A 91,318-nucleotide genomic window follows, 5' to 3' on the forward strand; every position below is an offset into this window, starting at 1 on the left:
CCTGGCGCTGGTCACCGATCCGTCCTACGCCACCTATTTCGGCGGCTCGGCCAACGTGACGGCGGCCAAGGTCACGCTGATCAACCGGGTCACTCAGGTCTATGAGGACGAGACCGCGATCCGGCTGATGTTGATCAACAATACCGACGCCCTGAACCTGGACACCGCCGCGCAAATGACCGGCGCCAACGGTCCGTGCGGCGCCACCGCCTGCTTCAGCGCCAGCCAGGCCGCCAGCTGCGGCAGCGGCACGCTGTCGCGCAACCGCGTGGTCGCCGGCCTGCTGGCCGGCGCCCGCAACTTCGACGTCGGCCACATCGCGCTCGGCCTGAACGGCGGCGGCATCGCCAGCCTGGGCGTGGTCGGCGGCGGCAGCAAGGCCCAGGGTTGCACCGGCATCCCGACCCCGGTCGGCGACGCCTACGCGGTCGACTATGTGGCGCACGAAATGGGCCACCAGTTCGCCGGCAACCACACCTTCAACGGCGTGGTCGCCAATTGCTCGACCGGCAACCGCAACGGCGGCACCTCGGTGGAGCCGGGCAGCGGCTCGTCGATCATGGCCTACGCCGGCATTTGCGGCAGCGACGATCTGCAATCCCACAGCGACGCCTATTGGTCGCAGCGCAGCTTCGACGAGATCGTCACCTACACCTCGGGCGCGGAAAACAATATCAATGAAGTGCAGATGCTGGCGCTGACCAACTTCGGCGGCACCCAGCAATTCAAGCTGCGCTACAACGGCAATGATTCGGTGCCCATCGTCAACGGCAGCAACTACACCACCGCCGGCGTCAAGGCGGCCATCCAGGGCATCAGCGGCTGGCCAGCCGGCGCCACCGTCTCCGTCAGCTCGCTGAGCACCAGCGCGGCCACCATCACCTTCGGCGGCGCGCTGGCCGGCACCAAGGTCGACCTGCTGCAAGTGGTCGGTTGCAGCGGCGGCTGCAGCGCTTATGTCGGCGAGATCGCCGTCGGCGGCGCCACCAACCGTCGCGGGTCGCTGTCGTTCACCGGCAACACCACGCCGGTGGTGAGCGTGCCGGCCGGCTACACCATCCCGGTGCGCACGCCGTTCGCCCTGACCGGCAGCGCCACCGACGGCGAAGGCGACACCCTGACCTACCTGTGGGAGCAGAACGACGTCGGTCCGTCCTCCACCAACGCCGGCACCGGCTTGATCAGCAACAGCAAAGTCAACGGTCCGCTGTTCCGCCAGTTCGGCGTGCGCGCCGTGGTCAGCAACGACGACACCATCAAGTACGGTTCGCCGGGTGAAAACCACGCCAGCACCAATCCGACCCGCGTGTTCCCGGATATGGCGCAGATCCTGGCCAACAACACCAACGCCGAAACCGGCGCCTGCCCGGCCGCCGCCGCGACGCCGACCCCGGCCGACATCGAGTGCTACTCGGAGTTCCTGCCGACCGCCGACTACAAAGGGACCGGCGCCAACGCCAGCCCGGCCGCGCTGAACTTCCGCCTGACGGCGCGTGACGGCCGTGGCGGCGTCGGCAACGCCAGCACCAAGCTGGTGCTGGCGTCCAACGCCGGTCCCTTCCTGGTGACGTCGCCGAACACCGCGCTGTCGCTCGATGGCGGCTCGACCCAGACCGTGACCTGGAGCGTGGCCAACACCGACGTCGCGCCGGTCAACACCGCCAACGTGAAGATCTCGCTGTCCACCGACGGCGGCATCACCTATCCGTACACGCTGGCGGCCAGCACGGCCAACAACGGCAGCAAAGCGGTCACGCTGCCGCTGGTGGCCAGCAGCACGGCGCGCATCAAGGTGGAAGCGATCGACAACATCTTCTTCGATGTGTCGAACGCCAACTTCACGATCCGCCTGGTGGGCGATGTCAACGGCGACGGCGCCGTCAACTGCGACGACCTGGCGATCATCAAGGCCGCGCTGGGCAAACGCAGCGGCCAGGCCGGCTTCGATGCGCGCGCCGACCTGAACAAGGACGGCGTGGTCGATGCCCGCGACCTGGCAGCCGAGTCGCAACGCATAGCAGGCGGTTGCCGCCTGTAAGCCGCCACACACTAGCGGCGCCGCCGCCGGGGCATGCCCGGCGCGGCGCCGATGCAGAAATCTAAGCCCTGATGGGCAAAGGAAAATGAATATGTTGAGTTTGAATAAATGGAAATACCAGGCCGGCGCCGCGCTGCTGGCCGCCGCATTCGCCGCACCGTCGGCCTGCGCGGCCGATCCGGTGCTGAGCATCGTCGCCACCCCGTCGAGCGGCGTGGTGGGCTCGACCATCGAGCTGGACATCCGCCTCAGCGGCGTGGCGGACCTGTATGGCTACAACTTCTCGCTGGTGTTCAATCCGGCTTACCTGCAGGCGACCGGCGCCGGCGAGGGCGGCTTGCTGGGTTCCGACGGCGGCGCCACCGATTTCGGCGTGGCCGATGTGTCCGGTACTCCGGGCCTGGTGACCTATGTGTACGGCAGCAAGTTCGGTCCGGTGCCCGGCGTCAGCGGCAGCGGCAGCCTGGCGCACCTGAGCTTCAACGTGATCGGCGCCGGCACCAGCACGCTGAGCTTTACCGACACGGTGTTCCTGAATTCCAGCCTGGGGGACATCACGCCGCAGCTGGGCACGCAAACGCTGGTGACCACCGCCGTGCCGGAACCGCAGACCTACCTGATGCTGGGTGTCGGCCTGATCGGCCTGGCGGCGCTGCGCCGCCGTCAAGTCGGCTAATCGGCTAGTGTTTCACCGCGCTGCCGCCTTGCTGCGGCAGCGCTTCATACTTCTTCAGCAGTAGCGGCAGGCGCTTGCGGCCCTTGCTGCCCAGCCAGTTCCACATCTCGTCCACGGCGGCGCCGTGCGCGCCATAGTAGTCCTTGTTGACCATCAACCACAGCGAATGCGTACTGAGCGGCTGTTGCAGCCGCACCAGCTCCTTGCCGTGTTCGCGCGCCAGCAGTTCGTCCATATCGCCCGCCACGTTGAGCGACATGGCGACGGCATCGACCCGATTGCGTTTGAGCTTGTCGAAATTGCGGCGGGCGTCGGCGGCGCCGTCGTCCACCTGCATGCCGGCCGCGCGCAGCTCGCCGGCGAACGATACGCCGTGGGACACGCCGACCCGGCGTCCGCGCAGGAAGCCGTTCAGGTCCGCGCTGGCCGCCGCCCGGTCCGCCGCGCGCACGATGATCACCGTGGTGTATTGCAAGCCGCGCGCGGGATCGGGCCGGCCCTGGCTGTCGAGCGGATAGACCACCGACGGCAGCCCGGCCGGCGGCGTCGCCAGCGCGGTGGCGTCGATCTGGCCGGCGTTCACCGCCAGCAGCAGGCGCGCGGTCGGCAGGCGCACCAGTTCGGTTTTGCAGCCGGCGTGCGCGGCCATCTCGTTCAGCAGTTCCACGCTGGCGCCGGGCGCGGCCGGCACGCTGTCGGCGCCGATGAAATAGGGCGGCGCGTTTTGCGAGGTGTAGCCGATGCGCAGTATGCAGGCCCGGGCGCCGGCGGCCGGCGTCAGCAGGAGGAGCAGGGTGAGGGCGGGGATCGATAGGCGCATCAAATTCATAAATTGTGAATGATTAGTTGATGTCCGGCGTATTGATGATCGTTAGTGTGAAACATATAGTGACTGCACCAACCCACCACTCAGGAGCCTAACATGAACACCACCGCCACCATTATCCGCCGCAGCCTGGTCGCCGCCGCCCTCGTATTGAGCACCGGCCTGGCCGCCGCGGCCGCCGCGCCGATCGACGTCAAGGTCGACGGCTTCGCCGACAAATATGCGCAAGTCAACGGCGTCAAACTGCACTACAAGATCGGCGGCCAGGGCAGCCCGGTCGTGCTGCTGCACGGCTATGGCCAGACCGGCCACATGTGGACGCCGGCCATGGCCGAACTGGTCAGGCACCATACCGTCATCGTCCCCGACCTGCGCGGCGCCGGCGGCTCGGACAAACCGGCCGGCGGCTACGACAAGAAAACCATGGCGGTCGATATCCATGAACTGGTCAAAGGCGTCAGCAGCGAGCCTGCCGCCGTGGTCGGCCACGACATCGGCCTGATGGTGGCCTACGGCTACGCCGCCCAGTTCCCTGCCGACACCAGCAAGCTGGTGCTGATGGACGCCTTCATTCCCGGCGTCGGCGACTGGCGCAACGCCTTCCCGGCCAAGGCCGTGTGGCACTTCCACTTCTACGGCGAAACGCCGCTGGCGCTGGTGCAGGGCCGCGAACGGATCTACTTCGAACACTTCTGGAACGACTTCTCGGCCGACAAGACCAAGTCGGTGAAGGAGGCGGACCGCAAGCTGTACACGGCGGCCTACGCGCAGCCGGGCGGCATGCGCGCCGGCTTCGCCTACTTCAGCGATTTCGAACGCGACGCCGCCGACTTCGGTCCGATGTCGCAGGCCAAGCTGACCATGCCGGTGCTGACCTTGGCCGGCCAGTACTCGGCGGGCGAATTCCTCGGCAAGCAGGTCGGCACGGTGGCGACGAATGTGAAGAGCGTCATCGTCCAGGGCTCGGGCCACTGGCTGATCGACGAGGCGCCGGAACAAGTGGTGCCGGCGCTGGTGGAGTTCATCGATTTGTAATCCGTTTGTAATGCCGGCGTCATGTCCGGGTCAGGGGGCGGTTTCTATACTGGGTTTTTTAACCCGAGAGGAAACCGCACCATGATCAAACCTACCCTTCTTGCCGCCGCAGCGATGCTGGCGGCGAATGTCGCCCTGGCCGCGCCGTCGGTCCACAACGTCGTGCTGGTGCACGGCGCCTATGCCGACGGCTCGTGCTGGAACGACGTCATCGCCCGCCTGCAAAAGGCCGGCATGCATGTCACTTCGGTGCAGAATCCCCTGACCTCCCTGGCGGACGACGCCGAAGCCACGCGCCGCGCGCTGGCCTTGCAGGATGGCCCGACGATCTTGGTCGGCCACTCGTGGGCCGGCACCGTCATCAGCGAGACCGGCAACGATCCGAAAGTGGCGGCGCTGGTCTACCTGGCCGCGCGCGCGCCGGACGTGGGCGAGGACTACGGCGCCTTGGCCGCCAAATTCCCGGTCCCGCCGGCGGCGGCCGGCCTGGTGAAATCGCCGGACGGTTACGCGCAACTGAACGAGCAGGCATTTGTGCGCGACTTCGCCGGCGACCTGGATCCGGCCAGGGCGCGCGTGCTGTACGCATCGCAGGGACGCATCTCGCAAACGCTGTTCGCATCGCGCACCACGCAGGCGGCATGGCGGAACAAGCCAAGCTACTACGCGGTATCGCAGGACGACCGCACCACCTCGCCGGAGCTGGAGCGCTTCGTCGCCAAACGCATGGGCGCGAAGACCATCGAACTGGCGTCCAGCCACGTGTCGATGATCTCGCACCCGGACGAGATAGCGAACCTCATCCTCGAAGCAGCCAAATAACTACAGCGCGCTGACCAGCACCGCGGTGCTGGCGCCGGCCTCCGTCACGGACAGGTGGTCGGCGCGCACCGCGGCATCGCTGGCGGCTTGCGTACGCACCGGTCCTATCATCGTGCCGTTGGCCATGCCGGCGTCGTTGGTGCGGAAGCTGCCCAGCGGCGCGGCCTGGCTGCCGACCGTAACGTTATAAACCGTATTCGGCTTCAGCTTGTACAGGAACACTTCCATCGCATCGACCACGCCCAGGTTGCGCACCACGGCGAAACCCTTGCCTTCGCCGGCGGTGGCTTTGAACGGGATGTTGTGCGCATCCTGGTTCACGCGCGGCGCCAGGTTGGAGCGGTCGTCCGCCGACGGCGCCACCTTCGACAGGTACACCAACGCCTGCGGCGCCTGTCCGCCGGGCATGGTGGCGATGACCTGGTTGCTGGCGCTGTCGACCACCTGCACGCCGTCGCCGTTTTCCAGGCCGACGTAGAGGCGGCTGCTGTCGTCCGAAGTCCAGATCCCGTGCGGCAGCGCGCCGGTTGGTATGGTCGCCAGCAGCCTGGCCTGCTGGCCGGTGCTGTAGACCTTGACCACGTTCTCGCCACCTACCGTCACGTAGGCGCGCACCTCGCCGCCGACGGTGGCGAAGGCCAGGTGGTTGGTGATGAAACCGGTGTCGATCACGCCCGTCACTTCCAGCGTTTTGGTGCTGATGCGGGTGACCTTGCCGACGTCCTTGTGCGTCATCCACATCTCGCCATGGTCGGGCGTGAATTGCAGGAAGGGCGAGAACGGACTGGCCACGCCGATGCGCTTGATGACGGCGTACGTGGCAACGTCGATCACGTCAACCGTCGGCGTAAAGCTCGACACCACGAAGGCCAGCTTGCCGTCCGGGTGGAACAGCACCATGCCGGGACCGAGGTCGGTCTGGATGCGGCGGGTTTCTTTGTAAGTGGCCGGATCGATGACGGAGATATAGTCCTCGCCGCGCACCACCACCCAGACTTCCTTGCCGTCGGCGCTGAAGAAGCCTTCGTGCGGCGAACGCCCGACGTAGGTCTTGCCCTTGACCCTGTTGGTCGCGGTGTCGATGAAGGTGACCGAGTTGGAGCCGTTGGCAATGGCGATCAGCGTCTTGTGGTCCGGCGAGAAGCCCAGGCCGTGCACATTGATCTCGCCGCGATACAGCGGCGACAGCACGTCCGGCCGCGCGTTGCCCAGCTTGATCTGGCCCAGCAGCGTATTGCTGGCGGGGCTGAACACGGAAATGGTGTTGGTGTTCTGGTCCGCCGTGTAGACGCGGTCCAGCGGCGATGGCGCAGCGAAGGCAGAGGCGGACGCCGACAGCAGCGTGGTGATCGTCAAAGCGATGGTCTTCATTGTTTCTCCTTGGTGGTGTGGCGTTGCAGCCAGGCCTGCATCACCTTGATCTCGTTCTGCTGCTCGGCGATGATGCCGAGCGCCAGATTGCGCAGCTCAGGGTCCTGGGTGTAGAGCAGCAGGGCCTTGGCCATGTCGACCGCGCCCTGGTGGTGCGGGATCATCATGGTGACAAAGTCATGCTCGCTGACGCCGTTCATCGGCGCCTGCTTCATGCCGGCGTCCATCACCGCCATGGCGTCCTCCATCAAGGCATCGAAGGACTTGGCGGTGCTGGCGACGAATGCCGGCGGCGTGGCGGCGCCGGCGTCGGCATGGTGATGGTGATCCTGCGCGCCGGCATGGGCTGCCGCCAGCGCCAAGGCAAAAGCGGCGGCGCCACGGAATGCATAGGCCATGATATGGTTCCTCGTTGGGTATCGAAGCAGCCAGTCTGGGGGCGCGCCGCTGACGGCAAGATGACGTGCAAATGACAGATTTGTAATCCAAACGGCCATGTAAAAGGCCGACAATGCCGCATCTGGGGGACATCATGAAGATACTGGTGGTAGAGGACGAGCCCAAGGCGGGCGCCTATCTGGTCAAGGGCTTGCAGGAATCCGGCTATGTGGCCGACCTGGCGCGCAACGGCGTCGACGGCCTGGCGCTGGCGCTGGAACACGACTACGACCTGATCGTGCTGGACGTGATGCTGCCGCAGATGGACGGCTGGGCGGTGCTGGCCAGGCTGCGCGAACGCAAGCAGACCCCGGTGCTGTTCCTGACCGCGCGCGACGACGTGGCCGACCGCGTCAAAGGCCTGGAGCTGGGCGCCGACGACTACCTGGTCAAGCCCTTCGCCTTCGCCGAGCTGCTGGCCCGCGTCAAGACGCTGATGCGGCGCGGCCCGGTGCGCGAGATGGAGCTGATCCGCATCGCCGACCTCGAGATCGACGTGCTGCGCCGCCGCGTCACGCGCCACGGCGACCGCATCGAGCTCACCGCCAAGGAATTCGCGCTGCTGCACCTGCTGGCCAAACGCCAGGGCGAGGTGCTGTCGCGTACCCAGATCGCGTCGATGGTGTGGGACATGAACTTCGATTCCGACACCAACGTGGTCGACGTGGCGATCCGCCGCCTGCGCGCCAAGGTCGACGACCCCTACGCCGACAAGCTGGTGCAGACCGTGCGCGGCATGGGCTATCTGCTGGAGGCTCGCTCGTGAGGCAGGGCCGGCGCCCGCTGTCGCTGACCTTGCGGGTGGCGCTGCTGCTGTCGGCGGTCGCGGTGGCGGCCTTCCTGGCGGCCGGCGCCTACCTGTACACGACGCTGGCGCGGCAGATGGCCAACCGCGACGACGTGGAACTGATCAACAAGGTGACGCAGATCCGCCGCATCATCGCCGGCCTGCCGTCGCCGCAGGCGATCGCGCAAGACCAGCGGCCGCTGATGGAAACCCTGTCCGGCCACGACGACTTCATGCTGCGCGTGAACGGGCCGGATGGCGCGGCGCTGCTGCAATCGGCGCGCACCTCGCGGCCGCTGCCGCGCGTCGACAGCGTGCCGGCCCAGCGCGCGCTGACACTCGACGACATCCACGACTGGACGCCGGAGGTCGGCGTCGGCCGCATGGTCAGCGCGGCCGGGCAGGTGGGCGGCGGCGAGACGGTGCGCATCACGCTGGCGCGCGAGCGCTCCGACCGCCTCAAGATCCTGCGCAGCTATGTCGCCGACCTGCTGGTGGCGTTGTGCGGCGGCGCGCTGCTGGCCATCCTGCTCGGTTACGCCATCGTGCGCCACAGCATGCGCCAGCTGCGCAGCGTGATCGCCAAGGCCAACGACATCAATGCCAACCGTCTCAATACCCGGCTGTCGGTGGGGGACGCGCCGGTGGAGCTGCGTGAAATGGGCGAGGCCTTCAACGCCATGCTGGACCGGCTGGAGGACGGCGTACAGCGCCTGTCCGGTTTTGCCGCCGACCTGGCGCACGACCTGCGCACGCCGGTCAACACGCTGATGGTGGAAACCCAGGTGGCCTTGGCGCGGCCGCGCACGGCGGAGGAATACCAGGCGCTGCTGGCCTCCAACTCGGAGGAATACGAGCGGCTGGCGCGCATGATCGAAAACACCCTGTTCCTGGCGCGGGTGGACAACGCCCAGCTGGCCGTGCAGCGCGAGCCGCTGGAGCTGCGCGCCGAACTGCTGCGCATCCACGACTACTTTGAAATTCTGGCCGACGACGTCGGCGTGCGGCTGGAGGTAGCGGCGCCGGCTATCGAAGCGCAACTCGATCCGGTGCTGCTGCAGCGCGCGGTCGGCAACCTGGTGTCGAACGCGCTGCGCTACACGCCGGCCGGCGGCGCGATACGGCTGACGGCGCGGCGCAGCGGGCAGGGCATCGAGCTGGCGGTCGCCAACACCGGCCCCGGCATCGCGCCCGAACACTTGCCGCATATCTTCAACCGTTACTACCGCGCCGACGCCGCCCGTTCAGGACAGGCCCACTCGGCGGGACTGGGTCTGTCCATCGTGCGCGCCATCATGGCATTGCATGGTGGCAGCGTCCGGGTCGAGAGCGAGGAAGGGGCCAGCACCACGTTTTTCCTGCTGTTTAAATAATTTTAAAAAAATCTAAAAATATTTGTCGATTTGACGGGTGCTGCTTCGTCGTGGAGGTAGAGTGAGCATTCTCACTCGCCCCAACCCCACATAAAGGAGAGCATCATGACTGCAAAAGTAGATCCGATTCCAGAAGGCATGCACAGCGTCACCCCTCACCTGGTCGTCGACGGCGCGGCAGACGCCATCGAGTTCTATAAAAAGGCGTTCAAGGCCACCGAGACCGCGCGCATCCCCGGCCAGAACGGCAGGCTGATCCACGCGGCCGTCCGCATCGGCGACTCCACCGTCATGCTGGTGGACGAGTTCCCCGACTTCGGCAACCTCGGCCCCAAGAAGCTGAACGGCAGCCCGGTCACGCTGCACATCTACGTGCCCGATGTGGACGCCACCTACGCCCAGGCGATCGCCGCCGGCGCCACCGAGAAGATGCCGCCGGCGGACATGTTCTGGGGCGACCGCTACGGCCAGGTCACCGACCCGTTCGGCCACGTCTGGTCGATCGCCACCCACACCAGGGACATGACCCCGGAGGAAATGGACGCGGCGATGAAACAGCAAATGCCCAACTGCGGCTAACCGGAGAGCACCATGCGTTTCATGATTATCGTTAAAGCCACCGAGGATTCCGAGGCGGGCAAGATGCCGAGCGTCGAGCTGATGACCGCGATGGGCGCGTTCAACGAAGAACTGGTCAACGCCGGCGTGCTGCTGGCCGGCGAGGGCGTGCATCCCAGCTCCAAGGGCGCGCGCATCCTGTACGACGGCCCCAAGCGCACCGTCATCGACGGCCCGTTCGCCGAGACCAAGGAATTGATCGCCGGTTTCTGGCTGCTGCAGGTGAAATCGAAGGAGGAGGCCATCGAGTGGATGAAGCGTTGCCCGAATCCGTTCGACACGCCGTCGGAAATCGAAATCCGCCAGGTGTTCGAGATGGAGGATTTCGGCGAGGTCGCCACGCCGGAGCTGGTCGCGCAAGAAGAGGCCTTGCGCGCCCGCATGTGATGCTGCTACCTTAGCGAAAACCAAGGAGTATGCGATGGAATTCATGATACTGCGCCGCGCCAACCAGAGCACCGAACGTGGCCAACAGCCGCCCGCGCTGGAACCGGGAACCTTTCTCAAACCCAGCACGGAGGCGGTGCGCCTGCTGCGGCGCGACGGCGAGTGGAGCCTGCTGCACGGGCCGTTCGCGCCCAGGGAGCTGGTGGCCGGCTTCACGCTGATCGAGGCCGAATCGAAAGAGGACGCCATCGAACAGGTGCGCTGGTGGCCCCTGTTCGACAGCGGCGCAGTGTATGAAATCCGCGACGCCGGTTGCCCCGGCAACTGCCTCGGCTTCGACGAACGCGGCACGGCGGTGGGCACGCTGCCGCGCCGCGACGAAGCCTTGACGCGCTATGTGATCTTCATCCGTTCCGATGCCGACCTCGAGGCCGACCTGGTGCCGCCGCCGGAAGTCATCGACGTGATGAACGCCTACAACGAGGCGGGCGTGCAGCAGGGCGTGCTGCTGGCGGGCGAGGGCCTGATGGCCAGCGCCTCCGCCACGCGCATCCATTTCGCCAACTCGAAGACCTCGGTGGTCGACGGTCCGTTCGCCGAAGTCAAGGAACTGATCGCCGGCTACTGGATGGTGCAGGCGGCCTCGCTTGACGAGGCCATCGCCTGGGCCAAGACCTATCCCTATCCAAGTCCCGGCGACCTGACGCTGGAGATACGCGAAGCCTGCGAGCGCATCGCCCACCAGGAATTTACGCCGGAAATGCGCGCCGCCGAAGAGCGCCTGCGCGCCGAGCTGCTGGAGAGCGGCCTGCGCGAAGCCTTCAGGAAGAAAGCCCGTGGCGGCTGACGTCCCCAGGATCGTCGAGGCGGTATGGCGGATGGAGTCCGCCAAGATCATCGCCGTGCTGGCGCGCATGCTGCGCGACGTCGGCCAGGCCGAGGAGCTGGCGCAGGACGCGCTGGTGATGGCGCTGGAGCGCTGGCCGGAAAGCGGCGTGCCGGACCAGCCGGCCGCCTGGCTGACCACGGTCGCCAAGAACCGCGCGCTGGACGTGCTGCGCCGCCGCCAGCTGCACCAGGAAAAGGAAGCCGAGCTCACCTACGAAATCGAAGGTGTGCTGCAGGACGCCGCGCCCAACCTCGACGCGGCCGTGGCCGACGCGCTGGAAAACGACATCGGCGACGACCTGCTGCGGCTGGTGTTTGTGGCCTGCCACCCGGTGCTGCCGACCGACGGCCGCGTGGCGCTGACCCTGCGCATGCTGGGCGGCCTGAGCACGGAAGAAATCGCCCGCGCCTTCCTGGTGCCGGAAGCGACGGTGGCGCAGCGCATCGTGCGCGCCAAGCGCACGCTGGCCGAGGCGAAAGTGCCGTTCGAGGCGCCGCGCGCGCACGAGCTGGTGGAGCGGCTGGCGTCGGTGCTGCAAGTGATCTACCTGATCTACAACGAAGGCTATTCCGCCAGCGCCGGCGCCGACTGGATGCGGCCGGCGCTGTGCGAGGAAGCGCTGCGGCTGGGCCGCATCCTGGCCGAGCTGGCGCCGGACGAGCCGGAAGTGCACGGCCTGGTGGCGCTGATGGAGATCCAGTCCTCGCGCGCCCGCGCCCGCGTGGGACCGAAGGGCGAACCTATTTTGTTGCTGGAGCAGGACCGCGCGCGCTGGGACCAGCTACTGATACGGCGCGGCCTGGCGGCGCTGGCGCGCGCCGAGCAGACCGGGCGTGGACTTGGCTCCTACGGCGTGCAGGCGGCCATCGCGGCCTGCCATGCGCGTGCGCGGCTGGCAGCCGATACCGACTGGCAGCGCATCGCCGCGCTGTACGACGCGCTGGCGCAGCTGACGCCGTCGCCGGTGGTGGAGCTGAACCGCGCGGTGGCGCTGGCGATGGCCTTCGGGCCGGCGGCCGGGCTGGAAGTGGTGGATGGCTTGATGGATGTGGCGGCGCTGAAGCACTACCACCTGCTGCCCAGCGTGCGCGGCGACTTCCTGTCCAAGCTGGGACGCCATGACGAAGCGCGCCACGAATTCGAACGGGCCGCGCAGCTGACGCAGAACGAGCGCGAACGCACGCTGCTGCTGGCGCGCGCGGCGGCCCAATCGCATTAGGCCGATCTATCTAAGACCACCGCTTTACTGAGGCATGATAGATGTCGCGCTCCATCTTCCCGGTCGGGGCATGTTTGTACTCTTCGCTGTCGTTTGGATCGAAACTTAGCACGTCGACGTCCCGCGGTAGCCCTAGCTGATTGCACATCTGGCTGCGGCTGCTTTGATTCATATTGGTCGATTCTCGCTTGATGTCGCGCGCTATCTTTAGAGCGTGGCCAATATATGGCTGATATCGGGAAGACAGCTTGAAGGTCTTGAGTGCATTTTTCGACTTTTTGTCGTCTCTATCGACGCACAAAGTAATCCTGTACAGCTCCCGGCAATCTCGCATGTTGTACGCTAAAACATCGTCCTGCTTGCTAGGATCGGTGATACTTAAAGCGAACCGGATGCTCTCATTGTCAGCATGTGGATGTAAATGCGGAATCAAGTAGAAATTCTTGTTGTGTTTGAAGCCAGTACCGTTACATTGAGCGCAGCAGGGAATCAAATTTCCCAGCGACAGACCAAGAAAGGGGTAGCGGGACTGGGAATAGTAGTGATCAAGCTGGGGCCGGTATTCGTCGTCCAGTAAATCGGGGGCGGCCATTTCCGTGCCATGGATATGGCAATAGGGACAAACCTTCCACTTCATCTTTTCGCATAGCCGATAGGCATTCCATCCTATCGTATCTTTGTCGGAAAACTCTTCGTATTTGAATATTGATTTAAAGAGTTGCATGGATTTGGTGCGCAGGTCTGTCTTTTTCGGAAATTTCTTTTCGAAGTGTGCGATCAGACAGCTGAAATCAGTACGATAAGGACTGGCGATGATATGTCGGCTGCCCGTGATGAATTCCAGCACAGCGCGCCGCTGCGGCAGGCTTTGCAAGATGGGCTTGCTGAACCAATCTTGAATATAGGCGTCCATGCATGCATTAACGTAGGCGATATGTGCGGTTTGAGCGCCATCCCAGATTCCGAAGGTGTTGATAATCATTGGGTCTTTTTGTATGCCGCTAGAATACTGTTCGCTATGGCCTGATCACCTATCTCTTCGATCAGTTTAATGTCAAATGGGTCAAGATTTCCGCTCTTGGCCTTTTGATGCAGGCGGCGGATATGATTTGCCGCGTGTTCACCGATGGAGTTTGATTGAAAGGACATGAAAATAATGTCGTCAAGCTCCGCGCCAAATGTCTTTGCATCGAGCTTGGGTTGGTCAAGATTCTGAACCATGCAGGCTGGAACATCGCTGGCGAGTATCGGGGAATGTGAGGCCAGCATGACCTGCACGCACTTGAAGGATAATTTCTTACGCAGGCTTGACAGATAGTCGGTCAGCAAGGCTATATAACGTCGTTGCCAATCCAAGTGCAGGAAAGCGTCGCCTTCGTCGATCAAGATCAGCAGATTGGAAATTTTTCGATCAGCGAGCGTTTGTGCAGCGCTACCTATCTGGGTGAACTGGTCTATGAGCGACAGCATCCCCGAACTTAGGCCCTCCCAATGCAGCTCAACGCAGGTTTCAGCTGCGAGTATGCTCTTGTATTTGTTATGAGAGGTAATCTCGAAGCTGAAATGCGTATCTCCCGGCGCCGGATATTGCTCTATGTCACCATCTTCGCCGGTAATGTAGCGCAAGGTGGATTTGCAGACTTGATCATACTGCTGCGGGCTCCTGTTCCAGGTGTTGCTGTCGTGGATCATGCCCTGCTCGTGCAAAATGAAGTACAACAGGTTTCCAACGTCGTCATCCAACTCTGCAATTTTCTGCAAGGCGGCGAGGCTGATTTGCCGACAGTGCCTGTGCTGGTTGTCCAACGAGCGGGCCAATTCCGCGAAAAATCGCTCATAAAAATCGTGTATTGCGCGGTTTTGCTCCGTGTCAAACATTAAATCGAAACTGAAGCTATCAAGCGGCCCATTCTGCAACTGCAACAATTCCTCTTGCAGGACTGGGTCGGCAAGCTCTATGGGTAATTTCAATAGAAAAGGGACAAACAGCTGTTTGATGCGATTGTGATCGTAGCCGACGGTTGCTTTCAAGCGAGTTGGTTTTCCCAGCTTCCGAGCGATCTCGCGGAAAAGCTCTATCGACTTGATTTTGCGTTTTTCGCTCCAAGTTGGAGAGGCGTCGATCAGGATTTTGTTTTGCTTGAAATGCTTACGGTACGGCAGAGCGGTATAGTAGATAACGCCATGCGAAGAGCGATCATCGCCTCCGTCGGAAGTCCATCGAATGCTCCCGGATGCGGCTTCTGACCATTCATTTGCCACCATCTGGGCCGCATTCACTAATGCGCTCGTCTTCCCGGAACCATTTGTTCCAATCAGAAGGTTGAATGAATCGACGCTGAAAATCTGTGAGAAAAATCTAACTTCTTGTATGCCGAAATTTAGTTGCGTGTGGCCATACGTGATGGATTCGATCATGAAAAGGCTCAAGGTTGGTATATCTCTAATATACCGCCGAAGCGATAAATTATCTAGATGTTAAGCCGCCCTAATAAAAAAAGCTGGCCCCACGGGAGTGAGGGCCAGCAAACCTTGGTACAACCTCTTTACAACCTTGCGATTACAGCTTGGCGCGCAGACCCAGGTAGAAGGTGCGGCCGTTCGAGTAGAACGCGCGCGGCTGGTCAGGCGTTTCCGCGTACATCTTGATGGTGGTGTTGGTCAGGTTCAGCGCGTCGAAGGTGATCGACAGCTGCTCGTTGATCTTGTAGTTCAACGAGCCCGCCAGGTTGCCCGCGCCCTTCACGTGCTGGCTGGCGCCACGGTCGACGCCGGCCTTGTAGCTGGAACGGTAGTTGTACGCCAGGCGAGCGCTGAACTTGGCATCCTCGTAGAAGCCGGTGATGTTGTAGGTGCTCTTCGAGGAGTTCAGCAGCTCGGTGCCGTCGGCCAGCTTGCCGTCGGCGTAGGTGTAGTTGGCCAGCACGCCGAAGCTGTTGAACAGCGGCTGCTGGTAGCTCAGCTCCACGCCCTTGTTCTTGCCGCTGGTGTTGAACGGCGACGTGATCTGGTACACGGTCTGCTTGTTCTGCTTGTTGTTGAAGAAGGTGCCGGACGTGGTGCCTTGCGCCACCACCGAGACCAGGTCCATGTAGAACAGGCCGGCCGACAGCGAGGACTTCGGCGCGAAGTACCATTCCGCGCTGACTTCGGCGTTGTTGGAACGGACCGGGTCGAGCTTGGCGTTGCCGCCGCTGCCGCTGAGCGCATCGTCGTTCAGCGATACCGAGCCGCCCAGCGCGCTGTAGTCGGGACGCGACATCGCCCGCGCCAGGGCGGCGCGCACCACCAGGTCCTGGTTCAGGTCGAACTTGACGTTCGCGCTAGGCAGCACGTCGTTGTAGGTGCGTTCGAACGCGGTCGGGGTGTAGGGGCCGAAGGCCGAACCGGTGATCGGTGCGGAGCCGCCGGCCAGGTTGACGATCGACGTCTGCTTGGTGCGGATGCCGCGCACGCCGGCGTTGCCGCTCCAGCCGTCGCCGGCCAGGTTGGCCATGCCGTAGATCGCGGTGGTTTTTTCGTTGACCTTGAATTCGTCGGTCCAGTTGTGGCGCAGCGTGTAGTCCAGCAGGCGGTTGCCCGGCACCGCGCCCCATGCGCCCAGCGCCGCGCCGTCGTAGCGGAAGTAGGCCGACGACAGGTTGCCGCCCAGGTTGGAGGCGAAGTCGCTCGGATACTGCTCGCCATTCCACACCGGGCCGGGATTGCTGAAGCCCAGCGGACCCGGGCGGGTTTCCAGCGGATGCTCGGCGCTGCGTTTGTGGTCGGTGAAGCGGACGCCGAACTTGACCGAATCGAACACGCCTTCGCTGATGCGCAGCTCGCCGTCCAGTTGGGCGTAGTGTTCCTTGTCAATCGATTGCGCCTCGCCGCCGCCGGCCCAGGCGGTGCTGCCGGGCTTGGTGGTCACGCCGCCGGGGTAGGACACGTTGGCCGGGCTCAGGCCGTTCAACTGGTAGGTCATGCCGCCGCTGACGTTGTTCTGGTAATAGACGTCGCCGTGGTCCCAGCCTTCGCCGTGGGTCAGGCCGGCCTTGCCGCTGAAGGTCAGGTCCTGCGTGGCGCGGTAGCGGAAATTGAAGTCGGCGTAGTAGGCTTCGCCGCCCGCGTCCGGACGGTAGATGTTGTCGACCTCGCCCGAATTGCTGGCGAAGCTGGCGCCGGTGACGGTGCCGTTCTTGGTGACGACGTTGGTCGGCAGCAGGTTGTCGCGATTGAAGGAGTTGGCGGGCGCCGCCAGCCAGTTGGTGTTCTGGTGCGGTGCGCTCAGCTTGGAGTAAAAGCCGTTGACGTCCAGCGTCAGTTCCTTCGACGGCTTGAACTCGGCGTCGAAGGCGCCGCCCTCGCGTTTTTTCTTTTGCTCGAACAGCGAGGCGCCGATGAAGGTTGGCACGCGCAGGCCGGCCAGCGCCGGATTGGCCTTGGCGGCGGCGCTGTCGGCGGCCACCGTGGCGTAGCCCAGCACTTCCTGGCCGTCGCGGCGCACGCTGGTTTTTTCGGAGAACGCCTGCACCAGCACGCCGGCGGTGTTGGTGTCGTTCTTCCAGGCGAACAGGCCGGAGAACTGCGGCTCGGTCTTGCTGGACAAGTCGTTGTACACCGCCTGCACCGACGCTTCCAGCGTCAGCGCCTTCTTGAATTCCAGCGGACGGCGGGTGATGACGTCGATGGCGCCGGACACGCCGCCCTCGACCAGGTCGGCGGTCTGCGATTTGTGCACCACGACCGAGCTGACCAGCTCGGACGGCAGCAGCGAGAAACTGCTGGAGCGGCCGACGTTGCCGCCGAACTGGTTCAATACGAACCAGTCGCCGGTGCTGATGGCGTGGCCGTTGAACAGGGTTTGTTGCAGGGACGGGCTGGTGCCGCGCAGACTGACGCGGTCGTTCTCGCCGAAGCCGCCTTCACCGCCGGCCGACGACTGGATGTTCACGCCGGGCAGGCGCTGGATGGCGTCGGCGACGTTTTTGTCCGGCATCTTGCCGATGTCTTCGGCGGTCACCACTTCCACCACCGAGTCGGCGTTGCGCTTTTGCTTCAGCGACTGTTCCAGGGCGGCGCGTACGCCCGAAACGGTCACGATGGACGACGGGGTGTCGGCATTGGCAGGCGGCGTCGCCTGTTGCGCCATGGCCGGCGTTGCGTAGACGGCGGCGGCGATCATCATGCCGACGGCGGCGGCGATCGGTGTCAGGCCGGTGCGGGCCGAGGTAGCGTTGCTTGCTGCGTGCTGTCGAAACGTCATTGCAAATCTCCAAAATGGCCCAGGACGGGCCTGTTCACTTCTTGTGATGATGAATCTCTCGCAAGATTCCCCCTTGCAAACCAAACAACCAAACCAGTTCGATGCCAATATACTGTAAACAATGATACCAAAGCGCTACCAGTTGTGAAAATAAAGGTGGCTGTGGTGTTTTTTAGACAAAAAATCGCTTAATATTCACCTGTTTGGTGCGAAATGTTAAAAATACTTCAAGACGGCCGTTAAATTTTGGTACTTAATTGGTACTAGTGCGTGGCAAAGGGAATCGTATGGTGACATTGACCAACATCATGAAAGTGCTCAGCGATACCAGCAGCCTGCCGCTGTATCACCAGCTGCAGCGCGCCTTGCGCGAGGCCATCGCCCAGCGCGTGCTGTTGCCGGACGACGCCCTGCCACCGGAGCGCAAGCTGGCCAGCGATTTGAACGTGTCGCGGCTGACGGTGCGCAAGGCGCTCGACGGGCTGGTGGCGGAAGGCTTGCTGGTGCGGCGTCCCGGTTCGGGCAACTTCATCAACCACACCCGCATCGAGCAGAATTTTTCCAAGCTCAGTTCATTTTCCGAGGACATGCGGGCGCGCGGGCGCCAGCCCGGCAGCACCTGGCTGGAGCGCAGCGCCGGCGCCGCCACCAGCGAGGAGGCGGCGCGGTTGCGCATCAGCCCGGGCGAACGGGTGTACCGCTTTCACCGCATCCGCTTTGCCGACGACACGCCGATGTGCGTGGAATACGCGACCGTGCCGGCCGACTGCCTGCCGTCGCCGGAGTCGGTGGACAAGTCGATGTACGAGGCGCTGAACCGCAGCGGCAACCGGCCGGTGCGGGCCATGCAGCGGCTGTCGGCCTTGCTGTTGAGCGCGGAGCAGGCGCGCCTGCTGGAGGCGAAGGAGGCGGATGCGGGACTGGCCGTCGAACGTTTGGGCTTCCTGTCCGACGGCCGGGTGGTGGAGTTTTGCCGCTCGTATTTCCGCGGCGACGCCTACGATTTCGTGGCGGAGCTCAGCTCGGTCTGAAACCAGCCCAGCGCGTCTTCCCACAGCGGCTGCGCCTTGGCCTTGAAGTAGCCCATGTGGCCGATGGCGCCGATGCCGGCGCGGGCCGGATCGATGGTCACGCGGGTGACGCGGGCGTTGCGGTAGCCGGCCATGAAGGCGTCGCGCGAGGCCGGGCCCGCCCACAGGTCGTCCAGCGAGTTGAGCGCCACCACCGGCGTGCGCACCCGGTCGTAGCTGCTGCGGATGCCTGTCATCTTGGGATCGTCGAAGAAGTAGTGCGGATAGCGGCACCAGTTTTTCCATTGCCGGTACACGCCCAGCGGCAAGTCCTCGCCCATGCCCAGCTTGCTCCACGCCAGATAGCCGTGCCAGCGCGTCAGCAGCGGGCCGAGCAGATTCCAGGTGAACCAGACCTTGACCCGTTCCAGCGGCGGCATCCAGCCGTGCCAGCCGGCGCTGGTGCCGAACAGATAGCTGGCGGCGATCTTGTGCTGGTTGGGCAGCAGTCCGAGCGCATGGCCGCCGTAGGAGTGGCCGACCAGCAGCAGCGGTACGTCGCCGCCGGCCATGTGCTCGACGGCGGCGGCCAGGTCGAGCCGGCCCCAATCCAGGTAATCCACGGCGAAGCCCTTCAGTGTGGCCGGCCTGGACAGGCCGATGCCGCGATAGTCCAGGGTCAGCACGCGGTAGCCGCGCGCGGCGGCGAACTGGGCGAAGCGGCGGTAGTAGCCTTGCGGCACGCCGGTGGCGCTGGCCACGATCAGGTGGGCCAGCGTCTCGCCGGCGGCGGGGTAGAGCGTGGCGACGATGGGGTAGCCGTCGGCCGCCTGCAGGGTAAGCTGTTCAGTCATCGGCGTGATCATTGCGGTGTCCTTGTAGTTGAGCGCGCAGCAGCGGCAACAGGGTGGCGCTGACCAGTTCCATCGGCGCCACGCTGCCGGCCACGCGCGCTTGCAGCAGCGCCCCTTCGTAGGCGGCGACGATCAGCGCGGCCAGGCCGGCGGCGTTGGCGATGCTGCCGGACGCTTCGAAGGCGAGCGCCAGCCGGGCGCGGATGGCGGCAAAGCCGTCGGCCAGCGCCTGGCGGATGGCGACGTCCTCGACCGACGATTCCAGCGCCACCGTGGCCAGCGGGCAGCCGCGCTGGAAGCCGCTGGCGGCCAGCTGCTGTTGGGCGCGGGCGATCCACAGTTCCAGCGCCGCCACCGGATCGGCGCCGGGCAAGAGTTTGTCGAGCAGGGCGCGCAGATCGGCCACTTGTTGTTCGATGGCCGCCACCGCCAGCTCGGCCTTGCCGCCGGGGAAATGGTGGTACAGGCCGCCCTTGGGCGTGTCGGCGGCCGCCAGGATTTCGCTCAGGCCGACGCCGTGCAAGCCTTTGTGCTGCAGGGCGTTGCCCATGGCGCGGATGAGCCGGTCTCGGGTGGGGAGTGTGGTCATGTGGGCAATGTACAGACCGGTCGGTCTGTTGGCAAGCAAAAAATCGGGGTCAGATCTGACATTCGGACACGAGCTCTGCCGTAGTATTTGTTACGGCAGAGCTCGTGTCCGAATGTCAGATCTGACCCCAGGGTTGCTATGTTTGCTTAGGCCAGCGTGGCTTCGAGGATCTTGACCAGCATCTCGATGCCGTCGGCGTCGGTCTGGTCGAAGCGGTTCGGCAGCGGGCTGTCGAGGTCGAACACGCCGACGATCTCGCCGTCCACGCCGCGCACCGGCACCACCAGCTCAGAACGCGAGTTGACGTCGCAGGCGATGTGCCCCGGGAAGGCGTGCACGTCCGCCACGACGATGGACTTGCCCTCCACCACGGTGGTGCCGCAGACGCCGCGGCCCTTCTTGATGCGGATGCAGGCCGGCTTGCCCTGGAACGGTCCCAGCACCAGCTCGTCGCCTTTGAGGAAGTAGAAACCGGCCCAGTTCAGGCCAGGCATGCTGTTGAACACCAGCGAGCTGAAGTTGGCGGTATTGGCGATCAGGTCGCTTTCGCCGTGCACCAGGCCGGTCAGCTGCGAGCGCAGGTCGTCGAACATGGCGCGTTTGGCTTCGGGAGTGTCGGTGCCGTAGGCGGTGTCGCTGAGGGTGAAAGTCATGATGATCTTTTAAGAAAAATTTTCCAGGACGATATGGTAGCCGTTTCCAGGTCAAGCTGCTGTGGATCGGCCCAGGACTAGCCCAGCGTCTCGCTCGCCAGCCGGCGCAGCAGGGCGGCGGCCGGGTGGCCTTCGGCAACGATCAGGCCCAGGCCGGCGGCCAGTTCGTCGCCTTCCTTCAGCTTGCGGTAGGACACGCCGCTGCGGCTGATCGCCGCGAACGAAGTCGGCAGCAGCGCCATGCCCTTGCCGGCCGCGACGTCGCTGAGCAGCACATGGTGGTCGTGCGGCTCGCGCAGGAAGCGCGGCGCGAAGCCGTGCTTGCGGAACACCGCGTGGCTGTGGTCGAAGAAGGCCGGCTGGCGCGCCCGCTCGAACCAGTACACCGGCTGATCTTGCAGGTCGGCCAGCGCCAGGCTGCGGCGCCTGGCCAGCGGATGGCGGCTCGACAGCGCCACCAGGGTCGGCTGTTTGCCCAGTTGCAGCACCGGCAGGTCGAAGGTCTTGGTCGGCAGCGCGATGATGGCCGCGTCCAGCCGCCGCGCGCGCAGGCGGGCGACCAGGCGCGGCGAGGCGTCGAACACGGTGTCCAACGCCGCGCCGTGGCCGCCGAGCTCGGCCGAGACGCCGTCGGTGAAGGCGCGGTACAGGTCGGACTCCATCGACGACGTCATGCCCAGCCGCAGCCGCATGGCGGGCTGGCGCGCCTGCAGCGCCTGTTCGGCCTGGTCCAGCAGCGCCAGGATGCGCAGCGCGCGCGGCAGCAGCTCGGTGGCGGCCGGCGTCAGCGCCACGTGCTGGGTGTCGCGCTCGAACAGCTTGACGCCGAGGCGCTCCTCCATCTGCCGCACCGCGCGGCTCAGCGGCGGCTGCGTCATGTGCAGCTGTTCGGCGGCCTGACGGAAATTCAGGCACTGGGCGACGGCGACGAACATCTGTAATGCGTTGGTATCGAGTTTTCTCATGATACTAAAAAGGTATCACGTTTTTGCACATTCCGCCCGCCGCGCACAGTGGCTAGACTCTGCCCCATCGACCAACAACGGAGTTGAGCATGAAGAAATTATCGGGTTTGGGTTTTGGCTGCATGGGCATGTCGGAGTTCTACGGCGCCACCGACGACGCGCAATCGCTGGCCACGCTGGAGGCCGCCTACGAGGCGGGCGTGACGCTGTTCGACACCGCCGACTCCTACGGCGCCGGCCACAACGAAGAGCTGCTGGGCCGCTTCCTGCGCGGCAAGCGCGAACAGGTGACCTTGGCCACCAAGTTCGGCCTGGTGCGCAAGGCCGGCAACTACGAGCGCCGCATCGACAACTCGCCGGCCTACATCCGCGCGGCCTGCGAGGCCTCGCTGCGCCGGCTGGATATCGAGCATATCGATTTATACTATATGCACCGTTTGAACCTGGCGGAAACCCCGCTGGAGGAATCGATGGAAGCCCTGGCGCAACTGGTCCGCCAGGGCAAGATCGGCGGCATCGGCCTGTGCGAAGTGTCGCCCGCCACCTTGCGCCGCGCCGCCGCCGTGCATCCGGTGGCCGCCGTGCAAAGCGAATACTCGCTGTGGACGCGCGATCCGGAAGACGGCGTGCTGCAAGCCTGCCGCGAAGTGGGCGCGGTGTTCTGCGCCTACAGCCCGCTGGGCCGCGGCTTCCTGACCGGCAAAGCGGTGCCGCTGGAAGAGGGCGACTTCCGCAAGTTCAGCCCGCGCTTTGCCGAGGAAAACCTGGCCGCCAACCAGCGCATCGTCGACATCGTGCGCGAGATCGCCGCCGACAAGGGTTGCACGCCGGCGCAGCTGGCGCTGGCCTGGCTGCTGGCGCAGGGCGACGACATCGTCCCCATCCCGGGAACCAAGCGCATCCCTTACATGCTGGAGAACCTGGGCGCGCTGCGCGTGCAGCTCAGCGCGGAGGAGCTGGTCCGCATCGGCGCGGCGCTGCCGCCCGGTATCGCCGCCGGCGCGCGCTATCCGCAGGAAGGCATGAAGGGACTCAACTCGTAGCCACTCCTAACGACTCCTAGCCGTTTTCCGAGACACTCCTACGATGGTTGTAGGCAGTCTCCGATGGCGTGCGCGCGCTGCTCGCGATACTCTGGTGGCAGTGCGCTGCGGCTTGCCCGTCCAGCGATTTGTTGAGCACAAAAAACGGATTACCTATGTCAACCAGAAAAAAGAACGCCGTCCTACCGCGTCAGGGAAAGCAGGGAGTGTTGTCCAGGGAAGTAAAGACCTTGCCATACGGGCCACCAAGGCTGTCGCCGCACATCGAGGCCATGCTGAAGATCGGCGAGGAGCACGTCATCATCAATCAGGAGGTCGATGAGAACATCGGATTCATGACGGAATATATCGACGCCATTTGAGCTTGGTGCGTTGCGTGACAGATAGGTCCGCCGGGCGGCGCTAGAATCGGGCATCGAATTTTGAAAGCAAGCCATGTCCGATATGGTGGTAGTGCGCAAGGAAGGCCTGTACTGTGTGCCGGGCGGGTTTTACATCGACCCGTGGCGTCCGGTTGAATACGCTGTCATTACGCACGCCCATGGCGACCATGCTCGGGGCGGCCACCGGCATTACCTGGCCGCCGCGCCGGGCGTGAACGTCATGCGGTCGCGGCTGGGCCCGATCCACGTGGACGGGCTCGCTTACGGCGAGATCGTCACGCACAACGGCGTGACGATCTCGCTGCATCCGGCCGGCCATGTGCTGGGCTCGGCGCAGGTGCGCATGGAGCATCGGGGGGAGGTGTGGGTGGCCTCCGGCGACTACAAGGTCGAAGCGGACGCCACCTGCGCCGCGTTCGAACCGGTGCCTTGCGACACTTTCATCACCGAATCGACGTTCGGCCTGCCGATCTACCGCTGGCAGCCGGAGCGCGACGTGTTCGCCGACATCAACGATTGGTGGCGCGGCAACGCCGAGCTGGGCCGCGCCAGCGTCATGCAATGCTATAGCTTCGGCAAGGCGCAGCGCCTGCTCAGCGGACTGGATCCGTCCATCGGCCCCATCATTTGCCATGGCGCGGTGCAGGCGCTCAACCAGGTGTACCGCGACGAAGGCGTGTGGCTGCCGCCGACCGTGATGGTCAACGACGTGCCCAAGGACGCCATCGGCCGCGCGATCGTCATCGCGCCGCCGTCGGCGGCCGGCTCGCCGTGGATCAAGCGTTTCGGCGATTTCAGCGACGCCTTCGCCAGCGGCTGGATGCAGCTGCGTGGCGCGCGCCGCAGGCGCGGCGTCGACCGCGGCTTCGTGCTGTCCGATCACGCCGACTGGCCGGGGTTGATGCAGGCCATCGAGGCCACCGGCGCCCAGCGCGTGATCGTCACCCACGGCTCGATCGCAGTGCTGGTGCGCTGGCTGCAGCAGCAGGGTTTGCAGGCCAGCGGCTTCGACACCGAATACGGCGACGACGAGGCCGACGATGCGGCCGTGGTCGCCGGCGCCGCCGCGGCCACGCCGGAGGGTGGCAGCGATGCGTGAATTCGCCCGTCTGTACGCCGAGCTGGACGAGACCACCTCCACCAGCCGCAAGCTGGCCGCGCTGCAGGCCTATTTTGCCGCCGCGGCGCCGCAGGATGCCGCCTGGGCCGTGTATTTCCTGGCCGGCGGCAAGCCGCGCCAGGCGGTGCCGACCAAGCTGCTGCGCCAATACGCGATCGAATACTCCGGTCTGGACGACTGGCTGTTCGACGAGTGCTACCACGTGGTCGGCGACCTGGCCGAAACCATCGCCCACATCCTGCCGCCGCCGCGCCACCACAGCGAGATCGGCCTGGCCGACTGGATCGAACTGGCCATCGCGCCGCTGCGCGGCGCGGCGCCGGAAGCGATACGCGCCGCGCTGTTCCTGTTCTGGGACCAGCTGGACGCGCGCGAACGCTTCCTGCTGACCAAGCTGATCGGCGGCGGCTTCCGCGTCGGCGTCTCGCGCCTGCTGGTCACGCGGGCGCTGAGCGCCGTCGCCGGCGTCGACAGCAAGCTGCTGGCGCAACGGCTGATGGGCTGGACCGACGGCAGCGTCAGCCCGACGCCGGCCGGCTTCCTGCAGCTGATCGCCGCCCACAGCGAGGAGGAACACGCGCAGCGCGGCGGCCAGCCCTATCCCTTCTTCCTGGCGCACCCGCTCGAGCGCGAGCCCGCCGCGCTGGGCGCGCTGGCGGACTGGCAGGTCGAATGGAAGTACGACGGCATGCGCGCGCAGCTGGTCTGCCGGCAGGGGCAAAACTGGCTGTGGTCGCGCGGCGAGGACCTGATCACCGAGCGCTTCCCCGAGCTGGCCGTCCTGCGCCTGCCCGACGGCGTGGTGCTCGACGGCGAGATCCTGATCTGGCACGGCGGCCCGGCGCCGGCGCCGTTCGCCGACCTGCAGAAGCGCATGGGCCGCAAGCAGGTCTCGGCCCGGCTGCTGGGCGAGCTGCCGGCGGTGCTGCTGGCCTACGACCTGCTGGAATATGAGGGACGCGACCTGCGCGAGCTGCCGCAGTCCGAGCGCCGCCGCATGCTGGAGCAGTTCATCGCCAGCCAGCCCGGCACCCCGCAACTGCGGCTGGCGCCGTTGATCGTGGCCGACAGCTGGGCGCAGCTGGCGCTGCTGCGCGAACAGTCGCGCGAACGCGGCGTCGAAGGCATGATGCTGAAGGCGGCGGACGCCCGCTACGGCGTGGGCCGCACCAAGAGCGGCGGCACCTGGTGGAAATGGAAGATCGATCCCTACAGCGTGGACGCGGTGCTGATCTACGCGCAGAGCGGCCACGGACGGCGCGCCGCGCTCTACACCGACTACACCTTCGCCGTCTGGGACGACGGCGACGGCGAGCGCAGGCTGGTGCCTTTCGCCAAAGCCTACTCGGGTCTGAGCGACGCCGAGATCGCGCAGGTGGACCAGGCGATCCGCAAGACCACCATTGAAAAATTCGGCCCGGTGCGCAGCGTCACGCCGAGCATGGTGTTCGAGATCGGCTTCGAGGGCATCGCCAGTTCGCAGCGCCACAAGTCCGGCATCGCCGTGCGCTTCCCGCGCATCCTGCGGCGGCGCGAGGACAAGTCGATCGAGGAAGCCGATACGCTGGACTCGCTGAAAACGCTGCTGGCGTCATGAGCGCGCCATCCCCGACCGAAGACTGGTTTGCCGCGCGCGGCTGGAGCGTGTTTCCGTTCCAGCGCGAAGTCTGGGCCGCCGCCGGCGCCGGCCATTCCGGCCTGCTGCATGCGAGTACCGGCGCCGGCAAGACCTACGCCGTCTGGTTCGCCGCGCTGCAACGCGCCGCCGCCGTACGCGCCAGGGCCGGCCTGCGGGTGCTGTGGATCACGCCGATGCGCGCGCTGGCGGCCGATACGCTGCGCGCGCTGCAGCAGTCGGCCGCCGAACTGGCGCCGCACTGGCAGATCGAATCGCGCACCGGCGACACCGGCTCCGCCCAGCGCGCGCGCCAGAACAAGCGCCTGCCGGAGACCCTGATCACCACACCCGAGAGCCTGACGCTGATGCTCAGCAAGGCGGAGGCGCAGACCCAGTTCGCGCAGCTGGACATGGTCGTCGTCGACGAATGGCATGAGCTGATGGGGAACAAGCGCGGCGTGCAGGCGCAACTTGCGCTGGCGCGTCTGCGGCACTGGAACCCGCGCCTGCTGGTGTGGGGACTGTCCGCCACGCTGGGCAACCTGACGCGCGCGCGCGAGGCGCTGATGCCCGACGGCGTCGTCATCGAAGGCCATGTCGCCAAGCAGATCGTGGTCGATACGCTGATCCCCGAGCATCCATCGCGTTTTCCGTGGGGCGGGCATCTCGGCATCCAGATGCTGGCGCCGGTGATCGCGGAGATCGAACGGCACGCCGCCACGCTGGTGTTCACCAATACGCGCTCGCAGGCGGAGCTTTGGTATCAGCACCTGCTCGACGCCCGGCCCGACTGGGCGGGGCTGATCGCGCTGCATCACGGCTCGCTCGACAAGGAGGTGCGCGACTGGGTGGAGCAGGGCCTGAAGCAGGGCCAGTTGAAGGCGGTGGTATGCACCTCCAGCCTGGATCTGGGCGTGGATTTTTTGCCGGTCGAGCGGGTGCTGCAGATCGGCAGCGCCAAGGGCATCGCGCGGCTGCTGCAGCGGGCCGGCCGCAGCGGCCACGCGCCGGGCCGCGTCTCGCGACTGACGCTGGTGCCGACGCAAAGCATGGAGCTGCTGGAGGCGGCCGGGGCGAAGCAGGCGGTGGCGGCGCGCGACATCGAGGCGCGCCCGGTGCCGGACAAGCCGCTCGACGTGCTGGTGCAGCACCTGGTGACGATCGCGCTGGGCGGCGGCTTCCGTTCCGGCGAGCTGTATGCGGAGGTGCGCAGCGCCTGGTCGTATCGCGACCTGGGCGTCGACGAATGGCAATGGGCGCTCGATTTCGTCGCGCGCGGCGGGCAGACGCTGGCAGTGTATCCCGAATACCGCCGCGTGCTGCCGGACCAGGAGGGCGTCTACCGCGTGCCGGATGCGGCGCTGGGGCGGCGCCACCGCATGGGCATCGGCACCATCGTGTCGGAGTCCTCGTTGCAGATCAAATACCTCAGCGGCGGGCGCCTGGGCAGCGTGGAGGAGGGCTTTATTTCGCGGCTGCGCAAGGGCGATCACTTCCTGTTCGCCGGACGCATACTGGAATTCGTCCGCCTGCACGAAATGACTGCCTACGTGCGCCGCGCCACCGGCGCCAGGGGCGCGGTGCCGCGCTGGCAGGGCGGCAAGATGCCGCTGTCGTCCGAGCTGGCGCATGCGGCGCTGGAGCAGCTGCGCCTCGCCGAGCTGGCGGGCGGCGACGACCTGCGGCTCGGCCCGGAAATGCAGGCCTTGCAGCCGCTGCTGGCGATCCAGCAGCGCTGGTCGGCGCTGCCGACGCCCGATACCACCGTGATCGAGGCCATGCAAAGCCGCGAAGGCTGCCATCTGTTCATGTTCCCGTTCGCCGGCCGCTCGGTGCATATCGGCCTCGCTTCGCTGCTGGCGTGGCGCGTGGGCCGCATGGCGCCGGTGACGTTTTCCATCGCCGTCAACGACTACGGCCTGGAGCTGCTGGCGCCGCAGGAACTGGATTGGCCGGCGCTGCTGGCCGGCGCGCATGGCGCCCAGGTCGCGCTGTTCAGCACCGACCATCTGCTGGAAGACGTGCTGGCCAGCCTGAATGCGACCGAGCTGTCGCGCCGACGCTTCCGCGAGATCGCCCGCATCGCCGGCCTGGTGTTCCAGGGTTATCCCGGCCAGCCGAAAAGCGCGCGGCAGTTGCAGGCGTCGTCGTCGCTGTTCTTTTCGGTCTTCAGCCAGCACGACGCCGGCAACCTGCTGCTGTCGCAGGCGCAGCGCGAAGTGCTGGAACAGGAGCTGGAACTGGGGCGCCTGCGCGCGACCTTGCTGGCGCTGCAGGCGCGCCGCGTCAGCTTCCACGCCGTCAAGCGCGCCACGCCGTTCGGCTTCGCGCTGATGGTGGAGCGCTTCCGCGAGAAGCTCAGCACCGAAAAGCTGTCCGACCGCGTGGCCCGCATGGTGCGCGAACTGGAAAAGGCGGCCGGGCCGTGAGCGCGCCGATCACCACGGTGGCGCCGGTGTGGCTGGCCGGTGAGCTGGTGCTGCTGCTGGCGCAGAAGGCGCTGTACTGGCCGCGCGAGAAGATGCTGGTGGTGGCCGATATCCATTTCGGCAAGGCGGCGTCGTTCCGCGCGCTGGGCGTGCCCGTGCCCGGCGGCACCACGGCCGCCAACACCGGCGCGCTCGATGCGCTGATCGGCGCCTACGACGTGCGCCAGATCCTGTTCCTCGGCGACTTCCTGCACGCGAAGGCGGCGCACGCGGCCGCCACGCTGGCGACCATGCGCGAGTGGCGCTGGCGCCATCCGCAGCTGCGCCTGATCGTGGTGCGCGGCAATCACGATGCGCACGCCGGCGATCCGCCGGCCTCGCTGGGGATCGATATGGTCGACGAGCCGCACGCGCTGGCGCCGTTCGCCTTCTGCCACCATCCCGACATGCTGGTGCCGGCCTACGTGCTGGCCGGCCATGTGCATCCGCTCTACCGCTTGCGGCTCGGCCGCGAGTCGCTGATGCTGCCGTGCTTCTTGCTGGGCGCGGCGCGCGCGGTGCTGCCGTCGTTCGGCGCCTTCACCGGCGGCCACGCGGTGGCGCGCGAGCCCGGCGAGCGCTTGTTCCTGACCACCGGCGACGCTGTGTTCGAAGTGCCCGCGTGACAGCGTAAGAGACAGTCGGTTAGCGATACAACCGGTGGCCGGAATGATCCTACATGACTGTCTGCGGGCGTCCTATATTGTGTGGATGGGCCGTGAACTACGATGACTGCTCCTGTGCTGCAAGCAGGAGCAGTTAGCGGTAGTTTTCACGAGGAGACCATCATGGCGACTTCCAATCAAGGCAATGACCAAGGCAGCAAGCAAGGCGATAAAGCGGGCAGCCAGCAGAAGGACACCAGCAAGCGCGGCTTCGCTTCCATGGACCCGCAACAACAGCGTGAGATCGCGGCCGAAGGCGGCCGCGCGGCTCACGAAAAAGGCACGGCGCACGAATTCACTTCCGAAGAAGCGCGCCGGGCCGGCAGCATGAGCCACAAGAACGATGCGCGCAGCAGCCAGAGCAGCTCGCCCGGCAGCGCATCGCAGAGCGGCGGCAAGGAAGACGAGGACGACAACAGCAAAGGCGGCCGCAGCGGTTCCAGCCGTTCCGGATCGTCGAGCGGTTCCAGCTCCAAGTCGTAAGCGCTGATCGATAGTTGGCCGCCCGCATACACTTCCGTGCGGGCGGCTTTCGTCATTCCCGCGTTCGCGGGCATGACTGCCGCAGCGTTACAGGCAGATCGTCGTGTGCGGCCCCGTCTGCTGCGGCGGGCGGCCGGCGATGGCGGCTTTGGCCAGATGGAACAGCTGCTTCATCTTGCTGGTGCTGGCGTCCCAATATTCGGCGGTCTGGATGTGCACCCGTATCAGCGCCAGATGCGGATCGTTCAGGCCGCCGGGGAAGGCGCTGCGCAACATCGGGCGCCACAGCTCGCGCGCCTTGATAGCATCCTTCAGCACGCTGGCCTGGCCGCATACCGACAGGTACAGGTTCTCGGCCGGGTTGCAAAAATTGACGTTGACACCGGGATGCCGCTGCAAGGCGGTGGTAAAGTCGGCGTCGTCCGCGGTGAAAAACCACAGATTGCCCTCGCTGTCGATCTGCTGCATGGCCAGCGGGCGGCTGCTGAGCGCGTTGTCGTCGTCGCAAGTGGTAAACATGCCGAAGCGCACATTCTTGATCTTGCCGGCGAGCGTGGCGATTTGTTCCTGATTGTAGAACGGCATGATGTGCCTCCATGAGGGTGGTGCGGACAGAGTTAAGTCCCACCTTAACCGCTCTGCGGCGCCAGCACTGTGCGTAACTGCACGTAGCTTTACATTTGCGATACATGCTGGCGATTGACTTTGCAAATGATAATCATTATCATCTACTTTTCACCGATTGAAGGATAGCCCTTGAGCGCCCAAGCCGCAGCCTCCGCCCGCAACGCCAGCCGTGCCGTTTGGCTCAAGCATCTGCACCAATGGCATTGGGTCAGTTCGGCGATGTGCTTGATGGGCATGTTCTTGTTCAGCATTACCGGCATCACGCTCAACCATTCATCGCAGATCGAGGCCAAGCCGGCCGTCGTGCGCCTGCAGGCCACCGCGCCGGCCGCGCTGACGGCGCAGCTGCGCGCCTACGCCGCCAAGCACGACGGCGCCAGGGAACCGCTGCCGGCCGCCGCCGAGCAATGGCTGCGCGACACCTGGAAGCTGCAGGCCGGCGGCCGCGTCGCCGAGTGGGCCGCCGATGAAGTCTACCTGCCGCTGCCCAAGGCCGGCGGCGACGCCTGGGTGCGCATCGCGCTGGAAGACGGCGCGGCCGAATTCGAAAACACCGACCGCGGCTGGATCTCCTGGCTCAACGACGTGCACAAGGGCCGCAACACCGGCGCCGCCTGGAACTGGTTCATCGATATCTTTGCCGGCGCCTGCCTGGTGTTCTGCATCACCGGCCTGCTGATCCTGAAATTCCACGCGGCCAACCGGCCGTTCACCTGGCCGATGGTGGGCCTGGGCATCCTGATTCCATTTGTCATTGCACTGCTGTTCATTCATTAAACTCACGACAGGTACTCCATGAAATTACGCTATTCCATCGTCCTTGGTCTGCCGCTGGCCAGCGCCACGGCCATGGGCGCCGAGCTGGCGCTCAAACTCGACGTGCCGCAACTGAACGTGGCGGAATACCACCGTCCCTACATCGCCGCGTGGCTGGAAAACGCCGACCAGAAAGTGGTCGCCAACCTGGCCGTGCTGTACGACGTCAAGAAGAAGGACAACGCCGGCACCAAGTGGCTCAAGGATGTGCGCCAGTGGTGGCGCAAGAGCGGCCGCGACGTGGAAATGCCGATGGACGGCGTCAGCGGCGCGACCAAGGCGCCGGGCGAACATACGCTGAGCTTCCCGGGCGCGAAAGCGGCGCTGGACAAGCTTCCGGCCGGCCAGTACACGCTGGTGGTGGAAGCGGCGCGCGAAGCCGGCGGCCGCGAAGCGGTCAAGGTGCCGCTGCAATGGCCGCCGAAGTCGGCGCAGAACGTGAGCGGCCAGGGCAAGGAAGAACTGGGCGCCGTGGTGGTACAACTCAAACCTTAAGGCCCGTCCATGAAACTGTATAAATCGTTTATCGCGCTGGCGCTGGCCGGCCTGTCGGCGGTGTCGCTGAACGCGCAGGCGCACAAGCCGTGGCTGCTGCCGTCGTCGACCGTCGTCGAAGGCAAGGAAGCCTGGCTGACCGTGGACGCCGCCATTTCCGAAGGCCTGTTCGATATCGACCACCAGCCGCTCAAGCTGGACGGCATCGTCATCACCGGCCCGGACGGCGGCAAGCTGGCCATGGAAAACGTTAACAACGGCAAGCTGCGCAACACCTTCGACCTCAAGCTGCCCAAGCCCGGCACCTACAAGATCGCGCTGGTGTCGCAGGGCGTGACGGGCAGCTACAAGAACAAGGAAGGCGAGATGAAGCGTTTCCGCGGCAGCGAGGAAACACTGGCCAAGGATGTGCCGGCCGATGCGAGCGACGTCAGGCTGACGCGCATGCACAGCCGCCTGGAGACTTTCGTCTCGACCGGCGCGCCGGACCTAGCGGTGTTCAAGCCGAGCGGCGTCGGCCTGGAGCTGGTGCCGGTGACGCACCCGAACGATATGCGCGCTGGCGAGAAGGCCACCTGGCGCTTCCTGCTGGACGGCAAACCGGCCGCCAACCAGGGCTTCAGCCTGATCCCGGGCGGCGTGCGTTATCGCGGCACGCTGGGCGAGCTGCGCAAGAACACCGACGCCAACGGCGAAGCGACGTTCGAGCTGCCGGCGGCGGGCATGTACCTGGTCAGCAGCGCCTGGCCGGCCGCCGCGCCGCAAGCGCCGGGCCAGCCGCCGCAGATGCCGCCGCGCCGCGTCAGCTATGCGGCGACGGTGGAAATCCTGCCGCAATAAGGCGGGGTAGGCTGACGATGCGTCGTGTATTGCTGCCCCATGTCATCGCCGACGAGCCGGCGCCCGCCGGCGGCGTGATCCGCGATTTCGGCGGACGCAGCATGGGCACCAGCTGGTCGGTGCGGCTGGTGTGCGCGCCGGAGGATGCCTGCATCCATCTGCAGCAAGGGCTGCAGCAGCAGCTGGACGCCGTGGTGGCGGAGATGAGCCACTGGGAAAGCGACTCCGACCTGGGCCGTTTCAACCGCGCCGACGCGGGCAGCTGGCGCCAGCTGCCGCCGGCGTTTTTCGATGTGCTGGCGTTTGCGCTGGACGTGGCCCGCCTGTCGGGCGGCGCCTATGATCCCTGCGCCGGCGCGCTGGTCAACCTGTGGGGCTTCGGCCCGCACGGCAGGTTCGACCAGCCGGATTTCGTGCCGCCGTCGGCCGCGCAGATCGGCGCGGCGCTGGCGTCGCGGCCGGTGCTGCTGGAGCACGAAGGTCGCCGCGCCTTGCAGCCCGGCGGCGTGCAGCTGGATCTGTCGGCCGTGGCCAAGGGCTACGGCGTGGACCGGCTGGCGTATTTTTTGAAGGCCCAAGGTTATGCGCACTGCCTGGTCGAAGTCGGCGGCGAGCTGCGCGGCGCAGGCGTCAAGCCGGACGGCCAGCCGTGGTGGGTGGCGCTGGAGCAGGTGGTCGATGATGCCGACACTGCAGCGCCGCAGCCGGACGAACTGGTGCTGGCGCTGCACGGCCTGTCCGTGGCGACCTCGGGCGACTACCGCCGCTATTTCGAACTGGACGGCCAGCGCTATTCCCACACCATCGATCCGCGCAGCGGCATGCCGATCGCCAACGACCTGGCCTCGGTCACCGTGGTCCATCCGCAATGCATGGCGGCCGACGCCTGGTCCACCGCGTTGACGGTGCTGGGCTGCGAGCATGGCCTGCGCCTGGCCGAGCAACAAGGACTGGCGGTGCGCTTCGTCGCCCGCCGGCGCGACGGCGGTTTCACCGAACACATGAGTACCCATTTACGCGGCATGCTAGACGAATGATCTGGACCAACGACCCCACCCGTTTGATGCTGGTAGCCAGCCTGGCCATGAGCTACGCGCTGGTGTGCCTGGCGCCTTATCTGCGCACGCGCCGCAAGCGTATGGCGGCGCAGCGCGCCAAGGCCGAGTCGGCCGCCAACCCCGGCTGGATCGTCGCCTACGCCAGCCAGACCGGCAACGCCGAGGAACTGGCCGGGCAGACGCTGGCGACCCTGCGGCTGGCCGGCATCGCCGCGCAGATGAGCGAATTGTCCGAACTGCATGCCGAAGATTTGCAACGCGCCGAGCGCATCTTGTTCCTGGTCAGCACCTACGGCGAGGGCGATGCGCCGGACGCCGCCGCCGCCTTTGCCGGCCGCCTGATGACCAACGGCCTGGCGCTGCCGCAACTGCATTACGCCGTGCTGGCGCTGGGCGACCGCGCCTACGCCCGGTTCTGCGGCTTCGGCCGCGCGCTGGACCAGTGGCTGCAGGCGCAGGGCGCGCAAAGCCTGTTCCCGCGCATCGAGGTCGACCGCAGTTCGGCCGAGGCCATCGGCGCCTGGCGCCAGCAGCTCAGCCATCTGGCCGGCACCAGCGATGCGCCGGACTGGAGCGCGCCGGCCTTCGACCACTGGCGGCTGGCCGCGCGCGTGCTGCTCAATCCGGGCAGCGCCGGCGCGCCGATCTACCATCTGGAACTGGAACCGCGGGACGGCGAACTGCCGGCCTGGGAATCGGGCGACCTGGTGCAGGTGTCGGCGCCTTCCGATCCCGAGCGCGCCCGCGAATACTCGATCGCCTCGATGCCGGCCGACGGCCGCGTGCATTTGCTGGTGCGCCTGCACACGCATGCGGACGGCAGCCACGGCGCCGCCTCCGGCTGGCTGACGCAGCAGGCCGGGCTGGGTCAGACGATCCAGCTGCGGCTGCGCCAGCACCGGCGTTTCCGCCTGGAGGACAACGCCCAGCGGCCGCTGATCCTGATCGGCAACGGCAGCGGCATCGCCGGCCTGCGCGGCCACCTGAAGGCGCGCACGGCAAGCGGGCGGGCCCGCAACTGGCTGTTGTTCGGCGAGCGCAACGAAGCCCACGACTACCACTATCGCGACGAACTGGCGACCTGGCAGCTGCACGGCAAACTGGAAAAACTGGACCTGGTGTTTTCGCGCGACCAGCTGCAGCGCCGCTACGTGCAGGACAGTCTGGCCGAGCAGGCGGACGCGGTGCGCGCCTGGGTCGCGGCCGGCGCCGCCATTTATGTGTGCGGCAGCCTGGACGGCATGGCGGCCGGTGTCGACGCCGCCCTGGCCGCCGCGCTGGGGCGCGAAGCGCTGGATCAGTTGGCCGCCGCCGGACGCTATCGGCGCGACGTTTATTGACGTTTTATTACAACGCACCAATGCGGTGCAAATCCGATTGTTCCGATAGTAATAAAATATTACGTTTTATTTGTTATAAAATTTTCGCATATTGAAATTAAATTTTGTAAATTGGCGTAAATGTCGAACTTGTGAGGTTTGTTCTAAATTTGTTTCAACTATGTACCATATTGTACTGACAGGCCCGATAATTCTCTTATCGAAGAGCAATTTTGGCCACTTCGACTTATAGCGTTGTTGGTATTGCTCTCGATTTCTATGTTTTTATTCGGGAGTTTGAATGGTATTGCAAGAAAAAATCGGCGTACGCTCCGTGCGCATCGCCCTGAGCGTGCTGACCGGCACCGTACTGATCGCCGGCCAGGCGTTTGCGGACGAGGCCATGCAGAAGGTCGAAATCACCGGCTCGAGCATCAAGCGCATCGCCGTGGAAGGCGCACTGCCCGTGCAGCGCCTGTCGCAGGAACAAATCGCCAAGACCGGCGCCACCACCGTCGCCGACCTGATCCAATCGCTGCCGGCGATGCAGGGCTTCAGCATCGCCGCCACCGCGGCCGGCTCGAACTCGGGCGGCATCGTCTCGGCCTCGATCCACAACATCGGCGAGAGCTACACCCTGGTCCTGCTGGACGGCCGCCGCATCGCGCCGACCGGCTCGGGCAGCACCATCAACCTGAACTCCATCCCGATGAGCGCGGTTGAGCGCGTCGAGATCCTGACCGACGGCGCCTCCGCCCTGTACGGTTCGGACGCGATCGCCGGCGTGATCAACTTCATCCTGAAGAAAAACGCCCACGGCGGCACCATCGACGCGACGTACTCGCAGCCGACCAGCGGCCGTCCGGGCCAGTCGTACAACACCAACCTGACCTACGGCTTCGGCGACCTGCAGGAAGACCGCTACAACATCCTGGCGACCTACCGCCACGACGAGCAGAGCCCGGTCAAGGCGACCGACCGCTCGTTCGCGTCGACTTCGTACATCCCGTTCAACTACAACGGCCACAACTACATCTACGACCGCACCAGCCCGGCGGCCGCGCCGGCCAACGTCGGCGTGACCTTCAACAAGGGCCTGGCGCCTATCGGTTTCAGCCCGTACCTGATGCAGAACGGCAGCTGCCCGACGCAGACCTACCTGAGCCTGAACAACACGGCCGACACCCGCAACTGCTCGTTCGACTCGACGCCGGCGGTGGAAATCTCGCCGCAGAACAAGCGTGACAGCTTCTTCACCAAGGCCCAGTACAAGGCCAGCGAAGACATCACCGTGTTCGCCGAAATGGCGCTGTCGCGCCTGGACCTGACCGCGCGCATCGCGCAGAACATCGCGCCGTTCACCATCGCGCCGGGTTCGGACCGCTACAACACCTACGTGCTGCCTTACCTGACCGCAGAGCAGGCCGCCAACGTCAAGCAGGTGTCGGGCAGCTATCGCACCTACGACTGGGGCACCCGCAACAGCCAGACCATCACCGACGCCCAGCACTTGGTGGTCGGCGCGGACGGCGATATCGGCGCCTGGAGCTTCGGCACCGGCCTGACCTGGTCGCGCAACAAGCTCGACGAGCGCTATGTCGGCGGCTATGCGATGACCAAGGAATTCAAGGACATGTTGGCCACCAACGCCTTCAATCCGTTCGCGCCGATCGGCAACCAGAGCGACGCCACCAAGGCGCAGATCGCCAACTCGATCTACCACGGTTCGGTGCGCGAAGCGTCGACCACCTTGAAGGGCGTGGACGCGCACGGTTCGCGTGAAGTGTTCACGCTGCCGGGCGGCGCCGCCAACCTGGGTATCGGCGCCGACTACCGCGAGTACGCCTACCAGCAGACCCCGTCGGCCGACGCGGCCGGCGGCAAGATCTACAACCTGACCGCCCAGCCAGCCTACGACATGAAGCGCGCGTCGTACGGCGTGTTCGGCGAGCTGCTGGCGCCGCTGACCAAGGAACTGGAAGTGACCTTGGCCGGCCGCTACGACAGCATCGCCGGCATCGACAACCTGCTGGCCCACCGCAAGATGGGCGAGACCCAGTCGGCCAGCACCTACAAGGTGTCGGCCCGCTGGCAGCCGGTCAAGACGGTGCTGGTGCGCGGCTCCTATGGCACCGGCTTCAAGGCGCCTAGCATGCTCGACATCGGCCAGCCGCTGGTCAGCGCCGGCGTGACCTCGAACAGCTACGCTTGCCCATTCCCTGGCACCGATCTGTGCCGTACCGGCAATGTGCAGTACAACCTGCTGTCCGGCGGTAACGAGAACCTCAAGCCTGAGCGCTCCAAGCAGTACTCGATCGGTTTCCGCGTCGAGCCTAACGCTTCGTTCTCGTTCGGCGCCGACCTGTGGGATGTGAAGATCACCGACGCCGTGTCGTCGATCAGCGAGCAGCAGATCTTTGCCGCACCGGCCCGCTTCCGCGACCTGTTCACCACCTTCACCGAACCGTCGACCGGCAACACCTACTGGGCGATGAAGAGCCTGTCGATCAACATCGGCAAGACCCACAACCAGGGTATCGACTATGACATGGTGGGCCGTCAGAAGTTCTCGTTCGGCCAGTTGACGGCCAACCTGAACGGCACCTACCTGATGAAGTCGGACTACACCCGTCCGGGCACCGACGGCGACTGGACCAGCGACATGAACTTCTTCGGCGTCGACAACAAGGTGGCCTTCCGCCACATCGTGCGCGCCGCGCTGACGCTGGACACCGGCAAAGTGAGCAACACGCTGAGCGCGAACTACCGCAACGGCTACCAGGACGCGCAAGCGACCGTGCGCAACGTCGATAGCGGCAAGGACGAGAGCATCCGCTTGTGGGTGCCGTCGTACCTGACGATCGACTGGCAGGGCAAGCTGGCGCTGAGCAAGACCGCGTCGATACGCATGGGTGTGAAGAACCTGGCCGGCCGCGAACCGCCGCTGTCGCTGCGCGCTTCGTCGGGCCACCAGGTCGGCTTCGATCCACGCTACGCGGACCAGCTGGGCCGCACCTTCTACATGACCGGCACGCTGGCGTTCTAAGCTGTTGTGATTGTGTAAGTAACCGTCGCTCCCGCGAAAGCGGGAGCCCATAGAACAGCTCTGGACAGGTTCAGCATGGATTCCCGCCTGCGCGGGAATGACATGGTTTATCTGCTCAGGGCTTTTTTATTCCGCGCTGGCTTGCTCGAGGCCGCGCGCCAGGCTGGAGATGCTGGGGTTGTCGATGAACACGCAGCGCTTGCCGGTGCGCTTGCAGTAGTCCTTGACCCGCCAGTAGGCGCTGTGACTGATGCAGCCGGTCTGGCAGATCACCAGGTCGGCCGCCGCCAGGCTGGCGTCGAGGCGGTTGGCGTTGTCTTCCAGGCCGCCGTCGTGGTGGGCGAACTGCGCGCCTTCGCGTTCGATCAGCTCGCGGTAGGTGGCGACGTTGCCGCTGCGCCCGCCCACGCACAGCACCGCGCGGTCGTTCAGGCTGAGCGGCATCTTCATCACGTGCTCGACCACCTGGCGCGTTTCCTCCAGTATCGGCGCCGCTTCCGCCGCCGTCTGCAGCTTCGCCAGTTCCTGCTTCAGCTCGGTGATCTGGTTGCGCATGGCGCGTTCGCGCTCATCCATCTGCATCAGGCGCTCGGCCAGTTTGGCGCGGCTCTCGAGGCCGGGGATGGACTCGCGCAGCTGCTCCAGCTCGGCCCTGAGCGAATCGATCATGCTGTCCTTGCCGACCGACTGCGCGCGCAGCTGCATCAGCTGGGCCGCGTGCTTTTCCGCGTCCGCGCTCTTGTCGGCCAGCAGCGCGGCGGCGCGTTGCTGGGCCTTGGCCAGCTCGTGCGCCAGGCGCGCATTGTCGGCCAGCGTGGCGTTGAACTTGTTGATGTCGGCGCGCACGCAGGCGCCGGCCTGGTGCTGCACCATGTGCAGGTCGCGGCACATCTGTTCTTCCAGCTCGGCGTTGCAGCGCGGATGCGTCAGGCCGGCCCAGAAGGCGCCGGCGACGTCGCCGTTGGCGACCGCCGTGTTCCACATCTCGGCGACCTGTGCGGTGCTCCTGGCGGCGCGGAAGCGCAGCAGCACGGCGGCGTAGCGGCGCTCCAGTTCCTTTTGCAGCGCTTCCGACAGTCGGTTGCGGCTGCCGCACTCGGTAACGGCGCCGACGTGCACTTCATAGTCGTCGGCCAGCACCTTGCCCGCCGTGACCTTGTCCACCAGCTTGCGCAGCACGCCCAGCGGGAAGCCGACGCCGACCAGCGGGCAGTGGCAGGCATGGCCCAGCTCCCACAGCCGGCGGCGGCGCGAGGCGTGCGTCCCGTCCTGCGGCCGCAGCGCCGCCATGACGCTGGTGATGACGGGCTTGAGCACCTGCTGCTCGGCGGGGCGGGGCGGCGCGGTGGAGGCGGGCGCCAGCGTGCCGGCCACCTGCGGCATGGCGGCGGCGATGATGGCCGCCAGCGGATCGTGTTTGTCGCACATGGGGACGGCTCTCCTTACACCGTGGCCGGCGCGATGCGGGCGCGCGCCATGATGCGGCTGAGGAAGTTGCTCTTTTCCTGCAGGTGGATATTGCGTTCGACCACGCCGGCCCACTGCTCGGACAGCTGCTGGCAGGTGGCGCTGAGCACCGGCGCCAGGTCCGGCAGGCTGGCCAGCGCCTTCAGGTGGCGTTCGATCACCGAGGCCAGCTTGACACAGCCGCCGGCCTCGTCGCTGCCGGCGGTGTAATGCGACATCAGATGCAGCACGGCGGACAGCATCAGTTCTGGATTGTGTCCGCCATGGGAGGGGGCGAGAAAAATCGGATTGCTACGGTCTATGGCCATCAAACGCTCCTGGTTTCAGTTAGGAAGTCTGGCTGGCTTGCGGCTGGCTACTCGGGCAGGGCGGGCGCGGCGGCGCCCGGGGTGACCTCAGGCGGTCAGGATCAGCTTGTTGAGCTGGGTGATGCGCAGGCGGTAGATGCGGCCCCCGTGCTCGATCTCGACTTCGCGGCCGTTTTCCATCAGGCTGGCGCTGGTGATGCGCTTGACCGGCACGATCGCCGGTGCGGCAACGATGGTCGTGGCGTGAGCGGTGATGGCGGGCGGGGTGGCGGGCAGGGCGGTGGTCATCTTCGGAGGCTCCTTAAATAAGAATGATTCGTATTTGCATTCATTATTGTGGAAGCACGGAAGGAATGCAAGTGTTATTTGGGAGTTATTGAGGCGGTATGGAACCGCCATGTGGAGGGAATAAAAAAGAGCCCGGCAGGAGTGACCGGGCCCAAGCTGGGTTCGGGGGCGCGGCGGCGCTTACATCACAGCGCCGCCAGCAATTGCGCCGGGGCCTCGCTCTCGGCGCCCTTGGTCTTGGCGGCCGCCAGCTGCTTGGCGCGGGTGCGCGAGGGCGGCAGGCGGCGCAGGGTTTTCAGCGCTTCCGGATCCTTGATGCCGATGGTGCGCTGGTCCACGCTGATCAGGCCGATTTCGTTGAAGGCCGACAGCGTGCGGCTGACGGTCTCCAGCGTCAGCCCCAGGTAGCTGCCGATTTCATGCCGCGTCATGCGCAGGTTGAACAACTTGCTCGAGTAGCCCATCTGTGCAAAGCGGTCGGCCAGCGACACCAGGAAGCGCGCCACGCGCGCCTCGGCGCTGAGCGCGCCCAGCATGCCGATCATGGCTTGTTCGCGCACCAGCTCGCGGCTCATGACGCCGTACATCATGTTTTCCAGTTCCAGGTGGACCCGGCCCAGCGCCGTCAGCTTCTTGAACGGCAGCAGTATCAGGTCGCAGTCGGACAGGGCCACCGCCTCGGACGAGTAGTGGCGGGTGTGGATGCCGTCCACGCCCAGCATGTCGCCCTTCATCGGGAAGCTGAGCACCTGTTCGTTGCCGAACTCGTCGATGAGCACCGTCTTCAGGAAGCCCGAGTTGACGATGTACAGCGTGTCGAAGGGCTGGCCGATGGTGTGGATGCGCTGGCCGGTCTTGAACTGCACGTGCTGGAATAGCAACTCCTCGTTGGTGACCGAACAGGCCGCCGGGATGTGCAACAAATCGCAGACTTCCTTCAGGTTCGACCAGAGCCGCCCCTGACGCTGACGGCCTGCCTCCATCGAGGAGGACTGCATGGTGGCAGTGGTGGCCGGGCGAATTTCAGACGTTTGCGTAGACAGCATGTTGGTCTCCTGTGTACAGGTATTGCTTTTCGAAAGGACGGGAAATGGGCTGTGCCGCGCTGCTTGGTTTCCTGTTGTGGTGTCGCACGGCATAGTGCTGCGAGTCTGTAGCCGTGCAGCATGTATCGTATGGTTTCAGTATGCCAACGAGGGGGGGAGATAGATATCAGCAATGGCTGAATATGCGCGTAGGACGCAGCGCAGCATTGTAGGAGTTGTCCTAACGGCGGACGGAGGAATCAGGTCTTGAAGGGGGACAACAGACGATGAGCTACGGCATATTGCACCATCTCTGAGAGCGAGCTCATGCCCATTTTCTGCATGATGCGGGTCTTGTGGGTGCTGACGGTCTTGACGCTCAGGTGCAGGCTGTTGGCGATTTCGGTAATCGATTTGCCGGCCACCAACAGTGAAAAAACTTCGAATTCGCGGTCCGACAGCTGTTTATGCAACAGGCTTTCGTTGGGCATCATGATGTTCAGCGCCAGTTGCTCGGCCACTTCGGTGCTGATGTAGGGCCGGCCGGAAGCGACCTTGCGGATCGCGCCGACCAGCTGGGTGCCGGCGCTTTCCTTGGTCAGGTAGCCCTGGGCGCCGGCGCGAATGGCGCGCACCGCGTACTGCTCTTCTTCGTGCATGGTCAGGATCAGGATGGCGAGCTTGGGCGCCTCCGCCTTGATCTGGCGGATCAGGTCGACGCCGCTGCGGCCGGGCATGGACAGGTCCAGCAGCAGCAGGTCGAAGCCGCCCTGGCGCACGTGGCCCAGCACCTCGAAGCCGTCGATGGCCTCGCCTACGATGTCGATGTCGGGAGCGCCGTCGAGGATGCGCTTGAGACCTTCACGCATGATGGTGTGGTCGTCGGCAATGACAATTCGAATCATAGAGATGCTTGAAGAAAAAAGTAATTAAAAGTAAGTATTATTGTGTTTGAACTAATCTTATGATCTTACTACAAAAAGCATCTCGGCCGCGTTTTATTTGCTGCCGGGCTCCTTGATCAGGCGATGCACCAGCACCGGTGTCTTGGCGTGCGACAACACCTTGTTGGTTACGCTGCCCAGCAGCAGCTGGCCCCAGCCGCTGCGGCCGTGCGAGCCCATGAAGATCAGGTCGCAATGGTGTTTTTCCGCCACATCGACGATCTTGTGCGCGGTGCTTTCCGCAAACACCGTCAGCGCCTCGCACGGCACGCCGCGCCTGGCGCAGGAATCGACCACGTCCTGCGTATGTTCCTTGCCGGCGCGCAGCATGGCGGCGCGGTATTCATCCTCGCTGGGGTAGCTGGGCGGGATGATTTCGACATAGATCGGGTACTGGTATTCCGGCGCCACGAACAGCACCAGCACCTCGGCCTTCATCTGTTCGGCAAAGGCCACCCCGGCGCAGGCGGTTTTACTGGAAACGGCGGAGCCGTCGGTGGTGATCAAGATTTTGCGGTACATGATGAACCTCCTTTTAAAACCAGCTGGCTGCTCTTAATTGTAGCCCCGATTTACATTATTGTTAGTATGGAAAGACTTGATGATTATCAAATGAAAGCGCTTTACGCTGTAGCGCCCGTGTTGGCTTTCATACTTTTTACCTGCTTTTTTTGCACACGAGCACTACTTTTGTGTCTCAAGGCGTGTTTTGTCTATCTAACCAATGTTAGTATCTCCAAATACAACGAAACTTGGCTTGGACCCGGAGCGCAGGGCAGGCGACCCTACTCTGGGATTGAATAATCTGGCTGCGCCCTGCTACACTCGGGTAAGAGCGTTATATTGCCGAGCGTCATCACAAGCATGCAAGTTTAGAGCAGCAATTTTACAAATTATGGAGAAGCAGGGATTATGACCAACGCCGCTGACGATTTCGACGCACTATTTGATGAAGTGTCTGCTCAGAGCAAGACGGCAGCGCCTGCTCCAGCGCCTGCTCCCGCCGAGGATGACCTGGAAAGCCTGTTCGACGAAGTGTCGTCGGCCCGGCCGGCGGATGCAGCGCCTGCCGCTCCCGCCCCGGCGCCTGTGGCCGCCGCGCCGGCCGCAGCGCCGGCCGAAGCCGGCGCCGACGGCGAAGACAAGCCGATGTTCGAACGCCTGGGCGGCATCGTGCGCCTGCTGCACGATTCGCTGCGCGAACTGGGCTACGACAAGGCGCTGACCGAGGCGTCGTCGCAGATCAACGACGCCCAGGACCGCCTCGAATACGTCGCCACCCTGACCGAACAAGCCGCCAACAAGGTGCTCAACACCCTGGACGAAGGCATGCCGGAGCAGGACGTGCTGTCGAAGAAATCCAAGGAAATGGAAAACCGCTGGGCCGACCTGTTCGCAGGCAAGCTGAGCCTGGACCAGTTCAAGCAACTGGCCGGCGACTCGCAAGCGTTTGCCGCGGCGGTGTCGGTGGCCACCGAAGCGGAAAAAGCCCGCCTGCTGGAAATCATGATGGCCCAGGATTTCCAGGACATCACCGGCCAACTGATCAAGAAAGTCGTGACCATCACCAAGACGGTGGAGCACGAACTGGCAGAACTGCTGCGCGACAATGCACCACCGGCGGTACGCGAGAAAATCGCGCAAAAAGAAGTGTCCCTGATGTCCGGCCCTTCGGCTCCAGCCGTAGCGCTGAACCAGGACAATGTCGACGACCTGCTTGCTGACCTGGGATTCTAATGGACGATATGCTCAAGGATTTCGTCGTCGAGGCGATGGATCTTGCGGTCAACGTTGAAGAGCATCTGCTGCGGCTCGAACGCGACCCGGACAATAAAGAAACATTGAACGCGGTGTTCCGCTCCTTCCACACCATCAAGGGCGGCGCCGGTTTCATGGGCCTGCCGGCGATGGTGGCGGCATGTCACTTGACCGAGAACTTGTTCGACGCGCTGCGCACCGGCGCCGCGCCGGTGACGCCGATCGCGATCGAGGCGGCGCTGCAGGCGTCGGGCTTCGTGGCCGACCAGCTGGCCGAACTGAACAACGGCGCCGAACCGGACAGCCTGCCGGCCATGCCCAAGGATCTGGAAATCATCCTGACCGACGCCATCGAAGGCAAGACCACCGCGGCTCCGGCCAAGGCCGCCGCGCCCGCGCCAGCCCCGGCTGCCGCTGCCGCAGTAGCTGCCCCGGCCGCCGCACCGGTCTCGGCGCCGTCGCCGGACGGCCTGGACTGGGAAGGCATGTACGAAGCCGTGATGCCTGCCGGTAGCTACACCAAACCCGCGGCAGCGGCTCCGGCCGCAGTGGCGCCGGCGCCGTCGGCGCCGTTGCCGGCCGCCGAACTGGCCGCCGTCGTCGCCGCCGTGCACGCCGCCGGTCCCACCTCCAGCCCCGCCAAGCGCGAAGCCGCCGAAAAACGCGAGGAGCGTCCGCACGCCGCGCCGGCCAAGGAAGAATCGATCCGGGTCGATGCCGTCAAGCTGGACGCGCTGCTGGAAGTGGCCGGCGAATCGGTGCAGGCCGCCAACCAGGCCGCCGTGCTGCTGGAGCGCCTGCTGCAATTCAAATTCGAGGGCCAGGCCCAGACCCTGATGGCGACGCTGGCGGAAACGCTTGAACGCGCCTCGCGCTACTCCACCGAGCTGCAGCGCGCCACGCTGGCGACCCGGATGCAGCCGGTCGGCCGCCTGTTCCAGAAGTTCCCGCGCCTGGTGCGCGAACTGGCGAAAGACCTGGGCAAGGACGTCGAGCTGACCATCGAAGGCGCGGAGACCGAAGTCGACCGCGTGGTGGTGGACAGCCTGTACGATCCGCTGGTGCACATGCTGCGCAATTCGCTGGACCACGGCGTCGAATCGCCGGAAGACCGGCTGGCGGCGGGCAAGCCGGCCAAGGCCTATATTTCGCTCAAAGCATGGCAAGAAGCAAATAGCGTTATGATTGTGCTTCAGGACGACGGCAAAGGCATGGATCCGGTGGTGCTGCGCACCAAGGCCCAGCAAAAAGGCCTGATCTCGGAATCGGTGCAGCTGACCAACGACGAATGCTTCCAGCTGGTATTCTTGCCGGGTTTCTCGACCAAGGAAGTCGCTTCCAGCGTGTCCGGCCGCGGCGTCGGCATGGACGTGGTGAAGACCGCCGTGGAGAAGAACCGCGGCGCCATCCACATCGAATCGGCGCTGGGCAAGGGCACCAAGTTCGCCATCCGCCTGCCGATCGAGCTGTCGATCGTGCCGACCATGCTGGTCTCGACCTCGGGCGCCGCGCTGGCGCTGCCGATGGCCGTGGTGCAGCGCGTGGTCGAGCTGCCGGAAGTGTTCATGGAAGTGGGCGGCGCGCCGGTGCTGAAAGACCAGGGCCGTCCGTTGCCGGTCCGTTCGCTGGCCGATTCGCTGGGCTACGAGAGCTGCCGCGAGAAGGTGGGTATTGTTGTCGCTGCACCACAGCCGTACATTCTGGCGGTGGAAGCGGTCGACGGTACTGCCGACCTGGTGATTAAACCGATGACCGCGATTAGTGTCGAAGGTATTACCGGCACCGCGCGTTCGGCCGAAGGCGAACTGGTGCTAGTGGTGGGCCTATCGTTCCTAATGGACGGATGTCGAGGTAGTGTACGCATGGCGGCCTAGTCTGAGGACAGGGCCAGATAGACCAAAAGCCTGCGTCCACGCAGGCTTTTTTTTATTCGCAGTTTTGTTTCAACACCGAATTTTGCAAAAGGAGTCATAAAAAGTGTATCGGTAGGCGGAACTGCATCGGCTCACGAGGCCGGCCAGCGGCGGCCGCTACCGCATTGCACAATATGGCATAATCGAAGTGGATCACTCACACAGGCAGCAGCGGTACTTACAATGAGTACTCATAAATTATGATGAAGACGCTTTACGACAAACTCTGGGAATCCCACGTGGTCAAGGCCGAAGAAGACGGCACCACGATCCTGTACATCGACCGCCACCTGGTGCACGAAGTCACCAGCCCGCAGGCATTCGACGGCCTGCGCGCCGCCGGCCGCGCGCCGTGGCGCGTGTCCGCCAACCTGGCGGTAGCCGACCACAACGTGCCGACCACCGGCCGCGCCGACGGCATCGCCGACCCGGTCTCGCGCCTGCAGGTGGAAACGCTGGACAAGAACGCCAAGTCCTACGGCCTGACCTACTTCAACATGAACGACAAGCGCCAGGGCATCGTCCACGTGATCGGGCCGGAGCAGGGCGCGACCCTGCCGGGCATGACCGTGGTCTGCGGCGACTCGCACACCTCGACCCACGGCGCCTTCGGCGCGCTGGCGCACGGCATCGGCACCTCGGAAGTCGAGCACGTGCTGGCCACGCAGACGCTGCTGCAAAAGAAATCCAAGGCCATGCTGGTGCAGGTCGACGGCGCGCTGCCGCTCGGCGTCACCGCCAAGGACGTGGTGCTGGCCATCATCGGCAAGATCGGCACCGCCGGCGGCACCGGCTACTGTATCGAGTTCGGCGGTTCGACCATCCGCGCGCTGTCGATGGAAGGCCGGATGACGGTCTGTAACATGGCGATCGAAGCGGGCGCGCGCGCCGGCATCATCGGCGTCGACGACGTCACCATCAACTACGTCAAGGGCCGGCCGTTCTCGCCGGCCGGTCCGCACTGGGACCGCGCGGTCGACTACTGGCGCACGCTGCACAGCGACGCCGGCGCCAAATTCGACCTGGTGGTCACGCTCAACGCCGCCGAGATCAAGCCGCAGGTGACCTGGGGCACGTCGCCGGAAATGGTGACCTCGATCGACGGCCGGGTGCCGGATCCGGACCAGGAAAAGGACAGCGTCAAGCGCGACGCCATGGAAAAGGCGCTGGTCTACATGAACCTCAAGCCGAACACGGCGATCGAGGACATCCGCATCGACAAGGTCTTCATCGGCTCCTGCACCAACTCGCGCATCGAGGATTTGCGCGCCGCCGCCGAAGTGGTGCGCGGCAAGCACCGCGCCTCCAACGTCAAGCTGGCGATGGTGGTGCCGGGCTCCGGCCTGGTCAAGGACCAGGCCGAGAAGGAAGGCCTGGACCGCATCTTCAAGGACGCCGGCTTCGAATGGCGCGACCCGGGCTGCTCGATGTGCCTGGCGATGAACGCCGACCGCCTGGAACCGGGCGAGCGCTGCGCCTCGACCTCGAACCGCAATTTTGAAGGACGCCAAGGCCAGGGCGGACGCACCCATCTGGTGTCTCCCGCAATGGCGGCGGCAGCCGGTATCGCCGGTCACTTTGTCGACGTACGCGCTTTACGCTGAGCCTTGCGTTGATTTGATTGAACCATAACGAGAAATCCTCATCATGAAAAAACTATTCGCCCTGTCCATCATCGCGCTGATCCTGACCGGCTGCAACACCGTCAACGGCTTCGGCAAGGACGTCAAAAAAGTCGGTGAGTCGCTGGAAGGCGCTTCGACCAAAAAATAAACCGCAGCACGGCGGGCCGCGACGGTCCGCCGTCGCACAACCCGAACGAGAATCATGGATAAATTTACGATCTACGAAGGACTGGTGGCCCCGCTGGACCGCGCCAATGTCGACACCGACGCCATCATTCCGAAGCAATTTTTGAAGTCGATTCATCGCACCGGCTTCGGCCCGAACCTGTTCGACGAATGGCGCTACCTGGACCACGGCGAACCGGGCCAGGACAACAGCAAGCGTCCGCTGAACCCGGACTTCGTGCTCAATGAAGCGCGCTACCAGGGCGCCTCGATCCTGCTGACCCGCAAGAACTTCGGCTGCGGCTCCTCGCGCGAGCACGCGCCGTGGGCGCTGGACCAGTACGGCTTCCGCGCGATCGTCGCGCCGTCGTTCGCCGACATCTTCTTCAACAACTGCTACAAAAGCGGCTTGCTGCCCATCGTTTTATCCGAAACGCAGATCGACCATCTGTTCAATGAAGTCAAGGCCTTCCCCGGTTACCGTCTGGTGGTCGACCTTGAGCAGCAGCGCATCTCCACCAGCAATGGCAGCGTCTCCTATCCCTTCGAGATCGACGCCTTCCGCAAATACTGCCTGATGAACGGGCTCGACGATATCGGCCTGACGCTGCGTCACGCCGACGCTATCCGCGGCTTCGAAGAGCGCCATCTGGCAACCCAACCTTGGTTGGCCAACGTCATCTAATCTCGAAAAGTAACCATGAAAATCGCTATCCTCCCGGGCGACGGTATCGGCCCGGAAATCATTGCGCAAGCCGTCAAAGTCCTCAACGTACTGGGCGAAAAATTTGAGCTGGAAAGCGCGCCGGTCGGCGGCGCCGGCTACGCGGCCCACGGCCATCCATTGCCGGAAGGCACGCTGGCGCTGGCCAAGGCGGCCGACGCGGTGCTGTTCGGCGCCGTCGGCGACTACCAGTACGACACGCTGGATCGTCCGCTGCGTCCGGAGCAGGCGATCCTCGGCCTGCGCAAGCAGCTCGGCCTGTTCGCCAACCTGCGTCCGGCCATCCTGTATCCGGACCTGGCCAACGCTTCGACCTTGAAGCCTGAAGTGGTGTCCGGCCTGGACATCCTGATCATCCGCGAACTGACCGGCGACATCTACTTCGGCCAGCCGCGCGGCGTGCGCGAGTGCCCGGACGGCCCGTTCAAAGGCCAGCGCGAAGGGTTCGACACCATGCGCTATGCCGAAGGCGAAATCCGCCGCATCGCCCACGTGGCGTTCCAGGCGGCGCAAAAGCGAGGCAAGCGCCTGACCAGCGTCGACAAGGCCAACGTGCTGGAGACCTTCCAGTTCTGGAAAGACATCGTCACCGACGTCCACAAGGAATACCCTGACGTCGCGCTCGAGCACATGTACGTCGACAACGCCGCGATGCAGCTGGTGCGCGCGCCGAAGAAGTTCGACGTCATCGTCACCGGCAATATGTTTGGCGACATCCTGTCCGACCAGGCGGCCATGCTGACCGGTTCGATCGGCATGCTGCCGTCGGCCTCGCTGGATGCCAACAACAAGGGCCTGTACGAGCCGTCGCACGGTTCCGCGCCCGACATCGCCGGCAAGGGCATCGCCAATCCGCTGGCGACGATCCTGTCGGCCGCGATGATGCTGCGCTACTCGCTGAACAAGGCCGAACAGGCCGACCGTATCGAGAACGCCGTCAAGCACGTGCTGTCGCAAGGCCTGCGCACCGCCGACATCTACGAAGCCGGCACCACCAAGGTGGGCACGGAAGAGATGGGCAACGCGGTGGTCAAGGCGCTGGCGTAAACGGTATAAACGGTATAAATATTTAAGACAAGGAAGAGTAAAATGAAACTCGTAGGCTTGGTAGGTTGGCGTGGCATGGTTGGTTCGGTCCTGATGCAGCGCATGCAGGAAGAGGGCGATTTCGCCCACATCGAACCGGTGTTTTTCACCACCTCGAACCCGGGCGGCGACGCGCCGGCGATGGCGAAGAATGAAACCAAACTGAAAAGCGCGACCGACATCGACGAACTGAAAAAGTGCGAGATCATCATCTCGTGCCAGGGCGGCGACTACACCACCGAAGTGTTCCCTAAACTGCGCGCGGCCGGCTGGAACGGCTACTGGATCGACGCCGCCTCCACGCTGCGCATGGAGAAGGACGCCGTCATCGTGCTGGACCCGGTCAACCTGCACGTCATCAAGGACGCGCTGGGCAAGGGCGTGAAGAACTACATCGGCGGCAACTGCACCGTGTCGTGCATGCTGATGGGCCTGGGCGGCCTGTTCCAGCACAACCTGGTCGAGTGGATGACCTCCATGACCTACCAGGCGGCATCGGGCGGCGGTGCCCAGCACATGCGCGAGCTGCTGACCCAGTTCGGCACCATCAACTCGTCGGTCAAGGCGCTGCTGGACAATCCGGCCTCCGCCATCCTGGAAATCGACCGCCAGGTGCTGGCCACCCAGCACGGCCTGAGCGCAGAGGAAACCAAGCAGTTCGGCGCGCCGCTAGCCGGCAACCTGATCCCGTGGATCGACAAGGATCTGGGCAACGGCCAGTCGAAGGAAGAATGGAAGGGCGGCGCCGAGACCAACAAGATCCTGGGCCTGGGCGCGGACTTCGGTTCGAAAGCGATTCCGGTCGACGGCCTGTGCGTACGCATCGGCGCCATGCGCAGCCACTCGCAGGCGCTGACCATCAAGCTGAAGAAAGACGTGCCGATCGACGAGATCCACGACATCATCGCCGCCAACAACCAGTGGGTCAAAGTGGTGCCGAACACCCGTGAAGCGTCGGTCAAGGACCTGTCGCCGGCCGCCGCCACCGGCAGCCTGACGATCCCGGTCGGCCGCCTGCGCAAGATGAGCATGGGCGACGACTACCTGTCGGCCTTCACCGTCGGCGACCAGCTGCTGTGGGGCGCGGCCGAACCGCTGCGCCGCATGCTGCGCATCGTGCTGGACAAGTAACCCGCAAAGCAATGCGGGGGTCTGACCCCGTACGGGGTCAGACCCCACCACCGTTCACGCTGTGCAATTGTTAAAGCAGAAGGGGTTTTCTCTATGAGCTCTCATAGGGAAAACTCCTTTTTTTGGTTTAAAGTAGGCATAGACGTTACACATCCTCATGTATCACTAGAGAAACATCGTGCAAAGCTTGCATGCTCTGGAGCATGATGATATGTTGGTATATCTGGGAAAGTAACATTTTCCCTCTGACAACCTGATGCCGCCCACTATGCACGTACCAACTCGCTCCAGCATTGTTTCCTTCGCGTTGAAGACACTCACCGGGGCTGTCGCCAGTGCGGTGTTAGTGGCGGCCTCCGCCAACGCCGCCGGGCTCGGCAAGCTGACGGTCTTATCGTCGCTGGGGCAGCCGCTGCGGGCGGAGATCGAATTGACCGCGGTCTCGGCGGACGAAGCCGGCGCGCTGGTCGCCAAGCTGGCGCCGGCCGAAGCCTTCCGCACCGCCAATATCGATTTCAATCCGACCTTGCTGTCGCTGCGCTTCGAAATCGAACAGCGCAACGGCCGCCAGCTGATACGCATATCGTCCAGCCAGCCGGTCAACGAGCCCTTCGTCGACATGCTGCTGGAACTGAACTGGACCGGCGGCCGCATGGTCCGCGAATACACCTTCCTGCTGGACCCGGCCGACATGCGCGCGACGCAATCGCCGCAAGTGGCCGCGCCGGTCGACCTGGGCCGCAACGCCGCACCGGCCGCGCCTGTCGCGGCAGCGCCGGCAGCGGCGCCGGTGGCGCAGAGCACGCCGGCGCCGGTGCGTCAGCCCGCCGCGCCGGCCAAGCAGGCCGCCAGTGAATACACGGTCAAATCCGGCGACAACCTGACCCGCATCGCCAACCAGGTCAAGCCGGTCGACGTCTCGCTGGACATGATGCTGGTGGCGCTGTACCGCGCCAATCCGGAAGCCTTCTCCGGCAACAATATGAACCGCCTGAAGTCGGGCCAGATCCTGGCCGTGCCGGACGCCGACACCATCCGCAACACCGCGCCGGAAGGCGAAGCGCGCGGCGTGGTGGTGGCGCATGCGGCCGATTTCAACGCCTACCGCGCCAAGCTGGCCGGGCAGGTGGCCAACAGCACCCCGGCCAAGGAAGCGGACACCAGCCAGAACGTGTCGGGCAAGATCACCGCCAAGGTGGAAGAAAAGCCGAACGCAGTCAACGCCGCCAAGGACAAGCTGACCCTGTCGAAAACCACCTCCGGCGCGCCGGTCGCGGGCAAGACCGGCATGGCGGTGGAAGACAAGATCGCCCACCAGAAGGAGCTGGACGAGGCCGCCGCCCGCACCAAGGAACTGGAGAAGAACGTCCACGACCTGGAAAACCTGATGGCGGTGAAGAACAAGGCTGGCGCGGACAGCGCGAAACCATCGGCTTCGGCGGTGGCTTCCGCGCCTGTGTCGGCTTCGGCTCAGGTGGAGGCGTCCGTGCCGGCCAAGCCCAAGCGTACGCTGGTGGTGCCGCCCAAGCATTTGGCCGAGCCTAGCTTGTTCGAAACGATGATGGACAACCTGCAGTACGTCGGCCTGGCCGCGGCGGCCCTGCTGGCGGGCGTCGGTGCGGTGATCGCCTCGCGCCGCCGCAAGAAGTTCGAAATGCCGAAGGACGAGACCAGCATCCTGGGCGACACCGCGATCCCGTCGCAGGCGCTGATCGCCGAAGCCGGCGGCCAGAGCGTCGACACCAACAACAGCGTGTTCAATTCCAACTTCGCGCCATCGGCCAGCCAGCTCGACACCAATGAGGTCGATCCGGTGGCGGAGGCCGACGTCTACATCGCCTACGGCCGCGACGCCCAGGCGGAAGAAATCCTGAAAGAGGCGCTGCGCAGCCATCCGGAGCGCCACGCGGTGCGCCTGAAGCTGCTGGAAATCTACGTCACCCGCAAGGACGCACGCGCGTTCGAGAGCCAGGCGTCCGAGCTGTATTCGATGACGCGCGGCCAGGGCGATGAATGGGCACAAGCCGCCGCCATGGGCCGCGCGCTGGACGCAGGCAATCCGCTGTACACCGAAGGCGGCGTTGCAGCCGCCGACGGCGCCGGCATGTTCGCCGCCGCGCCGGCCGTGGCCGCCGCCGGTGTCGCTGCCGGCGCCGCCGCGTTCAGCGCATCGGATTTCAGCAACGACTTCAGCGCTCCGGCGCCGGCTCCGCAGCCGGCCGCAGGCGGCCTCGACCTGGACCTGGGCTTCGACGCCCCGCCTGCCGCCAGCGACAGCAACAGCAATCTGATGGACTTCGGCAGCGAGATGGATACCGCCTTGCCGCAGGCGGCCGATGCCTCTGTGTCGCCGGCTTCGGTGGCGGCGGAAACCGACAACCTGATGGACTTCGACCTGGGCGGCCTGAGTTTCGAGCCGGCCGCCGCACCAACGCCGGCCCCTGCGGCCGCACCGGAAGCCTCGCCGGAAGACGCCTTCAACCTGGCCTTCGACGCACCGGCCGCTCCGGCGCCTGCGCCAGAGCCCGCACCCGCGCCGGCGGAAGACCTGAGCATGGACTTCGGCCTGGACCTGCCGGCCGAAACGGTGGCGCCAGGATTGCCATCGGCCAGCACCGACCCGCTGGACCTCGACTTGATGAATTTTGAGATTCCGGAACTGCCGGCCGTGCCCGTGCCCGTGCCCGCGCCTGCCCCGGCGCCTGCTGCCGAGTTCGACGCCGGCGACTTCGCCGACGCGCTGCAAGGCGCGGAAGAAGTCACTCCTGCGCCGGCTCCGGCCGCGCAGGAGTTCGACCTGTCCGGCATCGACCTCGACCTCGATACCGCGCTGGGCGGCGCCGGCGCGCCGGCCGCGGCCGACGCCGCGCCATCCCACGCGCGCGACGACACGCTGTCGGCGCACCACATGGAAATGGATACCAAGCTGGACCTGGCGATCGCCTATCAGGAGATCGGCGACAAGGAAGGCGCGCGCGAACTGCTGGACGAAGTGCTGCGCGGCGGCAGCGACGACCAGATCGCCAAGGCCAACGCCATGCGCGCCCAATTGGGGTAATGCTGCTCCGTATATAATGGCTGACTCTGACATTACATCGGGCAGCAATTGAAACGGATAGCAATCGGCGTCCAGTACGACGGAACCGCGTGGAACGGCTACCAGAAACAGGCGGACGGCCACACGGTCCAGGATAAGCTGGAACAGGCGCTGGAGAAATTCGCCAGGGTGCCGCTGGCCACCACCTGCGCCGGCCGCACCGACACCGGCGTGCACGCCCTCGAACAAGTGGTCCACTTCGACACCGAGCTGGTGCGCGATACGCATTCCTGGGTGCGCGGCGTCAACGCCTTCCTGCCGCCGTCGATCGCGGTGCGCTGGGCCAAGCAGCTCGATGGCGACCCGAGCGTCAACGACTTCTTCCACGCCCGCTTCAGCGCCCGCGCCCGCACCTATCACTACGTGCTGTACAACAATCCGACCCGTTCGCCGCTGCTGGAAGGGCGCGCCGGCTTTTGCTTCCGTCCGCTGGACGTGGAGCTGATGCAACAGGCCATCCCGCCGCTGCTGGGCTGGCACGACTTCACCGCCTTCCGCGCCGCGCAATGCCAGGCCAAGTCGCCGGTCAAGCTGATGCACGACATCCAGATCAAGCGCCACGGCGAGCTGGTGGTGTTCACCATCACCGCCAACGCCTTCCTGCACCATATGGTGCGCAACCTGGTCGGTTCGCTGGTTTATATTGGCACCGGGCGCGAAAAGCCGGAATGGCTGGGCCAGCTGCTGGAAACCAAGGACCGCCACGCCGCCGCGCCGACCTTCATGCCGGACGGCCTGTACCTGGCCAAAATCGACTACGACCCCAAATGGGAATTGCCGCTGGAGACCACCAGCGCCTTGCCCTGGTTTTAAAGGATGAACATGGCACGCACGCGTATCAAGATTTGCGGTTTGACCCGCCTGGAAGATGTGCAAGCCGTGGTGGCGGCCGGCGCCGATGCGATCGGCTTCGTGTTCTACCCGAAGAGTCCGCGCTACGTGACGCCCGGGCAGGCCGCCGAGCTGATCCGCGCCGTGCCGCCGTTCATCACCTGCACCGGCCTGTTCGTCAACGCCTCGCCGGAAGAAGTGGCGGCCACCTGCAAAGTGGCGCCGATCTCGCTGATCCAGCTGCACGGCGACGAAACGGTGGAGCAGTCCGCCGCCATCGCCGCGGCGGCCGGGCGACAGTTCATGCGCGTGTTCCGCGTCAAACCCGACACACTTCCGTCCGATTTGCTAGAATACGAACAGCTATGCCGCGCCGCCAGTCCCTTGTTCACCAGCCTGTTGCTGGATACCTATGTGGATGCCTATGGCGGTGCAGGAAAGGGTTTTGATTGGTCTCTCATTCCAAAAGATCTCGCGCCTCGGGTCGTTTTAAGTGGTGGCTTGAGCGTACACAACGCGACTGACGCGGTGGTCGGTGTACGCCCCTACGCCGTCGACATCAGCAGTGGTGTCGAAGCGTCCAAGGGGATCAAGGATGCCCGCAAGATCGCCGACTTTGTCGCGGCGGTGCGGGCCGGAGATACCATGAATGAAAGCGAAACCCATCATGATGAACGCCCCAGCGAAGCCGTTGTTCCACGCTAAAGACTACAACCTTCCCGATACCAAAGGCCATTTCGGCCCCTACGGCGGCGCCTTCGTCGCCGAAACGCTGACCTACGCACTGGCCGAGCTCAACGAAGCCTACGAGCGCTACAGCAAAGATCCCGAGTTCCTGGACGAGTTCCGTTACGAGCTCAAGCACTTTGTCGGCCGGCCGTCGCCGATCTACTACGCCAAGCGCTGGTCCGAGCTGGCCGGCGGCGCGCAGATCTATTTCAAGCGCGAAGACCTGAACCACACCGGCGCCCACAAGATCAACAACGTCATCGGCCAGGCCTTGCTGGCCAAGCGCATGGGCAAGCCGCGCATCATCGCCGAGACCGGCGCCGGCCAGCACGGCGTCGCCACGGCCACCATCTGCGCCCGTTTCGGGCTGGAGTGCGTGGTCTACATGGGCAGCGAGGACGTCAAGCGCCAGGCGCAGAACGTCTACCGCATGAAGCTGCTTGGCGCGACCGTGGTGCCGGTGGAGTCCGGTTCCAAGACCTTGAAGGACGCGCTCAACGAAGCGATGCGCGACTGGGTCACCAACATTGAGAACACCTTCTACATCATCGGCACCGTGGCCGGCCCGCATCCTTATCCGATGCTGGTGCGCGACTTCCAGTCGGTGATCGGCGAGGAGTGCCTGGTGCAGATGCCGGAAATGACCGGCCGCCAGCCGGATTGCGTGGTCGCCTGCATCGGCGGCGGTTCCAATGCCATGGGCATCTTCTATCCGTATATCGACCAGAAACAGGTGCGCCTGATCGGCGTCGAGGCGGCGGGGGAGGGGCTGGACGGCGACAAGCATGCCGCTTCGCTGACCAAGGGTTATCCGGGCGTGCTGCACGGCAATCGCACTTATCTGCTGCAAGACCAGAACGGCCAGATCATCGAGACGCATTCGGTCTCGGCCGGCCTCGACTATCCGGGCGTGGGGCCGGAGCACGCCTACCTGAAGGACATTGGCCGGGCGGAATACGTGTCGATCACGGACGAGGAGGCGCTGCAGGCCTTCCACGACTGTTGTCATATCGAAGGCATCATCCCGGCGCTGGAATCGTCGCACGCGCTGGCGTACGCGGCCAAGCTGGCGGCAACCTTGCCTAAAGATCAAATTATTTTGGCCAACCTGTCGGGTCGGGGCGACAAGGACATGCATACGGTTGCAGAACGTATGGGTTTGAACTTCAACTAAGGAAAACGACATGTCCAAAATCGCAGCAACTTTCAGCGCCCTGAAGGCGCACAACAAAACCGCGCTCGTCACCTTCATCACCGCCGGCGATCCGGCGCCGGAACTGACGGTGCCGCTGATGCACGCCATGGTGGCGGGCGGCGCCGACATCCTGGAACTCGGCGTGCCGTTTTCCGATCCGATGGCCGAAGGCCCGGTGATCCAGCGCGCCTGCGAGCGGGCGCTGGCCCACGGCGTCGGCATTCACGACGTGTTTGGCTACGTGGCGGAGTTCCGCAAGACCAACCAGAGCACGCCGGTGGTGCTGATGGGCTATGCCAATCCGATCGAGCGCATCGGCGCGGCCACCTTCATCGCCAAGTCCAAGGAGGTGGGGGCGGACGGCGCCATCGTGGTCGACTACCCGCCGGAAGAGTGTGAAGAGTTCGCGGCCGCCATGCGCGCCGCCGAGCTGGACCTGATCTTCCTGCTGGCGCCGACCTCGACCGAAGCCCGCATCGCGCAGGTGGCCAAGGTTGGTGGCGGCTTCAGCTACTACGTCTCGCTGAAGGGCGTGACGGGCGCCGGCAATATCGACACGGTGGAAGTGGCGGAGCGTCTGACGGCGATCCGCAAGCACGTGCAGTTGCCGATCGGCGTAGGCTTCGGCATCCGCGACGGCGCCACCGCGCGCGCCGTGGCCGAGGTGGCGGACGCGGTCGTCATCGGCAGCCGCATCATCCAGGAGATCGAAAACGCCGGCAAAGACGGCGCCGTGGCAGCCGTGCAATCTTTCGTTTCTGGCATCAGAAACGCGCTCGACGCCTGATCTCCCTCAAATGCGCCGCCTTTTTTGCCTCGGCGGAAAATGCGGCGCAGGCGTGATTCCGCTAGTGGTTTACCTCTAAAAACCCGTCAATTCCATGACGAAGTTTAAAAATTGTTGTACAGCAAAGTTCGACAGGGGGGCGAGAAACGGCTACACTTCCGCCACAAGTTAGCTGCAAGGAGAATTTATGAGTTGGTTGGAAAAACTGCTGCCCCCACGTATCCAGCGTTCCGACGCTGCCGCACGCAAGACCATGCCCGAGGGCCTGTGGGTCAAATGCCCGTCCTGCGAAGCCGTGCTGTACCGCACCGATCTGGAATCGAACCTGCACGTTTGCCCTAAATGCGACCATCACATGCGCATCCGCGCCCGTGAACGCCTCGACAGCCTGTTCGACGCCGGCGGCCGCTATGAAATCGGCATGGACACCCTGCCGGTCGATACGCTGAAGTTCAAAGACAGCAAGAAATACCCCGACCGCCTCAAGCAAGCAATGGAAGCCACCGGCGAGACCGATGCGCTGATCGTCATGGGCGGCGCCATCATGAGCCTGCCGTGCGTGGTGGCCTGCTTCGAATTCGAATTCATGGGCGGCTCGATGGGCTCCGTGGTCGGCGAGCGCTTCGTGCGCGGCGCGCAAGTGGCGCTGGAACAGAAAGTACCGTTCATCTGCATCACCGCCACCGGCGGCGCCCGCATGCAAGAGGGCCTGCTGTCGCTGATGCAGATGGCCAAGACCACCGCCATGCTGACCAAGCTGTCCGACAAGAAGCTGCCGTTCATCAGCGTGCTGACCGATCCGACCATGGGCGGCGTGTCCGCTTCGTTCGCCTTCATGGGCGACGTCGTCATCGCCGAGCCGAAAGCGCTGATCGGCTTCGCCGGCCCGCGCGTGATCGAAAACACCGTGCGCGAGAAACTGCCGGAAGGCTTCCAGCGCGCCGAGTTCCTGGTCACCAAGGGCGCCGTCGACATGATCGTCGACCGCCGCAAGATGCGCGAAGAAATCGCCCGTCTGATGGCACTGCTGCAAAATCAAGCGGTCGAAGTGCTGGCCTAAAGCGGTCGCTTCAAAAAGACCGCAGCGGCGTTTTCGCTGCGCCTCGCGGCGCAGCCGTCTCGCCGTGCTAACGCACTGTCTTCGCCGCCGCGCCTTGCTGCGCTCATTTTGAAGCAACCGCCTAGTCACTCCCTCACGCTACGGCGCGCAATCGGCTATCATGCCGGCCTGCGCGCCGTTTTTCATTTCTGAGCCCCCATCATGCCGAATCTCCCAACTACTTTGCCTGCCTGGCTTGCGCTGCTTGAGTCGCGCCACGCCGAAACCGTCATCAACATGGGCCTGGACCGTGTACTTGCCGTCAAGGAACGCCTGCAACTGAACTTCAGCTGCCCGGTCATCATGGTGGCAGGCACCAACGGCAAGGGTTCGACCTGCGCCATGCTGGAATCGGTGCTGATGCGCGCCGGCTACAAGGTCGGCCTGTACATCAAGCCGCACTTCCTGGACTTCAACGAGCGCGCCCGCATCAACGGCGAGCTGGCCAGCGATGAAGTGCTGGTGGCCGCCTTCAACGCGGTCGAGGCGGTGCGCGGCGATACGCCGCTGACGTATTTCGAATTCACCACGCTGGCCATCATGCACCTGCTGGCGGGAGCCGGCATGGACGTCGCGATCCTGGAAGTGGGCCTGGGCGGCCGCCTGGATGCGGTCAACATCGTCGATGCCGACGTCGCCATCGTCACCAGCGTCGATATCGACCATACCGACTATTTGGGCGACACGCGCGAGGCGATCGGTTTCGAGAAGGCCGGCATTTTCCGCTCCGGCAAGACCGCGATCTGCTCGGACCCGGTGCCGCCGCAATCGCTGATCGACCACGCCAACGCCATCGGTGCCGACCTGTGGCTGATGGGCCGCGATTTCAACTATTCCGGCGACAAGCAGCAATGGAACTACGGCGGCCGCTCGCAACGCCGCAATTCGCTGGCCTATCCCAGCCTGCGCGGCGCCAACCAGATCCTCAACGCCGCCGCCGTGCTGGCCGCGCTGGAAGCGCTGAAGATGGAACTGCCGGTCGGCGCGCAGGAAGTGCGCACCGGCCTGGTGACGGTGGAACTGCCGGGCCGCTTCCAGGTGCTGCCTGGCCGCCCGACGGTGATCCTGGACGTGGCGCACAATCCGCACGCGGCCTCGGCGCTGAACCAGAACCTTGGCAATATGGGCTTCCACCCGTACACCTACGCCGTGTTCGGCTCCATGCACGACAAGGATATCGACGGCGTGATCGCCGCCATGTCCGAGCACGTGGACCACTGGTGCCTGACCAACCTGCCGTCGCCGCGCGCGGCCAGCGCCTCGGAACTGGCGGCCAAGGTGCAGATCGTGCAGGAAGAAAAAGCCGAGCGCACCATCAATATCTTCGACGATCCGGCTGAGGCCTATGCAAATGCGATCAGCCGAGCCGGGGAGAATGATAGAATTGTGGTCTTTGGATCTTTCCTCACGGTCGCCGGCGTCATGGCGGCACGAAAATCCGCATTCCATTGAACGCACAGGACTGAAATCACGCATGGGCTTGTTCTCGAAACTCGGTAAAAACAAGCAAGAGTCGGCTGGCCAGGACAGCGGCTATTACACCAGCGCAGATGACCAGGCCGCGACGGAGCGCGCACGCTCCAAGCGCGCCTCGTCGGCGGATGGTTCCGCCAATTCCCGCCGCAGCAAAGACCGCGAAGCGGACGACCCGGTGTTGCCGGAAAAGAAACGCGCGCGCCGCCGCCTGGTTGGCGCCATCGCGCTGGCGCTGGGCGTCGCCATCGGCTTGCCGATGGTGCTCGATTCCGAACCGAAGCCGCTGGCGTCCGATATTGAAATCAAGATTCCCGCCAAGGACAAGCCGGCCGAGGCCGCGCCAGCTGCAGCTGCCGCAGCCGCGCCGGTAGCGCAGAGCGCCGCCCTGGACAGCCGGGAAGAAATCGTCGACGACGTCAAGCCGGCCAAGCCCGCCGTTGCGCCGGCCGCGCCGCTGGTGGTGGCGCCCGTCAAGGTCGATACCGCCAAGCGCGACGCCGAACTGAAGGCCGAAGCCAAAGCCAAGGCAGAAACCGTCGCCAAACTCAAGGCGGACAACGAAGCCAAGGCCCGCCAGGACGCCGACTACAAGCTGGAAATCGAGCGCAAGCAGGCCGAAGTGAAAGCCGAAGCCAAGGCCAAGGCGGATGCCGAACGCAAGCTGGCCGAAGCCAAGGCCACCAAGCAGGCCGACAGCGCCAAGCCGGCCGCGACCTCGGAAGACGCCCGCGCGCTGGCCATCCTGGAAGGCAAGTCCGCCGCCAAGCCGGCCGCCGCTGCCGAAACCGGTCAAAAATTCGTATTGCAGGTGGCCGCGCTGAGCGACCAGGGCAAGGTCGACGAGCTGCGCGAAAAATTGAAAAAGGCGGGCATCAGCTCCTTCACGCAAAAGACGCCGTCCGGTGACATCACCCGCGTGCGCGTGGGACCGTTCACCAACAAGGATGAAGCTGAAAAAGTGCGGGCCAAGCTGAGCGCCATGGGCCTGAGCGGCCGTCTCGAAACCGTCTGACCCAGCAGGCGCCCGACGTGACGATATTCGATTATCTGGTGATTTTTGTATTGGTCGCGTCGGTCATCATCAGCATGATGCGCGGCCTGGTGAAGGAAGTGCTGTCGCTGGCGGGCTGGGTGGTGGCCTTCGTGGTCGCCAATGCCTACGCCGCCGTGCTGGCGACTATGTTGCCGCCGGTGGTGCCGGGCGAGGTGCTGCGCCTGATCCTTGCCTTTATCGCACTGTTTATCGGTGTGAAGATTTTGACGGGCCTGCTGGCCATGGCGCTGGGCGCCTTGCTCGATGCCGGCGGCCTCAGTCTGGTCGACCGCGCGCTGGGCATGGTGTTCGGCTTCGGTCGCGGCCTTGTAATTGTGCTGGCCGGTGTCATCCTGTGTGGGATGACGTCGATACCGCAACAAGCATTCTGGAAGGATGCGCTATTGAGTCCGTTAGCGGAGACCGGAGCGCATATGGTGAAAGCCTTTCTTCCCGCTGCCATGGCGCAGCATGTGAATTTTTGAATTCTTTAAATCTGTAGCACCAAGTCCAGGAGCAACATCATGTGTGGCATCGTCGGCGTCGTATCCCATCAACCTGTCAATCAACTGCTGTATGACGCATTGCTGCTGCTGCAGCACCGCGGCCAGGATGCGGCAGGTATCGCGACCAATCACAGCAGCATGTTCGCCATGCACAAGGCCAACGGCCTGGTGCGTGACGTTTTCCGTACCCGCAACATGCGTACGCTGCAAGGCAATTCCGGCATCGGTCACTGCCGCTATCCAACCGCCGGCTCGTCGAGCGAGGAAGAAGCGCAGCCGTTCTACGTCAACGCCCCGTTCGGCATCACCTTGGCGCACAACGGCAACCTGACCAACTGGGAACAGCTCAAGAAAGAAATGTTCCAGAACGACCGCCGTCACATCAACACCGATTCCGATTCGGAAGTGTTGCTGAACGTGCTGGCCCATGAAATCCAGAAAGCCACCACCGGCATCTCGATCGACGCCGACACCATCTTTGAAGCCGTGACCGTGCTGCACCGCCGCGTGCGCGGCGGCTACGCTGCCGTGGCGCAGATCGCCGGCGTCGGCCTGCTGGCCTTCCGCGATCCGTTCGGCATCCGTCCGCTGTGCCTGGGCATCAACGAAACCGAGCAGGGCGCCGAGTACCTGATCGCTTCCGAGTCCGTGGCGCTGGAAGGCATGGGCTTCCGCTTCGTGCGCGACATCGCGCCGGGCGAGGCCGTGTTCATCGACGCCGACAAGCAGCTGCATTCGCGCCAGTGCGCCGACAATCCTTCGCTCAACCCTTGCGTGTTCGAGTTCGTCTACCTGGCGCGTCCGGATTCCGTCATCGACGGCGCCTCCGTCTACGCCACCCGCCTGAAAATGGGCGAGTACCTGGCCGAGAAGATCAAGCGCGAGTTCAAGGATGGCGAGATCGACGTCGTCATGCCGATTCCGGATTCGTCGCGTCCCGCCGCGATCCAGCTGGCGCTGGCGCTGAACGTGGAATATCGCGAAGGCTTCATCAAGAACCGCTACATCGGCCGCACCTTCATCATGCCGGGCCAGGCCGCGCGCAAGAAGTCGGTGCGCCAGAAGCTCAACGCCATCGCTTCCGAGTTCAAGGACAAGGTCGTGCTGCTGGTGGATGACTCCATCGTGCGCGGCACCACCAGCCGCGAGATCGTGCAGATGGCGCGCGAAGCCGGCGCCAAGAAGGTGATCTTCGCTTCGGCGGCGCCACCGGTGATCTTCCCCAACGTGTACGGCATCGACATGCCTACCCGCGACGAGCTGATCGCCTACGGCCGCAGCACCGAGGAAGTCTGCCGCGAGATCACCGCCGATCACCTGGTGTACCAGGACATCGACGCGTTGAAGCGCGCCATCTCCGACGTCAACCCGGCGCTGAAGAACTTCGAGGCTTCGTGCTTCGACGGCGTCTACGTCACCGGCGACATCTCCAAGGACTACCTGGACAAGCTGGAGTACGCGCGCCACCATCCGAAGGCCGCCGGCCCCGAGGACGCTGGACGCTCGCAACTGAATCTGAATCTCGCGACCGCCGAAGGCTGATGTCGCGCCCGGTGCGGATCATTCCGCACCGGGCTTTTTTTTTGACTGCTTGAACATGAACGACAAGAAAAACTACGGCTTCACCACCACCATCCTGCACAACGATCGCCAGAAGGGCATCGAGCACGGTTCGCTGCACAAGCCCATCCACACTTCGGTCGCCTTCGGTTACGCCGACGCGCGCCAGCTGGCGTCGGTGTTCCAGGGCAAGGAGCCGGGCTTCCGCTACGGCCGCCAGGGCAACCCGACCATCTCCGCGCTGGAGGACAAGGTCAACCAGATGGAGCAGGGCGTCGGCACGATCTGCTTCGCCACCGGCATGGGCGCGATCGGCGCCGTGTTCCAGTCGCTGCTGCGCGCCGGCGACCATGTGGTGTCGTCGTCTTTCCTGTTCGGTAACACCAACAGCCTGTGGCAGACCACCATGGCGCAGGGCGTGGCCGTGTCGTTTGTCGACGCCACCGATGTCGCCAACGTCGCCGCCGCCATCACCGAGCAGACCCGCGTGGTGTTCGTCGAGACCATCGCCAACCCGCGCACGCAAGTGGCGGACCTCAAGCGCATCGGCGAGCTGTGCCAGCAGCGCGGCATCCTCTACATCGTCGACAACACGATGACCACGCCTTACCTGTTCCGTCCGAAGTCGGTCGGCGCCGGCCTGGTGGTCAACGCGCTGACCAAGTCGATCGGCGGCCACGGCAACGCGCTGGGCGGCAGCCTGACCGACACCGGCGCCTACGACTGGACCCGCTTCCCGAACATCTACGAGAACTACAAGAAGGCCGCCCCGCTGCAATGGGGGCTGGCGCAGATCCGCGCCAAGGGCCTGCGCGATTTCGGCGCGTCGCTGGCGCCGGAGGCGGCGCACCACATCGCCGTCGGCGCCGAGACGCTGGCGCTGCGCATGGAGCGCACCAGCGCCAATGCACTGGCGCTGGCCACGCTGCTGGAGGCGGACGAGCGCGTGGCCGCCGTCCACTACCCGGGCCTGGCGTCGCACCCGCAGCACGCCATCTCCAGCGAACTGTTCCGCAGCTTCGGCTCGCTGCTGAGCTTTGAGCTGAAGGACGGCATCGATTGCTTCGACTTCCTGAACCGCCTGAAGCTGGCGATTCCAGCCTCCAACCTGGGCGACACGCGCACGCTGATCATCCCGGTCGCGCACACCATCTTCTACGAGATGGGCGCCGAACGCCGGGCGTCGATGGGCATTGCCGAATCGCTGATACGGGTGTCGGTCGGCATCGAGGATACCGACGATCTGCTGGACGACTTCACCTGCGCACTGGAAGCTTGCTGAGCTCCGCGCCGAGTTGTGATAATCTAAGCTTTCAATTTTGCTAAGCGGGAGGAGGCGTTATGAGAGCAGCATGGGTACTTGCCTTGACCGTGCTGTCGAGTAACGCCTTCGCCGACGACCAGGCTCGCCGCCTCGCGCGGCAAGCCGAGATCGAGTACTACACCAGCCGCTACGACGGCGCCGAAATCTCGCTGGCCCGTTTCAACTGCCAGCTTCCCAATATTCCGATGCGACCGGCCTTGGCCGGCGGCCCTGCGGTGACGCAGGCGCTGGCCGCGTGGCACAGCTGCTACGAGCAGTTCCTTGCCAATTACAACGCCGCGCTGCCGGTCGGCAAGAGCATTCCTCCCGACCTGGCCGACCTGATGACGGACGATGAAATGGACGCCGCACAGGCCTTGATGAGCGAGGTGTTCGTGCGGGTGGCGGACGAGGCCAAACGCCAGGCGGATGCGGTCACGCTGGCGCAGGCCGCGTGGGAAGGCCGGCGCGGCGACATCGCCCTGAGCGCGCGCGACCTGTCGCACCTGCCGGAGACGGCCGGCAAGCGCTAGGAGTTTAGTGCCAGCTGCGCATCAGGCCGACGGCCAGGCCTTCCAGTGCGAACTCGTCGGCTTCAGGATCGACCTTGATGATCTTGAAGTCCGGGTTTTCCGGCAGCAGTTCGACGACCGAGCCGGTCTTGCGGTAGCGCTTGACGGTGACGTCGTTGCCGATGCGGGCCACGACGATCTGGCCGTTCTTAGCGCTGTCCACCTTCTTCACGGCCAGCAGGTCGCCGTCCATGATGCCGGCGTCGCGCATTGATTCGCCGCGCACCTTCAGCAGGTAGTCCGGCTTGGAGGAGAACATGGCCGGGTCGACGCTGTAGCTGGTCTCCAGGTTTTCCTGCGCCAGGATGGGCGAGCCGGCGGCCACGCGGCCGATCAGCGGCAGCGACATCATCAGCGACACCGGCGCCTTGGACGCGGCCGGTTCGGCGTGCACGCCCAGCAGGCGGATGCCGCGCGAAGTGCCGGCGGCGATCTCGATCGCGCCCTTGCGCGCCAGCGCCTGCAGATGCTCCTCGGCCGCGTTGGCGGATTTGAAGCCCAGTTCATTGGCGATTTCGGCGCGGGTCGGCGGGAAGCCGGTGTTTTCGATGGCATCCTTGATCAGATTGAGAATTTGTTCCTGTCTTGCTGTGAGCTTGATCATAGAGTGCTTTGGGCCTGTGTATATAGACAGTCTGTATTTTTGTACAGTGTGAAGCGAAATGCAAGGGAATTTGTTGCTTAGCACGAAATAATTTCATGGTGGGGTCAGATCTGACATTCGGACACGGCCTCGACCGTGGCGCCGCATTACGGTCGAGGCCGTGTCCGAATGTCAGATCTGACCCCGGATTGTTTTTTGCCGAAAAAGCTGCTATAGTCGCGGGCTTACCTCTTCCCACACCTGTCTTGACGCCAGGGTGGGCTATATTCACAGTCCTTAAGGGAGTTTGCATGCGTCACTATGAAATAGTATTTATCGTCCACCCGGACCAGAGCGAGCAAGTGCCCGCCATGATCGAGCGTTACAAAGCCTCGGTAACCACCCGCGGCGGCGCCGTGCACCGTGTTGAAGATTGGGGCCGTCGTCAGATGGCTTACTCGATCCAGAAACTGGCTAAAGCACACTACATCTGCATGAACATCGAATGCGACAACGAGACCCTGGTCGAGCTGGAAACCGCCTTCAAATTCAATGATGCCGTGCTGCGTCACCTGACCGTCAAGATGAAGAAAGCGGAAACCGCTCCTTCGCCGATGATGAAGTCGGTACAACGTGAAGATGCAGCGAAATCGCATCGCACCGAAGCTCCAGCAGTTGCTGCTGCTCCTGCGGCCTAATTGTTCCAGAACCGAGCTGAACCAGCTCCAGTGAATTTTAGCCAATTCGTTGCCTTGATCACCGAACGGGACGCCTTGCGCTACACCCCGGCCGGCATGCCGATCGTGAACGCTGTACTCCAGCACCGATCCCAGCAGATGGAGGCAGGCATCGCCCGATTGAGCGAGTTTGAAATTTCCGCGGTTGCCGCGGGCGAGATTTCAGGCCGCTTCAGTCAGGCGCCACTGGCAGGCATGTATCAGTTCACCGGTTTTCTGAACAAGAAGAATCGCAATAGCAAAAGCCTGGTGTTTCACATCATTGATTTTAGTGCTGTCCCAGACAGCTCAATTTAGATACAGGAGCCTAAAATGGCATTCGGTAAAAAGTTCGACAAAAACAAGCTCAAGCTGAAAGAAAAGCGCAAGCAACAGAACCCTTTGTTCAAGCGTAAGAAGTTCTGCCGCTTCACCGCCGCAAACGTAGAACAAGTTGACTACAAAGACGTCGACACCCTGAAAGACTTCGTCCAGGAAAACGGCAAAATCATGCCAGCACGTCTGACCGGTACCAAGGCGCACTACCAGCGTCAAGTTGACACCGCAATCAAGCGCGCTCGCTACCTCGCGCTGCTGCCTTACACCGATCTGCACCACGCTTAATCGCGTCGTCTAGATAAGATCCTGGAGAAGAACTATGCAAATCATTCTGTTAGAAAAAGTCGTCAACCTGGGCAACCTGGGTGAAGTCGTTAAAGTTAAAGACGGTTACGCACGTAACTTCCTGATTCCGCAAAAAATGGCTCGCCGCGCTACCGCGTCCGCCGTTGCTGAATTCGAAGTCAAGCGCGCTGAACTGGAAAAAGCCGCTGCTGAAAAGCTGGCTGCTGCTCAAGCCCAAGGCGAGAAACTGAACGGCATGACCGTGACCGTTTCGCAAAAAGCTGGTGTTGACGGCCGTCTGTTCGGTTCCGTGACCAACTTCGACATCGCTGAAGCGTTGACCAAAGCTGGTTTCGCTGTTGAAAAAGCTGCTGTGCGCATGCCTACCGGTCCTCTGAAGACCGTTGGCGAGCACCCAGTCAGCGTTGCTCTGCACACCGACGTGGTGGTGGAAGTGACCGTTGCTGTCGTAGGCGAAGCTGCCTGATATTTGACCGGACGGCGACGTCTGGTCGGTATAGCAACACATTGAAAAAGCCGGGCTTGCCCGGCTTTTTTCTCGTCATAAATTTGTAATACGGCCCAAGCAAGCAGGTATAATTCGCGCCATGAACGCCCCCTCCGATCCGCAAGTAGATTCACTCCGCGTCCCGCCGCATTCCATCGAAGCAGAACAGTCCGTCATCGGCGGCCTGCTGCGCGATAATGCGGCGTTCGACCGCATTGCGGATATGATGCATCCGGAAGACTTTTACCGCTACGACCACCGCATCATCTACGAGCAAGTCGTCAAGATGATCAACGCGTCCAGGCCGGCCGACGTCATCACCGTGTTTGAAACCCTGACCCAGCTGGGCAAAGCGGAGGACGTGGGCGGCCTGACCTACCTGAACGCGATGGCGCAAAACACGCCATCGGCCGCCAACATCCGCCGCTATGCCGAGATCGTCCGCGATCGCTCCATCCTGCGCCAGCTGATCACGGTCGCCGACGAAATCTCCGGCCAGGCCTTCAGCCCGCAGGGCAAGGAAGTCAAGCAGATGCTCGACGAGGCCGAATCGAAGATCTTTGCCATTGCCGAGCAGGGCGCCCGCGGCGCCGCCGGCTGGATCCCGGTGCAGCCGCTGCTGACCCAGGTGGTCGAGCGTATCGACGAACTGTATTCGCGCGAGTCCGGCTCCGAGATCACCGGCGTGCCGACCGGCTGGATCGACCTCGACCGCATGACCTCCGGCCTGCAGCCGGGCGACATGGTGGTGGTGGCCGGCCGCCCGTCGATGGGCAAGACCGCGTTCTCGATGAACATCGCCGAGAACGTCGCGGTGGAAGAAGGCCTGCCGGTCGCCGTGTTCTCGATGGAGATGGGCGGCGTGCAGCTGGCCATGCGTATGCTCGGCTCGGTCGGCCAGCTCGACCAGCACCGCCTGCGTACCGGCAAGCTGAACGACGAGGATTGGCCGCGCCTGACGCACGCCATCCAGAAAATGAACGACGCCCAGGTGTACATCGACGAGACGCCGGCGCTGAACCCGATCGAGATGCGCGCGCGCGCGCGCCGGCTGTCGCGCCAGTGCGGCAAGCTCGGCCTGATCGTGGTCGACTACCTGCAGCTGATGCAGGGCTCCACCCAGGGCGACAACCGCGCCTCCGAGATCTCGGAAATCTCGCGCTCGCTCAAGGGCCTGGCCAAAGAGCTGCAATGCCCGGTGATCGCGCTGTCGCAGCTGAACCGCTCGCTGGAGCAACGCCCCAACAAACGTCCCGTCATGTCCGACCTGCGCGAATCCGGCGCTATCGAGCAGGACGCGGACGTCATCATCTTCTTGTATCGCGACGAGGTCTACAACCCGGACTCGCCCGATAAAGGAACGGCCGAGATCATCATCGGTAAGCAGCGTAACGGCCCGATCGGTTCGGTGCGCCTGACCTGGATCGGCCAGTACACCAAGTTTGGCAACTACACCGGTAACCTGGCGCTGTACCAAGGCGACTAAGCCAGCACGATTAATCTTTACGCCGTCCTTACCCGGGACGGCGATCTGCAGTAATTAATGGAACGGAGAATAAAATGTTTGGACGTTTGATGCCCACCGAGGGCAAATTTTTTGACCTGTTTAACCAACACGCCGAGCTGTGCGTCAAAGGTGCAAAAGAAATGCTGGGCCTGATGTCCAATTTCGACGATCTGGAAAATCGCGTGCACGCGATCGAGAGCATCGAAAAGCAGGCCGACAAGATCACCTACGCCACCGTCGACCTGCTGCACAAGACCTTCATCACGCCGATCGACCGCGACGACATCCACAAGCTGATCACCCGCATGGACGACATCCTCGACCTGCTGGAAGACGCCGCCCAGACCGTCTCGCTGTACGACCTGCATTCGGTCACGCCGGAAGCCAAGCGCCTGGCCGAGCTGGTGCTGGCCTGCGCCGAGAAAGTGCGCGACGCCGTGGCCCTGCTGCACAACATGGACAACTCGCGCCAGATCGTCGCCATCTGCGAAGAGATCGACCGCCTGGAATCGGACGCCGACCACGTGATGCGCGCCGCCATGTCCAAGCTGTTCCGCGACGAACCGGACGTGCGCAACCTGATCAAGATGAAGGCCATCTACGAGATCCTGGAAACCGTGACCGACCGTTGCGAAGATGTGGCCAACATCATCGAAGGCATCATCGTCGAAAACGCATAACGCATAATAACTACACCAAAGAATAGTCCAACATGCATACCCTACAAATCAGCATCTACGTGCTGGGCATCCTGATCGCCCTGGCGCTGGTGTTTGACTTCATGAACGGTTTCCACGACGCCGCCAACGCGATCGCCACCGTGGTCTCGACCGGCGTGCTCAAGCCGCAGACGGCGGTGGCCATGGCCGCGTTCTTCAATTTCACCGCGATCTTCGTGGTCGGCCTGCACGTGGCCTCGACAGTGGGCAAGGGCACCATCGATCCCGGCATCGTCGATCAGTATGTGATCTTCGGCGCGCTGGTCGGCGCCATCGTGTGGAATCTGTTCACTTGGTACTACGGCATTCCCTCGTCGTCCTCGCACGCGCTGATCGGCGGCCTGGTCGGCGCCGCGGTGGCCAAGTCCGGCACCAGCGCGCTGGTCGGCGGCGGCCTGCTGAAGACGGTGCAGTGGATCATCCTGTCGCCGCTGATGGGCTTTGTGTTCGGCTCCATCATCATGCTGATCGTGTCGTGGATCTTCGTGCGCTCGACGCCGCGCCGGGTCGACAAGTGGTTCCGCCGCCTGCAACTGGCGTCGGCCGCCGCATACAGCCTGGGCCACGGCGGCAACGATGCGCAGAAAACCATCGGCATCATCTGGATGCTGCTGATCGCGGTCGGCCAGGTGCCGGTTGGCGACACGGCGCCGCCGCTGTGGGTGGTGATTTCGTGCTATACGGCGATCTCGTTCGGCACGCTGTTCGGCGGCTGGCGCATCGTCAAGACCATGGGCCAGAAGATCACCAAGCTCAAACCGGTGGGCGGCTTCTGCGCCGAAACCGGCGGCGCGCTGACTCTGCTGATCGCCTCGCACTTCGGCGTGCCGGTCTCGACCACGCACACCATCACCGGCGCGATCGTCGGCGTCGGTTCGGCGCAGAAGATGTCGGCGGTGCGCTGGGGCGTGGCGGGTAACATCGTGTGGGCCTGGGTGTTCACCATCCCGGCCTCGGCCTTCGTGGCCGCGCTGGCCTGGTGGGTCGGTCACCACATCATGTAAAAACCAGGGAGCTTCGGCTCCCTTTTTTGATGGACGCAGCATGCAGAAAATCGAATTTGCGCAGTTGATGCAACTGGCCCGGGCTTCGGCAGCCGTGACGGCTCCGTGCAGCTGCAATACCGTTACGCTGGCGGCCTGGCAACGCTTGCCGACCTCGCTGGAGCTGGACCGCTTCGAAGAAGTCGGCACGCTGATGGACGACCCGTACGACGAGCCGACCTTCGCCGAATATCACCCACACGGCACGCGCTACGATAGCGAGGACGCGCCGATCGCGCCGCGCTACTATCCGTGCAACCTGAGCCAGGTCGCGCGCTGCCTGAACTGCGGCCGCCACTACCTGCGCTACAACGAGGCCGGCGGCTACTTCACCGAACTGCGCATCCGCGCCTTGCAGCCCCAGTTACTGGTCGACGCCGCCCTGTAGTCCCAGCATCCGCGCCGCCATCGCGCGCGCCAGCACGGCCGGCGCGGGGACCTCTATCGGCAGATCCGTGAAAGCCTCGTCGATCGCCAGGTTGGCCAGGCCGTGCGCCAGGCTCCAGCCGGTCAGTGCCAGCTCCGGCCCACGCGCCGCGTCGAAAGCGGTGGCCGCCGTGACCAACACAATGAATGCGCTCTCGGCCGCCTGCTTCAAATCCGGGTGGCGGGATTTTTGCGCCAGCAGCGGGCCGAACATCAGGCGGAACTGCGCCGGCCGCGCCCGGGCAAATTCGACATACACCTCGCAGATATCCATCAGCCGCTCGCCTTGAGGGCGGGCAAGGTCGCGGTCCGCCGCCGCCATGGCCGCGGCCAGCCCGGCGAAGGCGCGCGCCGCCACCGCCGCCAGCAATTGCTCGCGGCTGGCGAAGTGGTGGTAGGGCGCCGCGTGCGATACGCCAGCCGCCTTGGCCACTTCGCGCAAGGTGAGCGCCTGCGCGCCATTCTGCGCGAGCAGGGCGTCGGCGACATCGAGCAGGCTGTCGCGCAGATTGCCGTGGTGGTAGGGTTTGCTGGTCATAAAGTTATCTTGACATGAGAAAGATATCATCGCACTATACAGATCTTTCCAGTGTAAAGATTGGAGTTTGCCATGTACCACTTTATCGTCGGCCGCAAGCTGCGGCGCGCTTTTGGGGATATCAACGCCGGCGCCTACGAGCGGGTGCTGCCGCAGTTCGCATCCGCGCACCGTCACGTGATGCACGGCCATCATCCGCTGGCGGGCGAGCGCCGCACGCTGGCGTCGACCACGCAGTGGTACGGGCGGCTGGCGCGGCTGCTGCCGGGCTTGCGCTTCGAGATCGACGCCGTCGCCGTCACCGGCTGGCCGTGGCGTACGGTCGCCACCGTGACGTGGAAGGACCGCTTCACGCTGCCCGACGGCAGCAGCGGCTCCAACCAGGGCGTGCATGAATTCGAACTGCGCTGGGGCCGCGTCAGCAAGCTGGAGGTCCACTGCGACACGGCGAAGCTGGAGCGCTACTGCCGCGCCATGGCCGCCAGCGGTATCGCCGAGGCCGCCGCCGAGCCGATCAGTGACGCCTAGGAAATGTGGGGCAGCCACATGGCCATGCTGGCGCCGAAAATCCCCACGCCCATTGCCAGCGTCAGCAGCGTCAGGCCGGCCGCCGCGGCCAGCTTGTGCGCAGGACTTCCAAGCTCGCGTGCGCGCAGGTAGAGTTCCAGCAGCGCCAGCGGCAGCAGCGATTCGCCGAATACCAGCACGTTGAGCGCCGGGCCGGTGAAGGTCTTGGGATCGAAGCCGACCGGACCACCATTGACCAGGATCCAGAACAGCAGGCCGACGCGGAAAAACCAGCTGCCGCTCACCACCAGAAACAGCCGCAGCGCCCAGCGCCGGTGGGCGTCCAACCGGCGCGCGAGCGCGTGGCGTACCGCCATCACCGCGCACAGCGTAATCAGCACGGCGTTTAGTGTGGTGCCCCAGTGCTGGGTGATGTCACCGGCCGCGTTGCGGGTCCAGACCATGTAGGCGCCGGCGATGCCGGTGACGATGGAGACCGCCACATAGACGCGCCCGTTCCAACGGTGGAACGCCGGGAAGCGCGCCCGTACCGCCGGGATCAGCTGCAACGGTCCGGCCAGCGTGACGAGGGCGGCGATCGCCAGGTGCGCGGCCAGCGCGGAGTTGCCCGCGCGGTCGCCGGGGACGTAACCGACCGGCAGCACCTTGTTCCAGCGCATCCAGTCGTCCGCCGCGACAGCGCCGCCATAGAACGACACGATATAGGTCAGGAACACCGCCTGGCCGGCCGCCATCACCGCGAACCAGAACGCGGCGGCGGCCTTCAGCGCCTGGCCGGCGCGCATGCGCAGCTTGCGGCCATAGGGCATGGCGCCGTTCGTCATCAGGGTATCCGACATCTCACTCCTCCAGGGTTGTGCTTCGCCGCACGCCGGCGCCGCATCGGAATATGGCCGAAGGCGCCGCTGCACGCCAGCCATATCCGACCAACGACGACGCTTTCGCGACGAAGCACGGCCGGCGCCGACCAACGAAGATGGGCGGCGGCCGTGGTGGGCCGTGGTCAGGCTGGGCGCGATCAGTCATGTCATACGTGGCGACAATGAAGCCGCGCAAGTCCATTTGAAAAGCCGCCAGAATGTGTTGCAGGTAAGCCGCAGTTGCTTGCATTTATTTCGCCAGATGCAAGTCGGTCGCGTGCGGATGTACAATTGCTTGCAGGCTGATAGGCCGGCAACCACCGTGGAGGATGCATGACGGAGACGTCGCCGGCAGCAAACTTGCCATTGTTGCCATTGATGGAGGCAGACCGGCCGGCCCGCAAGCGCGCGCTGGTGCTCACGCTGGTGTCGGCGCTGGTGTTCTGCGCGCTGCTGCCTTACACCCAAGTGCCATTGCCGGCGCTGGCCGCCTTCATCCCCATCTACGAATCGAGCCTGCTGCTCAACGACCTGATCACGGCCGTGATGCTGTTCGGCCACTTCAGCATCCTGCGCTCGAGATCGCTGCTGGTGCTGGCCGGCGCCTACCTGTTCACCGCGCTGCTCACCGTGCCGCACATGCTGACCTTCCCGGGCGTGTTCTCGCCCAGCGGCTGGCTGGGCGGACACAGCCAGGCCACCGCCTGGCTGTATGTGTTCTGGCACGGCGGCTTCCCCGCCTGCGTTGCCGCGTATGCGCTGCTGGGCCATCGCGAACGCCAGCGGCCCCGCCAGCCGGCGCCGTCCCGGCTGGCGGCGCTGTGGGCGATCGCCGCCGCGCTGCTGGCGGCCGCCGCCTTTACCGTGCTGGCCACGGTCGGCCACGACCTGCTGCCGCCTATCCTGGTGTCGGGCCACTACACGCTGGCCGGCCGCATCGTGCTGGCCGGCACCTGGGGCGCCAGCCTGGTCGCGCTGGCGGTGTTGTGGCGCTATTCCAGCCGTTCGCTGCTGGACCTGTGGCTGGGCGTGGTGATGGGGGCCTGGCTGTGCGACATCGGCCTGTCGGCGGTGCTCAACGCCGGCCGCTACGACGTCGGCTGGTACGCCGGCCGCATCTACGGCCTGTTTGCCGCCAGCTGCGTGCTGATCGTGCTGCTATGGGAGAGCAACAAGCTGTTTGCCCGCCTGGTGGTGTCCCATGAGCAGGCGCTGCAGCGCAGCGCCGACCTGCAGCGCCTCAACCTGCAAAACGAGCAGCGCGCCACGCAGTACGCGCAAGCGCTGGACGAGCTGCACTTCAAGGAAGAGGAAATCCGCGCGGTGGTGCACAACATCGCCGATTGCGTGCTCACCACCGACGCCGCCGGCGTGGTGATCAGCGCCAACCCGGCGCTGGGCCAGGTGTTCGGCTACGCCGCGGCGGACGTGGTGGGGCGCCACATCTCGCTGCTGATACCGGAGCTGGCGGTCGACAGCGAGCATGCCTTCATCCGCGACGGCGAGGTCGAAGGCCTGCACCGCGACGGCCGCCAGCTGCCGCTGGAACTGGCGATGAACGATTTCGAAGTGCATGGCGTGCGGCAGTCGGTGGTGGTGCTGGCCGACATCAGCGAACGCAAGCAGTTCGTGGCCGAGCTGCGGCGCGCGCAGATCAACGCCGAGCAGGCCAACCAGGCCAAGTCCACCTTCCTGGCCAATATGAGCCACGAACTGCGCACGCCGCTCAACGCCATCCTCGGCTTCGCGCAGATCCTGGCGACGGACAAGATGCAGGTGACGCCGGAGAAGCGGCGCGAATTCGTCCAGCACATCCTCAAGGCCGGCAAGCACCTGCTGGTGCTGATCAATGAAGTGCTGGACCTGGCCAAGGTCGAGTCGGGCACGCTGTCGTTGTCGGTCGAAGCGGTCGAGCTGGACGAGATCATGACCAGCTGCCAGCAGATGATAGCGCCGCTGGCCGACAAGCGCGACCTGCGCCTGCGCTTCGTGCTCGACCCCGGCATGTATGTGCAGGCCGACCACACGCGCCTCAAGCAGGTGCTGCTCAACCTGCTGAGCAACGCGGTCAAGTACAACCGCAAGGGCGGGCTGGTCAGCGTGACCTGCATCGCCCTGTCGCCCGAGCGCACCCGGATCGCGATCCAGGACGGCGGCGAGGGCCTCACGCCGGCCCAGCTTGCGCAGCTGTTCCAGCCGTTCAACCGGCTCGGGCGCGAAGCGTCGGGCGAGGAGGGCACCGGCATCGGCCTGGTGATGACCCGGCGCCTGGTGGAAATGATGGGCGGCACCATCGGCGTGAGCAGCACCGTCGGCGTCGGCAGCGTGTTCTGGATCGAGCTGAAGGCGGCCGCGGCTCTGCGCGTGGACACCGGCTTCAGCCAGATCATGCCGGTGGACTTGCCGGCCGTCGCCGGGGCCGGGCAGCGCACCCTGCTGTATGTGGAGGACAATCCGGCCAACTTGTTGCTGGTGCGGGAATTGATCGGCTTGCGCGGCGACCTCAAGCTATTGAGCGCCACCGAAGCGACCACCGGCCTGCGGCTGGCGCGCGAGCAGCGGCCGGACGTGATCCTGATGGACATCAACCTGCCCGGCATGAGCGGCAGCGAAGCGATGAAGCTGCTGGGCGCCGATCCGGCCACGCGCGACATTCCGGTGATCGCCTTGTCGGCCAATGCGATGTCGCACGATGTCGCGCGCAGCCGGCAGGAAGGCTTCATGTGCTACCTGACCAAGCCGCTGAACCTGGACCAGTTCACCGAAGCGCTGAACGCGGCGCTGCGCTGTTCGGCGCAGCGCGCCAGCCGCAGCCTGTAATCCGCTCCCCGCCGGCCCGAGGCGTTCCAAATAGGCTATCATGCCGCCTCTTTACCCGTCTGATCGCCTTCCCATGAAAGTTCCCCGCAGCAAGCATTTTTCACCGCACCGGAGCAGGTTGGAGGCGCTGTTGAATGTCGTCCTGATGGGGGGCGTGGTGAGCGCGCTGAGCTACCACAGCCGCCTGCACGGCCGGCTCGGCGTGACCCGCCACACGATCACGCTGGCGCATGGCCAGCGCCTGCCGCGCCCGCTCAAGATCGCGTTTGCCTCCGATTTCCACGCCGGCCCGCCGACCCACGCCGGCATCTTCCACGATCTGTTCGCCAGCATCGCCGCCGAACAGCCGGACGTGCTGCTGATGGGCGGCGACTACGTGTCCGGCCCGGCGGCCAATGTCGCCGTGCTGAGCCCGCCGTTGGCGGCCTGCCGTCCGCCGCTGGGCAAGTTTGCCGTGCTGGGCAACCACGACCTGTCCACCGACGACGGCGAGATCTGCCGCCGCTTCGAGGCGGCCGGGGTGCAGATGCTGGTCAACCGCGCGCAAGCCTTGCCCGCGCCGTTCGGCAATGTCGCGATCTGCGGCATGGACGATCCCTGGACCGGCGAGCCCGACGGCGCCGCCACCTTTGCCGGCGTGGCCGACGCCGCCGTGCGCGTGCTGCTGATGCACGCGCCGGACGGCCTGCTGAAGCTGACCGGCCAGCGCTACGACGTCGCCTTCGCCGGCCACACGCACGGCGGCCAGATCGCGCTGCGCGACGGCACGCCGCTGGTGCTGCCGGACGGTCCGCTGTCGCGTCCCTATCATTATGGACGCTTCCCGGTGGCCGGCAATGGCGAGCTGATCGTCAGTCGCGGCGTGGGGTGCAGCCGGATTCCGGTGCGCATCAACGCCGATCCGGAACTGGTGATCTGTACTGTGCAATAATTTGCCCACTATGAACACCGACATCCAACTCCAGACCGAAGATCCCACCGCCCGCGACTCCCTGCTGTTGATGGAGGAATTGTCGACCGCGCTGGAATCGATCACCGGCGACAGCGGCCGCTCCTCCTTCGACATCGACGACGTCTGCGGCCCGGCGGGCTGCTTCGTGGTGGCGCGCGACGGCACCGGCCAGGCGCTGGGCTGCGGCGCGCTGCGGCCGCTGGAGCCGGGCGTGGCCGAGATCAAGCGCATGTACGCGCGCCACGGCACCAGCGGCGTCGGCAGCGCGGTGCTGCGCTTCCTGGAGGACGAGGCCGTGTCCCTGGGCTACCAGGCGCTGTGGCTGGAGACGCGCCTGGTGAACCGCCGCGCCGTCGACTTCTACGAAGCGCGCGGCTACCGCCGCATCGCCAACTACGGCAAATACATCGGCAACCCGCTGGCCGTCTGCTTTGAGAAGCAGCTGCCGTGACGGTTTAACACGGGCCGCTTAAGCGCACGTTAGCTGTCGGCGCTGTCTTACAAGCGCAAGGCCCGTGCACTGCTTCCGTGCGGCCGCGAGCCTGGTCACAATATTGTCTGTATTTTTAAAGAAGACAGACCATGAGAATTACCGATCAACGTTATTTGCCCGGCGATAACCGCTACAGCACCCAGCCCTGCCTGCTGGGCATCCTCGAACTGGACCGCGACCCGCCGACCCCGGCCGCCATGCGCGCGCTCGAGCGGCGTCTGCAGCTGGCCTTGCCCGGCCTGCGCCGCCAGCGCGGCCTGGTGGGCATGCGCTGCGACGAGGTGCCGCAACTGGTGCAGCTGGTGCAGCAAGTGGCGATGGAGTTGCGCCGGCTGGCGTTCAATGAAGTGACGCTGGGCTTTGTCGGCGTGGTGCCGCGCATGCGCGGCCGTTACCGCCTGGTGCTGCCGTACTCGGCCAGGGCCAAGGTCGCCGCCGGGTCGGCGCTGGCGATGTCGACGCAGCTGGTCGACGCCTTGCTGGCCGGCCGCTCCTTCAACCTGAAGGCCGGCGTGGCGCGCCTGCGCGCGCTGGCCGAGCGCCGCGCCACGCCGCGCCACGGCAAGCGCGCCTACTTGATGCAGACCGCCCGCACCATCTTGATGTCGGTGATGCCCAGCAAGACTTTCTCGATGCCGTCCATCTTCAGCGTCAGCATGCCGTCTTCCAGCGCGGCCGCCAGCAGCTGAGCGACGCGGGCGTGCTCCTGTAGCAGCTTCTTGACCTTGTCGCTGCCTGTCATCAGCTCGTGCAGGCCGACCCGGCCCTTGTAGCCCTTGTTGCACTCGTCGCAGCCGATTGCGCGGTACAGCGTGAACTTGCCGTCCTTGGCGTAGCGCTGGCGCCAGCCGGCCAGCACGGCGGCGCGGCCGGCGGCGCGGTCCTTGATGAAGCTCTCGGTGCTGAGCAGTTCCTCGCAGAATTCCGTCAGCAGCAGATCGAGTTCGGCCTCGGTCGGCTGGTAGGCCTGCTTGCAGTTGCCGCACAGGCGCTTGGCCAGCCGCTGCGCCAGGATGCCCAGCAGCGCGTCGGCGAAGTTGAACGGGTCCATGCCCATGTCCAGCAGCCGCACGATCGATTCCGGCGCGCTGTTGGTGTGCAGCGTGGCGAACACCAGGTGGCCGGTCAGCGAAGCCTCGATGCCCATGCCGACGGTTTCCTTGTCGCGCATTTCGCCGACCATGATGATGTCCGGGTCGGCGCGCAGGAAGGCCCGCATCACGGTGGCGAAGTCCAGCCCGGCCTTGCGGTTGACCTGCACCTGGCGCAGGCCTTTCTGCGTGATCTCGACCGGATCCTCGGCGGTCCAGATCTTGGTGTCCGGCGTGTTCAGGTAGTTCAGCACCGAGTGCAGCGTGGTGGTCTTGCCGGAGCCGGTCGGGCCGCAGACGAAAAACAGGCCATACGGTTTCTCGATGGTGGCGCGCAGGCGCTCCAGGTTGAACGGCAGCACGCCCAGCTTGTCGAGCGGGATCGGCTCGCCGGCCGCCAGGATGCGCATGACGATGTCCTCGACGCCGCCGGCCGAGGGGATGGTCGCCACCCGCAGCTCGATGTCCAGCGGGCCGTATTTCTTGAACTTGATCTTGCCGTCCTGCGGCTTGCGGCGCTCGGAGATGTCGAGGTCGCACATGATCTTGACCCGCGCCACCAGCGCGCTGCGGTAGGACGCCGGGATCTCGATGTAGGGCACCAGCGTGCCGTCCTTGCGGAAACGGATGCCGGTCTTGCCCTTGCCGGGCAGCGGTTCGATGTGGATGTCCGACACGCCCTGGCGGTAGGCGTCGACGATGATCTTGTTGAGCAGCTTGACCAGCTCGTTCTCGACCGCTTCCGACACTTCGGCCGAGCCGCCGTCGCCATCGCCGTCATCGTCGTCCATGCCCGACAGCAGTTCGCCGACGCTGCCGCTGTCGCCGGCGGCGCCGAAGAAGTGCTCGATCATCATGCGGAACTCGCGGTTGCTGGTCACGCGGAACACCGGCTTGGCCTTGGGGAAGATCTGGTTGACGATGTGGGTGTGGGCCACCCGCTCCGGATCCAGCGCCACCACCAGCATGCCGTCCTTGCCGTCCTCCAGCGGCATCCAGCCGGATTCCTCGATGTACTGGCGCTTCAGGTTGCGCAGCAGTTCGACCGGCTTGATGCGGTCCGCCCTGAAGTGCTCGTACGGCACGCCGAAGTGGCGCTCCAGCGAGGCGCCGATGGCCGCCAGCTTGACCTGGAATTCGTCGATCAGCACATCCTCGATGTCGTGGTCCTTCTTGCGGGCCGAGCGCGTGGCCAGCTCCAGCTCGGGCGCCGACAGCACCGCGTCCGTCACCAGGCCGTCATATTTGGTGCGTACCATTTGCGGCGGCTTCATGCGCTGGCTGAAGGCCACCGACAGCGTCTCGCACAGCTCCTTGACGCCGTCCTCGGCAATGGAAGAGAAGGGCGCGCGGTTGCGGTTGTTGATGAACTGGACCACGCCGAGCAGCTCGCGCGACTGCACCGCGATCAGCGGCGCCACCAGCATCTGCTTGGTGCGGTAGCCGGTGCGCTGGTCCACGCCCTGCTGGAAGCGCAGCTCCGGCGAGTAGCGCGCCAGCTCGGCCTGGTCGTAGACGTCGGCGAGGTTGATGGTCCTGCGGGTCAGCGCGACGTAGCCGGCGATCGAGGCCGGCGTCACCGCCAGCTTGAGGTCGCGGAACGAGGTCAGCCCGGTCTTGACCTTGGAGACGATGTAGTCTTTTTCATGGTCCATCGCGTACAGCGTGAAGCGGTCGCAGTTGAACAGGTCGCAGAACTCCATGCCCAGGTCGAGCATGATCTCGTCCAGGTTGCTGGTGGCGTGGATTTTGGTGGTGACCGTTTGCAGCTTTTGGAAAAACGCCAGCCGCAGGTCGACATCGCTGTGGTGTGGACTGGGGGTGCCGGCGTCGTTCATGATCGCTTTCGCTAGGTCAGTAACACTTCCATGCCTTCATAAGCGAGGAAGACCTTCAGGTCGCCCAGCAGCGGCGCGTGGCGCGCCATCACGTCGGCGAACACGGCTTCGAGTTCGTCGTCGCTGCGGGTCGGTTCATGATGGGTGCAGTATAGCGCTTTGGCGCCGGTGCGCAGCGCCATGGAAAAGGCGGAATCGAAGGTGCCGTGGCCCCAGCCCTGCTTGGCCGGATATTCCTCGCGGGTGTAGGAGCAATCGACGATCAGCGCGTCGACCCCCCGCACCGTGGCGTCGATGGCGGCGTTGCGCTCGGCCATCCATTGCTGGTAGGCGTCGTGCTCCGGGTGGTCGGCCGGATGGATGTTGTAGTGCGGCTCGTGGTCGCCGGTGAAGAACACCGACTTGCCGTTGCACTCGATACGGTAGCCGAGGTCGGTCACCGGGTGGTTCATCACCACGTTGTGCACGGTGGCGTCGCCGACCCGGATCGCTTCGCCGATGGTCAGGGTCTGGTATTCGATGGTGGCGTCCATCTGCGTTTCGCTGACCGGGAAATAGCTGTTTTGCAACTGCACGCCCATCACGTGCTCGATGCCGTTGCCGGTCACCGGGTCGGTCACGCCGTGCAGCCGCACGCGGCTGTCGCGCACGAACAGCGGCGTGAAGAAGGGCAGGCCGTGGATGTGGTCCCAGTGGCTGTGGGTGATGAAGATGTTGGCGTGGACCGGCGTTCTTTTGTTTTGCAACAGGGATTGGGCCAGCGAAAAGATGCCGGTGCCGCCATCGATGACGATCAGGGTGTCGTCGTCGGTGCGCACTTCGATGCAGGTGGTGTTGCCGCCATAGCGCGCGGTGCGCGGGCCGGGGGAGGGAATGGAGCCGCGCACCCCCCAAAAAATAAATTTCATACGAAATCCCTAGTTTTTTATGCTTAATACTGCGATCGATGATAGCTTTTTTTTTCGGCAACAGGGAAAAACCCGACACTGCCTGCGCTAATTTGTGTCGTGGAGCATTTGCCGGTGTACAACAGCTTGTGCTAGAGATACACTTCGAAAGTGCGCCTGAGCGTCTGGCGGCTAGCGCAAGCCCATACTACAGGTATTGAAAAAACAACCATGCAAGAGTTGAATCAAACGCAGATCTCACAGCGGCTCGACCAGCTGACGGAACTGAGCGTCCAGCTGGGCAGCAGCCACGATACCGATACCTTGTTGGAGCGTATCCTGATCGTTGCGAAAAGCATGACCAACGCCGACGGCGGCACCCTGTACCGTCCCAGCGAAGACAAACGCTTCCTCGATTTCACCATACTGATCAACGATACCCTTAAGACACATCAAGGCGGCATCAATGGCGAGCCGATTTCCGCGCCCGGCGTGCCCCTGTTCGACGAGAACGGCGAAAAAAACCTGGCCTCGGTGGCGGCCTACGCGGCGCACTTCGGCCTGTCGGTCAACATCGAGGACGTCTACAAGGCGGATGTGTTCAATTTTTCCGGCATGGTCAAGTTCGACCAGCTGCGCCAATACCATTCGCAATCGTTCCTGACCGTGCCGATGAGCGACCACGAGGGCGAACTGGTCGGCGTGCTGCAACTGATCAACGCCAAGGACAGCGACACCGGCGCCATCCGCGCCTTCAGCCAGACCGACCAGCGCTTCATCGAGGCGCTGGCGGCGCAGGCCGCCGTGGCGCTGACCCACCAGCGCCTGATCGCCCAGCTGGAAGAGCTGCTGGAATCGCTGGTCAACCTGATCAACATCGGCATCGATGAAAAATCGCCGTACACCGGCCGCCATTGCCAGTTCGTGCCGGAACTGACGATGATGCTGGCCGAAGCCGTGCACAGCACCGAAACCGGCCCGATGGCCGATTTCCGCATGACCGAGCAGGACCGCAAGGAACTGTGGCTGGCCGGCCTGCTGCACGACTGCGGCAAGATCACCACGCCGGTGCACGTGGTCGACAAGGCCACCAAGCTGGAAACCATCTTCGACCGCATCGCCGTCATCGACACCCGCTTCGAAGTGCTGCTGCGCGACGCCGAGATCGATGCGCTGCGGCGCAAGCTGGCCGGCGGCGACCACGGCGCCATCGATGCCGAACTGGCGCAGCTGCAGGCCGCGCTGCGCGAGGAGCGCGACTTCATCCGCGTCGCCAACATCGGCGGCGAGGGCATGAGGGCGGAAGACCAGGAGCGCGTGCGCCAGATCGGCCAGCGCCGCTGGGTCGGCGTGGACGGCGTCGAGCAGGAGTTCTTCAACGCCGACGAGCTGATGAACCTGACCATCAAGTTCGGCACGCTGACCGACGCCGAGCGCAAGGTCATCAACAACCACATCTCGATGTCGATCCGCATGCTGGAGGCGCTGCCGTGGCCCAAGCACCTGAAGAACGTGCCGGAATACGCCGGCGGCCACCACGAGCGCATGGACGGCAAGGGCTATCCGCGCGGGCTGACCAAGGAGCAGATGTCGATCCAGGCGCGGGTGATGGCGATCGCCGACATCTTCGAAGCGCTGACCGCCAAGGACCGGCCTTACAAAAAAGGCAAGATGCTGTCGGAGTCGCTGCGCATCCTCGGCAACTTCTCGCTCAACGGCCACATCGACCCCGACCTGTTCGACATCTTCATCCGCAGCAAGATCTATCTGGTGTTCGCCCAGAAGAACATGGACGAAAAACAGATCGACGACATCGACGAAGCCAAGATCCCCGGATATACGCCCTAACGCCCTGACGTCCTAACCCCCGGAAGGAGCGCGCGTGCGCCTGATCCCCGCCAAGTGGACCAAGACCCTGTTGAAGTACGGCCCGCGCTGGCTGCTGGGCGTGCTCATCACGACGGCCGGCGTGCTGTACACGCTCAACATCTGGGAGAGCGAGGCCGTGGCCCGCTTCGACAACCTGCTGGCCGGCGAACGCATGAAGCTGGAGGCGCCCGCGCTCGATCCGCGCATCGTCATCGTCGACATCGACGGCAAGGCGCTGACCGAGTTCGGCCGCTTCCCGTGGAGCCGCAACATCCAGGCCCGGCTGATCTCGCAGCTGACCGGCCACTATCAGGTCAAGGCGGTCGGCTACGATATTTCCTTCCCCGAGCCGGACACCAGTTCCGGCTACGGCGTGCTGGAGAAACTGTCCAACAAGGAGTTGAGCGACGTGCCGGCGCTCAGGCAGAAACTGGCCGAGCTCAAGCCCGCGCTGGACTACGACGGCCTGTTCGCCGCCGCGCTGGCCGGGCAGCCGGTGATCCTGGGCTTCAACCTGTCGCCGGACCAGGTCAAGGGCGAGCTGCCCAAGCCGCTGTTCAGCGAGCAGGACTTGAACGGCCGCGAACTGACCGCCTACAACGCCCCCGGCTACGAAGCCAACGTGCCGGTGCTGCAGCGGGCGGCGGCCGGCGGCGGCAGTTTTTCCGTCTCCACCGACCCGGACGGCATCGTCCGCTCGGCCTACCTGATCCAGCAGGTCGGCGACAAATACTATCCCTCGCTGTCGGTGGCCACCGCCGGCCTGTACCTGGGCGCGCTGGCGATCAAGCCGCTGCTGACGGAGTCGGTGGACCAGCTGTCGCAGAACCAGCTCGACAGCGGCGGCTACGACGCCCTGACCATCCTGCTGCCGGAGCGCAAGCAGCGCGTGATCCCGGTCGGCGAGGCGATGACCACGGTGGTGCAGTTCCGCGGTACCGGCGGCCCGGCCGGCGGCGCCTTCCGCTATGTGTCGGCGGCCGACGTGCTGACCGGACGCGCGCCGCTTGCGCTGCTGAAGGGCACGGCCGTGCTGATCGGCACCACCGCGCCCGGCCTGGTCGACTTGCGCGCGACGCCGGTCAAGGCAGAGTACCCGGGGGTGGAAATCCACGCCAACATCATCAAGTCCATCCTCGACAACCGTTTCAAGTCGCGTCCCTACTATGCGTTTGCGCTCGAGGCCGGGCAGATCCTGGCGATCGGCCTGGTGCTGAGTTTTGCGCTGGCCGCGCTGTCGCCGCTGCGCTCCATCCTGCTCGGCGTGCTGGTGCTGGCTGCCAGCTTCGGCCTGAACTACTACGAATACGCCTCGCTCGACCTGATCTACAACCTGGCGATGCAGCTGATCGTGGTCGCCGCCGTGTTCGTGCTCAACGTGGCCTGGGGCTATTTCTTCGAGGTCAGGAAGGGGCAGGCGCTGGTGTCGCGCTTCGGCGAGTACGTGGCGCCCGAGCTGGTGGCCGAGATGGCCGACGATCCCGAAAAATACAATATGGACGGCGAAAGCCGCGAGCTGACCGTGCTGTTCGTCGACGTGCGCGGCTTCACCACCATCTCCGAAGGGCTGACGCCCAAGCAGCTGCGCGAATACATCAACCTGTACCTGACGGCGATGTCGGAAGACATCCGCGACAGCCACCGCGGCACGCTGGACAAGTACATCGGCGACGCCGTCATGGCCTTCTGGGGCGCGCCGGTGGCGTTCGCCGACCACGCCAGCCGCGCGGTCGCCACCTCGCTGCTGATGCAGGCTTCCGCCCACCGTCTCAACGACGAGTTCATCGCGCGCGGCTGGCCGCCGTTGAAGATCGGCATCGGCCTCAATTCCGGCCTGATGCACGTGGGCGACATGGGCTCGAAAATCCGCCGCGCCTACACCGTCATGGGCGACGCCGTGAACCTGGGCTCGCGGCTGGAGGGCATCACCAAGGTGTACGGGGTCGGCATCACGGTCGGCGAGGCCACCCGCGCCGCCGCGCCGGAATACGCCTACCGCGAGCTGGACCTGGTGCGGGTCAAGGGCAAGAACGAGCCGGTGGCGATTTTCGAACCGATAGCTCTGGAAAAAGATCTCGATCCGGCCACCCGCAGCGAGCTGGAGCGCTGGCATTCGGCGCTCGCTGCCGTGCGCGCGCAACAGTGGGATCAAGCAATGGAGATAATTGTTGAATTGAAGACATTATTGCCGGACCGCAGCCTGTATTCCTTATATACTGAGCGCATCGCATACTATCGAGCTCATCCTCCCGGCGTGGACTGGGACGGCGTCACCACGTTTGAAACCAAATAGTAAAAAAAGCTCAATGATGAAGGCGAGACAAGAAAGCGCACTCTAGCCACAGGCGGCGGAAAAAAACGCCACTCCAGACAGGAAAAAAAGTGGCGGCCTGAGCAAAGAAGGCTACACTGAGAGGAATATTAGTTTCCTGGTGGCTATGCTTTTTTCAAATGTTTTAAGCCCTTCGGACCACCAACAATTCTAAGTAACCGACTCGCGGCGCACCGGGGCGCGCGGGCCCAGATCCACACCGGATAGAGGATGCCCTTATGAAAGCCGAGACCAGCCGCTCCCCACAACGCCGCGCACAGACCGCGCCGCTGCGCCGCAAACTGATCGCCGTGCTGGTGGCCGCCTGTTACACCGGCGCCCAGGCGGCGCCGGTCAGCCCTACCGTGGTGGCGGGGCAGGCCAGCTTCAACCTCCAGGGCAAGACCTATTCGATCACCAACACGCCCAACACCATCATCAACTGGCAGAGTTTTTCGGTGGCGTCGGACGAGATCACCCGCTTCATCCAGCAGAGCGCGGACAGCAAGGTGCTGAACCGCATCACCGGCCAGAGCCCGACCCAGATCCTCGGCTCGCTGCAGTCGAACGGCAAGGTGTTCCTGATCAATCCGAACGGCGTGATCTTCGGCGCCGGCTCGCGGGTGGATGTGAACGGCCTGGTGGCCTCCAGCCTGGCGATCTCGAACGCCGACTTCCTGGCCGGCAAAAACAACTTCAGCGGCGACGCCGCGGCGGGCAAGGTCAGCAACGCCGGCACGATCACCACGCCGTCCGGCGGCCAGATCTTCCTGGTCGCGCCGGCGGTGGAAAACAGCGGCGTGATCTCGGCGCCCAACGGCGACGTGGTGCTGGCGGCGGGGCGCAGCGTGCAGCTGTTCGATTCCAGGGATCCGAATGTGCAGGTGGTGGTGTCGGCGCCTGCCGACCAGGCGCTGAACCTGGGGCAGATCGTGGCGCAGGGCGGACGGGTCGGCGTGTATGGCGCGCTGGTCAGCCAGCGCGGCGGCATCAACGCCAACAGCGCGGTGCGCGGCGCCAACGGCCAGATCATCCTGAAATCGAGCGGCACCACGCTGGTGGAGGCGGGCAGCAGCACCACCGCCATCGGCGGCAACCTGAACACCGGCGGCGAGATTCAACTGCTGGGCCCGTTGGTCGGCCTGACCGGCAACGCCGTGGTCGACGCCAGCGGCGCGGCCGGCGGCGGCACGGTGCTGGTCGGCGGCGACTACCAGGGCAAGAACTCGGCGGTGCAGAACGCCCAGCAAGCGTATGTGGGCAAGGACAGCGTGATCAAGGCCGACGCCACGGACCACGGCAATGGCGGCAAGGTGATCGTCTGGAGCGACCAGGCCACGCAGATGTTCGGCGGCATTTCCGCGCGCGGCGGCGCGGCCGGCGGCAACGGCGGCTTCGTCGAAACCTCCGGCCACTACCTCGACATGCGGGGCGCGGTCGACACCCGCGCGCCCAAGGGCGCGACCGGCAAGCTGCTGCTCGATCCGAGCGACGTCTACATCGCCGACAGCACCAGCACGTACGGCGTGCCTAATTCGATAGGCAACGCCAATCTGATCTCCGGCGGCGGGACTTTCCTGGAGTCGGGCAGCGTGCAGGATTCGCTGCTGTTGACTAATACGCTGCATACGGCGCTGCTGGCCAACAACGTGACGGTCAGCACCGGTAACGTGAACGGCAACAGCAGCGGCGGCGATATCTCGGTGCTGAGCGAAGTGCTGTTGCCCTCGGGCCGGACCCTGACGCTGACCGCCGATCGCGACATCTACCTGAAGGCCCCCATCACCGGCGGCAACAGCGACCTGGTGCTGACGTCGGGCCGTAACATCACCCAGGTCACCGAACCGATCTCCGCGCTCACGCTGCACAACCTCAGTGCGTTGGCGGTCACCGACATCACGCTCGACAACACCGGCAACGCCATCGGCGGCGCCGCATCGCTGCAAGCGACCAACGGCAATGTCCTGCTGACGGGGAGCAGCGTCAATCTCGGCGCCAGCAGCGCCGGCGGCACGCTGACGGCCACCACCAGCAACAGCGACCTCGTGGTCAGTGGCGCCGTCACCAGCGCAGGCAACCTCGCACTGAGCTCGACCAAGGCGAATGGCCAGGTGACGATCAACAACGGCGCCTCGCTGTCCTCCAGCGCCGGCAGCATCGGCGTGCAGGCCGATAGCATCGCGGTGGGCGGCGCGATGACCAGCGCCGGCAATATGACGCTGACCTCGACCAAGGCCAACGGCCAGATTTCGCTCGACAACGGCGTGGCGCTGTCTGCCACCGCCGGCAACATCGTCATGCAGTCCGATAATATGGCGCTCGGCGGCACCATGACCACCGCCACGCAGCACGGCGTGCGGCTGACACCCAAATCCGATGCCACCGCCATTCAGGTCGGCGTCGGCGCCACCGACGGCACCGGCGTGCTGGGCCTGAGCCAGGCCGAACTGGCCGGCGTGCACCTGCCGGCCAACGGCTGGCTGAGCATCGGCGAGCAGGCCAGCGGCAACTCCGGCGGCAGCGGTACCGGCAACCTGTCCGTGGTGGGTAATCTGGACCTGAGCGGCGGCCAGAATGCAGGCAGTTTTACGTTGTACAGCCAGGGCGGCAACATCAGCGTCGGCGCTGGCGCGGCTGTCAACGGCAGCGGCGCGATCAGCCTGATTACCCGTTCAAACGGCGCTTACCGCATCACCAATGCCGGCAGCATCACCTCCAGTTCCGACATCAACCTCTACTCCGGCAAGATGACGCTGGCCAACGGTACGCTCAACAGCCCTTCGGTCAGTCTGGGATCGACCAACGCCATCGACATCGGCGCCTCTGGCGATCCCGCCAACACGCTGGTGCTGAGCAGCGCCGACCTGGCCGGCGTCAGCGGCAGTTCGCTGACCATCAGTAATAACAAGGCTGCTGCGGCCGGCGACATCGTTGTCAGCGGGGCGCTGACACGCACTAACAGCCTGAGCCTGACGGCCACCGGCAGCATCGCGCTGCAAGCGGCGGTCAGCACAGGCGGCCTGGCGCTGAACGCGGGCACCACCATCTCCGCCACCGACAGCGTGAACGTCAACGGTATCTTCAACCTGACGGCCGGCGCCTGGTCGCAGGTCGGCACCCTGCCGACCTTCTGCGCCACCGATTTCCGTATCAGCGGCGGCAGCTTCCTGCGCGCCGTCAGCGGCGACGGCGGCAGCAGCACACCTTTCCACCTGGCCGATGTCTACGGCCTGCAAGGAATCGGGTCGTTGTCGACCGGCTATTCCTACGTGCTCGACAGCGATATCGACGCCAGCCAGACGGCCCACTGGAATCACTCCACCGGCAGCAACTACGCCGGTTTCAAGCCGATCGGCGGCCTCGAAACTGCCTACAACGGCACGTTCGACGGCGGCTACAAAACGATCAGCGGCCTCTACATCAAAAACGCTGGCAACCGCACCGGTCTGTTCACGATGTTGGGCACGGGCACGATACAGAACGTCAAGTTGAGCGGCGCCACGGTCGAAGGCAACGGCTACACCGGCGCGCTGGTGGGCTCCATCGGCATAGGCGGCCACGTCAGCGGCGTGGCGATCGAGTCCAACGTGATCGGCACGGGTTCGCACGTCGGCGGACTGGCGGGCTACTCCAACGGCGCCATCAGCAACTCCTACGTGCAGGGCAATGTGACCGGCAAGACGACCGACAGCACCGGCAGCACCGGCGGCCTGCTGGGCGGCAACGGCATGTACGGGACCATCAACGCCGCGTACAGCAGCGGCGACGTCAAGTCCAATACCAGCGTCGTGGTTGACGCGCTGGTCGGCGACGGCGCCAGCGGCGGCGCGGTGACGGGTGGCTTCTTCCTGACCAGCGGCGCTACCCCCGACAGCGCCGGCGCGGTCGGCCTGAACGCGACGCAGATGAAGCAGCAGGCCAGCTTCAGCGGTTTCGACGTCAACAACAATTCGTCGGCGTGGCGCATTTACGAAGGCCACACGAACCCGCTGCTGCGGGGCTTCCTGACGCCGTTGTCCGTGCATGTGACCGGCAGCGGCACCACCAAGGACTACGACGGCAACAGCGTCACCTTCGGCCAGGCCTATACCCACGCCGACGTCAATGGCACGCTGGGCTACGATGGCGCCGTCAATCACGGCACCTACAACCTCGGCGGTCTGTATTCGACCAAGTACGACATCGCCTTCGACGCCACGCCGACGCTGGTCATCAATCAGCGCCACGTCACCGCCACGATCAGCAACGCCAGCAAGACCTACGACCGCCAGTCCAGCCTGGTGCAGGGCACCTCCGACGGCAGCTACACCGTCACGCTCGGCAACAAGGTGAGCGGCGACACGCTCGGCTTCAGCGGCAGCTTCAACTTTGCCAACGCCACCGCCGGCAGCGGCAAGACCCTCACCGTCACCAGCCCGACGCTGACCAACAACTCGCACGGCAACTACGTGCTGGACCTGAACGAGGGCGGCACCGTCACCGGCACCGGCACCATCAACAAGGCCAGCCTGACCATCAGCGGCCTGAGCGTTCCCGGCCGCACCTACGACGGCGATGTCCACAACCTCACGCTCATCGGCGGGTCGGTGTCCGCGATTGAGGGCGACAGTGTGATGCTGACCGGTACCGGCACCGCCACGCTCGTGAACAAGGCCGCCGGTGCGAACCGCCCGGTGACCATCGGACTGGGGAGCTTCGCCCTGAGCGGCGACCAGGCCATCGACTACCAGCTGAGCGTGCCGACCAATGTGGTCACCGAAATTTCGCCGGCGTCGCTGACCGTCAGCAACGTCACGGCCAACAGCCGCGTGTACAACATGGATTGGAACCCGGCGGCCAGCCAGTACGGCACGTTGGCGACCCTGAACGTCGCCAACGGCTCACTGAGCGGCAAGTTCGGCAGCGACGCCGTGACTCTGGTCTCTGGCCAAGGCACGTTCGACAACCGCAACGTCGGCACCGGCAAGAGCGTGACGGCCACCGGCTTCACGCTGGGCGGCGCCGACGCCGGCAACTACGTGGTGACCGGTCTGCCGACCGGGCTGACCGCCGACATCACCAAGGCCACGCTGACGGCGACCCTGGCCAGCCGCCAGTACAACAACAGCACCGGCGCCACGCTGGAGGGCGTCACGCTTACTGGCGTGCTGGGCATTCCGGAAGGTCCGCTCGACTCGGTATCGCTGTTCGTCAGCGAAGGCGCCAGCCTCAACTATGCCGACAAGAACGTCGGCGCCAACAAAACCGTCACCGCCAGCGGCGGTACGCTCAGCCTGAGCGGCACCGACGCCGGCAATTACATGATCAGCAGCAGCAGTGGCGTCCATGGCACGATCACCGCGCGTCCATTGTCGACCTGGACCGGCAGCGGCGGCGGTTTTTGGAGCGCCGCCGGCAACTGGGCCGACGGCGTCGCGCCGGACGGCGCCAACGTGCTGGCCGCCACCATCGGCAGCAGCGCCGGCACCATCACCTACGACGCCACCGCCGGCGCCAGCGGCAGCACCACGCTGAACCAGCTCACCGTCGGCAGCGGCAGCCAGCTGGCGGTGGCCGGCGGCACGCTGACGGTCGGCGGCACCGCCAGCCTGAGCGGCGCAACGCTCAACCTCAACGGCGGCAGCCTGGTGCTGAACGGCGCCACCACGGTCAACAACCTGACGCTGACCAGTGGCGTGCTGAGCGGCACCAACAGCGCCGCCACGCTGACCGCCTACACCCTGACGCAAACCAACGGCAGCATCGACATGAGCGGCTCGCTCAACGTCTACGGCTACGGCAATATCTCGATCGGCAATGTCAGGGCGCAGAGCGGCATCACGCTGAGCGCGGGCGAGAGCGGCGGGTCGATCACCCAGACCGGCCCGCTGACCACCGACAGCCTGCATGCCAACGCCACCGCCGGCATCACGCTGACCAACAGCGGCAACCATGTGGGCGCCTTCACCGCCTACAACAGCAGCGGCAACATCCTGCTCAACAACACCGTCAACAGCGGCGAGCTGGCGTTGGGCGCGCTGACCACCAGCAACGGCAACATCGTCATCGACAACCACGGCGGCATCCACACCGGCGGCACCGTACACGCCTACAACGGCGGGGTGTCGATCACCGCGCACAGCCCGATCACCATCAGCGACACGCTGATCGGCAACGACATCGCGCTGTCGGCCAGCACCGACATCACGTTGCAGGGCGGATCGCAACTGAACGCGGCCAACTCGATCAACATGGTAGCGACCAATAACATCGTGCTGGGCGGCGTGCTGAACGTGACCTCGCCGAGCGGCAGCATCTCGGCGGTCGCCACCAACGGTAATATCACCGTCGGCAGCGCCACCACGATCAACAGCAACGGCGCGCAGGTGGTGCTGGCTGCGCCATACGGCTCGGTGAGCGCCTCGTCGGTCACGCTGGGCAGCGGTACCGTGCCGAGCATCGACTCCGGCAGTGCGGCCGCCGCCGCCGCCGAAGCCGCCGCCAAGGCCATCGCTGACGCCAAGGCTGCCGCAGACGCCGCCGCCAAGGCCGTGGCCGACGCTGCCGCCAAGGCCGCTGCCGACGCCGCCGCCAAGGCCGCCGCCGACGCTGCCGCCAAGGCTGCCGC

General features: G+C 64.7%; 81 protein-coding genes (1 of these 81 only partly in view). 59 read left to right on the plus strand and 22 right to left on the minus strand.

The annotated features are described in order from the left end of the window. On the plus strand, nt 1-2,038 hold the 3' portion of the coding sequence (locus RUGAMON1_RS26020; protein WP_445233252.1) for a reprolysin-like metallopeptidase. 884 nt of this gene lie to the left of the window's left edge; the window shows 2,038 of its 2,922 coding nt (coding positions 885-2,922); its start codon lies off the left edge, out of view; its stop codon occupies nt 2,036-2,038. A gap of 91 nt (nt 2,039-2,129) precedes the next feature. Further along, nucleotides 2,130-2,714 carry a cohesin domain-containing protein gene (locus RUGAMON1_RS26025; protein ID WP_445233253.1) on the plus strand — a complete coding sequence of 195 codons (585 nt, stop codon included), beginning with the start codon at nt 2,130-2,132 and terminating at the stop codon, nt 2,712-2,714. 4 nt (nt 2,715-2,718) lie between these two features. On the opposite strand, the gene RUGAMON1_RS26030 is transcribed toward RUGAMON1_RS26025, so the two are convergent. Beyond that, nucleotides 2,719-3,534, minus strand: coding sequence for a substrate-binding periplasmic protein (locus tag RUGAMON1_RS26030; protein ID WP_445233254.1), 816 nt, complete (start codon nt 3,532-3,534; stop codon nt 2,719-2,721). 102 nt (nt 3,535-3,636) lie between these two features. Here RUGAMON1_RS26030 and RUGAMON1_RS26035 point away from each other — a divergent pair, with 102 nt between their 5' ends. Both RUGAMON1_RS26035 and RUGAMON1_RS26040 read left to right on the plus strand, forming a co-directional pair. Next, nucleotides 3,637-4,575 carry an alpha/beta fold hydrolase gene (locus RUGAMON1_RS26035; RefSeq protein WP_445233255.1) on the plus strand — a complete coding sequence of 313 codons (939 nt, stop codon included), beginning with the start codon at nt 3,637-3,639 and terminating at the stop codon, nt 4,573-4,575. 81 nt (nt 4,576-4,656) lie between these two features. After that, nucleotides 4,657-5,397 (plus strand): alpha/beta fold hydrolase, encoded by a 741-nt coding sequence (locus RUGAMON1_RS26040; protein WP_445233256.1) that lies wholly within the window; start codon nt 4,657-4,659, stop codon nt 5,395-5,397. Here RUGAMON1_RS26040 and RUGAMON1_RS26045 read toward each other — a convergent pair whose 3' ends face one another. Both RUGAMON1_RS26045 and RUGAMON1_RS26050 read right to left on the minus strand, forming a co-directional pair. After that, nucleotides 5,398-6,768 carry a YncE family protein gene (locus RUGAMON1_RS26045; protein WP_445233257.1) on the minus strand — a complete coding sequence of 457 codons (1,371 nt, stop codon included), beginning with the start codon at nt 6,766-6,768 and terminating at the stop codon, nt 5,398-5,400. Continuing rightward, the gene (locus RUGAMON1_RS26050) at nt 6,765-7,166 is read right to left on the minus strand and encodes a DUF305 domain-containing protein (protein WP_445233258.1); all 402 of its coding nucleotides are present in this window, start codon (nt 7,164-7,166) and stop codon (nt 6,765-6,767) included. Before RUGAMON1_RS26050 ends, RUGAMON1_RS26045 begins: the two co-directional genes overlap by 4 nt. A 134-nt stretch (nt 7,167-7,300) precedes the next feature. On the opposite strand from RUGAMON1_RS26050, the gene RUGAMON1_RS26055 reads away from it, so the two are divergent. The 6 genes from RUGAMON1_RS26055 (at nt 7,301) to RUGAMON1_RS26080 (ending at nt 12,479) form a co-directional block, all read left to right on the plus strand. Further along, a complete protein-coding gene (locus RUGAMON1_RS26055) occupies nt 7,301-7,972 on the plus strand; it encodes a heavy metal response regulator transcription factor (RefSeq protein ID WP_445233259.1) in 672 nt (223 codons plus the stop codon). Then, nucleotides 7,969-9,366, plus strand: a complete 1,398-nt coding sequence (locus RUGAMON1_RS26060; protein ID WP_445233260.1) for a heavy metal sensor histidine kinase — start codon at nt 7,969-7,971, stop codon at nt 9,364-9,366. Before RUGAMON1_RS26055 ends, RUGAMON1_RS26060 begins: the two co-directional genes overlap by 4 nt. Before the next feature lie 105 nt (nt 9,367-9,471). Further along, nucleotides 9,472-9,945 carry a VOC family protein gene (locus tag RUGAMON1_RS26065; RefSeq protein ID WP_445233261.1) on the plus strand — a complete coding sequence of 158 codons (474 nt, stop codon included), beginning with the start codon at nt 9,472-9,474 and terminating at the stop codon, nt 9,943-9,945. Between the two features lie 12 nt (nt 9,946-9,957). Next, entirely contained in the window at nt 9,958-10,371 is a 414-nt protein-coding gene (locus RUGAMON1_RS26070; RefSeq protein ID WP_445233262.1) for a YciI family protein, read from the plus strand. Nucleotides 10,372-10,405: 34 nt separating this feature from the next. Beyond that, on the plus strand, nt 10,406-11,218 hold the full coding sequence (locus RUGAMON1_RS26075) for a YciI family protein (RefSeq protein WP_445233263.1): 813 nt from the start codon (nt 10,406-10,408) through the stop codon (nt 11,216-11,218). A 31-nt stretch (nt 11,219-11,249) separates the two neighbouring features. Continuing rightward, entirely contained in the window at nt 11,250-12,479 is a 1,230-nt protein-coding gene (locus tag RUGAMON1_RS26080) for an RNA polymerase sigma factor (protein WP_445233329.1), read from the plus strand. A gap of 10 nt (nt 12,480-12,489) precedes the next feature. On the opposite strand, the gene RUGAMON1_RS26085 is transcribed toward RUGAMON1_RS26080, so the two are convergent. The 3 genes from RUGAMON1_RS26085 to RUGAMON1_RS26095 all read right to left on the minus strand — a co-directional run bounded on the left by RUGAMON1_RS26085 (nt 12,490) and on the right by RUGAMON1_RS26095 (nt 17,724). After that, nucleotides 12,490-13,461 carry a hypothetical protein gene (locus RUGAMON1_RS26085; protein ID WP_445233264.1) on the minus strand — a complete coding sequence of 324 codons (972 nt, stop codon included), beginning with the start codon at nt 13,459-13,461 and terminating at the stop codon, nt 12,490-12,492. Continuing rightward, nucleotides 13,458-14,897 carry an AAA family ATPase gene (locus tag RUGAMON1_RS26090; RefSeq protein ID WP_445233265.1) on the minus strand — a complete coding sequence of 480 codons (1,440 nt, stop codon included), beginning with the start codon at nt 14,895-14,897 and terminating at the stop codon, nt 13,458-13,460. Before RUGAMON1_RS26090 ends, RUGAMON1_RS26085 begins: the two co-directional genes overlap by 4 nt. 142 nt (nt 14,898-15,039) lie before the next feature. Next, a complete protein-coding gene (locus RUGAMON1_RS26095; protein WP_445233266.1) occupies nt 15,040-17,724 on the minus strand; it encodes a TonB-dependent receptor in 2,685 nt (894 codons plus the stop codon). 287 nt (nt 17,725-18,011) lie between these two features. Here RUGAMON1_RS26095 and RUGAMON1_RS26100 point away from each other — a divergent pair, with 287 nt between their 5' ends. Further along, complete coding sequence (locus tag RUGAMON1_RS26100; RefSeq protein WP_445233267.1) at nt 18,012-18,755, plus strand: GntR family transcriptional regulator; 744 nt, start codon at nt 18,012-18,014, stop codon at nt 18,753-18,755. On the opposite strand, the gene RUGAMON1_RS26105 is transcribed toward RUGAMON1_RS26100, so the two are convergent. The 4 genes from RUGAMON1_RS26105 to RUGAMON1_RS26120 all read right to left on the minus strand — a co-directional run bounded on the left by RUGAMON1_RS26105 (nt 18,722) and on the right by RUGAMON1_RS26120 (nt 21,795). Continuing rightward, nucleotides 18,722-19,588, minus strand: coding sequence for an alpha/beta hydrolase family protein (locus tag RUGAMON1_RS26105; protein WP_445233268.1), 867 nt, complete (start codon nt 19,586-19,588; stop codon nt 18,722-18,724). The genes RUGAMON1_RS26100 and RUGAMON1_RS26105 overlap by 34 nt on opposite strands. Then, entirely contained in the window at nt 19,581-20,177 is a 597-nt protein-coding gene (locus RUGAMON1_RS26110; protein ID WP_445233269.1) for a TetR/AcrR family transcriptional regulator, read from the minus strand. Before RUGAMON1_RS26110 ends, RUGAMON1_RS26105 begins: the two co-directional genes overlap by 8 nt. A 146-nt stretch (nt 20,178-20,323) precedes the next feature. Then, complete coding sequence (gene msrC, locus RUGAMON1_RS26115; RefSeq protein WP_445233270.1) at nt 20,324-20,830, minus strand: free L-methionine (R)-S-oxide reductase MsrC; 507 nt, start codon at nt 20,828-20,830, stop codon at nt 20,324-20,326. 77 nt (nt 20,831-20,907) lie between these two features. After that, nucleotides 20,908-21,795 carry a LysR family transcriptional regulator gene (locus RUGAMON1_RS26120; protein WP_445233271.1) on the minus strand — a complete coding sequence of 296 codons (888 nt, stop codon included), beginning with the start codon at nt 21,793-21,795 and terminating at the stop codon, nt 20,908-20,910. 89 nt (nt 21,796-21,884) lie between these two features. On the opposite strand from RUGAMON1_RS26120, the gene RUGAMON1_RS26125 reads away from it, so the two are divergent. From RUGAMON1_RS26125 to RUGAMON1_RS26155, 7 genes are all read left to right on the plus strand, one after another. After that, nucleotides 21,885-22,838 carry an aldo/keto reductase gene (locus RUGAMON1_RS26125; protein ID WP_445233272.1) on the plus strand — a complete coding sequence of 318 codons (954 nt, stop codon included), beginning with the start codon at nt 21,885-21,887 and terminating at the stop codon, nt 22,836-22,838. Nucleotides 22,839-23,047: 209 nt separating this feature from the next. Then, the gene (locus RUGAMON1_RS26130; protein WP_445233273.1) at nt 23,048-23,200 is read left to right on the plus strand and encodes a hypothetical protein; all 153 of its coding nucleotides are present in this window, start codon (nt 23,048-23,050) and stop codon (nt 23,198-23,200) included. Between the two features lie 73 nt (nt 23,201-23,273). Beyond that, complete coding sequence (locus RUGAMON1_RS26135) at nt 23,274-24,320, plus strand: ligase-associated DNA damage response exonuclease (RefSeq protein ID WP_445233274.1); 1,047 nt, start codon at nt 23,274-23,276, stop codon at nt 24,318-24,320. Continuing rightward, nucleotides 24,313-25,938 (plus strand): ATP-dependent DNA ligase, encoded by a 1,626-nt coding sequence (locus RUGAMON1_RS26140; RefSeq protein WP_445233275.1) that lies wholly within the window; start codon nt 24,313-24,315, stop codon nt 25,936-25,938. The genes RUGAMON1_RS26135 and RUGAMON1_RS26140 overlap by 8 nt, the downstream gene beginning before the upstream one ends. Further along, a complete protein-coding gene (locus tag RUGAMON1_RS26145; RefSeq protein ID WP_445233276.1) occupies nt 25,935-28,388 on the plus strand; it encodes a ligase-associated DNA damage response DEXH box helicase in 2,454 nt (817 codons plus the stop codon). The genes RUGAMON1_RS26140 and RUGAMON1_RS26145 overlap by 4 nt, the downstream gene beginning before the upstream one ends. Next, nucleotides 28,385-29,053 carry a ligase-associated DNA damage response endonuclease PdeM gene (gene pdeM / locus RUGAMON1_RS26150; RefSeq protein WP_445233277.1) on the plus strand — a complete coding sequence of 223 codons (669 nt, stop codon included), beginning with the start codon at nt 28,385-28,387 and terminating at the stop codon, nt 29,051-29,053. The genes RUGAMON1_RS26145 and pdeM overlap by 4 nt, the downstream gene beginning before the upstream one ends. A gap of 162 nt (nt 29,054-29,215) precedes the next feature. Continuing rightward, on the plus strand, nt 29,216-29,575 hold the full coding sequence (locus tag RUGAMON1_RS26155) for a KGG domain-containing protein (RefSeq protein ID WP_445233278.1): 360 nt from the start codon (nt 29,216-29,218) through the stop codon (nt 29,573-29,575). Nucleotides 29,576-29,662: 87 nt separating this feature from the next. On the opposite strand, the gene RUGAMON1_RS26160 is transcribed toward RUGAMON1_RS26155, so the two are convergent. Then, nucleotides 29,663-30,160 carry a pyridoxamine 5'-phosphate oxidase family protein gene (locus RUGAMON1_RS26160; protein WP_445233279.1) on the minus strand — a complete coding sequence of 166 codons (498 nt, stop codon included), beginning with the start codon at nt 30,158-30,160 and terminating at the stop codon, nt 29,663-29,665. 171 nt (nt 30,161-30,331) lie between these two features. Between RUGAMON1_RS26160 and RUGAMON1_RS26165 the strand changes: the two genes are divergently transcribed. From RUGAMON1_RS26165 to RUGAMON1_RS26190, 6 genes are all read left to right on the plus strand, one after another. Continuing rightward, nucleotides 30,332-30,979: a PepSY-associated TM helix domain-containing protein gene (locus tag RUGAMON1_RS26165; RefSeq protein ID WP_445233280.1), complete on the plus strand. Its 648-nt coding sequence runs from the start codon at nt 30,332-30,334 to the stop codon at nt 30,977-30,979. 18 nt (nt 30,980-30,997) lie between these two features. Beyond that, nucleotides 30,998-31,513 carry a DUF2271 domain-containing protein gene (locus RUGAMON1_RS26170; RefSeq protein ID WP_445233281.1) on the plus strand — a complete coding sequence of 172 codons (516 nt, stop codon included), beginning with the start codon at nt 30,998-31,000 and terminating at the stop codon, nt 31,511-31,513. Nucleotides 31,514-31,522: 9 nt separating this feature from the next. Continuing rightward, nucleotides 31,523-32,353, plus strand: coding sequence for a DUF4198 domain-containing protein (locus tag RUGAMON1_RS26175; RefSeq protein ID WP_445233282.1), 831 nt, complete (start codon nt 31,523-31,525; stop codon nt 32,351-32,353). A 17-nt stretch (nt 32,354-32,370) separates the two neighbouring features. Next, nucleotides 32,371-33,390, plus strand: a complete 1,020-nt coding sequence (locus RUGAMON1_RS26180) for an FAD:protein FMN transferase (RefSeq protein WP_445233283.1) — start codon at nt 32,371-32,373, stop codon at nt 33,388-33,390. After that, on the plus strand, nt 33,387-34,751 hold the full coding sequence (locus RUGAMON1_RS26185; protein WP_445233284.1) for a sulfite reductase subunit alpha: 1,365 nt from the start codon (nt 33,387-33,389) through the stop codon (nt 34,749-34,751). Before RUGAMON1_RS26180 ends, RUGAMON1_RS26185 begins: the two co-directional genes overlap by 4 nt. A gap of 280 nt (nt 34,752-35,031) precedes the next feature. Beyond that, nucleotides 35,032-37,776 carry a TonB-dependent receptor gene (locus RUGAMON1_RS26190; RefSeq protein WP_445233285.1) on the plus strand — a complete coding sequence of 915 codons (2,745 nt, stop codon included), beginning with the start codon at nt 35,032-35,034 and terminating at the stop codon, nt 37,774-37,776. A 126-nt stretch (nt 37,777-37,902) separates the two neighbouring features. On the opposite strand, the gene RUGAMON1_RS26195 is transcribed toward RUGAMON1_RS26190, so the two are convergent. The 6 genes from RUGAMON1_RS26195 to RUGAMON1_RS26220 form a co-directional block, all read right to left on the minus strand. Then, a complete protein-coding gene (locus tag RUGAMON1_RS26195; RefSeq protein WP_445233286.1) occupies nt 37,903-39,204 on the minus strand; it encodes a DUF2325 domain-containing protein in 1,302 nt (433 codons plus the stop codon). A 14-nt stretch (nt 39,205-39,218) separates the two neighbouring features. Continuing rightward, nucleotides 39,219-39,551, minus strand: a complete 333-nt coding sequence (locus RUGAMON1_RS26200; RefSeq protein ID WP_445233287.1) for a hypothetical protein — start codon at nt 39,549-39,551, stop codon at nt 39,219-39,221. 87 nt (nt 39,552-39,638) lie between these two features. Next, nucleotides 39,639-39,839, minus strand: a complete 201-nt coding sequence (gene hemP, locus RUGAMON1_RS26205) for a hemin uptake protein HemP (RefSeq protein WP_445233288.1) — start codon at nt 39,837-39,839, stop codon at nt 39,639-39,641. A gap of 185 nt (nt 39,840-40,024) precedes the next feature. Further along, nucleotides 40,025-40,822 carry a Crp/Fnr family transcriptional regulator gene (locus RUGAMON1_RS26210; protein WP_445233330.1) on the minus strand — a complete coding sequence of 266 codons (798 nt, stop codon included), beginning with the start codon at nt 40,820-40,822 and terminating at the stop codon, nt 40,025-40,027. A gap of 302 nt (nt 40,823-41,124) precedes the next feature. Continuing rightward, nucleotides 41,125-41,769, minus strand: coding sequence for a response regulator (locus RUGAMON1_RS26215; RefSeq protein ID WP_008450985.1), 645 nt, complete (start codon nt 41,767-41,769; stop codon nt 41,125-41,127). A gap of 93 nt (nt 41,770-41,862) precedes the next feature. Continuing rightward, entirely contained in the window at nt 41,863-42,330 is a 468-nt protein-coding gene (locus tag RUGAMON1_RS26220; RefSeq protein ID WP_445233289.1) for a universal stress protein, read from the minus strand. Nucleotides 42,331-42,720: 390 nt separating this feature from the next. On the opposite strand from RUGAMON1_RS26220, the gene RUGAMON1_RS26225 reads away from it, so the two are divergent. The 19 genes from RUGAMON1_RS26225 (at nt 42,721) to RUGAMON1_RS26315 (ending at nt 64,359) form a co-directional block, all read left to right on the plus strand. Next, the gene (locus RUGAMON1_RS26225; protein WP_445233290.1) at nt 42,721-43,545 is read left to right on the plus strand and encodes a protein phosphatase CheZ; all 825 of its coding nucleotides are present in this window, start codon (nt 42,721-42,723) and stop codon (nt 43,543-43,545) included. Next, nucleotides 43,545-45,440, plus strand: coding sequence for a chemotaxis protein CheA (locus RUGAMON1_RS26230; protein ID WP_445233291.1), 1,896 nt, complete (start codon nt 43,545-43,547; stop codon nt 45,438-45,440). Before RUGAMON1_RS26225 ends, RUGAMON1_RS26230 begins: the two co-directional genes overlap by 1 nt. Before the next feature lie 239 nt (nt 45,441-45,679). Then, a complete protein-coding gene (gene leuC / locus RUGAMON1_RS26235) occupies nt 45,680-47,083 on the plus strand; it encodes a 3-isopropylmalate dehydratase large subunit (protein ID WP_445233292.1) in 1,404 nt (467 codons plus the stop codon). Nucleotides 47,084-47,126: 43 nt separating this feature from the next. Then, nucleotides 47,127-47,252 carry an entericidin A/B family lipoprotein gene (locus RUGAMON1_RS26240; RefSeq protein ID WP_008450980.1) on the plus strand — a complete coding sequence of 42 codons (126 nt, stop codon included), beginning with the start codon at nt 47,127-47,129 and terminating at the stop codon, nt 47,250-47,252. Between the two features lie 54 nt (nt 47,253-47,306). Beyond that, nucleotides 47,307-47,954 (plus strand): 3-isopropylmalate dehydratase small subunit, encoded by a 648-nt coding sequence (leuD, locus tag RUGAMON1_RS26245; RefSeq protein ID WP_445233293.1) that lies wholly within the window; start codon nt 47,307-47,309, stop codon nt 47,952-47,954. Nucleotides 47,955-47,969: 15 nt separating this feature from the next. After that, on the plus strand, nt 47,970-49,040 hold the full coding sequence (gene leuB / locus RUGAMON1_RS26250; protein WP_445233294.1) for a 3-isopropylmalate dehydrogenase: 1,071 nt from the start codon (nt 47,970-47,972) through the stop codon (nt 49,038-49,040). Between the two features lie 42 nt (nt 49,041-49,082). Further along, a complete protein-coding gene (asd, locus tag RUGAMON1_RS26255) occupies nt 49,083-50,210 on the plus strand; it encodes an aspartate-semialdehyde dehydrogenase (protein WP_117014891.1) in 1,128 nt (375 codons plus the stop codon). Nucleotides 50,211-50,478: 268 nt separating this feature from the next. Continuing rightward, the gene (locus tag RUGAMON1_RS26260) at nt 50,479-53,268 is read left to right on the plus strand and encodes a motility hub landmark protein FimV (protein WP_445233295.1); all 2,790 of its coding nucleotides are present in this window, start codon (nt 50,479-50,481) and stop codon (nt 53,266-53,268) included. 48 nt (nt 53,269-53,316) lie between these two features. Next, complete coding sequence (gene truA / locus RUGAMON1_RS26265; RefSeq protein ID WP_445233296.1) at nt 53,317-54,120, plus strand: tRNA pseudouridine(38-40) synthase TruA; 804 nt, start codon at nt 53,317-53,319, stop codon at nt 54,118-54,120. Between the two features lie 9 nt (nt 54,121-54,129). Beyond that, a complete protein-coding gene (locus RUGAMON1_RS26270; protein ID WP_445233297.1) occupies nt 54,130-54,843 on the plus strand; it encodes a phosphoribosylanthranilate isomerase in 714 nt (237 codons plus the stop codon). Continuing rightward, a complete protein-coding gene (gene trpB, locus RUGAMON1_RS26275; RefSeq protein ID WP_445233298.1) occupies nt 54,788-56,041 on the plus strand; it encodes a tryptophan synthase subunit beta in 1,254 nt (417 codons plus the stop codon). The genes RUGAMON1_RS26270 and trpB overlap by 56 nt, the downstream gene beginning before the upstream one ends. 10 nt (nt 56,042-56,051) lie before the next feature. Beyond that, nucleotides 56,052-56,849 (plus strand): tryptophan synthase subunit alpha, encoded by a 798-nt coding sequence (trpA, locus tag RUGAMON1_RS26280; RefSeq protein WP_445233299.1) that lies wholly within the window; start codon nt 56,052-56,054, stop codon nt 56,847-56,849. Nucleotides 56,850-57,036: 187 nt separating this feature from the next. Beyond that, nucleotides 57,037-57,909: an acetyl-CoA carboxylase, carboxyltransferase subunit beta gene (gene accD / locus RUGAMON1_RS26285; RefSeq protein WP_116990177.1), complete on the plus strand. Its 873-nt coding sequence runs from the start codon at nt 57,037-57,039 to the stop codon at nt 57,907-57,909. A 201-nt stretch (nt 57,910-58,110) separates the two neighbouring features. Further along, nucleotides 58,111-59,400: a bifunctional tetrahydrofolate synthase/dihydrofolate synthase gene (gene folC, locus RUGAMON1_RS26290; RefSeq protein WP_445233300.1), complete on the plus strand. Its 1,290-nt coding sequence runs from the start codon at nt 58,111-58,113 to the stop codon at nt 59,398-59,400. 22 nt (nt 59,401-59,422) lie between these two features. Further along, nucleotides 59,423-60,436 (plus strand): SPOR domain-containing protein, encoded by a 1,014-nt coding sequence (locus RUGAMON1_RS26295; RefSeq protein ID WP_445233301.1) that lies wholly within the window; start codon nt 59,423-59,425, stop codon nt 60,434-60,436. A 17-nt stretch (nt 60,437-60,453) separates the two neighbouring features. Then, nucleotides 60,454-60,942, plus strand: a complete 489-nt coding sequence (locus RUGAMON1_RS26300) for a CvpA family protein (RefSeq protein ID WP_445233302.1) — start codon at nt 60,454-60,456, stop codon at nt 60,940-60,942. A gap of 39 nt (nt 60,943-60,981) precedes the next feature. Then, nucleotides 60,982-62,505: an amidophosphoribosyltransferase gene (gene purF / locus RUGAMON1_RS26305; protein ID WP_070272682.1), complete on the plus strand. Its 1,524-nt coding sequence runs from the start codon at nt 60,982-60,984 to the stop codon at nt 62,503-62,505. Between the two features lie 55 nt (nt 62,506-62,560). Continuing rightward, nucleotides 62,561-63,805, plus strand: a complete 1,245-nt coding sequence (locus tag RUGAMON1_RS26310) for a cystathionine gamma-synthase family protein (RefSeq protein WP_445233303.1) — start codon at nt 62,561-62,563, stop codon at nt 63,803-63,805. Nucleotides 63,806-63,864: 59 nt separating this feature from the next. Next, a complete protein-coding gene (locus RUGAMON1_RS26315) occupies nt 63,865-64,359 on the plus strand; it encodes a hypothetical protein (RefSeq protein WP_445233304.1) in 495 nt (164 codons plus the stop codon). 4 nt (nt 64,360-64,363) lie between these two features. On the opposite strand, the gene lexA is transcribed toward RUGAMON1_RS26315, so the two are convergent. Continuing rightward, nucleotides 64,364-65,002, minus strand: a complete 639-nt coding sequence (lexA, locus tag RUGAMON1_RS26320; RefSeq protein WP_445233305.1) for a transcriptional repressor LexA — start codon at nt 65,000-65,002, stop codon at nt 64,364-64,366. 290 nt (nt 65,003-65,292) lie between these two features. Here lexA and rpsF point away from each other — a divergent pair, with 290 nt between their 5' ends. The 8 genes from rpsF (at nt 65,293) to RUGAMON1_RS26360 (ending at nt 70,486) form a co-directional block, all read left to right on the plus strand. After that, nucleotides 65,293-65,679 carry a 30S ribosomal protein S6 gene (gene rpsF / locus RUGAMON1_RS26325; protein ID WP_445233306.1) on the plus strand — a complete coding sequence of 129 codons (387 nt, stop codon included), beginning with the start codon at nt 65,293-65,295 and terminating at the stop codon, nt 65,677-65,679. 30 nt (nt 65,680-65,709) lie between these two features. Continuing rightward, on the plus strand, nt 65,710-66,015 hold the full coding sequence (gene priB / locus RUGAMON1_RS26330; RefSeq protein ID WP_445233307.1) for a primosomal replication protein N: 306 nt from the start codon (nt 65,710-65,712) through the stop codon (nt 66,013-66,015). Nucleotides 66,016-66,030: 15 nt separating this feature from the next. Next, on the plus strand, nt 66,031-66,321 hold the full coding sequence (gene rpsR / locus RUGAMON1_RS26335) for a 30S ribosomal protein S18 (protein WP_008450941.1): 291 nt from the start codon (nt 66,031-66,033) through the stop codon (nt 66,319-66,321). A 34-nt stretch (nt 66,322-66,355) separates the two neighbouring features. Continuing rightward, nucleotides 66,356-66,808 carry a 50S ribosomal protein L9 gene (gene rplI, locus RUGAMON1_RS26340; protein WP_116990169.1) on the plus strand — a complete coding sequence of 151 codons (453 nt, stop codon included), beginning with the start codon at nt 66,356-66,358 and terminating at the stop codon, nt 66,806-66,808. A 121-nt stretch (nt 66,809-66,929) separates the two neighbouring features. After that, nucleotides 66,930-68,315: a replicative DNA helicase gene (locus RUGAMON1_RS26345; RefSeq protein ID WP_445233308.1), complete on the plus strand. Its 1,386-nt coding sequence runs from the start codon at nt 66,930-66,932 to the stop codon at nt 68,313-68,315. Nucleotides 68,316-68,389: 74 nt separating this feature from the next. Beyond that, entirely contained in the window at nt 68,390-69,016 is a 627-nt protein-coding gene (locus RUGAMON1_RS26350) for a DUF47 domain-containing protein (protein WP_026334225.1), read from the plus strand. 32 nt (nt 69,017-69,048) lie between these two features. Beyond that, nucleotides 69,049-70,059: an inorganic phosphate transporter gene (locus RUGAMON1_RS26355; protein WP_116990167.1), complete on the plus strand. Its 1,011-nt coding sequence runs from the start codon at nt 69,049-69,051 to the stop codon at nt 70,057-70,059. Nucleotides 70,060-70,099: 40 nt separating this feature from the next. Further along, nucleotides 70,100-70,486, plus strand: a complete 387-nt coding sequence (locus RUGAMON1_RS26360; RefSeq protein ID WP_445233309.1) for a hypothetical protein — start codon at nt 70,100-70,102, stop codon at nt 70,484-70,486. Here the strand turns inward: RUGAMON1_RS26360 and RUGAMON1_RS26365 are convergent. Continuing rightward, on the minus strand, nt 70,463-71,062 hold the full coding sequence (locus RUGAMON1_RS26365) for a TetR/AcrR family transcriptional regulator (protein ID WP_445233310.1): 600 nt from the start codon (nt 71,060-71,062) through the stop codon (nt 70,463-70,465). The genes RUGAMON1_RS26360 and RUGAMON1_RS26365 overlap by 24 nt on opposite strands. A 72-nt stretch (nt 71,063-71,134) precedes the next feature. Here RUGAMON1_RS26365 and RUGAMON1_RS26370 point away from each other — a divergent pair, with 72 nt between their 5' ends. After that, complete coding sequence (locus RUGAMON1_RS26370; protein ID WP_445233311.1) at nt 71,135-71,590, plus strand: nuclear transport factor 2 family protein; 456 nt, start codon at nt 71,135-71,137, stop codon at nt 71,588-71,590. Here RUGAMON1_RS26370 and RUGAMON1_RS26375 read toward each other — a convergent pair. Then, nucleotides 71,587-72,429 carry a DUF2306 domain-containing protein gene (locus tag RUGAMON1_RS26375; protein WP_445233312.1) on the minus strand — a complete coding sequence of 281 codons (843 nt, stop codon included), beginning with the start codon at nt 72,427-72,429 and terminating at the stop codon, nt 71,587-71,589. The two genes, RUGAMON1_RS26370 and RUGAMON1_RS26375, sit on opposite strands and share 4 nt — an antisense overlap. Before the next feature lie 354 nt (nt 72,430-72,783). Here RUGAMON1_RS26375 and RUGAMON1_RS26380 point away from each other — a divergent pair, with 354 nt between their 5' ends. The 4 genes from RUGAMON1_RS26380 (at nt 72,784) to RUGAMON1_RS26395 (ending at nt 77,404) form a co-directional block, all read left to right on the plus strand. Beyond that, the gene (locus RUGAMON1_RS26380) at nt 72,784-75,270 is read left to right on the plus strand and encodes an MASE4 domain-containing protein (RefSeq protein WP_445233313.1); all 2,487 of its coding nucleotides are present in this window, start codon (nt 72,784-72,786) and stop codon (nt 75,268-75,270) included. A gap of 130 nt (nt 75,271-75,400) precedes the next feature. After that, entirely contained in the window at nt 75,401-76,201 is an 801-nt protein-coding gene (locus RUGAMON1_RS26385) for a metallophosphoesterase (protein WP_445233314.1), read from the plus strand. Nucleotides 76,202-76,211: 10 nt separating this feature from the next. Then, entirely contained in the window at nt 76,212-76,673 is a 462-nt protein-coding gene (locus RUGAMON1_RS26390; protein WP_445233315.1) for a GNAT family N-acetyltransferase, read from the plus strand. A 131-nt stretch (nt 76,674-76,804) separates the two neighbouring features. Further along, a complete protein-coding gene (locus RUGAMON1_RS26395; RefSeq protein WP_445233316.1) occupies nt 76,805-77,404 on the plus strand; it encodes a hypothetical protein in 600 nt (199 codons plus the stop codon). Here RUGAMON1_RS26395 and RUGAMON1_RS26400 read toward each other — a convergent pair. Both RUGAMON1_RS26400 and RUGAMON1_RS26405 read right to left on the minus strand, forming a co-directional pair. Continuing rightward, nucleotides 77,287-79,644, minus strand: a complete 2,358-nt coding sequence (locus RUGAMON1_RS26400; RefSeq protein ID WP_445233317.1) for an ATPase, T2SS/T4P/T4SS family — start codon at nt 79,642-79,644, stop codon at nt 77,287-77,289. The genes RUGAMON1_RS26395 and RUGAMON1_RS26400 overlap by 118 nt on opposite strands. Before the next feature lie 11 nt (nt 79,645-79,655). Beyond that, on the minus strand, nt 79,656-80,552 hold the full coding sequence (locus RUGAMON1_RS26405) for an MBL fold metallo-hydrolase (protein WP_445233318.1): 897 nt from the start codon (nt 80,550-80,552) through the stop codon (nt 79,656-79,658). Between the two features lie 210 nt (nt 80,553-80,762). Here RUGAMON1_RS26405 and RUGAMON1_RS26410 point away from each other — a divergent pair, with 210 nt between their 5' ends. The 3 genes from RUGAMON1_RS26410 to RUGAMON1_RS26420 form a co-directional block, all read left to right on the plus strand. Next, nucleotides 80,763-82,379 carry an HD domain-containing phosphohydrolase gene (locus RUGAMON1_RS26410; protein ID WP_445233319.1) on the plus strand — a complete coding sequence of 539 codons (1,617 nt, stop codon included), beginning with the start codon at nt 80,763-80,765 and terminating at the stop codon, nt 82,377-82,379. A 34-nt stretch (nt 82,380-82,413) separates the two neighbouring features. Further along, complete coding sequence (locus tag RUGAMON1_RS26415; RefSeq protein ID WP_445233320.1) at nt 82,414-84,693, plus strand: CHASE2 domain-containing protein; 2,280 nt, start codon at nt 82,414-82,416, stop codon at nt 84,691-84,693. A gap of 257 nt (nt 84,694-84,950) precedes the next feature. Next, on the plus strand, nt 84,951-91,318 hold a 6,368-nt coding region (locus tag RUGAMON1_RS26420), incomplete at its 3' end, for a YDG domain-containing protein (protein ID WP_445233321.1).

This window comes from Duganella rhizosphaerae (assembly GCF_040364205.1).
Classification (GTDB): domain Bacteria; phylum Pseudomonadota; class Gammaproteobacteria; order Burkholderiales; family Burkholderiaceae_D; genus Rugamonas; species Rugamonas rhizosphaerae.

What these genes read in the sequence shown, in the direction of transcription:
- RUGAMON1_RS26140 (WP_445233275.1), top strand. Translation starts at nt 24,313, where the DNA reads ATGCGTGAATTCGCCCGTCTGTACGCCGAGCTGGACGAGACCACCTCC.
- RUGAMON1_RS26135 (WP_445233274.1), top strand. Translation starts at nt 23,274, where the DNA reads ATGTCCGATATGGTGGTAGTGCGCAAGGAAGGCCTGTACTGTGTGCCG.
- RUGAMON1_RS26375 (WP_445233312.1), bottom strand. Translation starts at nt 72,429, where the DNA reads ATGTCGGATACCCTGATGACGAACGGCGCCATGCCCTATGGCCGCAAG.
- trpA (WP_445233299.1), top strand. Translation starts at nt 56,052, where the DNA reads ATGTCCAAAATCGCAGCAACTTTCAGCGCCCTGAAGGCGCACAACAAA.
- RUGAMON1_RS26070 (WP_445233262.1), top strand. Translation starts at nt 9,958, where the DNA reads ATGCGTTTCATGATTATCGTTAAAGCCACCGAGGATTCCGAGGCGGGC.
- hemP (WP_445233288.1), bottom strand. Translation starts at nt 39,839, where the DNA reads ATGACCACCGCCCTGCCCGCCACCCCGCCCGCCATCACCGCTCACGCC.
- RUGAMON1_RS26030 (WP_445233254.1), bottom strand. Translation starts at nt 3,534, where the DNA reads ATGCGCCTATCGATCCCCGCCCTCACCCTGCTCCTCCTGCTGACGCCG.
- RUGAMON1_RS26195 (WP_445233286.1), bottom strand. Translation starts at nt 39,204, where the DNA reads ATGTGCGACAAACACGATCCGCTGGCGGCCATCATCGCCGCCGCCATG.
- RUGAMON1_RS26170 (WP_445233281.1), top strand. Translation starts at nt 30,998, where the DNA reads ATGAAATTACGCTATTCCATCGTCCTTGGTCTGCCGCTGGCCAGCGCC.
- lexA (WP_445233305.1), bottom strand. Translation starts at nt 65,002, where the DNA reads ATGATCAAGCTCACAGCAAGACAGGAACAAATTCTCAATCTGATCAAG.
- RUGAMON1_RS26040 (WP_445233256.1), top strand. Translation starts at nt 4,657, where the DNA reads ATGATCAAACCTACCCTTCTTGCCGCCGCAGCGATGCTGGCGGCGAAT.
- RUGAMON1_RS26365 (WP_445233310.1), bottom strand. Translation starts at nt 71,062, where the DNA reads ATGACCAGCAAACCCTACCACCACGGCAATCTGCGCGACAGCCTGCTC.
- RUGAMON1_RS26155 (WP_445233278.1), top strand. Translation starts at nt 29,216, where the DNA reads ATGGCGACTTCCAATCAAGGCAATGACCAAGGCAGCAAGCAAGGCGAT.
- RUGAMON1_RS26380 (WP_445233313.1), top strand. Translation starts at nt 72,784, where the DNA reads ATGACGGAGACGTCGCCGGCAGCAAACTTGCCATTGTTGCCATTGATG.
- RUGAMON1_RS26310 (WP_445233303.1), top strand. Translation starts at nt 62,561, where the DNA reads ATGAACGACAAGAAAAACTACGGCTTCACCACCACCATCCTGCACAAC.
- RUGAMON1_RS26200 (WP_445233287.1), bottom strand. Translation starts at nt 39,551, where the DNA reads ATGGCCATAGACCGTAGCAATCCGATTTTTCTCGCCCCCTCCCATGGC.
- leuB (WP_445233294.1), top strand. Translation starts at nt 47,970, where the DNA reads ATGAAAATCGCTATCCTCCCGGGCGACGGTATCGGCCCGGAAATCATT.
- RUGAMON1_RS26055 (WP_445233259.1), top strand. Translation starts at nt 7,301, where the DNA reads ATGAAGATACTGGTGGTAGAGGACGAGCCCAAGGCGGGCGCCTATCTG.
- RUGAMON1_RS26260 (WP_445233295.1), top strand. Translation starts at nt 50,479, where the DNA reads ATGCACGTACCAACTCGCTCCAGCATTGTTTCCTTCGCGTTGAAGACA.
- RUGAMON1_RS26080 (WP_445233329.1), top strand. Translation starts at nt 11,250, where the DNA reads ATGGAGTCCGCCAAGATCATCGCCGTGCTGGCGCGCATGCTGCGCGAC.
- accD (WP_116990177.1), top strand. Translation starts at nt 57,037, where the DNA reads ATGAGTTGGTTGGAAAAACTGCTGCCCCCACGTATCCAGCGTTCCGAC.
- RUGAMON1_RS26100 (WP_445233267.1), top strand. Translation starts at nt 18,012, where the DNA reads ATGGTGACATTGACCAACATCATGAAAGTGCTCAGCGATACCAGCAGC.
- RUGAMON1_RS26225 (WP_445233290.1), top strand. Translation starts at nt 42,721, where the DNA reads ATGACCAACGCCGCTGACGATTTCGACGCACTATTTGATGAAGTGTCT.
- RUGAMON1_RS26230 (WP_445233291.1), top strand. Translation starts at nt 43,545, where the DNA reads ATGGACGATATGCTCAAGGATTTCGTCGTCGAGGCGATGGATCTTGCG.
- RUGAMON1_RS26110 (WP_445233269.1), bottom strand. Translation starts at nt 20,177, where the DNA reads ATGACCACACTCCCCACCCGAGACCGGCTCATCCGCGCCATGGGCAAC.
- RUGAMON1_RS26050 (WP_445233258.1), bottom strand. Translation starts at nt 7,166, where the DNA reads ATGGCCTATGCATTCCGTGGCGCCGCCGCTTTTGCCTTGGCGCTGGCG.
- RUGAMON1_RS26035 (WP_445233255.1), top strand. Translation starts at nt 3,637, where the DNA reads ATGAACACCACCGCCACCATTATCCGCCGCAGCCTGGTCGCCGCCGCC.
- RUGAMON1_RS26120 (WP_445233271.1), bottom strand. Translation starts at nt 21,795, where the DNA reads ATGAGAAAACTCGATACCAACGCATTACAGATGTTCGTCGCCGTCGCC.
- leuC (WP_445233292.1), top strand. Translation starts at nt 45,680, where the DNA reads ATGATGAAGACGCTTTACGACAAACTCTGGGAATCCCACGTGGTCAAG.
- leuD (WP_445233293.1), top strand. Translation starts at nt 47,307, where the DNA reads ATGGATAAATTTACGATCTACGAAGGACTGGTGGCCCCGCTGGACCGC.
- rpsF (WP_445233306.1), top strand. Translation starts at nt 65,293, where the DNA reads ATGCGTCACTATGAAATAGTATTTATCGTCCACCCGGACCAGAGCGAG.
- rplI (WP_116990169.1), top strand. Translation starts at nt 66,356, where the DNA reads ATGCAAATCATTCTGTTAGAAAAAGTCGTCAACCTGGGCAACCTGGGT.
- RUGAMON1_RS26345 (WP_445233308.1), top strand. Translation starts at nt 66,930, where the DNA reads ATGAACGCCCCCTCCGATCCGCAAGTAGATTCACTCCGCGTCCCGCCG.
- RUGAMON1_RS26360 (WP_445233309.1), top strand. Translation starts at nt 70,100, where the DNA reads ATGCAGAAAATCGAATTTGCGCAGTTGATGCAACTGGCCCGGGCTTCG.
- RUGAMON1_RS26395 (WP_445233316.1), top strand. Translation starts at nt 76,805, where the DNA reads ATGAGAATTACCGATCAACGTTATTTGCCCGGCGATAACCGCTACAGC.
- RUGAMON1_RS26350 (WP_026334225.1), top strand. Translation starts at nt 68,390, where the DNA reads ATGTTTGGACGTTTGATGCCCACCGAGGGCAAATTTTTTGACCTGTTT.
- RUGAMON1_RS26215 (WP_008450985.1), bottom strand. Translation starts at nt 41,769, where the DNA reads ATGATTCGAATTGTCATTGCCGACGACCACACCATCATGCGTGAAGGT.
- RUGAMON1_RS26270 (WP_445233297.1), top strand. Translation starts at nt 54,130, where the DNA reads ATGGCACGCACGCGTATCAAGATTTGCGGTTTGACCCGCCTGGAAGAT.
- RUGAMON1_RS26390 (WP_445233315.1), top strand. Translation starts at nt 76,212, where the DNA reads ATGAACACCGACATCCAACTCCAGACCGAAGATCCCACCGCCCGCGAC.
- RUGAMON1_RS26160 (WP_445233279.1), bottom strand. Translation starts at nt 30,160, where the DNA reads ATGCCGTTCTACAATCAGGAACAAATCGCCACGCTCGCCGGCAAGATC.
- RUGAMON1_RS26175 (WP_445233282.1), top strand. Translation starts at nt 31,523, where the DNA reads ATGAAACTGTATAAATCGTTTATCGCGCTGGCGCTGGCCGGCCTGTCG.
- RUGAMON1_RS26220 (WP_445233289.1), bottom strand. Translation starts at nt 42,330, where the DNA reads ATGTACCGCAAAATCTTGATCACCACCGACGGCTCCGCCGTTTCCAGT.
- RUGAMON1_RS26025 (WP_445233253.1), top strand. Translation starts at nt 2,130, where the DNA reads ATGTTGAGTTTGAATAAATGGAAATACCAGGCCGGCGCCGCGCTGCTG.
- RUGAMON1_RS26295 (WP_445233301.1), top strand. Translation starts at nt 59,423, where the DNA reads ATGGGCTTGTTCTCGAAACTCGGTAAAAACAAGCAAGAGTCGGCTGGC.
- RUGAMON1_RS26405 (WP_445233318.1), bottom strand. Translation starts at nt 80,552, where the DNA reads ATGAAATTTATTTTTTGGGGGGTGCGCGGCTCCATTCCCTCCCCCGGC.
- folC (WP_445233300.1), top strand. Translation starts at nt 58,111, where the DNA reads ATGCCGAATCTCCCAACTACTTTGCCTGCCTGGCTTGCGCTGCTTGAG.
- RUGAMON1_RS26090 (WP_445233265.1), bottom strand. Translation starts at nt 14,897, where the DNA reads ATGATCGAATCCATCACGTATGGCCACACGCAACTAAATTTCGGCATA.
- RUGAMON1_RS26210 (WP_445233330.1), bottom strand. Translation starts at nt 40,822, where the DNA reads ATGGAGGCAGGCCGTCAGCGTCAGGGGCGGCTCTGGTCGAACCTGAAG.
- RUGAMON1_RS26240 (WP_008450980.1), top strand. Translation starts at nt 47,127, where the DNA reads ATGAAAAAACTATTCGCCCTGTCCATCATCGCGCTGATCCTGACCGGC.
- RUGAMON1_RS26065 (WP_445233261.1), top strand. Translation starts at nt 9,472, where the DNA reads ATGACTGCAAAAGTAGATCCGATTCCAGAAGGCATGCACAGCGTCACC.
- RUGAMON1_RS26410 (WP_445233319.1), top strand. Translation starts at nt 80,763, where the DNA reads ATGCAAGAGTTGAATCAAACGCAGATCTCACAGCGGCTCGACCAGCTG.
- RUGAMON1_RS26145 (WP_445233276.1), top strand. Translation starts at nt 25,935, where the DNA reads ATGAGCGCGCCATCCCCGACCGAAGACTGGTTTGCCGCGCGCGGCTGG.
- RUGAMON1_RS26190 (WP_445233285.1), top strand. Translation starts at nt 35,032, where the DNA reads ATGGTATTGCAAGAAAAAATCGGCGTACGCTCCGTGCGCATCGCCCTG.
- RUGAMON1_RS26095 (WP_445233266.1), bottom strand. Translation starts at nt 17,724, where the DNA reads ATGACGTTTCGACAGCACGCAGCAAGCAACGCTACCTCGGCCCGCACC.
- RUGAMON1_RS26355 (WP_116990167.1), top strand. Translation starts at nt 69,049, where the DNA reads ATGCATACCCTACAAATCAGCATCTACGTGCTGGGCATCCTGATCGCC.
- RUGAMON1_RS26315 (WP_445233304.1), top strand. Translation starts at nt 63,865, where the DNA reads ATGAGAGCAGCATGGGTACTTGCCTTGACCGTGCTGTCGAGTAACGCC.
- RUGAMON1_RS26185 (WP_445233284.1), top strand. Translation starts at nt 33,387, where the DNA reads ATGATCTGGACCAACGACCCCACCCGTTTGATGCTGGTAGCCAGCCTG.
- RUGAMON1_RS26045 (WP_445233257.1), bottom strand. Translation starts at nt 6,768, where the DNA reads ATGAAGACCATCGCTTTGACGATCACCACGCTGCTGTCGGCGTCCGCC.
- RUGAMON1_RS26075 (WP_445233263.1), top strand. Translation starts at nt 10,406, where the DNA reads ATGGAATTCATGATACTGCGCCGCGCCAACCAGAGCACCGAACGTGGC.
- purF (WP_070272682.1), top strand. Translation starts at nt 60,982, where the DNA reads ATGTGTGGCATCGTCGGCGTCGTATCCCATCAACCTGTCAATCAACTG.
- asd (WP_117014891.1), top strand. Translation starts at nt 49,083, where the DNA reads ATGAAACTCGTAGGCTTGGTAGGTTGGCGTGGCATGGTTGGTTCGGTC.
- RUGAMON1_RS26105 (WP_445233268.1), bottom strand. Translation starts at nt 19,588, where the DNA reads ATGACTGAACAGCTTACCCTGCAGGCGGCCGACGGCTACCCCATCGTC.
- rpsR (WP_008450941.1), top strand. Translation starts at nt 66,031, where the DNA reads ATGGCATTCGGTAAAAAGTTCGACAAAAACAAGCTCAAGCTGAAAGAA.
- RUGAMON1_RS26125 (WP_445233272.1), top strand. Translation starts at nt 21,885, where the DNA reads ATGAAGAAATTATCGGGTTTGGGTTTTGGCTGCATGGGCATGTCGGAG.
- RUGAMON1_RS26180 (WP_445233283.1), top strand. Translation starts at nt 32,371, where the DNA reads ATGCGTCGTGTATTGCTGCCCCATGTCATCGCCGACGAGCCGGCGCCC.
- RUGAMON1_RS26400 (WP_445233317.1), bottom strand. Translation starts at nt 79,644, where the DNA reads ATGAACGACGCCGGCACCCCCAGTCCACACCACAGCGATGTCGACCTG.
- RUGAMON1_RS26370 (WP_445233311.1), top strand. Translation starts at nt 71,135, where the DNA reads ATGTACCACTTTATCGTCGGCCGCAAGCTGCGGCGCGCTTTTGGGGAT.
- RUGAMON1_RS26085 (WP_445233264.1), bottom strand. Translation starts at nt 13,461, where the DNA reads ATGATTATCAACACCTTCGGAATCTGGGATGGCGCTCAAACCGCACAT.
- msrC (WP_445233270.1), bottom strand. Translation starts at nt 20,830, where the DNA reads ATGACTTTCACCCTCAGCGACACCGCCTACGGCACCGACACTCCCGAA.
- trpB (WP_445233298.1), top strand. Translation starts at nt 54,788, where the DNA reads ATGAAAGCGAAACCCATCATGATGAACGCCCCAGCGAAGCCGTTGTTC.